This is a genomic window from Haloferax sulfurifontis (assembly GCF_014635105.1).
In the GTDB taxonomy this organism is placed as follows: domain Archaea; phylum Halobacteriota; class Halobacteria; order Halobacteriales; family Haloferacaceae; genus Haloferax; species Haloferax denitrificans.
On sequence record NZ_BMCI01000001.1, the window covers coordinates 162,023 to 272,025 of the forward strand.

Here is a 110,003-nt window from a genome sequence, read left to right on the forward strand (position 1 = left end):
TCATCTCTGCGACTACCAGCGTCGCCGTGGCTGTCGTCATCGCGCTTCGCCGCGTCGTCGCCCGCAGTTCCGTCGCACGCTGAGATGTGCACTCATGTGCATACTTTCCGGTTTCGGAACCCGTCGTTACTGCATAAGGACGGGTTTTTTACCCCCTCGACTCTCTATCATCTTCCATGGTAACTGGGCGGGACGACTCCCACCACCACATCGGCGGACCGACCGAGAAGTGCGGTGTCGTCGGCGTCGCACTCGGCGGTCGAGACGCCGCACGGCCCCTCTACTACTCGCTGTACGCCCTCCAGCACCGGGGCCAAGAGTCGGCAGGCATCGTCACCCACGACGGGTTCCAACAGCACAGTCACGTCCAGATGGGTCTCGTCGGCGACGCGTTCGACGCCGCCGACCTCGACGGCCTGAAGGGCGAGGCCGGCATCGGTCACGTCCGCTACCCCACCGCGGGCGACGTGTCGAAGTCGTGCGCCCAGCCGTTCGCCGTCTCCTTTAAGTCGGGGTCGCTCGGCCTCGCGCACAACGGCAACCTCGTCAACGCCGACGAACTCCGCGACGAACTGGAGAACTTCGGTCACGCCTTCACCTCCACGGGCGACACCGAGGTCATCGCCCACGACCTCGCGCGCAACCTCCTCGAAGAGGACCTCGTCCGCGCGGTCAAGCGGACCATGGAGCGCATCCACGGCTCGTACGCGCTCACCATCATGCACGACGAGACGGTTCTCGGCGTGCGCGACCCCGAGGGCAACCGACCGCTCTGCATCGGGAAAGTCGACGACGGCTACGTGCTCGCCTCCGAGTCTGCCGCCATCGACACGCTCGACGGCGAGCTCGTCCGCGACGTGAAACCGGGCGAGCTCGTCGTCCTCGACCCCGACGGAAGCGGCTTCGACTCGTATCAACTGGTCGAACGCGACAACACGGCCCACTGCTTTTTCGAACACATCTACTTCGCCCGCCCGGACTCCGTGATGAACGACACGCTCGTCTACGAGGTCCGCCGCGGACTCGGCCGGAAGCTCTGGGAGGAAAACGGCGTCGACACCGACGTGGTCATGCCCGTGCCCGACTCGGGCCGCGCGTTCGCCTCCGGCTACGCCGAGGCCGCACAGGAGGACGACGCGACGGTCGAGTTCGCCGAGGGGCTGATGAAGAACCGCTACGTCGGCCGGACGTTCATCATGCCGACCCAAGACGAACGCGAGCGCGCCGTCCGCCTCAAGCTCAACCCCATCAAGAGCACCGTCGAGGGGAAGTCCGTGACGCTCATCGACGACAGCATCGTCCGCGGGACGACGTCGAACCAGCTCGTCCAACTGCTGTACGACGCCGGCGCGACCGAGGTCCACATGCGCATCGGCGCGCCGCCCATCGTCGCGCCCTGCTACATGGGCATCAACATGGCCACCCGCGAGGAACTCATCGCCTCGGACAAGTCCGTCGAGGAGGTCCGCGACACCATCGACGCCGACAGCCTCGGCTACCTCTCTATCGACGCCGTCGCCGAAGTGCTCGAAAAGTCCCGCGCCGACCTCTGTCTCGGTTGCGTCACCGGCGAGTACCCCTACGACATCGACGGCGAGGAGACCGACCGCGACGTGAGTCGCCCCGTCGTCGGTGCCGAAGCGCCGCTGAGCGACTGAGTTCCACTCGTCTCGTCCCCCCGACCTATCGCTCCGCCTGACAGTCACCGAGAGCCTCGATAGCATAATCAACGCGGCCTTTCTTTTCTCTCGCGCCCGTCGTTCGATTCGCACTCCGACTCGCCGAGGACCGGGTTGCGAGCGGAGTACGGAGTGCGAATCGACGGGGTGGTGTAACACCGCGGGAGGGCCCGCACATCCCGTCTCTGTGACCTGCCGGTCGCACCGCGTACTACCGCCCGTCCGCACCGGCCCTCGGGCCGCGCGCCCGCCGCGGGCGTCGGACGGGTACTCCCTTTGAACGGCCGAGCGGCGGTGCTCGCCGACTCCCGCCTCAGTAGACGACGTAAAGGAGGGCGTAGACGACGTTTCCGAGGACGAACGAGACGAGCCACAGCGAGGCGGCGACGCGGCCGAACCGGGCGTGCTCGGTGCCGAAGACCTCCGTTATCGGCCGCGTCAGCGCCAACAGCAGGACGTAGTAGACGACGGGAACGCAGACGACGGCGAGGAGGATGTGAATCGCCAGCGTCGGGAGGTAGACGAACTGGTAGACCGCGTCGGGGCCGGGGAACTCCGCGGTCCCCTGCACGACGACCTTGTAGAGATAGAGGACGAGGAACGTCGCAAAGAGGAGAAAGGAGGCGAGCATCATGCGCCGGTGGCGCTCGATTTCGCCGCGGCGGACGAACCGGACGCCGGCGAGGATGGTGACGATGGCGACGGTGCTGATGACCGCGTTGACGTGCGGAATCGCGTTCAGCGCGGCCGCCGGCGCGGTCGGAATCGCGGCGCGGGGAATCGCGCCGAGCGCCGCGCCGAAGACGAGCGCGAGCGACAGCACCGAGAGGAGAGCGGTCAGTCCGCGGACGTGGTCGCGTGCTCGGAACTCCATGGGCGTATTCCGGGGCCGCGAGGCCAAAATCGTTCTGTCGCCCGCCCGCGGCACGACGCCTGCAAACGCCCGACATTGCCGAGTCGAAAGGAAAGTCATTTAAATTACCGCGGGGTAACGGAGAGTGCAGTAAGACACAGCGAGCGTGGGTAGCCAAGCCAGGCCAACGGCGCAGCGTTGAGGGCGCTGTCCTGTAGAGGTCCGCCGGTTCAAATCCGGTCCCACGCATCGCAAGATGCAGGTGACGTCCCTACACGGACATCACCCACGCACAATCCTTCCACGAAACTACACCCCGAGAGGTTCGCCTCTCTGGATTTCTCTGAACTGCTACTCCGACAGTGTTGAAGGCGCTGTCCTGTAGTGGTCCGCCGGTGAGAATCCGGCTCGCCGGATTCGAACGTCGAGACGAGCGAAGCGAGTCTCGGAAGTTCAAATCCGGTCCCACGCATCGCATGTGCGGACTCACAGTCCGCAATGAGGCGGCGTAGCCGCCGAATGATGCAGGTGACGTCCCTACACGGACATCACCCACGCACAATCCTTCCACGAAACTACACCCCGAGAGGTGCGCCTCTCTGGATTTCTCTGAACTGCTTTCTGGTAGGAATATCTCTCCGAGCGACTCGCTATTCACCGACCAGCGACCGCATCGGCTCCGACTTCGGACACCCGCAGTCGCCCCCGTGCCGCGAGTTTAAAAGGGTCGAACGAGTAACACGGGGCATGGCCAAGTACTCGACGAACCGGGGCGGTGGCGGCGGTGACGGCGACAGCTGCGAACTCTGCGGCCGAAGCACCGCGAAGCTCCGGCGCGCGAACGTGGCCGGCGCGGACCTGTTGGTCTGTCCGGACTGCGCGCCGCACGGCGAGAACCGCCACGCCGACCGAAAGAGCGGGTCGAGTGACACCTCCCGGGACGGTTCCTCGGGGAACCGAAAGAAGCGCGCCGCCCAGCGGACGGCGAAGATGTACGACAGCGCGAAGGGCGACTCCAAGCACTGGGAGGAGAAAGGGACGAACTACGAGAAAGACCGGCTTCCCTACCTCGTTTCCGGCTACGGCGGCGTCGTCGAATCCGCCCGGCAGGACGCCGGCCTCCAACTCGCCGAGCTCGCCGACGAACTCGACCTCGACGAGAAGCAACTGCTCGCCATCGAGCAGGGCCGCGCCACGCGGGCGAACGTCGGCGGGTCGGCCATCCGCGCGCTCGAAGAGCGCCTCGACGTGACCCTCGTCGACGAGTAGCACGATTTTTCTCGGTCGGGCGTCTCGACGCGCACATGTCCGACTCACTCGCACCCGAGTCGCCGACGGTCCGGGCGTTCGACGCGACGGTGACGCGCGTCGACGGTCGGTCGGTCACTCTCGACGAGACGTACTTCTACCCCGAAGGCGGCGGCCAGCCCGCGGACCGGGGCGTTCTCGGCGGCGTCGATATCGAACACGTCCGCACGGACGCCGACGGCGCGGTCGTCCACGACCTCGCGGCGGACCCCGATTTCGGCGTCGGCGACGAGGTGACGGGCGTCGTCGACGACGACCTCCGAACGTACTGCATGCGGGCCCACACCGCCAGTCACGTCCTCTACGGCGCGGGTCGCCGCATCTTCGACGACCTCGGCTACGGCGGCTTCGACATCTCCGCGGAGAAGGTCCGCGTCGACTTCGAGACCTCGACCGAGATCGACGACGACGCGCTCGTCGAACTGGAGCGCCTCGTCAACCGGGCGGTGTGGGACAGCCGCGAGGTGTCGTGGGAGGAGATTCCCGTCGCGGAGGCCCGCGAGCGCGAGGAAATCGCGTTCAACGTCAAGACCGAGGAGGGGGTCTTCGCCGACGCTGACGAGGTCCGCGTCGTCTCCATCGACGGCTGGGACTGGGCGGCCTGCGGCGGAACGCACGTCTCGAACACCGTCGAAATAGGACCGGTCGAGGTGCTCGGTCGGTCGAACCCCGGCGAGGGACTCACCCGGGTCGAGTTCGCGGTCGGTCCGTCGGCCATCGACCGCCGCGCCGAGGTCCGAACGTCCGCCTACGAGGCCGCCCGAGCGCTCGGGACGAACCTCGATGGGCTGGGGGAGTCGGCCGCCGGAACCGCGGCCGCCCGCGAGGAACTGGAGTCCGAACTCGCCGACCTGAAATCCGAAGTCCTGCGCGCTCGCCTCGCGGACTTCGAGACGGTCGAGCGCGACGGGCTGACGTGGAACGTCGGCGCGGTCTCCGGCTTCGACGCGAACGAGGTCGGCGAGGCCGCCAAGGAGGCCCGCGACGGAGCCGACGTAGACGTGTTCGTCGCCGTCGGCGAGTCCGACGCGCCGTTCGTCGTCGTCGCCAGCGCCGGCGACGCGGCCGCCGGGGACGTCGTCGCCGAGGTGACAGACGAGTTCGGCGGCGGTGGCGGCGGTGGGCCGACCTTCGCGCAGGGCGGCGGCCTCGGCGCGCCGGCCGGCGAGGTACTCGCGTACTTACGCGACTGAGCGACGCCCCGCGGAGCGGCCGAGTCTGTCCCGTGCTGACGCCCAACGAACGTCCGGCGGTTCGATCATCTTTTTCAATGATGGTCCGTACTCAACACCATGGAAACCGTAGGGTCTGCCACGGGTCTGACCGACGAGCAACGGGCCATCCGCGACGTGGTCCACGAGTTCGCCGTCGAGGAGATTCGCCCGACCGCACGCGAGGCCGACGAGACGGAGACGTTCCCGGAGGACGTGTGGGACGGTCTCGCCGAACTCGACCTGACCGGGCTGACCGTCCCCGAGGAGTACGGCGGGTTCGGCGCGGACCGCGCCACCTACGCCGTCGTCAACGAGGAGGTCGCCTACGGCCAACTCGCCGTCGCCACGGCGCTTTCCGTGCACTGTCTCGCCACCGAGTGCATCGCCGAGTTCGCCACTGACGAGCAGAAAGAGACGTGGCTCCCCGAGATGGCCCGCGGCCGGCCGGTCGGCATGTTCGCCCTCTCCGAACCGGACGCCGGGTCGAACCCGGCGGAGATGTCGACAGTCGCCCGGCGTGAGGGTGACGAGTACGTCATCAACGGGAAAAAGCAGTGGATAACGAACGGCCAGCGCGGCGGCGTCTGCGTCCTCTTCGCCAAGACCGACCCCGACGACCCCTCGTCGGTCACGCAGTTTCTCGTCCCGGAATCGGCCGGCTACGAGGTCGGCAAGAAAGAGGAGAAACTCGGCCTCCGCGCGTCCGACACGACGGCGCTCCGCTTCGACGACGTGCGCATCCCGGCCGAAAACCGGCTCACCGAGGAGGGCAAGGGCCTCTCTGCGGCCTTCCGAATCCTGACCGGCGGCCGCATCGGCATCGCCTCGCAGGCCGTGGGACTCGCGCAGGCCGCGCTCGACGACGCCATCGACTACGCGAACGAGCGCGAGCAGTTCGACAAGCCCATCTCGAAGATTCAGGCGATTCGCCACAAAATTGCCGACATGGGCACGCAGGTCCACGCCTCGCGGATGCTCGTCCGCGAGGCCGCCCGCGTCGCCGACGCCGGTGACGACCCGCGGACCGCGGCGTCTATCGCGAAGTACTTCGCCAGCGAGGCCGCGGTCGACGTGACCAACGAGGCCGTGCAGGTCCACGGCGGCTACGGCTACACGACCGACTTCGACGTGGAGCGTTACTACCGCGACTCGAAGATTACGACCATCTACGAGGGGACCAGCGAGATTCAAAAGGAAATCATCGCGCGGTCGCTCCTCGACTGAACCGACGGCCCGACCTGCTTTTTCACCTGTCGCTCACGGACTCCGAGCGACCGTCGGGAGCCCTCGCTCGCGGACCACGTCGACGGCGGCGACGCCCGCGAGGAGGACGCATCCGAGAAGCGTCACCCACGCGCCGGCCGCCGAGACGAACGTCTCGTCCCACAGCTGGATGAACCGCAGGACCGCGACGGTGCCGACGACGCCGACGACGAGTTCCGCGCGGCGGGAGCGCCGTCCGGCAAGCGCGGCGAGAGAAAGCACGACGACCGTCGGGAGGAGGACGATGCCGTGAACGAGTTCCAGCCCGTTTCCCATGCCGCCGTAGTAGACTGAGATGACCGGCCCCTCGTGGGCCGGGTCGACCTGTATCCACGGGAGGAAGACGCCGGCCGCGACGACGAGCGACGGGAGGACCGGCGCGAGGCGTTCGCGGAACGGGGATGCCATATCGGAGGCGACGCCGGGTTTCCGTATAGGCCTTCTCCCGAAGCGTCTTTTCCCCGCGGCGCCCTACTGCGGGCAATGACGCTCCCCGACCTCTCGGCGTTCGACGCGGTCGTCTACGACCTCGACGGGACGCTCGTCGACCTCCGCGTCGACTGGAACGACACCGCCCGCGACGCCGCGGCCGTCCTGCGAGACGCCGGCGTCGACGCTGACTCGATGGACCTCTGGAAGATGCTCGACGCGGCCGACGAGGCGGGCGTCCGCGACGAACTGGAGCGGGAAATCGCGGCACACGAGCGGGAGGGCGCGTGGGTCTCCGACCGCCTCCCGCTCGCGGACCACCTCGCCGACGACGGCGTCCCCTCCGGCGTCTGCTCGCTCAACGCCGAGGACGCCTGCCGGGTCGCGCTCGACGTGCACGACCTCGCGGCTCACGTCGACGCCGTCGTCGGCCGCGACACCGTGGCGACGCAGAAGCCCGACCCGGAGCCGTTGCTCACGACGCTCGAACGCATGGCGGTCGGCCCCGACTCGGCCGTGTTCGTCGGCGACTCGGCCCGCGACGAGGTGACGGCCGACCGTGCCGGCGTCGCGTTCAGATACGTCGACGGCGGTCCATCCGGCGTCTGAGCGGAGTGGCAGAACGAAACGGGGCGCGAACAGGCGGCACGGCCGCTCCGCCGGGCGGCGTGCCGCGCTCCCGCGTCTCGCCCGGCGGCGATGCTCAACGCACGGGGACGCTGGCCGCGGCATTCGAGATAAACCTCCGTTTCGGCGCGGGCGTTAAGCCCGCCGAGTCCTACGCTCACCCATGGGATTTCCGGTCTCGTACTACTGTCCGCACTGCGGCGCGGTCGTCGAACTCGAACGCGACGGCTACCTGGCCGACAAGTCGGTGACGCCGTACCCCCTCGAAGGCTGGGCGTACGCCGACCCGACCGACGACTTCGAAGACACCGAGGGCGTCCGGTTCGTCTGCGGCGAGGGCGAGCGTGAAGGTGAGGGCGAAGGAGAGAGCGATTCGCCCCTGTCGTGGACCGGCGACGTGGTCGACGCCGACGACGTGGAGCGCCCCGGATTGGCGTCGCCGTGCGGCCGCGAGTTCTACCTCTCGTTCGTCAGGTACGAAGACGGCCGCGAGGTCGAGGCGGTCCCCGAAAGCGACTACGTCGTCATCGGCGGGGGAGGCCCGTCCGGTCCGTCGGGCCCACGAGGTCCGGACGCGGGGCCGCGCGGTCCCGACGGGTTCTGAGTCTTCGGGAGCCTCCGCGCCCGCGACGTACGTCCGACTCGTGCGAACGCGCGTCACTCCGTATTCAATAGCTCACGCGTCGACTATCTATCATGGTTCCCATTCAGTCCTCCTTCGGCCTCGGCGACGTGCTGTTCTTCGTGCCGTTCGTCGCCCTCGCCGTCGTCGTCTTCGCGTTCGCCGGCGCGGTGGTCTACCTCGAACACAGAAAGGAGATGGCGCTCATCGAGAGCGGCCACTACGACGAGGTCGACCGCGACCCGCGGGCGTGGATTCTCGGCGGCGGCCTGCTCGTCCTCGCTATCGGCCTCGGGAGCGTCGTCTCGGCGCTCCTCTCGGGGGGCGCGGTCGGCGACGGCGCGACCGCGGTGTTCGTCGGCCTCGCGGCGCTCGCGTACTACTTCTACAAGCGCCGCGCGGTCGGAACGACCGTCGCCTGAGCCGCGGACACGGGTCAGGTCGGGCCGTGTCGGGTCGGCGACTCAGCCCTTGATGTTGCAGACGGGGAACGTCCGCGCGACCTTGTCGCCGATGCCCAGTTCGTCGGAGACGCGGACGACTTCGTCGACGTCCTTGTAGACGCCCGGCGCTTCTTCGGCGACCGTCGCGCCCGACTGGGCCTTCACGTATATCTTCTCCTGCTCGCGGAGTTCGTCTCGCACCGTCTCGCCCCAGTACTCCTGTTTCGCCTTGGTTCGGCTCATGAGCCGGCCCGCGCCGTGGGCCGTCGAGCCGAAGGTGAGGTCGAGCGACCGGTCGCCGCCGCGGAGGACGTAGCTCCCCGCGCCCATGCTCCCGGGGATGATGACCGGCTGGCCCACGTCGGCGTAGGCGGGCGGGAGTTCGGGTCGGCCCGCGGGGAACGCCCGCGTCGCGCCCTTCCGGTGGACGTAGAGTTCGCGCTCCTCGCCGTCGACTTCGTGGACCTCCTTCTTGGCGATGTTGTGGGCGACGTCGTACAACAGGCGCATCTCCATGTCGCGCCAGTCGCGGTCGAACACGTCGGCGAACACCTCGCGCGTGCGGTGCATGATGAGCTGTCGGTTCACCCACGCGAAGTTGATGGCGGCGCACATCGCGCCGTAGTACTCCTCTGCGAGTTCGGAGCCGGCGGGCGCGGCCGCGAGCTCCTTGTCCGGCAGGTCGTCGAGCAGGTCCTTGTGTTCCTTCTCGATGCGCCGGAGGTAGTCGGTGCAGGTCTGGTGGCCGAGCCCGCGCGAGCCGCAGTGGATGAGCACGACGATTTGGTCGGCTTCGAGGCCGAACGACTCGGCCACGTCGTCGCGGTAGATGTCGGTGACGCGCTGGACTTCGAGGAAGTGGTTTCCGGAGCCGAGACTGCCGATTTGGTTGCGGCCGCGGTCTTTCGCCTTCTGGGAGACGAACTCGGGGCGGGCGTCGTCGCGGAAGCCCTCGTCCTCGCAGTGGGCGAGGTCGTCGTCCGTGGCGTAGCCGGCGTCGACCGCCCAGCGCATCCCGCGGGCGAGGATGTCCTCGATGGTCTCGGCGTCGCCCTTGACGACGCCGCCGCCGCCGAGGCCAGAGGGGACGGCCTCGAACAGGGCGTCGACCAGTTCCTCCTCGTGGCCCCGGAGGTCCTCGTAGGTGAGGTTCGTCGTCATCATGCGCACGCCGCAGTTGATGTCGTAGCCGACCGCGCCGGGCGAGATACAGCCGTCCGTGGTGTCGGTCGCGCCGACGCCGCCGACGGGGAAGCCGTAGCCCTGGTGGCCGTCGGGCATACAGATGGCGTGGTTGGCGATGCCCGGCAGGTGGGTCGCGTTCCGGAGCTGTTCGAGCGTCTTGTCGTCGCCGATGTGGTCGAGCAACGCCTCGGAGGCCAGCACCCGCGCGGGGGCGTTCATCTCGCCCTCCTGCGGAATCTCCCAGACGTGCTCGCGAACCCGTCGCAGTTCGATGTCGCCGAACTCGCGCGTTTCCATACGCGGACAATCGACGCGGCGACTCAATAGGATTCCGTCACGCCGCGAGCGCCCGCGGCGCGCCGCGCGGCCGTCGGCGACGACGACTCACACGTCGAAGACGACGTACGCCTCCCAGCCGGCGTCGGTCTCCGCCAGCCGCATCTCGGAGTAGGTGACGGCCTTCACGTCGCGGGCGTCCACGTCGGCGAACGGGACGCCCCGCGCGGACGCCTCGACGACCCACTCGTCGCCCTCCCGCCGGACGGTCGCCTCGTGGGCCGCGGGGAGGACGCCGCGCACGTCGCGCTCGTAGATGAGTTGGTCGAGGTAGTCGAACAACAGCGCCTCGCGGCCCTCCGCGCGGACGGAAAACGAAAAGCGGTCGCCCGTCTCGGCGGGGTCGTCGCACATCGCGGCGGTGAGCCCGTCGGCGACGGCGGCGAAGACGCCACCGAGGCTCTCGCCGTCGGCCTCGACGGCCACGTCGGCGGTGTGGTCGCGGAGCGTAAATCCCATAGCTGAGTGAGTGCGGCCGCCGACCCTCGTCCTTTCGGTCGCCGACGACTGTGCGTCCGGCGGCCGCTGACCCGCGCGCTTCGTGTCGGAAAGCTATCGAGTCGGCCGGCGGCGACTGCGTCCGGACGTCCGTACGGACGGTGGAGTTATATTCTCGCTCCGGTTACGACGGGATGTGAGCGTCAACGTGGAGATGCGGGTCGACGCCCCCGGCCAGCGCGAGTACGCCGAGGAGGCGTGGGACCTGAAAGAGCGGATTCGGGTCGAAGAAGGCCTCCTGAAACAGCGACGGGGCTTTTTCATGGACGCCTACCGCCGGTCGAACACGTATCTCCTCTACGAGAACGACGCGCTCGTCGCGTTCGCCTCCACGCGGCGCGACGGCTACATCCTCTTTCTCGCGGTCTCGCCCGACGCCCGCGGCGAGGGCTACGGCAAGCGCCTCGTCGCCGAGGTCGCGGACGAACACCCGGTCGTGACCTGTCACGCCCGGACGACGAACACGAACGCCCTCGACTTCTACGAGCGGATGGGCTTCGAGGTCCGCCGCCGCATCGACAACTACTACGAGGACGGCGGGGCCGCGTTCTACCTCCGACTGGGCGAGGAAGCCGGCCTCAGAGAGAAGCTTTCGGAGTTCCTCCGCCGGTAGTCGACCGACTGCGACCGTTCGACGCCGATTCGAGAGCGGCCGCGCCGGCCTCGCTCCCCTTGCGCGTATCCTTAATTTTTATTCACTTCCTAGTATATATGGGTGATATGTACATCGGAGTGCTCACCGTCCCGCTCGGAGACGAACCCCTCGACGACGCGCTCGACTATCTGTCGGGTATCGGCGTCGACGGCGTCGAACTCGGCGTCGGCGGCTGGCCCGGCGAGGACCACGTCGACCGAAGCGCCCTCGTCGCGGACGAGGACGCACAGGCCGCCCTCCTCGATTCGGTCGAGAGCCGAGACCTGCAAATCAGCGCGCTCGCGACGCACAACAACCCGCTCCACCCCGACGAGGAGACGGCCGCCGAGGCCGACACCGAACTCCGCGAGGCAATCGAACTCGCGGACGCCCTCGACGTGAACACCGTCACCTGTTTCTCGGGGCTCCCCGCCGGCGGGCCGAACGACGAGGTGCCGAACTGGATTACCGCGCCGTGGCCGACCGAGCACGCCGACGCCCACGACTACCAGTGGGAGGTCGCCGTCGACTACTGGTCCGACCTCGCCGCCTTCGCCGACGACCACGGCGTCGACATCGCCATCGAGATGCACCCGAACATGCTCGTCTACGAGCCGACGGGCATGCTGAAGCTCCGCGAGGCGACGAACGAGCGCATCGGCGCGAACTTCGACCCCTCGCACCTCTACTGGCAGGACATCTCCATCACCGACGCGATTCGGTTCCTCGGCGAGGAGGACGCCATCCACCACTTCCACGCGAAGGACACGAAGGTCTACGAGTCCGAGTCGCGCATCAAGGGCGTCCTCGACACGACCTCCTACGCGGACACCGCCGACCGCTCGTGGCTGTTCCGCTCTATCGGCTACGGCCACGGCGAGAGCCACTGGAAGGACGTGGTCTCGACGCTCCGGATGGTCGGCTACGAGGGCGCGCTCTCCATCGAACACGAGGACGCGCTCACATCGTCTAAGGAGGGCCTCGAAAAGGCCGTCGACGTGCTCTCGCGCGCCGTCTTCGAGACGCAACCCGGCGACGCCTACTGGGCGGAGTAATTCATGACTGACAAACTTTCCGTCGGCGTCCTCGGTTACCGCTTCAGGCCCACCTGTTTCCGGTTCGGGGCCGCGTCGCGACCCGCTCACCGCAAAAATCTGGACCAAAAACTGCCGCGAGACTCGGCCTCCGGCCTCGCTCGCGGTACCGCATCGAGCACGGAGGTGGCACAATGACTGAACCACTCACCGTCGGCGTCCTCGGTTACCGATTCATGGGGAAGGCGCACTCCAACGCGCTCGCCCGCCTGCCGATGTTCTTCCCCGACGCGCCCGACGTGGAGCGCTCGGTCATCGTCGGCCGCGACGAGGAGGCGCTTTCCGACGCCGCCGACCGCTTCGGCTTCGAATCGACGGCGACCGACTGGCGCGACGTGGTCGACGACGTGGACGTGTTCTACAACCTCGGGCCGAACCACCTCCACGCCGAGCCCTCTATCGCCGCGCTCGAAGCCGGTGCCAGCGTCTTCTGCGAGAAGCCGCTCGCGCCGACGCTCGACGAGGCCGAGGCGATGCGCGACGCCGCCCGCGCGGCCGACGGCGTCGCCGGCTGTGCGTTCAACTACCGGTTCGTGCCCGCAATCCGGTACGCGAAGGGACTCATCGAGGACGGCGAACTCGGCGATATTCGACACGTCCGCGGGCGCTACTTACAGGACTGGCTCGTCGACGCCGACGCGCCGTGGACGTGGCGCATGGACGAAGACGCCGCCGGCTCCGGCGCGCTCGGCGACCTCGGCGCGCACACGGTCGACCTCGTTCGGTTCCTCGTCGGCGACCGCGCCGGCGACATCGAACGCCTCTCGGGGCATCTCCAGACGTTCGTCGACGAGCGACCCGTCCCCGGCACGGACGAGTACAAGCCCGTCACCGTCGACGACGCCTACACCGCGCAGGCCGAGTTCGAAAACGGCGCGGTCGGGAGCTTCGAGGCGTCTCGATTCGCCGACGGCCACAAGAACGACCACACCATCGAGATTCACGGCTCCGAGGGGAGCCTGCAGTTCTCGCTCGAACGCCTCAACGAACTGGAGGTGAAAACCGGCGACGCCCGCGGCTACGAGACGGTGCTCGTCACCGACGAGACCGACCCCTACCTCGACCACTGGTGGCCGCCGGGCCACGTCCTCGGCTGGGAGCACACGTTCGTCCACGAGAACTACGAGTTCCTGTCGACGGTCGCCGAGGACGGCGACTTCTCGCCGTCGTTCGAGGACGGCTACGAGGTCCAGAAAATCCTCGACGCCATCGAGCGCTCCGACGAGGCCGGCGAGTGGGTCAGCCTCGGCTGACGGGGCGGACGGAAGGAAATCGACCCGAACCGCGGGCGACCCGCCGCCCGCTCAGAACTCGATGACGCCCTCGTCGGTGATGACCTCGTCGATGAGGTCGACCGGCGTGGCGTCGTAGGCGGGGTTCTCCAGTTCGATGCCCTCGACGGGTTCGAGCATGACCTCGCTGGGCGAGCGAATCTCGTTTTCGAAGCGGAAGCCGCCGTCGACGACCTTCGCGCCCGAGCCGACGACCGTGACCGGCACGCCGACCTCGTTGGCGGCGGCGACGAGCGGGAACGTCCCGATGCGGTTGTAGAGCGTCTCCTCGACGATGCAGTCCATGCCGATGATGACGCGGTCGCACTTCGGGAGGAACATCCCCGACGCGCCGTCGACCATCAGGTGCGGCTCGACGTCGTCGATGGCGGCGAGTTCGCGCGCGAACTTCCGGCCGAGGAAGCGCGGGCGGGCCTCCGTCACGTAGGCGGTGAGTTCCGCCCCGTCGGCGACGGCGAGTTCGACGGCCTCCATGACCGTCGAGGAGTAGTCGTGGGTGAGGAACGTCTGGCCGTCCTCGATGGTCGCGGCCGCCTGTTGGGCGGCGCGGCGCTTGCCCGTCTCGACGTTCTCGACCACGCGGTCGATGGTCGACAGGGTGAGCTCCCGCGCCTCGTCGAGGTCGTCGACCTCGCCTTGGACGCTGTGAAGCACGTCCTGCAGGGCGTTGTACAACGACGCGTGCGACGGGTTCGCCCGCTTGAGCGCGCTGACGTTGCGTTCGAGGTCGCGTTCGAACTCCTCGACGGTCGCGTAGTCGCGCTCGGTCAGTTCCGCGAGCGCCCGCGTGGCCTTGACGGCGACGACCGAGGAGCTGTGCGTCTGCATCTCGCGAATCTCCTCGATGGTCTCGTCTATCATACGAGAACGTCGCCGTATCGTGTGAAAGAGTTTCCGGGAGCGGACGACGCCGCCGACACCGTCGCCGTTGCGGGCGCGGCCCCGCGGTCGGCCCGCGGGTCGGCCTCAGTCCTCCGCGTCGATGTCGGTGTCCAACTCGGCTTCGGGGGGCGTCCCGCCGTCGCCCGCGTTGGTCCGCTTTGCGTAGACGAACAGGGCGACGGCGGTGACGAACCAGATGACCGCGCCGACGCGGACCGCGAACTCGGCGCGCGCGCCCCACGTCTGGAGCCCGGCGTTAATCGAGAGGACCGCGACGATGGGCGAGCCGACGAGAATCGTCGTGACGAACGTCATCTGCATGACCCACCCGTAATCGACGCCGTCCGGATTCGAGCGCTCGACTGGTTGCACGGGTAGCAGTATCACGGCGACGGCTAATGCGTGCCGGTTCCCGCTCGCGGCGCGCGGGTCCGACGCCCCGACCGTCGGCGCTCAGCAGGCGGCGCTCGTCGAGGTGGGGTCGGTCGGAACCTCGTAGTCGACGAGGACGCTCGACGACCCGTCTTCGTGTTCGATGACGACCCGGTAGTGCTGGCCCGCCTCGCAGATGGGCCGGAGCGCGCTGTCGGAGCCGGCACCGTCGATATGGGCGTACTCGCCCGCGGGACCGACCGTCTCGCCGCCGGTCCACACGTCCTCCCACGCGATGCGGTTGTTGGCGTCGTCGGCGACGAACACCCGACTGCCGTCTTCGATACTGCCGAACTCGTGGGTGATGTTGATGTACGCGCCGTTCGCGCCGTTGCCCGGGCCGTCGGGGTGGTAGGCGACGTCGAACGACACTTGCGGTTGCGGCTCGGAGAGCACGTCTTCGAACCCCATCACCATCACGCCGACCATCGCGGCGAGGAGGACGACGATGACGACGAGAAGCGAGACGCCGACGACCGGGGAGATGCCGCGGGACGAGCGGCGTCCGGAGGGTGACAAAGCGGGCATGCGTCGTTCGCACAGGCGCGTTCCTCTAAGTAAAGTGTTACTTCGACCGCAGGTCGGGGCGGCCCGCGCGGACGCCGCGGGCTGACGCGGGCCGGACGACCCGCGTTCGGCGACGCGCAAGGGTAACCTGATAACGCAGACCCGCGAACGGCACGCATGGTCACGGTACGGTCCATTCGGGCGAAGGCTGGTAGCGAGCCCATCACGATGCTCACGGCGTACGACGCGCCGACCGCGGGCGTCGTCGACGAGGCGGGCGTCGACGTCATCCTCGTCGGCGACAGCATGGGTAACACGGCGCTCGGCTACGACTCGACGCTCCCGGTAACCGTCGAGGACGTGGCGAGCCGGACCGCCGCGGTGGCGCGCGCGGCCGACGACGCCCTCGTCGTCGCCGACATGCCCTTCCTCTCAGTCGGCGTGGACGAGGCGTCGAGCGTCGAACACTGCGGCCGGATGCTCAAGGAGGCCGACGCCGACGCCGTCAAACTCGAATCCGGCCCGCACACCGTCGAACTGACCGAACACCTCGTCCGACTCGGCGTCCCCGTGATGGCCCATCTCGGACTGACGCCCCAGCGCGTCAAGGAGGTCGGCTACGGCAGGCAGGGCACCGACCGCGACGACGCACGGGAGATTCTCGACCTCGCGAAGGCCCACGCCGACGCGGGCGCGTTCTCGCTCGTCCTCGAACACGTCCCGGCGAACCTCGCGAAACAGGTCACGGCGGCCATCGACATCCCGACAATCGGCATCGGCGCGGGCCCCGACTGCGACGGGCAGGTGCTCGTCGTCGACGACGTGGTCGGCATGAGCGACCGCACCCCGCCCTTCGCGGCCCGGTTCGGCGACGTGAAATCGGAGATGGAGAAGGCGGTCGGCGCGTACAGAGACGCCGTCGAAGCCGGCGAGTTCCCGGCCGACGAACACAGCCACGTCGAAGACGACCTCGACGAACTGTACTGAGGAGGACCGTCACCGACACCCCCGCTCGCGTCCGGTTGCGGCGACCTGCGACGACCTACGCGACGCGGCGGTCGAGGAACGACTTCACGGCCTCGTTGAACGCCGCCGGCCGTTCGAGCATCGCCAGATGCGCGGCGTCCCCGACCGTTTCGAGTTCGCAGTCGGGCATCGTCTCCGCGAGGTACTCGTGGTACGACGGCGGCGTGAGGCGGTCGTACTCACCGACGAGCGCGAGCGTCGGAACCGAAATCTCGCCCACCTCGTCGCGCACGTCGAAGGTGTGACACGACAGGAAGTCGCGGCGGGTGACGGCCTGCCCGGCGTCGTACATCGCTTCTTTTGAGCCCTCGACGAGTCGCTCGTCGTCGGCGTGGAACAGTTTGTCCTCGCCGTGGAGGAAGGAGACGGCGCGGTCGAAGTCGTCGTCGAGCCAGTTCAGCAGGTCCGAGAGCACGGCGAGTTTCGCGCCCGTGCCCGCGAGGACCAGCGCGTCGAGGTCGAGGTCGCGTTCGAGCGCGAGCGTCAGGGCGACCGCGCCGCCGAGGGAGTTGCCGACGAGGACGCTCGCGTCCGTCGCCTCGGCCACGGCGACCACGTCGTCGACGTAGGCCGACAGCGCCTCGTAGCCGGCGTCGGCGTCCACGTCGTCGCTGTCGCCGTGGCCGCTCAGGTCGAGCGCGACCGTCGGGTAGTCGCTCGCGAGGCGGAACTGACCGCGCCAGACCCCGTGCGCGCCGCCGCTACCGTGCACACAGAGGACCGTCGGTCCCTCTCCCCCCGCGTCGCGGTATCGATAGGCTGTCTCCCGTCCGTGGTGGTCCACCGAAGCCGTCTCCATGCCTCGAAACTGGTCGCCGCGAGCCAATAAACCCCCACGCCGGCACCGAGTTTCGGGGGCGGGGCGAAGCGGCCGCGAAGCGGCCGACCGTGCGGCCCCCTGCCGAGGCCACTAGTTTGACGTTACTCCGCCGCGAACTGTACGGTGAGGCGTGGCGACTGTGAACCGCAATTCAACCGAAACGCGAGATATCGGTGTCGTCACCCGATTTGCTGGGAAAAGACTTATATACTTAAAACGCTAACTTTAGGTTAGACTTACAATGAGCATGCAACAGTTCGCCGGCGGGAACGAGCGGTTCATTCGCCGGTACGAATACGAAGACAGCTGGGTCATCGCGGCCGACGTGGGTCTCTCGGAAGACGAGATCGACGTGGACATCGTCGGGTCGACGGCCATCGTCGTGGCCGACACCGGCGACCGCGTGACCGAGACGGAGTTCGAACTCCCCGCCGGCGGCGACGCCGACGTGTCGGTTCGAAACGGCGTGCTCACCATCACCCTCACCAAGTAAATGAAACTCATCGTCAAACCCCTCAAGCAGAAGGACGCCGGCCGCGGGCTCGCCGCCATCGACCGAGCCGCGGCCGCGGAACTCGACCTCGAAGGCGGGGATTTCATCCGCATCGACGGTCCGAACGACGGGACCGCCATCGCCCGCGTCTGGCCCGGCTACCCCGAAGATCAGGGGACGGGCATCATCCGCATCGACGGCCGCCTCCGCCAGCAGGCCGGCGTCGGCATCGACGAGCGCGTCGACGTGGAGAAAGCGGACGTGAAGCCCGCAAAGCGCGTCACCATCGCGCTCCCGCAGAGCCTCCGCATCGGCGGCAACATCGGGACGTACATCCGCGACAAGCTCTCGGGCCAGCCGGTCGCGCAGGGCCAGAGCGTCCAGCTCCCGCTGGGCTTCGGCTTCATGAGCGCGTCGAACCAGTCGGTGCCCATCAAAATCGCGTCGACGGACCCCGACGGGACCGTCGTCGTCACCGACAACACCGAGTTCCAAGTGAGCCAGAAGCCCGCCGAGCAGATTACGGACGCCGCGCCGGGCGACGACGGCGGCCCCTCCGTCACCTACGAGGACATCGGCGGCCTCGACAAGGAGCTCGAACAGGTCCGGGAGATGATCGAACTCCCGATGCGACACCCCGAACTGTTCAAGCGCCTCGGCATCGAGCCGCCGAAAGGCGTCCTCCTGCACGGCCCGCCGGGCACGGGGAAGACCCTCATCGCGAAGGCCGTCGCCAACGAAATCGACGCCTCGTTCCACACCATCTCCGGCCCGGAGATCATGTCGAAGTACTACGGGGAGTCCGAAGAACAGCTCCGCGAAATCTTCGAGGAGGCCACGGAGAACTCGCCGGCCATCGTCTTCATCGACGAGATAGACTCCATCGCGCCCAAGCGGAGCGAGGCCGGCGGTGACGTGGAACGCCGCGTCGTCGCCCAACTGCTGTCGCTCATGGACGGACTCGACGAGCGCGGCGAGGTCGTCGTCATCGGCGCGACCAACCGCGTGGACGCCATCGACAACGCGCTCCGCCGCGGCGGCCGCTTCGACCGCGAAATCGAAATCGGCGTGCCGGACCGCGACGGCCGCAAGGAGATCATGCAGGTCCACACGCGGAACATGCCGCTGACCGACGACGTCGACCTCGACGAATACGCCGACAGCACCCACGGCTTCGTCGGGGCCGACCTCGAGTCGCTGGCCAAGGAGTCGGCGATGCACGCCCTGCGGCGCATCCGGCCACAGCTCGACCTCGACGCCGAGGAGATAGACGCCGAGGTGCTGGAGGGCCTCAAAGTCACGGAAGACGACTTCAAGCAGGCGCTCAAGAGCATCGAACCCTCGGCGCTCCGCGAGGTGTTCGTCGAGGTCCCCGACGTGACGTGGGAGGACGTGGGCGGACTCGAACCCACCAAAGAGCGCCTCCGCGAGACCATCCAGTGGCCCCTCGAATACCCCGAGGTGTTCCAGCAGATGGACATGGACGCCGCCAAGGGCGTCCTGATGTACGGCCCGCCGGGCACGGGGAAGACCCTGCTGGCGAAGGCCGTCGCCAACGAGGCGGAGTCGAACTTCATCTCCATCAAGGGCCCCGAACTCCTGAACAAGTTCGTCGGCGAGTCCGAGAAGGGCGTCCGCGAGGTGTTCAAGAAGGCCCGCGAGAACGCCCCGACGGTGGTGTTCTTCGACGAAATCGACTCCATCGCGACCGAGCGCGGCCGCGACTCGTCGAGTTCGGGCGTCACCGAGCGCGTCGTCTCCCAACTCCTCACCGAACTCGACGGTCTCGAAGCGCTCGAAGACGTGGTCGTCATCGCGACGACCAACCGGCCGGACCTCATCGACTCGGCGCTCCTGCGCCCCGGTCGCCTCGACCGCCACGTCCACGTGCCCGTGCCCGACGAGGAGGCCCGCCGCGCCATCCTCGACGTGCACACCCGCAACAAGCCGCTCGCGGACGACGTGAACCTCGACAAAATCGCGTCGAAGACCGACGGCTACGTCGGTGCCGACCTCGAAGCGCTCGCCCGCGAGGCGTCGATGAACGCCTCCCGCGAGTTCATCCGGAGCGTCGAGAAAGAGGACATCGGCGAGAGCGTCGGCAACGTCCGCGTGACGATGGAGCACTTCGAGGACGCCCTCGACGAAATCGGCGCGAGCGTCACCGACGACGTGCGCCGCCGCTACGAGGAAATCGAAGAGCGCTTCCAGAAGAGCGAGGTCGAACGCGACCGCGAGACGGAAGTCGGCCGCACCTTCCAGTAAGTCTCTCGGGGGCGTCGATCGGCCCGCGCGAACTCCCGCGCGGCCCGTACGACGCCACGGTTCCGACGATTTTTCGAACTCGACCCGTCGAGCGGCGGCGCTGTCGACGGCGAATCGGCCGCGGTCCCCGGCCAGTCCGTCGGTTAGTTCGCGGCGACTGTTCGAGCGCCGCCCGCCCGACAGGGCACCGCGACCGTCACGTTCATATCACTCCCGTCTGCTACGTAGTGGTACGCGGTTCTCGTGATACGAAATAATCAACGAGTTCTACGTTCATTTCATCGGAAATGCGGTGTGTCTCCCGTCGTTTGTAAAGAATGTACTCGGTCGGTAGTTGTCAGTTGGGCGCGAGGGGGCGAGGAGTGACCGGCCGACCGCTCAGCCGTCGAGGTCGGCGAGGATTTCGTCGGCGTGGCCGTCGGGCGAGACGCCCTCGTAGACCCGTTCGACGGTTCCGTCGGGGCCGACGAGGTAGGAGTTTCGGAAGACGCCGTCGAACGTCTTGCCGAACATGTTCTTTTCGCCGTAGGAGTCGTACGCCGAGGAGACGCTTCCGTCTTCGTCCGATAGGAGCGTGAACGGGAGGTCGTACTTCTCGGCGAACGAGTCGAGGTCCGAGACGGGGTCGTCGCTGATGCCGAGGACCGTCGCGTCGCGGTCTTCGAACTCGTCCCACGAGTCGCGGAAGCCGCAGGCCTCGGTGGTACAGCCCGGCGTGTCGGCGCGCGGGTAGAAGTAGACCACGACGTGCTCGCCGCGGAAGTCGGACAGCGAGACGAGGTCGCCGTGCTGGTCGGGCAGTTCGAAGTCGGGGGCGTCGTCGCCGGGTTCGAGCATAGCCACCAGTTCAGGCGGCGGGGAGAAGGGTCTTTCTCAGTCGAGTTTCTCGGCCGCGCCGCGCTCGACCAGCGGGTCGGCGTTGGCCGCCGGGAGCGTCACCACGTCCTCGGTGGCGAGGTCGTACTCGCGGTCGTCGACGCCGAGGATGGTCCCCACGTCGGCGGTGATGCGCACCGTCTCGCGCTCGTCGGCGAGGCCGGAAAGCGGGTCGTCCGCGGACGGCTCCACCGCGTCGGCGTCGCCCGCCGATGGGGCCGTGGTCTCCGAGTCGGGTTCGTCCGGCGGAATCGCGGGGTCGGAGTCCGTCGGATTGGAATCCACGGACTCGGAATCGGCGGAGACCGCGGCGGCCTCCGGGGCCGGTCGGTCGGCCCCCGTCTGCGTCGCCGACTGCGCGTCCGAGGCGTCGTCGCCGGTCCCGCCGCCCATCGCGTCAGCGAGCACGTCGCCCGCGGCCGAGTCGGCGGTGGCGGCCTCAGGGCCGTTGGCGTCGGCTCCGGTGCCAGCCGGCGCGGTCTCCGGGTCGGGTTCGTCCGGCGGAATCGCCGGGCCGGAATCGCCGGGCGCGTCCGGCTCCGCGGTCGTCACGTCGGTCGCCGACACGGCGTCGCGCGGGGAGTCGGCGGCCGACACGTCTTCGAGCGCGGACAGCACCGTCCCGCGGTTCTCCTCGATGCGGTCGACGAGGTCGTCGAACAGCCGCTTTTCCTCGCGGGTCAGCCCGTCCGTCTCGGAGGACATCCCCGCGGCCGCGAAGCTCGCGGCCTTGACGACCTTGCCGACGCGGCGCTCGTAGATGGAGGTGACGACCTCCTCTGCCGTCTCAATTTCGTCCGTGAGCCGCCGGATCTCCGGCGAGTAGTGGGTGCCGAGCTGTTCGGCCTTCTCCTCGCGTGTCGCCTTCTGCTCGGCGATGAACTCCGCGACGTCCTCGTAAAACGACTCGCGGAGGTGCTGTAAGCTGTCTTTCTGTCGCTCCGTCCGAAGCACGCTCCTGAGGTCGTCTACGTTCATTCTGTCACCTTCTCGGCTCGACCGCGAGTCATGAGAAACACGCCGAGGCTCTCGTCTACCGACTGCACGCCGGAGTCGAGTGTAAAGCTATCGCCGTCGAACTCGACCGCGCCGGGGTCGGTCACTCTCACGGCGATGTCGCGGCCGCGGAAGCGGTCCGGCACCGCGTCGGAAAGCGGGTCGAAGTCGTCGATATCGTCGCGGTCGAGCGGTTCGACGACGAGTCCCGACCCGCCGTGGAGGCTCTTGGGGAGACGAATCAGCCGCTTCGTGTCGGTCGTTACGGGTTCGTCTATCGGCGAGGTCTCGTCTTCGACGGTCTCGTGTGCGAGCGCCTCGACCAGCGTCCGGACGCCCGGGCCGCCGGCCTCGACGTTGCCCTCGCGGACGGCGTCGGGGTTGGTGCGGAACGCGCCGAGAATCGTCTTCGCGCGCCCGTCGCCGATGCCGTCGAGTTCCTTCAGCCGCGAGAGCGCGGCGTCTTCTTCCATCTCCAACAGCGCGTCCACGAACTCGAGGAGTCGCTCGTGGGTCCGCCGCCCCCACCCGCCTTCGGTCCGGAGGACGCGCTGGGTCGTCGTCCCGTGCTGTCGCGTCTCGATGAGCGCGTCGAAGTCGAGGTCGATGGCGCGGATGTAGTCGACCACCTCGCGGCGGGCCTCGCTGTCGAGGCCGCGGACCGACTCGTCGCGCACGTGGACGTGGTAGCCGCGGCCGCCGGAGAACACCGCCTGCATCTCTTCGAACGCGAAGTCGTCTTCGAGGAGGTCCAAGAGGTCCAACAGGGCTTCCTTCCCGGCGTCGAGCATGTCGGCGTAGCCCGTCGTCTCGGGGTCGACGCCGGGGAGGTGGTCCGCGTCGATGTCGAACACGAGGTCCGCCTCGCGCCAGCCTTTGTCGTCCATCGACCCCGCGCCGGGGTCCGCAAACCGGGCCGACGAGAAGTAGACGTGCCGGGGCGCGCTCCGGGCGAGGTAGTCCGAGAGGTCGCCGAGGTCGAGAAGCGACTGGTGGCGGTGCATCCGCGTGCCGCCGGCCGACCACGGGATGACGCCCCACTCTCGTTCGCCCGGGGCGGGCGGGAGCGGAACGTCGGTGCTCCGGTAGTAATCGCCGAAGCGACCTTCGAGGTACTCGCGAGTGCGCCCGTCCATACACCTCGGGTTCCGGAGGCGCGGGTAAAGCGATTACGTCTCCGCGCGTCCGTGGTCGTTTCTCTCACCGTCGTCGCGTGCGTATGTTTATCATTGTCGTTCGTGTATGAACCGGTATGACCGACATGGAGTACACCTATCTCGGCGACACCGGCCTCGAAGTCTCGCGGCTCTGTCTGGGCTGTATGAACTTCGGCTCCAGCGCGGAGTGGATGATGAACGACAGGCAGGCGAGCCTCGACCTCCTCGACAGCGCGCTCGACGCCGGCATCAACTTCCTCGACACGGCGAACGCCTACTCCCGCGGGGAGTCGGAGGAAATCGTCGGCGAGGCCATCGCCGAGCGCGACCGCGAGGAACTCGCCATCGCCACGAAGGTCTACTTCCCGATGGGCGACGGGCCGAACAAGTCCGGGCTCTCGCGCAAGCACATCATCGACCAGGCGCACGCGAGTCTCGACCGCCTCGGCACCGACTACATCGACCTCTACCAGATTCACCGCTGGGACGACGGCGTCCCAATCGAGGAGACGCTGTCGGCGCTCGACTACCTCGTCGAGGAGGGCCTCGTCAGGTACGTCGGCGCGTCCACGATGTCGTCGTACCAGTTCACGAGGGCGCTGTACACGGCCGACGTGGAGAACCTCGAACGCTTCGCCTGCATGCAACCGGAGTACAACGCGGTCGACCGCCACGAGGAGGCGAACCTGCTTCCGGTCTGCGAGGGCGAGGGCGTCGGCGTCATCCCGTGGTCACCGCTCGCGGGCGGCTTCCTCACGGGCAAGTACGAGCGCGACGCCGAGGTACCCGCGGACACGCGCGCGAACTCGGACGAGTACACGTCGGGCCGCTTTACCGACGAGAACTGGGCCGTCCTCGACGCGATTCGGTCGCTCGCCGAGGAGAAAGACGCCACGCCCGCGCAGGTGTCGCTCGCGTGGCTCCTCCACAAGCCCGTCGTGGACGCGCCCATCATCGGGCCGCGTCGGCTCGACCACCTCGAAGAGAACGTCGGCGCGCTCGACGTCGACCTGAGCGACGACGACGTCGAGCGAATCGAGGCGCCGAAGTCGCCGACGTGGCCCGCGCCGGGAAAGGACTAAGCGCCCGGCGGCCTATTCTTCACAGACAATAGTTACAGACTCGGGGACGATTGAATTTCGGAGTCGGGTAATTAGTATCATGTAGTTTACTACAACAGCGGTAGTGGCCAGCACCAAAACTATAAATAATCACTAATTGTAGTGTACAAACTGTAATGGTTGATGCTGACTCACGCAAGGGCAAGCGTACTGGCGTCTCTCGACGCAGTTTTGTGAAGGCGGCCGGCGCATCGGGCGTCGCCGTCGGACTGGCCGGATGCATTAGCACCGGCGGCGGCGACGGTAACGGCGGCAACGGCGGCACGGACGCCGACACCGACACGCCGATTAACACCGAAGAGACCACCGACGAAATCACGCTTCAGTGGGCCGCCGACACCCGCGTCGCGGAGGCGGAGGCGGAAGTCGTGCAGGCGCTCCGGGACGCGGGCCTCCCGGAGAACATCGATATCGACATCCTCGCCGGTTCGCAGGTGACCGACAACAGGCAGGCGCAGTATCAGCAGTGGCTCTCCGGCGGTCGCTCGGAGCCGACACTGCTCATGATGGACAGCGGGTGGACGATTCCCTTCATCGCCCGCAACCAACTGCAGAACCTCTCGCAGTCGCTCCCCTCGGAGCTGACGTCGACCATCCAAGAGGAGTACTTCGAGGCCAGCGTCTCGACGGCGACGGGGCCGAACGGCGACCTCTACGGTCAGCCGCTGTTCCCCGACTTCCCGACGGTCCAGTACCGAAAGGACCTGCTCCGAAACGCGGGCTACACCGACGAGGACTTCTCGACGTGGGCGACCGAGTCGATGTCGTGGGAGGACTTCTCGCGCGTCACGAAGGAGGCGCTCGACGCCAACCCCGACATCGAGAACGGCTTTACGTTCCAGGCGAACGTCTACGAGGGCCTGTCGTGCTGTGACTTCAACGAGTTCATGACCTCGTACGGCGGCGCGTACTTCGGCGGCCGCGAGAACCTGTTCGGCCCCATCGGCGACCGCCCCATCACCGTCGAAGAGGAGCCGGTCATCAACGCGATTCGGATGGTTCGGACGCTCATCCACGGCGAGGACGACGAGTACGCCCTCGACGGCATCACGGGCGGCATCTCGCCCGAGGCGGTCCTCCAGTGGACCGAAGACCCGTCCCGACAGCCCTTCACGACGGGCAACGCGGTCATGCACCGGAACTGGCCGTACTCCATCGTCATCAACGGCGCGGAGCCGTCGGAGGAAAACGACCAGACCGGCTTCGGCGAGGACCTCGGCGTCATGCCGATTCCGTACGGCGTCACCGCCGACGAGGCCCAGTACGAGGGCACCGGCGGCCCCGTCGCCGCCCTCGGCGGCTGGCACATGACGATGAACCCGAACTCCTCGGACGAACAGAAGCAGGCCGCGGTGCAGGTGCTTCGGACGATGCAGACCGAGCAGTTCCAGCTCGACATGTTCCGCATCATCGGCTGGATTCCGCCGCGCCCGTCGCTGCTGGAATCCGACCAGGCCGCCGAGGTGCCCATCATCGGCCGCTACCTCGACGCCCTGAAGGTCGCCGGCGAGAACGCGATTCCGCGCCCGGTCACCGTCGTCTGGCCCCAGCAGTCCGGCCGCATCTCACAGGAGGTCAACGCCGCGTTCGCCCAGGAGAAATCCCCCGAACAGGCGATGTCCGACCTCGCATCACAGCTCGAACAGATCGAGCAGAACGCGTAGAGCAACGTCTTTACCGAGACGTAACTAACATACACGTTATCATTTGACATGGCTACCGAACAACAATCAGGGGAGACATTTTCCGACACCCGGAGGAGCGGTCCGTACGCCTCGGCCGTCAACTGGATGGAGTCGCTTTCCGAGACGCAGTTCGCGTACCTGCTTTTGACGCCCGCGCTCGTCCTCTTGGGGGTAATCGCCGTCTACCCGCTGGTCTCGACGTTCAGCATGTCGCTGTTCGCCGACCAGCTGACTGGGAGCGCGCGGCTCGGCGAGTTCGTCGGACTGCAGAACTACGTGGACCTGTTCACCGGCGCGCGCAACTACGCGCTCCCGTCGCAGTTCCTCCCGACGTTCTCCTCGGAGTTCCCCTTCGTCACGAACATCTACGCCAGCGCGCTCGCGGTGACGCTCATCTTCACCGTCTTCAGCGTGCTGTTCGAAACGCTCATCGGCTTCGGTCAGGCGCTCATCTTAGACCAGGACTTCCGCGGGCGGCGGTGGGTCCGCGTCGCCATCATCATCCCGTGGGCCGTTCCCATCGTCATTCAGGGGATGATATGGTACCTGATGTTCCAACCGAACATCGGCTTCCTCGTCGGGACGAGCCAGAATCCGGCGCTGTTGAACCAACTCGGTCTCATCGGCACGACGCCGCTTCGGAACACCGCCGACGCGCTGTTCCTCATCATCGTGGCCGACGTGTGGAAGACCTCGGCCTTCATGGCGCTTCTCATCCTCGCGGGGATGCAGAGCATCGACCGGTCTTTGTACGACGTGGCGAAGGTCGCCGGCGCGTCGCGCTGGCAACAGTTCAAGCTCATCACCTTCCCGCTCATCCTGCCGACGGTGCTCGTGGCGATGCTGTTCCGCACCATCGACGCGATGCGCGTCTACGGCATCATCCAGACGATGGCCGGCTGTCAGACGGTTCCGTCGCTGTCGTGTCTCGTCGTCACGACGTTCAACACGCCACTGTACGGGACGTCTGCGACCGTGGCGTTCGTCACCGCCGGTATCATCGCCGTCGTGGTCTCGGTGTACATCGTGAACTTCGCCAGTGAGGGTCTCTGAGATGTCCAACGAAACTCCGGGAGCCGGCCTCGGCTCCGACGACGAGATGGAACGCGGGCCGCTCGGCCGCTGGGTCGACTCGGCCATCAAGAACCCGGACAGAGTCTACCGCGCGATGTTCTACGTGGCGATGCTGTTCTTCCTCGTCACGACGCTGTTCCCGTTCTACTGGCTTCTCGTGCTCGCGCTCACGCCGAACAACCTCATCGCCAACATGGGGCTCGTGCCGAAGGGGTTCAACCCCGAGGTGTTCGTCGCGATGTTCGAGCGGGTGCCGTTCCACCTGTACATGTTCAACAGCTTCGTGCTGGGCATCACGACCACCGTGCTCGTGTTGCTCATCGCCAGCCTCGCGGGGTACGTCTTCGGCCGGCTCCGCTTCCCCGGCAAGGGCGTGCTGATGCTCGGCATCCTCGCCATCAGCTACTTCCCGCCGGCGGCGTTCCTCATCCCGCTTTTCGAGCTGTTCACCGGGAACACGGCGATTAGCATCGGGATGGTGACGATATCGACGCCGGACCTGTTCAACACGCCGGCACCGATGGTGTTCCCGTTCAGCGCGCTGTTCCTCCCGCTGTCGATATTCATCCTCACGACCTTCTACGGGCAGATTCCCGACGGGTTGGAGGACGCGGCGCGGGTGGAGGGGACGACCCGACTGGGCGCGCTGTTCCGCGTCATCGTGCCGCTTTCGGCACCCGGCGTGGCGACCGCGGGCGTCCTCACGTTCATCAGCGTCTACAACGAGTTCTTCTTCTCGTTCCTGATGAACAACGGCGAGGCCGACTCGTGGGCGCCCATCGTCGCGGGTATCCTGAAGTATCAGGGGCAGTTCGACACCCCGTACAACCTGATGGCCGCCGCCTCCATCGTGGGGGTCTTACCCGTGGCTATCCTTGTCATTATCGCGCAGGAACGCATCGTGAGTGGACTGACCGCAGGAGCGCTGAAGGAGTAATCATGGGAGACGTAACACTCGAACACGTAAGCAAGCACTACGACGACGTAACGGCGGTCGACGACATGAACCTCGACATCGACGACGGAGAATTCATCTGTCTCGTCGGTCCGTCGGGGTGCGGAAAGTCGACGACCATGGAGATGATCGCGGGGCTCACCATCCCCTCGGAGGGGAAGGTGTTCATCGGCGACCGCGAGGTGACGAACCTCCCGCCGAAGGACCGCGGGGTGGCGATGGTGTTCCAGAACATCGCGCTGTTCCCCCACATGGACGTCTACGACAACATCTCCTTCGGGCTCCGCCTCCGCAACTACGACAAGGAGGAAATCGAGCGCCGCGTCGAGCGCGCCGCCGAAATCGTCCAGCTACAGGGGATGCTCGAACGCATGCCCGACGAGATGTCCGGCGGCCAGCGACAGCGCGTCGCCATCGCCCGCGCCATCGTCCGCAACCCCGGCGTCTTCCTGATGGACGAGCCGCTTGCGAACCTCGACGCGAAGCTCCGGGTCCACATGCGGACCGAACTCCAGCGCCTCCACAAGGAACTGGACACGACCATCATCTACGTCACCCACGACCAGGCGGAGGCGATGACGATGTCCGACCGCATCGCGGTCATCGACTCCGGCCAACTCCAGCAGATCGACCCGCCGCTTGTCTGTTACAACGAGCCGTCGAACCTGTTCGTCGCGGGCTTCATCGGCTCGCCCTCGATGAACTTCCTCGACGGCGAAGTCACCGACGACGGCTTCGTCTCGACCAACATCGACGTGGAGTTCGACCCCGCTGACCTCGGCGTCGAGCCGGGGGCGGACGTCACGATGGGCATCCGCCCCGAAGACGTGTACCTCGTCGGCGACGAGGCGCTCGTGTCGAACCCCAGCCGCCGCATCGATGCCGTCACGGACGTGCTCGAACCGATGGGCGACGAGATATTCGTCTACCTGAAGCTCTCGGAGACGACCGAGACGGACCTCGAAGACACGAGCGGCGTCGCCAACGACCAACTGCTGATGAGCGTCGCCCCCGACAGCGACATCGAGGAAGACGAGGACGTAACGGTCGTGCTCGACCGCTCGCGCGTCCACCTCTTCGACACGGAGACGGGCGAGGCCATCAGCCACGGCATCGAGACGCCCGTCCAGACGAGCGGCGCGCCCGGCACGGAAGCCGAAAGCGACGACTGACGCGGCCGTACCGCGGCCCGCGTCGGCTCGTCCTCCCTCGCAAACTCGCGGCTCGCACCGCCCGCACACCGCTTTCCGAACCAACCCACAGCACACACACTCACACCAATGGTCAACGAACTCGGCCTGTTCTACCTCGGCGGGATGACCGTCCTGTTTTTCTTCTGGGCCTACGGCATCGTCTCGTTCCTGCTCGACCTGAAGAACAAGTTCATCCCGAAGGGCAAGCAGTACCTCCGCGGACGGCGTCGGCTCAAGGAAGAAAAGCGCCGCGAAGAAGAGCGCAAGGAGCGAGAAGAACAGCTCTACTGAACGCCAACTCGACCCGTGTTCCTCGCCGCTCCCCGACGCTATTGCGCGCCACCCGCCACAGTGAGAACGCTTGCTAACCGGAGTCTCGCGGTCGATTCTGCCGAATCCACCCAAAGAACGTGAAACTTAACATCACCTGTAGTTAATCATCGAATCATGAGTACGGAATCATCGGTCCGAGTCGGCATCGTCGGCCTCGGAAACATCGGGCACCACCACGCAGACCGCCTCGTCGACCTCGGCGCGACCCTCGTCGGCGGCCTCGACATTCAGGCGGACGCCCGTCGTCGCTTCGCGGAGAAGTACGACGTGAACACCTACGAGGAGAAGACGGCGCTGTTCGAGAAGGTCGACGCGGTCGTCATCACCACGCCGAACCGCTTCCACGAGGAGTACGCCGTCGCCGCGCTCGACGCCGGCCTCGACGTCCTGCTCGAAAAGCCGCTGGCGCACTCGCTCGAATCGGCCGAGCGAATCGCCGAGGCGGCCGAATCGGCCGACGGCTTCTGCATGGTCGGCTTCAACAACCGCTTTGCCAACCCCGTCGAGGTCGTCCGCCACCACTACGAGGAGGGCCGCTTCGGCGACGTCACCCACGTCGAGGCCAACTACGTCCGCCGCCGCGGCATCCCCGGCCGCGGGTCGTGGTTCACCTCTAAGGAAATCGCGGGCGGCGGCTCGCTCATCGACATCGGCGTCCACGCCATCGACCTCGCGCTCTACTTCCTCGACTTCCCCGAGGTCGTCGAGGTCTCCGGCGTCACCCGCTCGGAGTTCGGCGACCGCGACGACTACACGTTCGTCGAGATGTGGGGCGAGGACGTGGGCCCGGAGGCCTTCGACGTGGACGACTCCGCGAGCGCCTTCATCCGCACCGACGAGGGCACGACCATCTCCCTCGAAGTCGCGTGGGCGACGAACCGCCCGACCAACGACGAGTTCTTCCTCCGCGGCACGGAGGGCGGCGTGCGCTTCGACCGCGCGAGCCACGACCTCCAGTTCTACGAGGACGGCGTCGGCGGCGGCAACCACCTCTCGACGACGGACGTGGAGACCCAGGACAACGACACCCACAAGACCGAACAGGAGGCGTTCCTCGCGGCCGTCGCCGAGGGCGAACACCCCGGCCGCAACACGGTCGAACAGGGCCTCGCCGTCCAGCGCGTCATCGACGCCATCTACCGCTCGTCGGAGACCGGCGAGGCGGTCCGCCTCGACGCGGCCGAGACCGAGACGCCCCCGGCGAACTGACCACCGCGAACGCACACCCCAAGCCCCACGTCTCACACCATGCCCGTCATCGACTCACTCAAGCGCCCGGAACACACCGGCGAGAACCGCTGTCTGCCGTGTACCGCCGTCAACGTCGCACTCGTCGTCGTCGTCGGCCTCGCGGTCAGCGTGCTCTCGCCGCTCGTCGGCTTCGTCGTCCTCGTCGGCGGCGCGCTCTCGGTGTACCTCCGGGGCTACGTCGTCCCCGGCACGCCCTCGTTCGCGCCGCGGTTGGTCGCGGCGGTCGGCCTCGCCGGCGTCTTCGACCACGGCGGCGAGGGGTCGGCTCCCGACCGGCGCTCGGAATCGCTCGACGCCGACGTCGACCCCGACGCGATGCTGTCGACGCTCCTGAACGCCGGGGTGCTCGTCGAGGAAGAAGACGGGCTGTTCCTCGCCGACGACGCCCGCGAGGAGTGGGAGTCGACGATGGCGACGCTCCGGAAGACCACGGACGAGGAACTCGCCGAGGCCGTCGCCAACGCGGTCCCGTTCGAGGCGGCGGTCGACGCCGAGTTCGGCGGCATCTCGCTCGACGGCCCCTCGATGTCCGTGTGGATTTCGCGGCCGCAGGCCATCGCCGACGTGGCGACGCTCTACACGGTCGTCGAGCGCGGAGTCGACCCGACGGTCGCGCTCGCCGCCACGGAGCCGATGCGGATGTTCGTCGAGGTCTGTCCGGACTGCGGCGGCCCGGTCGAGGAGACGACGACGCGAAACTGCTGTGGCGGCACCGCGGGGCTGTACGACTCGCCGGACCACGAGGTGCTCGGCTGTGCGGACTGCGGCGCGGTCGTCTACGAGTTCCCCGACGAGTAGCCGTCGCTGGCGGGGCACGGCCGAGCGGAAAGGACGAGCGCCGAAAAGACGAGCGCGGAAACTGACGACGCGGCCTCAGACGATTTCGTCGCGGTTCGGAACCTCGTCGCGGCCGAGCAGAATCTCCTGTCCCTCCACGTCTTCGAGCGCGGCGACCAGCCCGCCGACCTCGACGACGCCTTCTTCGGTATCGATGTGGAGCGACGCGACCTCTTCGGTGTCTTCGAACGCCGTCTCGATGACGCGCCCTTCGACCACGATGGGGTCGCCCGTCTCGATGTCGCGGCCGGAGACGGAGGCGTAGAAGTCGCCGTCTATCTCGCGGATGTCCTTGACGGCCCGGCGGATGGAGGCGTAGCGGCGGGGGAACGGCCGGCGCTTGCCGTTGGCGACGATGGTCTCGGCGGTGCTCCAGAGGACGGTCCCGAAGAAGCCGCTGACGAGGAAGCCGAGCGCGGAGCGGTTGAAGATGACGCCGTAGCGGTCGCGGTCGTCGCGGAGGGCGTCCTGCGTCGCGTAGATGGAGTACTCGCCGTCGGCGACCGCGAGGACGGGCGAGGTGATGCCGCGGCGGGCGCGGGCGATGGTCGCCACGTCGAGGTAGTTGAACTCGTCGGGGTCGGGCGCGCGGGAGGCGGGCGTGACGAGCAGGTCGATGCTGACGCCGCTGTCGATGGCCGCCGCGAGGTCGTCGCGGAAGCGACGGAGCAGGTCGGGCGTCAACGAGAGCACGAGTTCGTACTCGGCGGCCTCGATGATTTCCTCGATGTAGCGGAGGATGGTCGACCGCGACTTGACGAGCGAGACGGCCTCGGTGTCGCGGGCGGGGGCGGTGTAGCGCGCCTCCAGTTCCTCGATGAGCTCCTCAAGCGAGGTCTTGACGTTCGCGAAGGCGTCGTCGGGGTCGACGGCGACGATTTTCATCGGGCGCGACTCGCGGAGCTCGACGAGGCCGCGGTCAGACAGGCTCCGGACCGTGTCGTACACCCGCGGCTGGGGGATGCTGGTTCGGTCGGCGATTTCGCTCGCCGTCAACTGTCCGTGTTCGAGGACGGCCAGATACGCGTCTATCTCGTACTCGCCGAGGTTGAAGCGCTCACCGACTCGCTCCATGGTGAGCCGCAGTTCGTCAGCCATAGTCGTGACGTGTACGGCATCACCTAAATCATTTACTGAAATCCGAGTAGCACGAAATTCCGAAAACAAGTGGCACAACAGATAGCAGGTCGTCGGTCGACCGTCGCGGGACGGCGGACGGGTCGGCGCTCACATGTACATCCGGTCTTCCGGGAGGTCGGCCTCGCTGTCGTGGAGTCGCTCTGCGAGTTCGGCGTAGTACTGCTGGACCTCGGCCGCAAAGGACTCCAGCGGGGAGGAGTCGACGCCGAGGTCGTACACCTCGTTGGCGGCGTCGACGAGGCGGATTGCCGCCTCCACGTCGGGGACCTGCGCGTGGACGGGCGTGACGTAGACGCCGACGCCGAGGGGCGAGCCGATGCCGCGCTCGACGAGCGCCGCGTTGGTGCCGTCGAAGAACCCCCGTCCCATCGGCGTGATGTCGCTGTCGGCGAGTCGCGCCTCGCGGTAGTCGTCGGTGGCGATGTAGAACACGCGGTGTTCGTCGGGGCCGTGGGCCATCGGAATCCCCGAGAGGACGGCGAGCTCCTCGACCTGATTTTGTTCGGTCCAGTCGAGGATGGCGTTTCCGAACTGCGTGCCGTGGACCGAGGGGACGAACAGCTCGCCGACGAGCACGGTCACGTCGAGGTCCTCGCGGGAGAACAGCCGCGTGTGGCGTCGGGGGCGACCGTCCTCGAAGGGCGTCACCGCCGGGAGCCCCTCGACGGTGAGGTGGCCGGTCTGTTCGAGGCCGAGGTGGTCGACGATGAAGTCGACGGCGGTGAGTCCGGCGAGTCCGAACGACGAGAAGCCGCAGAGGAGCGCTCGGCTCGGGGCGGTGTCGTGTGTAATCCGGAAGTCGGGACGGGTGGGCGTCGCGTTGGCCATACTAACACTGCGACGCCCCGACACTTAGCCGTTCACCGCGCGCGAACCCCGCAGTAACAACCCTTTTTTCGCCGCTCCTCGCGCAGTTCGGCCAGACTGTCGAGTTCGACAGCCCGCAGTAACAACCCTTTTTTCGCCGCTCCCCGTTGCGGGTTCCATGCACGGAGTCGAGGGGGTCGCCGACGCGTCGGCCGCAGTAGGCGGGGCGCTGACCGCTGTGAGCCACCTCGCGGTCGCCCCGCTCCAGTCCACGGCGCTCACGCCGCCGACGTTCGTGCCGGAGTACCTCCTGTTCCCGGGGTGGCGAATCATCGTCGCGCTCGTCATCGCCGCCCTGTCGGTCGGGCTCTCGAAGTACGTCGTCCGCCTGCTCGGTCGGCCGGTCGCCCGGCAGTTCCGCCGTCAGAGCGTCGCCCAGACCGTGCTTCGAATCGTTCGCCTCGCCATCGTCCTCGTCGGCGTCGGCGTCGGGGCGAACGTCCTCGGCCTCGAACTCGGCGACATCGTCCTCTCGGTGACGGTGTTTTCGGCGGTGCTCGGTATCGTCCTCGCGCCCATCGTCGGGAGCATCATCAACGGGGTGTTCGTCCTCTCGGACCAGCCGTTCGAAATCGGCGACATGATAGAGCTCGACGACGGCACGAAGGGCTTCATCGACGAGATAACCCTGAGCTACACGAAGATATTCACCCTCGACAACACCTTTCTCGTGATGTCGAACTCGAACATCCGCGACCGCGACGTCATCAACTACTCCGCCGAGGACGAGCGGACCCGCCTGTCGCTCGACGTGCTCGTCACCTACGAGTCCGACATCGACGCCGCCCGCGACCTCGTCGAGCGCGCCGCCCGCGACTGCGATTCGGTGGTCGAAGGCGGCCCCGACATCCGCATCGGGAGCGCCCGCTACCCGGCGAAGCCGACCGCCTACATCAACTCCTACGCCGACAACGGCGTCCTCCTGCGGCTCCGCTACTGGGCGCTGAAACCGTACAAAATCGGCCGCATCCAGTCGGAGGTCCAGACGCGGCTCTGGACGCTCGTCGAGGAGTCCGAGGCGACCGTCGAGTTCGCCTACCCGCACACCCACCTCGTCTTCGACGAGACCAGCGGGAGCCTGCACGTCACCAGCGACGAGGCCGCGAACCGGCGTCACGCCACCGCGTCGCCGGCCCCGGGAGCGCCCGTCCAGTCGGTCTCTGACGGCGAAGGCGCTGAAGCCCCGGTCGATACGACCGACGCGGCCGACGTGAGCAACGGGGGCGACCCGGCCGATACCCCGAGTTCGGCGGACGCGGAGCCAACAGACAACGATTCGACAGACGCCACCGGCGGCGACTGACCGGGAAGCCCCCGAGACGGTCGGCACTGGGGCGGCGTCGAAAACGGAAACCCGAACCCGAACCCGAGAGCCGAGCGTCGCCGGCTCAGTCGTCCGCGCGGACGGTGATGACCGTGCAGTCGAGCTTTTCGCGGAGGAACACGTCGATGTCGGGGTCGTCGAGGAACCGCCGGAGCATCCGCCGCCAGCGGCTCGCCTGTTTCGACCCGATGACGACGATGTCGGCCTCCTCGGCGGCGACCTCTTCGAGAATCGTCTCCTCGACGAGGAAGCCCCGGCGGACGACGTAGCGCGCGCGGACGAGCGGGCCGAACTCGGCTTCGACCGCCCGCTTGAGTTCGGTTCGCGTCACGCCGCGGTTCGACTGGTAGAGGTCGACGTGGAGGACCGTCAGTTCGGCGTCGCGCTCTCTCGCGACGCGGACGGCCTCTTCGAGCGTCGCCCGGGAGTGCTTCGAGAGGGGGTACCGAACCGGGACCACGACCCGTGTCATACTCCGAAGCCACTCGCCGGGCGTGCGTGAACCTTTCCCTCTCGGACGGCTTCGCCGGCGGCCGCGTCGTCGTTGCCCCCGTTTCTCCCTTCCCCTCGCCGCCTCAGTCGTCGGCGCGGCTGGCCGACCGGCGCTCGATGCGGCCCTCGACGGCGGCGTCGAACCCGACTTCGCGGGCGTACCGCGCCAGCGCGTCGTGTTGAATCTGGAACTCGCCGACGCGGTGGGCCTGCGTGATGGCCGGGAACTCCTGCGTGCTGTGGAGCAGGTAGTCGCTCGTGGCGACGGTGTAGCGCGCCTCCGGGTCGATCGGCTCGCCGCCGACGAACGCCCCGACGACCTCGTCGCGGTCGTCGTCCCAGACGATGCGCGCGCCGCTGACGTGGGCGTGCCACCAGTCGGGTTCGCCGAAGCCCATCTCGGCCCCGCGGGCGGCCCCGAACGCCGCCAGGAGCTCCGTGCCGGTCACCTCGGCGACGACGAGGTGCTCCTCGAAGGGGACGAGGCTCACGAGGTCGGCGTGGGTCACGTCGGGGCCGATGGGCGGGCCGGAGCGGATGCCGCCGCTGTTCTGGAGCCCCACGTCCGCGCCGGTCGCCCAGCGGTAGGCGTCGGCGATGGCGTTGCCGACGCGGCACTCGCCGGCCGCGACGGTCTCCTCGGCGCGGTCCATCGGGCGGTCGATGCGACAGAGAACTTCGTCGAGCCCGGCGGCGTCGACTCGCCCCTCCAGCGCCGCCACCAGTCCCTCGTCGGGTCGGTACTCGGCGGTCCGGTGGCGGACCGTCTCGATTCGGTCGGCGGCGACGCGGACCTCCCAGACGACGTGGCCGTTCGCGCCGGGGCGGACGATTGGCACGCCGTCGACCACGTCGTCGCGCTCGGCGTGGACGTGACCGCCGAGGACGAGGTCCACGTCGCACCGGGCGACGAGTTCGTCGTCGCCGCTCCCGAGGTGCGAGAGCGCCACGACGAGGTCCGCGCCGTCGGCCCTGAGCGCGTCGGCGGCGTCTGACGCGACCGCGTAGGGGTCGGCGAAGTCGAGGTCGGTCGCCTCGGGGTTGATAGAGCCGGTCGCGGGGTCGGTGACGCCGAAGAACCCGAGCGTCAGGCCGTCTATCTCGCGGGTCGTCCGCGGGACGCTTCCCTCGGCGGCGGCGAACCGACCGCCGCCCTCGCCGCGGACGTTGCTCGTGACCCACGTCGGCCGGCTCGCGGCGACGAGTTCCCGGGTCCGGGTGGCCCCGTAGTCGAAGTCGTGGTTGCCGAACGTCTCGAGGTCGGCGTCCACGGCGTCGTAGAAGTCGAGCGCCTGCCCGCCGCGCTCGACGAGAGAAAGGACGCCCGGCGCGGTGTTGTCGCCGGTGCCGACCACGAGGGTGTCGTCGCCGTCGAGGGCGCGGACACAGCCCGCGAGACGGCCGGCGCGCTCGGTGTCGTCGAAGACGTTCTCGATGTCGGAGTAGTGGAGGAGCCGAGGCATTCGCTTCTCGAATGTGGCGGTGCGGGCGGATAAGAAGCCGTCGGGACGGCCCGCGACGTCGACGCGGACCGAACCGAATCGGACCGAACCGAAACGGTTGCCGCGGTTACTCGCCGCCTTCTCCTTCGAGTTCGAACGCGACTTCGACCTCGGCTTGGTACTCCCGCGTCTCGACGGACGCGAGCTCGACGCCGAGCTCCTTTACTTCGACCCAGTGGACGCCCGCGAGCGTCTCCTCCGCGCGGTTAATCGCGTCGTCGACGGCGGCGTCGAAACTCTCTGCACTCCGACCGACGAGGGTGATTTTCTTGAACACCATCTCGTCGGACCCTTCGTCTTACTATCACAAATAATCGTCCCCGGCTCGGCGACTCGGCGACGGGGAGGTCGGGGCGGTCGGGGCGGTCGGGGCGGTCGGAGCGACCCCCGACGCGCCGTCGCGGGACTCACTCGTCGGGGCGGTACGGACGTGCGGTCTCGGCCCACGCCGCGACGAGCGTCCGCCCCCACGCCACGGCCGAGGGGTCGTAGCTCACGACCAGCGCCTCGGGGCCGCCCATGTGGTCGTAGACGACGAGCGTGACCGAGGCCGTCGTCGGGCGGTTCATCACCACGACGCCGAACTCCGGTTCGTCGTCGACCGCGGACACGCGGACGCCGGCGTCGACTATGGCGTCGAGGCCGTCGGGATAACGGTTCGAGAGCCAGTCGAGCGACTCCGCGGAGAGCACGAGTGTGGCGCCGTCCCCGAGCCGCATGAGCTGTTCGCGCGCCTCGGGCCAGCTACTGAACAGAAACGGGCCGTTGAAGCCGATGACCTCCGTCACCTCGCCGAGGTCGAAATCTATCGATACCCGCCGTTCCATCGACGTGAGGTCGCCCGTACAGACGACCGCGTCGCGGAACAGCGAGGGCGGCGGATTGACCGACTCGGGGAGGCGGTCGAGCACCGGTCCCGCGTCGAGCACGTTCGCCATGGCCCGGAGCGCCTCGTCGTGCGTCTCCAGCGCGACTCGCCCCGCCGTCGTGGCGGCGAACCCGCCGTCCGACCGTTCGACCAGACCGAGGTCGACGAGTCGCTCGACGGCGCGGTCGACGGTGGACCGAGAGACAGAGAGCGCGCGGACCAGTTCGGCTTTCGATAGCGGCTCCGACGAGAGCGCCTGAAGAATCTGACTGCGGCGACCGACCGCCTCGAACGCGTCGGCGGCGTCCTCGTCGTCTTCGTCCCCGTCGCCGACCCAACTCGACATCGGTATGAACGTCTCAGCCCGTGTACAAATGTATATCGGGACTCGGCGAGATTCGGCCACGGTCGGCTGATTGGGTCGGAGTGTCGTTCGCTCCCGTCGTGTCAGCGAGGTTCTCTTTCGAGCCGGCGCTCCAACGCGCCGACCACGTCGGAGAGGTGTGCGGTGCCCCAGACGGCGACGATGACGCCGCCGACGGCGTCGAACACGAGGTCGAGGAGCGTGTCGTCGAGGCCGTACTGCGTCAGCACCGACCCGGTGCCGGCGAGCGAGGCCGCCCCGGAGATGGCGAACTCGATGACCTCCCAGAAGACGCCGAACGCGAGGACGAAAAGCAGGATGAAGACGAACATGAACCGCGGCGGCAGGTAGATGTCCGCCGTGTGCTCGTCGACCGCGCGGACGGTCGCGTAGCCGGCGGCCGCGACGACCGACGACGACAGCGCGTGGGTGAGATGGTCCCACCACCAGACGCCCGAGTAGAAGCTCGTCTCCGACCCCGGGAGGCCGACCGTGCCGAGCGCGTGGAGGAACGCCGCCGAGGATATCCAGAGCGTCAGCCCGGCGTCCATCGGGATGCGGTAGTCGCGTTCGAGCATCGCCGGGAGGTAGGTCACGCCGAGGCCGACCAGCGCGTTGACGACGATACCGAAGTTCCCGCGGTCGAGGCCGATGAACACGAGGCCGACGAGGACCACCTGCATCGCCCGCGAGAGCTGGGACTGCCGTCGCTCGTCGATGCGGAAGTACGAGCGAATCCTCACGGCGACTCACCACCTTCCGACGCGCGGGCGTCCCCGTCCGCCTCCGCCGCCTCCGACTCCTCGGCTATCTCCGCAACCTCCTCCGGGAGCCGCTCGCGCGAGCCGGCCCGGCGGCGGAAGTAGTACTCGAACAGCAACCCGGCCGCGAGGCCGGCGACGGTGGCGGCGACGAAGTCCCACATCAGCCCGGTCTCGATGACCTCGTCGGGGCGGCCGTTCAACAGCAGGCGCGTCCCGAGGTAGAGGTCCGAGAGCCACTGGACGACCGCCCAGACGCCCGCGGCGGCCATCGTGGCGATGACGACGAAGAAGACGGCGAAGGAGTGGTTCATCCGGACCGGCGTGAACACGTCGAGTTCGACGGCGACGATGAGCGCGATGGCGGCCACCGCGAGATACGTCGAGACGCGGCCGGTGAAGGTCACGCCGCCGATGGTCTGGCCCCGAACGAGGACGCGGGCGACGAGCGGGAGCGAGGCGAGCGCGACGACCTCCCACGGGAGCATCGCTCGCGGTTCGCGGAAGGCGACGGCCGGGACGACGGTGACCGCGGCGACGACGGCCGCGAACCCGCCCCAGACGAGGTCGCCGCCGGTGACGACGCTCCCGACGGCGACGGCGACGAGGAAGCCGACGAACAGCCACGCGAGCGCCGCGTTGAGCCGTCTGCTCCGGACGAATCGCGCCAGCTCCGTCTCTGCGGCCTGCGACATGCTCGTCCGTTAGCGACGGGTTGAGAAAACGTTTGGGCGAAGACGCCCCGTTTCGATTACGTGTTCGTGCCGTGAACGACCTCGTAGTCGTTCCCACCACCGTTCGACACGCCGATGATTGCCCACTCGTATGGAAGGTCGATACCGCGAAGCCGCTCTCGAAGCGAGCCGATGTGGTCGTCCCACGTCACGAAACAGCGGAACCGATACGGTGTCTCGGTTCCGCCGTCAGCGAGCACCGGACGGCATTCGGTCGCTTCGCGCGAACTCAGTGCGGTCACGTGGACCGTACGCCACTTGCGTTCGGCCAGCATATCGGGTCCGTCCCCAGAGACGGAGTAGCCGAGCCGGCCGAATATCGACCGAGCCTCCTGAACAGGAGGCATCGAAGCCTGGGCCATGCACGTCTACGTACACCCGCACTCCTGATAAAGATTGTCACGGTATACCATACCAATAATTGACGAACGGTCGCGCCGAGTCGCCCGGCTACTCGTGAGCGGCGTCCCACTCCTCGGGCTTGCGGACGTTCCCGCAGTTGTTGCACTCGATGCGGGCCATCGTGTCCATCGCGGTGTCGAACGAGTCGCAGTTCCCGCAGAGGTAGCCCCATCGGTTCTCGGCGTCCTCGGTCGAATAGACGACGTAGAACGGCCCCTTCGAGCCTCGCTCTGGCTCGTCGGTGGCGACGAAGACGGTCTTACCGCTCGATACGGTCTGGGTCTGAAGTTCGGCCATGCCACCGCTTCGCGCGGGGGCGGCTTAAGAAATTGGTCCCTACGTCCGGAACGACTCGCCGCACCCGCAACTGCTCTCGGCGTTCGGGTTGTTGACGTGGAAGCCCGCGCCCTGCAGGCCTCCCTCGAAGTCGAGGGTGGAGCCGCCGATGTAGTTCATGCTCGCGGGGTCGACGAACACGCGGAGGCCGTGCTGTTCGACGACCGTGTCGTCGTCTTCCGGTTCGTTGTCGAAGCGCATCCCGTAGGACAGCCCGGCGCAACCGCCCTGCTGGACGAACAGCCGGAGTCCGGCCACGTCGGTGTCCATCGACTCTCCTTCGAGGAGGGAGACGGCCTCGTCCGCGGCCGCGGGCGTGACCGTCACCGCCACATCGCCGCCGCCACTCGCGGATTCCGTGCTCATACGCCCCACTATACTGTGGGAACGGATAACTGTGGCGCAGGCGGAACTTCGCGCGCCGCTCCGGTAGGGTGCGACTACCGGACGAAAAACGGGGGGAAACGACTCGAACCGGTCGTTTTCTCCCGACCCGCCTACTCGTCGAACCGCTCGCGGACGCTCTGGGCGTGGGCGTCGAGCCCTTCGGCCTCGGCGAGCGTCGTAATCGTCTCCGAGAGCTCCGACAGCCCCTCGCGGTCGAGGCGCTGGACCGTCGTCGAGCGGACGAAGTGGTCCACGGAGAGCCCGCCCTGTCGCTTCGCGCCGCCGCCCGTCGGGAGGACGTGGTTCGTCCCGGAGGCGTAGTCGCCGGCCGCGACGGGCGTGTACGGGCCGAGGAAGACGCTCCCCGCGGAGTCGATGCGGTCCAACAGCGCCTCGTCGTCGTCGGCCTGAATCGTCAGGTGCTCGGCGGCGTACTCCTCGGCGAACAGCACCGCCTCGGACATCGACCGCGCGAGGAGGACGCCAGACGCGTCGCCTTCGAGCGCGGCTTCGATGGTCTCCGTGCGCTCGCGCTCGCCCGCCTGTCGCTCGACCTCCGCCACGACGTCCGCGGCGAGGTCGGCGTCGTCGGTGACGGCGACGACCGAGGCGTTCGGGTCGTGTTCGGCCTGCGCGACGAGGTCGGCGGCGACGAACCGCGCCTCGGCGGTCTCGTCGGCGACGACGAGCACCTCGGAGGGGCCGGCGAGGAAGTCGATGTCCACGTCGCCGCGGACCTCGGCTTTCGCCGCCGTGACCCACTTGTTGCCCGGCCCGACGACCTTCTGGACGGCCTTCACCGTCTCCGTGCCGTAGGCGAGCGCGGCGATGCCCTGCGCGCCGCCGACCGAGTAGACCGCGTCCGCGCCAGCGACGTGCATCGCGGCGAGCGTGACGGGGTTCATCGGCTCCGCGGGCGGGGTGGCGACCGCGACGTGTTCAACGCCCGCGACCTTCGCGGGGATGACCCCCATGAGGACGCTAGACGGGTAGGCGGCGGTGCCGCCGGGGGCGTAGACGCCGACCCGGTCCAGCGGCCGGTAGCGACGACCCAGTTCGCGGGTGCCCGCGTCACCGAACTCCTCGCGCCAGTCCTCGGGGACTTGCTTTTCGTGGAACTCGCGGACGTTCGCCGCGGCGTCCTCGATGGCCTCGCGCACGTCGTCGTCGATCTCGTCGTAGGCGCGCTCGGCGGCGTCGGTCACGTCGATGTTGCCGACCTGGACGCCGTCGAACTCGTTTGAGAACTCCCGGACCGCCACGTCGCCCTCGCGGCGGACCCGCTCGACGATGTCGCGCACGTCGGACCGGACCTCCCCGACGCCGGCGTCCCGCTCGAAGAATGCGCGGCGGGCGTCGGTGCCGAGGTCGGCCAGCTCGCGAACCTCGATGTTCATACCCCGGCTTTGCGGCCGGCGCGAAAAGTCGTTGCGGAAGCGGTGGGGCGGCGGCCGGCGGCTGTTCGGTTCTCCGGACAGTCGCGGAGCCGCCCCGACGTCCGTCGTTTTCGCCCCGTCACCCGAGGAGCGTCGAGTACAGGAGCCAGCCGTTCAGGACCACGATAACGGCGATAACGATACCGAGGACGCCGGTCGTGGTCGCCCGGTTACGGAAGTTCCCCATCAGCGACGCCTCGTGGGTGAACCAGAGGAGCGGAATCAGGACGAACGGGAGCTCGAAGCTCAGCGCGACCTGCGAGGCGACGAGCACCGACGTGGGGTCGAAGCCCGCGGCGACGATGAGGAGACTCGGCACGAGCGTGACCGACCGGCGGAGCCAGACGTTGACGTTGAGGTCCAGAAAGCCGTCCATGACGGTCTGGCCGGCCATCGTCGCCACGAGCGACGACGAGAGCCCGGCGGCGATGAGCGCGACGCCGAACGCGAGGCTCGCGTTCGCCCCGAAGACGCCGGTGAGGGTGACGTACGCCTCTTCGAGCGTCTCGATGCCCGTCCCCTGAAGCGCGGCGGCGGCGACGATGAGCATCGCGGCGTTCACGAACATCGCGCCGAAGAGCGCGACGACGGTGTCGAGACGCTCCAGCCGGAAGTGGCGGCGGTGGACGGCCTCGGTGTCGCCGTCGGACTCGATGAGTCGGTCGCGGCGGTCCTGGACGATATACGGGTGGAGGTAGACGCTGTGCGGCATCACGGTCGCGCCGAGGATGCCGATGGCGACGTACAGCGCCGAGGCGTTCGGCACGGTCGGGACGAGGCCGGACGCGACGGTCGACGCGGTCGGCCTCGCCAGCGCCATCTCGAAGACGAACGAGAGCGCGATGACGCCGACGAGCGCCATGATGGTGAGTTCGACCCAGCGGAACCCCCGTTTGTGGGCGGTCCGAACGCCGAGCAGGGCGAACGAGCTCACCGCCGCGAGGACGGCCCCGGCCCACAGCGGCAGTGAGAAGACGAGGCTGAAGCCGATTGCGGCCCCGATGATTTCGGCCATGTCGGTGGCGACCATCGCCAGCTCCGCGGCGGCCCACAGGACCACGACGACGGGGCCGGAGAACCGCTCGCGGCAGAGCTGTGCCACGCCCTTCCCTGTGGCGATACCGAGCTTGGCCGCGAGCACCTGAATCCCCATCGCCATGACGCTGGCGAGGACGATGACCCACAGCAGGGCGGGGCCGAACTTCGCGCCGCCCGAGATGTTGGTCGCCCAGTTGCCGGGGTCCATGTAGGCGACGCTGATGATGAAGCCGGGACCGAGATACGAGAGCAGTTCGCGGAGCGAGGTGCGCATCTCTTACCGCCACCCCGATTGTTCACACATGCAAACGTCTGAGTTGTCCATGTCTAAATTATAGTTTCGCGTACTCAGTAAAACTGCTGTCGACTGTTTCACACGCGAACCAATGCCACGCCCTCAGTCGGAGGGTGCGACGGGCGACCCGGCGGTGACCGGAAAGCGTCGTCCGCGACCGGACAACGGGGAACGCCGGCGCTCGCCTCTCACGACGGGGTTAACGCGACTATGCCACGTGGCGCTGTTCCGTGTACGTCAACGTCCGGTCGTCGGTCTCGATGGTCGTCTGGACCGTAATCCAGCCGTCCGCCTGCCGGACCGCGAACGCCTCCGAGTACGACAGTTCGACGCGCTTTGTCGTCGTGTACGACTCGCCGGCCGCGAGGTCGCCGACCGCCTGCGACCCGCGCCAGACCTCGTCGTCCGGGTCGGTGCCGTTGCCGACGAAGATGCGACTGTAGACGGTGACGCCGGAACTGTCTGTGTCCTGCTGGTTCGTAATCGTGCTCGTCACGTCGCGGCAGGTCTGGCCGCACTCCTCGATGTCGTCGACGACGACGCCGAACGGCGGCACCGATTCGGTCGCGGTCGCGGTCGCGTCGCCGCTGTCACTACTTCCGCCGTCGTTACTTCCGCTGTCGCTCCCGCCGCTGTCGCCGCCGTCGTCGGGCGGCGCGGTCGTCTGCGTGGGGAACGCTCCGTCGGAGTCGTCGGCGGAGGTTGTGTCGGCGAACGGTCCGACTCCGGTCAGGAACGTGGCCGAGATACCGGCCGTGAGGAGGACCAGAACTGTCGCGGCGACGAGGAGTGTGCGTCTCATATGAAGTGGAAATTCGGATTGGATGGGTGTCGTTTAACGCAGTTGTCGGCTATCTTCGGGTCACACTTAGTTACGCACCCGAAAAGCCGTCGGCGCGGTCGCTTAGCGAGTCCCCAAGGGAGCCGTCGAGCGCCCCGCTCAGGAAGTCACTAACGATGCGGTGGACGTCCGAGACGAACTCCGGAACCGGGTCCGGGAGCTCGCCCGGCGGCCCCTGCTGGCCGGCCTCTGACGCGGGGGACGATTCGCGTGCGTTCTCGGACGGTGCGGCGGCGGCGACGCCCGCGGTCGCGACGAGGACGGCGAGCAGGACGCCGACGAGGGTGAGTTTGCGTCGGTTCATCGTGAATCGCAGTCGCTCTTCGGGGGGCGAGGGTGATGAAAAGCGGACACCGTGGCGGGCGTTTTGCGTCGGTTTCGCCGAGTTTCGACGCGGTTTACGGCGAATTGCCGTCGGTTCGGTGCCGTTACTGGTTCAGCGCTTCGCGCATGGCGGCGAACCCGGCTTCGGGGTCCACGTCCGCGCCCTGCGCCTCCAGCGCCTCGCCGAGGGCCGTCAGGAGGAACGAGACGTTCTCCGGCCGCGCCGAGTGGCCCATACAGCCGATACGGAAGATGTCGCCCGCGAGCGCGCCGAGGCCGCCGGCGATTTCGAGGTCGTACTGTTCGAGCACGTAGTCGATTGCCTCGCCCGCGTCGACGCCGTCGGGGACGAGCACCGCGTTGAGGCTGGGGAGCCAGTAGCCGTCTTCGGGGTTGAGACCGAGGCCCATCGCCTCGACGCCGGCTTTCAGCGCGCCCGCGACCCGGCGGTGGCGCGCCCACCGCGCCTCGATGCCCTCTTCGGCGACCAGTCGGAGCGCCTCGCGGATGGCGTAGACGTTGGTGATGGGCGCGGTGTGGTGGTACGAGCGGTCGTCGCCCCAGTAGCCCTCCAACAGCGACAGGTCGAGGTACCACGAGCGGGTGGGTTCCTCCCGCGAGAGCACCTTGTCCATCGCGCGGTCGTTGAGCGTCAGCGGGCTCGCGCCCGGCGGGCACGACAGGCACTTCTGCGGGCCGGAGTAGGCCGCGTCGATGCCCCAGTCGTCGACTTCGAGTTCGACCCCGCCGAGCGAGGTGACGGTGTCGGCGACGACGAGCGCGTCGTGGTCGTGGGCGATGCTCGTCAGCTCGGGGACGCTCGGCTGTTTCACGCCCGTCGAGGTCTCGGCGTGGACGAACCCGAACACGTCCGGCTGGTACTCGTCGAAGGCGTCCTGTACGTCCGCGGGGTCGAGCGGCTCGCCCCACGGCGCGTCCACGTGGACGACCTCGCCGCCGGCGCGCTCGGCCATCGACTCCATGCGCCCGCCGAAGTAGCCGTTCGTCGGGACGAGCATCGTGTCACCCGGTTCGACGAGGTTGCCGATGGCCGCCTCCATCGACGCCGAGCCGGTCCCCGAGACCGGAATCGTCCACTTGTTGTCGGTGCGGAACGTGTAGCGCATGAGCTCCTGCACCTCGTTCATGATGTCGATAAACGACGGGTCGAGGTGGCCGACGAGCGGCGTGGACATCGCGCGGAGCACGCGCGGGTGGACGTCGCTCGGGCCGGGGCCCATCAGCGTGCGATTCGGCGGAGTGAGTTCGCCGACATCGGGTGCATCGGACATGGTCTGACTTGACGTGCCACGCAAACCGGCAAAAACGATGTGATTGCGGAACGTCGTGAAACGGGCCAGATATCGACCGGCCCCCCAGCACGCTCACCCCGACAGCGCCTGCGCGACCTTCTCTATCGGGTGCGGCGGTCGCCGCGCCGCCTCGTCCCTGTCTTCGAGTTGCGTCCGACACGACGCGCCGGGGGCGACCACCTCGTCGCCCGGACTGTCGTCGACCTGTTCGAACAGGATGTCTCCCATAGCCTTCGAGAGGTCGTAGTGTTCGGCTTCGTAGCCGAAACTCCCGGCCATGCCGCAACAGCTCGAATCGAGCGGGTCGACCTCGTAGCCGACCCGCCGGAGAACGCCCACCGCGTGGTGGTCCTTGTTCAGCGCCTTCTGGTTGCAGTGGCCGTGGTAGGTGAGCGAGCCGAACGCGCCGCCGTCGGCGACCGCCGAGGCGACAGGTCCGGCCGCGTCGTCGCCGTCGGCCGAGCGCCCGCGAATCGGGAGGGCCTCGTCCAGTCGGTGGGTGTCGAGGAACTCCATGACGCCGTAGGCGGCCGCGGCGACCGGGGCGACCGCGTCGTCCGGCAGGAGGTCGGCGTACTCGTCTTGGAACATCACCGCGTCCGAGGGCTCGACGAAGACGACGGACCAGTCGGTTTCGACCGACGGGCGGAGCGTCTCGACGTTGTGACCCGCGCGCCGCCGCGCGAGGTCGAGGAAGCCGCCGGAGTAGGCGGCGCGACCGCTCGGCTCGACGCCCTCCGCGAGTCGGACGTGGACGCCGGCGGCCTCCAGCACGCGAACCGCCGCCTTCCCGATTTCGGGCGTGACGTAGTTCGTGTAGGTGTCGGGAAACAGGAGGACGCGGTGGTCGGCATCGCTCGCCGGCACGCGGGGCCGTCGCCCGTCCATCCACGATTCGAGCGTGTCGCGGGTGAAAGAGGGGAGCGACCGGTCGGGGGCGACGCCCGCGAGCCGCTCCATCGCGGCCCGCGCGCCCGGTAGCTCGGCCGCCCAGTTCGAGACGGGCGCGAGTGCGCTCCCGACGCCGGCCAGCCGGTCGATGTTGGCGAACAGGCGCTCGCGGAGCGACGCGCCTTCCTCGGCGTGGTGGGCGTGTTTCACCTCGGCTTTGAGCTTCGCCAAGTCGACGCCGGTCGGGCAGTCGTTCTGACAGCCCTTACAGCCGACGCAGAGGCCGAGGACCTCCTCTTGGAAGCGGTCGGAGTGAATCTCGTCCTCCGGGAGGTCGCCGCTGATGGCCGCGCGGAGCATGTTGGCCCGCCCGCGGGTCGTCTCGGCCTCGTCCTTCGAGGCGCGGTAGGTCGGACACATCGTCTCCGAGCCGGTCTGCCGGCAGGTCCCACAGCCGTTGCAGAGTTCGACGAGGTGCGAGAAGCCGCCCTCCCCGTCGAAGTCGAGCGTCGTCGCGGGCTCGATGGACTGGTAGGCCGCGCCGTACCGGAGGTTCTCGCGCATGTCCGCGCCGACGCCGCGGTCGCCGTCCGGGCCGAGGTCGTCGGGGCCGTCGCGGTAGACGACGTTGCCGGGGTTCATGCGCCAGTCGGGGTCGAACGCCGTCTTCAGTTCCTTGAACGCGCCCCAGAGTTCGGGACCGTACATCTTGGGGTTCCACTCGGTGCGGGCCATGCCGTCGCCGTGCTCGCCCGAGAAGGCTCCCCGGTGGTCCAACACGAGGTCGGTCACGTCGTCGGTGATGGCGCGCATCGTCTCGATGCCCGCGCCGTCTTTCAGGTTCAAAATGGGGCGGATGTGGAGCGTCCCCGCGCCGGCGTGGGCGAAGTACGCGGCCGACGTGCCGTGGTCCTCCAGCACGTCCTCGAACGACTGGACGTACTCCGCCAACTCCTCGGGCGGGACGCTCGCGTCCTCGATGAACGGGTAGGGCTTCGGGTCGCCCGGCAACGACATGAGAAGCGGTATCGCCGCCTTGCGGAGCTTCCAGAGGTCCGCCTGCGCCTCGGGCGTGTACGCCTCGATGGCTTCGAACGCGCCGCCGCCGTCGGTGGCGTCACCCGCCGCTGGCTCGTCACCCCCCACCGGTTCGTCACCCGCCGCCGACTCGGCGTCGCCGTCTCGCAGGAAGTGGTCGTTCGCTTCGCGAATCACCGCCTCGAAGTCGTCGTGCAGTTTGGAGTCGAACTCCAGCATCAGCGCCGCCGCCGTCCCGTCGGGAATCTCCTCGACGTACTGGGCGTACTCGCTGGACTCGGCGGCCATCCGCAACACCTCGTCGTCCATGAGTTCGACCGCGCTGGCGTCGAAGTCCAGCGCGTCGGGGACCGCCGCCATCGCCTCGACGAGGTCGTCGTAGGCGTAGAGGACGAGCGCCGTCTCCTCGGGAACCGTCACGAGAGACACCGTGGCCTCGACGACGACGCCGAGGGTGCCCTCCGCGCCGACGAACAGCTTCGAGAGGTTGACGACCGTCTCGCCGTCGTCGGTCTCGGAGACGACCTTGTGGAGGTTGTAGCCCGACACCGACCGCTTGAGGCTCGGATACCGCCGCTCGATTTCCTCCTCGTGGTCCTCGACGAGGCCGAGGACGGTCCGGTAGAGGGCGGCCTCGCGGTCGTCTTTTTCGACGATGTGGTTCCACTCGTCGCCCCCGACGACCACGTCGCGGGTGTGGACGACCGACCCGTCCGCGAGCACGACCCGCAACTCCTCGGTGTAGGCGTCGGTGATGCCGTAGCGGACCGAGTGCGCGCCCGTGGAGTTGTTGCCGATGCCGCCGCCGACCGTCGCGCGGTTCGACGAGGCGGGGTCCGGCGCGAACTTCAGGCCGTGCTCCGCGAGGCGGTCGTCGAGGTCGTCCTGCACCACGCCGGGTTGGACCCGCGCCCGCCGCGCGTCGGGGTCAACGCAGACGATGTCGTCCATGTACTTCGAGCAGTCGATGACGACACAGCCGGGACCGACGGTCTGTCCCGCCAGCGACGACCCCGCCCCGCGCGGGAGCACGGGCACGTCGTGTTCGGCGGCCGTCCGCACCGCGGCGCGCACGTCGTCCTCGTCGCGGGGGACGACCACGCCCGCCGGGCGCGCCCGGTAAATCGAGCCGTCGGTCGCGTACAGCACCTGCGCGTACTCGTCGAACCGCACCTCGCCGGAGACGACGTCCCGGAGGTCGGCGGCGAGGTCGGCGTGTTCGGCTACGTCGACCACGTCGTAGTCGCGCGACTCCTGAAATCGCTGGAAATCTCCCCGTCTCTCGCCGTTCGTTTCCGCCGTGATTCGCGTCGCCCGCGGAGGGCCGTCGCCAGACATTATCACATATAATCGTTCAGGATAGCAAAAACCTGTGTGTGACTCGCCACGTTTGCCCGAAGCGGTAGTCGTTCGCGGCGGGCCGGCTTCGTCGCACGGGGTCTGAGCGGGGGTTGTACGGGTTTTCACCCGGCTGAGACCTCGGCTACTGCGGCGGGTTCCGGGGGTAGTTCCCGACGCCGGTTCGGAGTTCGCCGTCGGCGACGACCCAGCCCTGTCGGTCCGCCGGGAGGTCGTAGGCGGCGACGTGGTCGACGTACTCGTTGTAGTTCCAGCCGCCGACCCACCACGAGTTCGCGCCGCGGAGTTCGACGCTCACCGAGACGTTCGTCGTCGCGGGGCCGTCGTACTGCACGAACAGCATCGACTCGTAGTCGTAACACCGGGTGTCGTCGCCCTCGCTCGGCCAGTCGCAGGGGACGAGCCGGGCGTTCTCGCGGGGTTCGAACAGCGGTTCGGTCCCCTCGGGCGCGAGCGTGTCGATGGACTGGTTCACCCGCACGTCGGCGGACAGGTCTATCGCGTCGTGTTCGACGCGGAGCGTGTCGGAGTCGTTCCGACTGTACTCGCTCGCCGGAATCCGCTCCCAGCGGACGAGCCGGTCGTTCTCGACGACGCTCCGGTAGTACGTCGGGTCGGCGGGAATCTCGTCGGCCCGGAGGCGGAGCATCGGACCGTACTCCGTCTCGGCCACGGCGTACCCCCAGCCCGCCGGAAGCAGGTACTCGCGGGACTCGACGGCGTCGCCGACGGCCGAGGAGCCGTCGCTGACGGGAAGCGGGACGAGGACCGTCACGTTCGAAACCGGTTCGTCCGCCGAGATGCGGACGCTGTAGTCGTACTGGCTCCCGTAGGAGTCGAGAAACGAGAGCCGGCCGAACGCCCAGAGCCCGCCGGCCGCGACCGCGACCACGACGAGCGCGGCGACGACGACGATACCGAGTGTGCGGAAATTCACGGAAATCACCGGGCCGGCCCGCCCGCTCAGACCGCCGCCCCTCCCGCGGCGGTGCCCGCGGTCGAGTCCACGAAGTCCGCGAAGTCGGCGGCGAACGTCTCGACTTCGTCCCAGTCGGTGTACTCGTAGTCCCGCGAGGCGTCCGTGTCGCCGGTCGCGCCCTCGGCGATGCGCTTCATCACCATCCGGGTGAGAAAGCCGTACTCGGAGTACCGAAGCGCGCCCCCGAACGCGGCCATCCGCTCGGGGTGCCAGCCGCTTTCCTCGACGAACTCGTCGATGTACGTCGCGACCTCGGCGCGGGCGTCCTCGTCGTCGAGCGCCGACGACAGCGACACCTGGAAGAAGCCGTTGGGCCGCGCCTCGATGTCCTCGCGGTACTCGCGGACGAACGCGTACACCTGCTTCGAGTGCGCGCCCATGTGAATCGACGACCCGACGAGCACCGCGTCGGCGTCGGCGACCGCCTCGCCGGCGGCGTCGTCGGTGACCGACTCGGTCCGCACGTCGTACCCGTGGGCCGCCAGCGCCATCGCGATGCGCCCGGCTATCTTCTCCGTCTGTCCCTCTTTGCTCCCGTACGCGACGAGTATCGTTCCCATACAGTTCACCGCGTTCCTGTTAGCTCGCTCACACCATAACGGCAGTCGGCACCTCTCAGTCGTCGGGAATCCGGCCGGACGACGCTCGGAGGAGGAACTGTTTTGCCCGTCGCCGCATCACTCTTGAATACAACTCATGAATATCTCGATGGGAACCTATCTGGTCACGCAGTCGGACCGCTCCGCCGGGCGGTCGACGCCCGACGTGGTGCGGGCCGCCGTCGACGGCGGCGTCGACGTCGTTCAACTCCGGGAGAAGCACGCGAGCGCCCGCGACCGCTACGCGGTCGGCCGCGAGGTCCGCGCCGTGACGGCCGACGCGGGCGTCCCGCTCGTCGTCAACGACCGGGTCGACATCGCGGCCGCCATCGACGCCGACGGCGTCCACCTCGGCGACGACGACGTGCCCGTCTCGGTCGCGCGCGAGCAACTCGGCGACGACGCCATCGTCGGCCGGTCGGTCTCGACCGTCGCGGGCGCGAGAGCCGCCGCGGAGGCCGGCGCGGACTACCTCGGCGTCGGCGCGGTGTTCGCCACCGACACGAAAGACACCGACCCCGAGCAGTCCGAAATCGGGACCGAGCGCGTGTCTGCCATCGCGGACGCCGTCTCCATTCCGTTCGTCGGCATCGGCGGCGTCACGCCCGACAACGCCGCCGACGTGGTCGCCGCCGGGGCCGACGGCGTCGCGGTCGTCTCGGCCATCACCGCCGCGGACGACCCCGCCGACGCGACCCGCCACCTCGCCGATTCGGTCGCCGCCGGGAGGGACAGCCGATGAGCGGACACGACGACGCTGACGGCGCGGGTGGACCGGGCGGTTCGGACGACGCGCCCGGTACGGGCGGCGTGCCCGACGTGGCGCTGGACGAGGCGCTCGCCGCGGTCGCGGGCGAGCAACCGCTCATCAACTCGGTCACGAACGACGTGACGGTCAACGACGTGGCGAACGTCACGCTCTACTGGGGCGGCCTGCCGGTCATGTCCGACGACGAGCGCGAGGTCGGCGACATGGTCGGTATCGCCGACGGCTGTCTGCTCAACATGGGGACCGTGAGCGAGTCCGGCGAGGAGACGATGCTGACCGCCGGGCGGGCCGCCAACGAGCGCGGCGTGCCCCTCGTCGTCGACCCCGTCGGCGTCGGCGCGACCCCGACGAGAGACCGGGTCGCGGACCGCCTCGTCACCGACCTCGACGTGGACGTGCTCAACGGCAACTACGGGGAGATATCCGCGCTCGTCGGCGACGACGCCGAGGTCCGCGGGGTCGAGTCGGTCGGCGAGTACGCCGAAATCGCCGCGGCGGCCGTCGAGTGCGCCCGGAAGACCGGCGCGGTCGTCGTCGCCTCCGGCGAGACCGACATCGTCGCCACCGAGGAGACCGCCTTCGAGGTCGACGCCGGCCACTCGATGATGGGCGCGGTCGTCGGCACCGGCTGTATGCTCGGCGTGACCCTCGCGGTGTTCGCGGCCGCCGTGGACGACCCGCTCGACGCGGCGCTCGCCGGAACCGCGGCGTACGGGCTCGCGGGCGAACTCGCCGCCGAGGGCGCGTTCGGCGACTACCGCGGCCCGGCGAGCTACAAAATCGCCTTCCTCGACGCGGTCGCGGGGCTCGCGGACGCCTCGACACCGGACATCGCCGACCGAATCGACCGCATCGAGGTGCGATAGATGCCGGGGACCCCGCCCGACCCGCGGACGCCGCCGTACGCCCTCACCATCGCCTCCAGCGACTCCGGCGGCGGCGCGGGCATCCAGGCCGACCTGAAGGCGATGACCCGACTCGGCGTCTACGGCGGGTCGGTCATCGTGGCCGCGACGGCCCAGAACACCCGCGGCGTCGAGGGGTCGCACGTCCTCCCCACCGAGTCGATTCGCGCCCAGTTCGAGGCCGTCGCTGACGACTTCGACATCGCGGCCGTGAAACTCGGGATGCTGGCGACGGCCGAGGCCGTCGAGACGGTCGCCGACTGCCTCGCCGACTGCGACGCTCCGGTCGTCCTCGACCCCGTGATGGTCGCCACCTCCGGCGACAGACTGCTGGCCGAGGACGCCGTCGACGCCTACGACGCGCTGTTCGCGCGGGCGACGCTCGCCACGCCGAACGCCGACGAGGCCGAGGCGCTGACGGGCGTGTTCCCCGACTCACCGACGGCCGTCTCCGAGGCCGCCGACTGGTTCTTCGACCGCGGCGCTGACGCCGTGCTCCTGAAGGGCGGCCACGTCGCGCCCGACGGCGACACCGTGGTCGACACGCTCGTCACGCCGACCGAGACGACGACGTTCGTCAACCCCCGCATCGACGCGACGGCGACTCACGGCTCGGGCTGTACGCTTTCGAGCGCCGTCGCCGCTCGCCTCGCCCGCGGCGACGACCTCGCCGACGCGGTCCGGCACGGCATCGAATTCACGCGCGCGACCCTCGCCGAACCCGCCGACGTGGGCGAGGGCGCGGGGAGCGTGAACCACCTCGTCGGCGTCGGCGACGGCTGGACGCCCGACGAGTCGTAAGCGACGACCGGCGACCGGCGACGCGGCTCTCCGACGGCCGCCACGCCCCTTTTTCCGGCTACGTGTCGTATCGCGAACATGGTCGACACACCAGCATCGAACGCGCTCCGCGCCCGAATCGAGGCCGGCGGCGTCGCGCTCGGCGTCCTCGACAACACCTACAGCCCGACGCTCGTGGAGTTCTACGGCGAACTCGGTCTCGACTTCGTCTGGCTCGACCTCGAACACGGCGGCCCCAGCCCGCTCGACTCGGGCGCGATGGAGGACCTCCTCCGCGCGGCGGAACGAACCGGCATCGAGCCGCTGGTTCGGCTCCCGACGGCGGACCCCGAGTTCGTCCGGAAGGCCCTCGACCTCGGCGTCAGGAACGTCTTCCTCCCGCGCGTGGAGTCGGCCGACGAGGTCCGCGCGGCGGTTCGGTCGGCCCGCTTCACCTACGGCGACGGCCCCGGCGACCGCGGCCTCGCGTCGCCCCGCGCCCGCCGGTGGGGCCTCGCCGACGACTACGTCGCGGGCGAGGACCGCGAGACGCTCGTCGGCGTGACCGTCGAGACCGCCGAGTCGCTCGCGGACCTCGACGCGATTCTCGACGTGCCCGAACTGGGCTTCGTCTTCATCGGGCCGTTCGACCTCTCGGTGGCGCTCGGCCACCCCGGCGAGATAGACCACCCCGACGTGCGGGACGCGGTCGAGCGCATCCGCTCGGCCGCCGTCGATGCGGGCGTCCCCGTCGGCGGCCTCGGCTTCGGCATGGACGACGCGAATCAGAAGGCGGAACACGGCTATCAGCTCATCAATCTCGGCAGTACCACCGGCGCGCTCAAGGGCGTCGTCGACGGCTGGCTCGACGACGCGGCGGTCGACCGCGGGGAGTAGCGCCCGCGGCTATCGAGTCGCGTCCGCCCCCGAGTCGGACAGCCGCATCGCCACGCTGTACATCTCGCCCGCGGACTCCGATTCGACCGCGTCGGCGACGCGCTCGACCTCGGCCGCGAGCCACCCGCCCATCGGGTCGGGAACCTCGGCCGCCAGCGACCTCGCCAGCGACGCGTGCGCCTCGACGTGGCTTTCGGACCACGGCACCGGGTCCAGTAGGGTCAGTTCGCGGTCGAAGCGCCAGTCGTACCCCGAAAACAGCGCCCCGAGCGCGTCGCCCGGATAGAACGTCAGCGCGGGTCGCCCGCGGGCCAACTGGCTCGCCGCGTTTTCGAGCGCGAACAGCTCCCGAATCGCGGCGTCGTCGGGGAGCGGTTCGTAGTCGTCGACGACGAGGTGACAGCCGGGCGCGGCGACCCGCGTTAGCTCCCGTGCGACGGCGGCGAGCGACTCGGGACCGATGAGGTTGAACAGCCCGTGGGCGGTGACGATACCGACCGAGTCGTCGGCGAGCGGGAGGCTCCGAACGTCGGCCTGAAGCACCGCGGTCCGCGCTCGGTCCGCCGGCTCGGGTGCCACCCGGTCGCGGACGAGGGCGGCGTGTTCCGGGTCGTTCGTGACGGCGTAGACCCGTTTCGCGCCCGCGTCGAGGAGTCCGGCGGTGGCGTTGCCGGTCCCCGCGCCGGCCTCCAGACAGACCGCGTCGCGGACCGGCCGGTCGTCGAGGGCGGCCGTGACGGTCGTTGGAACGTCCATTGGCGACGGGTGGAATCGAGGCGGGAGTCGTCTCGCCTCGCTAGTGGTGCAGTTGCTCGGGCACGGGGCTCTCGTCGTGGCGGAGGCGCTCGATGAGCGACCGCTGGGCCGTCTCGTCCATGCCGTTGTACCGCGTCGCGGCGTCGAGGACCATCGCCACGAGCTTCGGGTCGCCCGGCGTGACGACGCTCGTGAGGCCCTGGGCGGCCGCGAAGTCGAACCGCTCGGCGATTTCGTCCGGGGCGTCGACCGGCTCGTACCAGTTGGCGAACGGCCGGTCCGCCTCGGGGAGGTCGTCGGTGTCGGGCCACGGGCCGCGAGCGAACGCCTTGATGCCGAGCGTCCCGATACCCGCCTTCTCGGCCGCCTCGAAGACGCCCGCGTAGTCGTGTTCGTCGTCGCCCTTGCCGACGACGACGGGGTTCAGCGGGAACATCAGCGTTTCGAGGTCGTCGATGCGGTCGATGGCGTCGCGGATGAGCCCCGGATTCCCGTGGCTCGTCAGCCCGATGTGGCCGATTTTCCCCTCGTCTTTCGCCTCGCGGAAGGCCGCGAGCGCGCCGTCGTCGGCCGTGATTTCGTCCAGTTCGGACTCGTATTCGAGGCCGTGGACCTGATAGAGGTCGATGTAGTCGACGCCGAGGCGGTCAAAGGAGCGGTCGAGCTTCCGCTTCGCGCCCTCGTAGCCCCGCTCTTGGGTCTTACAGCCGAGGAAGATGTCCTCGCGGTGCTGGCGGAGCTTCGGGCCCAGTTTGAGCTCCGCGTCGCCGTAGGTCGGGGCCACGTCGAAGTGGTTGACGCCCTTCGAGAGGACGTGTTCGACCATCTGGTTCGCGCCCTCCTGTTCGAGCCAGTTGAGCGCGATAGCGCCGAACGTTGCGATGGTACTCTCGTGGCCGGTGTCGCCGAGTGCGCGGGTCTGCATACGTCGAACGTCATCGCCGACGGGCAAAAACGTGTGTCTCGCCGACTCGACTGCCGGGTCCGTGCGAGCGGCGACGACGCCGCCGCGACCCGGTAACACTCGCGTCAGCGGATACTCAAGTCCTTGCGGCCCGTAAGACCGTCCATGGCAGACATCACGCCCACACCCGGCATCCACCACGTCACCTGCATCGCGGGCGATCCCCAGCAGAACCTCGACTTCTGGGTCGAGACGCTCGGACTCCGGCTCGCCAAGCGCTCCATCAATCAGGACGACCCCAGCACGTACCACTTCTTCTTCACGGACGCGGAGGGGACGCCCGGCACGAGCATGACGTTCTTCCCGTGGGAGAGCCTCTCGCGCGGGAAGGTCGGCACCGGGCAGGTCTCGCGGACCGCGTTCCGCGTGCCAGAGGGGAGCCTCGACTACTGGGAGGACCGATTCGACGAGTACGGCGTCGACTACGACGACCGCGTCGAGCGGTTCGGCGAGACGGTCCTCCCCTTCAGCGACCCCGACGGCCTCCCGGTCGAACTGGTCGAAGTGGAGATTCCCGACGACGACCCGACCGTCCCGTGGACCGAGTTCGTCCCCGAAGACGTCGCGATTCGCGGCTTCCACTCCGTGACGCTCTGGCTGGCCGACCCTCAGCCCTCCGAAGACCTGCTCGAAACGATGGGCTTCGAGCGCGTCGGCACCGAGAAAGCGCAGGGCGACACCCCCGGCGACGAGCGGACGCGGTTCGCCGCGACCGGCACCGTCGGGAAGTACGTGGACGTGTTGCCGACAATCGAGAGCAGTCGGCAGGGCCTCGGCACGGTCCACCACGTCGCCTTCCAGACGCCGACCGACGAGGACCAAGAGGCGATGCGGAAGGCCGTCCAGTCGAAGGGCCTGCGCCCGACGGCCCAGATCAACCGCCACTGGTTCCGGTCGGTCTACTTCCGCGAGTTCGGCGGCGTGCTGTTCGAACTCGCCACGAGCGACCCGGGCTACACCGCCGACGAACCCCTCGACGACCTCGGCGGCCGCCTCGTCCTCCCCGGCGAGTTCGAAGGTCGGCGCGAGCAGATAGAGGCCGGCCTGACCGACGTGACGGTCCCGCGGGCCGAGTCGGCCGAAGCCGACGACTGAGCCCCGACCCCGAGTTTGTCCGGCACCGCTCCCGCCCGTCGGACGCGCTTTTTGCCCCGTGTTAACACCCCGTGAGCGACTGCGACGAGTGTCGCAATCACAAGTACCATCATCGCCCGCGACGCAGTGGTCCGTATTCAGGTGGATGACGTGACGGAAAAACGCGAATACACGGACGACTATCAGGACAAGACGCTGTACATCCCCGGTCCGACCGAGGTGCGCGAGGACGTCATCGCGGAGATGTGCCAGCCGATGTTCGGCCACCGGATGGACCGCATGACCGACCTCTATACGACCATCGTCGAGGACACGAAGGAGTTCCTCGGCACGGACAACGACGTGATGATTCTCACGGGGTCGGGCACCGAAATCTGGGAGTCCTCGACGCTCAACCTCGTCGACGAGAACATCCTCGTGCCGACCTGCGGGAGCTTCAGCGAGCGCCACGCGAACGTCGCAGAGCGCCTCGGCAAGAACGTCGACCGCATCGAGTACGAGTGGGGACAGGCCATCAAGCCCGAGGACATCCGCGAGGCGCTGGAGTCCAGCGACAAGCAGTACGACGTGGTCGCCACCGTGATGAACGAGAGTTCGACCGGCGTCCGCAACCCCATCGAAGAGATCGGCGACGTGGTCGCCGAGTACCCCGACACCTACTTCGTCGTCGACGCGGTGTCCGCCCTCGGCGGCGACTACGTCGACATCGACGAGCACAACATCGACGTCATCTTCGCCTCGTCGCAGAAGGCGTTCGCCATGCCGCCGGGGCTCGCCATCTGCACCGTCAGCGAGGACGCCTACGAGCGCGAACTGTCGAAGGACTCGGCGTCGTGGTACGGCGGCTTCCAGCGCGCCCTCGACTACTACGACCGCAAGGGCCAGACCCACTCCACGCCCGCGATTCCCATCATGCTCGCGTACCGAAAGCAGATGAAGTACATGCTCGAAGAGGGCCACGAGGGGCGCGACCAGCGCCACCGCGAGATGGCCGAGTACACCCGCGACTGGGCCTACGAGCACTTCGACATGTTCCCCGAGGAGGGCTACGAGTCCCAGACGGTCGCCTGCATCGAGAACACGCAGGGCATCGACGTCGCCGCCACTATCGAGGAGGTCAACGAGAAGTACGACATGGCGTTCTCGAACGGCTACGGCTCCGCGCTCGGCGAGAAGACGTTCCGCATCGGCCACATGGGCGAACACGACGTGGAGTCCATCAAGGCGCTGACCGACGCCATCGAAGACGTCGCGGACCTGTAGGGAAGCCCCGCCGCAGATGCCGCATCTCCAGTTCGACCTCGACTTCGAGGTCACGGCGCGCGAGGCGGACCAGTTCGCGACCGAGATGGCCGAGTTGTACGCCGAGCGAATGGACGCCGACACCGACTACGCCGCCGTCACCGTCCGCGAGGTCGAGGCGATTCACCTCGGTCGGGCGACCGGAGACGAGACCGTCGTGCTACAGGCCGACATCCGGGCGGGCCGGTCGACAGAGCAGAAGCGCGACCTCGCCCTCGCGGTCATCGAGGCCGTCGCCGAGCGGTTCGGCGTGCCGGAGTCGAACCAGAAGGTCGTCTTCACCGAACACGAGGGGAGCCAGATGATGGGCTACGACCGCGTCGGCGACGACTGGTCCGAGTCGGCCTGACCGGGGGCGGTCCGGAGTTCGACCGCGAAGACGGAACCGCAGGGGTCGTTGTCCTCGACCCACACGTCGCCGCCGTACTTCTCGACCAGCGACTGCACGAGGTACAGTCCGAGGCCGGTCCCACGGCTCTCCAGTCCCTTTTCGTCCTTGGCGAAAATCGACTCTTTCCGCTCGTCGGGCACGCCGCGCCCGTCGTCGGCAATTCGGACCACGACGCGGCCGTCGCCCTCGTGTCCCGTGACGGAGACGGCGAGGCCCGGTTCGCTTTTGTCCGTGTGCTGGACGGCGTTCGTCAGGAGGTTCCGGAAGGCGGACCCGAGCATGTCGTCGGCGAGCACCGCGACCGCCGGCAACTCGGCGTCGACCGTCACGCTCGCGTTGGGTGCCATCTCTCGGAGCGACGCGAGTTCGGCTCTCAGCACGGGAGCCAGCCGGACCGGTTCGGTCTCGACGCCCCGCGTGCTCATCATCTCGGCCATGTCTCTGGCCGTCTTCGTCAGTTCGACCGCGTGGTTCGCCCGCTTCCGCACGATTTCGACGTATTCCCGGGCCTCGTCGTCGGAGACGCGCTCGGCGAGCAGTTCCGCGTAGGCGGTCACCAACTGCAGGTCGTTGCGAACGTCGTGGCGGACGACCTGATTCAACACCGCGAGTTCGTCGCGTTGCGTTTCGAGGAGGCGGTTCTGTTCGTGGAGTTCCGCCTCGTACCACTTCCGCGTCGTGATGTCGCGGGCGACGCTCAGGATGGCCGACTCCCCGCGGTAGGTCACGAGGCTCGAACTGATTTCGACGGGGAACTCGCGCCCCGATTTCGTCCGGTGGACCGTCTCGAACACCTGCGTGCCGTCGGCCGGCATCCGGGAGATGAGCCCCGAAATCTCGTCGTCGCTGAGTCCCGCGTCGATGTCGTGCGGCGTCATCGAGAGGAGTTCGTCCCGCGGGTAGCTGAACAGCCCCACCGCGGTCTCGTTCACGGCGAGGATGCGGTCGTCGGTGCCGAGGACCCAGACGGTGTCGTTCATGCCGTCGATGAGCTCTTGGTACTCCTCGCGGGCGCGCTTCAGTTGCCGCTCTCGCTTTCGGTGGTCGGTGATGTCCCGCGAGACGGCGACGACGCCCACGACCTCGCCCGCTACCCGAAACGGCGCGAAGCGGTAGCTCAGCGTCCGCGACTCGCCGTCCGGGGTGACGAGGTCGGCCTCGCCTTCGAGCGAGTCTATCTCGCCGTCGACGAGTCGCTGATACGGGTCGTCCGGGGAGTCCCTTCGAACCGCCTCGACGAGCGGGCTTCGCTCGCCTTCGAGTTCGGCCGGCGTCGTCTGGTAGACGTCGGCGAGGTACCCGCTGACGAGTCGGAACCGACCGTCGCGGTCGTACAGGCACGCGCCCTCTCGTATCTGCTCGAAGACCTCCTCGTAGACGAGCGACGGGTCGAACTCCCCCCGAGCGGGCGGTGCGACCACCCGCCCGACCCGGGCGGCCAGCTCGTCGTACCCCTCGCGGCCCCGCACCCGGACGTAGTCGGTGACGCCGGCGTCGAGGGCGTCGCTCGCCGTCAGCCCCCGCCTCCCGTCGGCGACGACGAAAAACGGCAGGTCGAGAGCGCGTCGCCGAACCGCGGCGAGGAAGTCGAGCGTGCCCATCTCCCCCGCGTCGGTCGACGCGACGACACAGTCGAAGCCGGAGTCGGAGTCGGAGTCGGAATCAGCACCGGAACCGGAGTCGGCACCGGAGTCGGAACCGAAGCCGGCGTCAGCGCCTTCTAGCCGTTCCAACGCCGCGGTGGCGGTCCGAACCCCCTCGACGTCGACCCGTGCCGCGCGCCGACGGACGGCCTCGACGACCGCCGCCGCGACGCTCGAATCGGCGACGACGAGGAGCCTAATCGCACCATCACCATCGTTCATCATATAAACCGCTCACGTCGGTCGGATATAAGGACCCGTGCCGACTCCCACGATTCGAGACGATTACCCGGTTGTAACACCCAGTAGCAACACTTTTGTGACGACCGCCGAGACCACGACGCCATGAGCGAACCCAGACTCGACGTATCGGCGGTGGCGGACGGCGACTGGCGGGGGTACCTCTCGGAGATGGGGCCCTCGTGGGTCGCGGGCGCGGTCGCGGCGGGGCCGGCGACGATGGCGACCGTGCTCACGGCCGGGGCGACGTTCGGTTACGCGATGCTGTGGGTCGTCGTGCTCTCGGCGGTGCTCGGGGCGTCGGCGCAGTACCTCTCGATGCGGCTCGGACTGCTTACGGAGGACGGCATCGTCTCGGTCGTGGAACGCGAGCTGGGCGACGGCTGGGCGTGGGTGCTCGTCGCCGACGCGGTGCTGGCCGCGGGGCTGGCTCAGTTGGTCATCATGCAGGGCCTTGCGAACGTGAGCGCGACGATAACCGGCGTCGACGCCCGCGTCTGGGGCGTCGCGTGGGCGGTCGTCCTCGCCGCCGGCCTCGCCGGGCGCGGCTACCGCTTCGTCGAACTCCTCGCGAAGGGGCTCGTCGCGGCCGTCGTGGTCGCGTTCCTCGCGTCGCTGGTTTTGGTCCCCATCGACCCGGCGGCCGCGGCCGGCGGGCTCGTCCCGCGAATCCCCGCCGGCGTCGACGGCGCGCTCGTCGCGGCCGGCATCCTCGGCGGCGCGGTCCACATCACGCTCATCACGATGCACTCGTACACGATGCGCGCCCGCGGCTGGACCACCCGCGACTACGGGCTGGCGACGTTCGACGTGGGCGCGTCGATGCTCGTCGCCTTCGGTGTCTACAGCCTCGCCATCTTCCTCGTCGCCGCGGGCGTCCTCCACGGTCCCGAGGTGGCCGCGGGCGACCTCACGGCGGTGGCGGCCGCGCAGGCGCTCGGCCCGATTGCTGGCGCGAACGCGCGGTGGCTGTTCCTCCTCGGGCTCCTCGGCGCGGCCGTCTCCACGCTCGGCGGCAACACCGTCGTCCCGCCGTACCTCGTCGCCGACAAACTCGGCTGGGGGACGGACCTCTCGGACGACCGATACCGCGCGCTCCTCGCGGGGGTGGCGCTGTTCTCCGGCGTCGGCGCGTTTCTCGGCGGGGCCTTTTTCCCGCTTCTCGTGTTGGTGCTGGCGTTCGGCCTCGTCGGCACGCCGTTCGCAATCACCGTCGTGCTCGTCTTGCTCAACGGCGACGCGGTCTCGGAGCCGAACTCGACGCTGGCGAACCTCGACGGCGTCGTCCTGTTCGGGGTCACGACGGTCCTCGCCGCGAACTTCGTCCGCTCGCGGGCGCTTTCGGACCTCGGCGACCCGCTTTCGGTCTTCGTCGTCGTCTTCGCCGCGGCGATGGGGGCGGCGACGCTCGGCCTGCTCGGCAAGTTCGTCCGCGAGGCGGTCGCGCGACCGACCGCGGCCTGACTGGCGGTCGTCGCGGCCCTACTCGCCGTAGCGGCCCGACGCCCGGTCGTACTTGGAGACCATCGCGACGACGGCGGTCCCGAGTCCGCCCGTCGCGGCCCAGAACTGCCACGGGAGCGACCCCGAAGACCCGCCGCTCGGGACGTAGGGGTACGACAGCGACCCCGCCTCGACGATGTCCGCCGACCCGGGCATGAGACCGGACCCCGGCTCGTTCGGAATCGCGCCCTCCTCGGCCGGGCCGCCGGGCTCGCCGCAGACGACCCGACCGACCATCCCGAGTTGCTTGTGCGGGCTACAGAAGTAGTCGTAGGTCCCCTCGACTTCGAAGGTGTACGAGAAGCTGGTTTCGGCCTCCTCCAAGAGGCCGCTGTCGAAACCGGACGCGTCCGCCGGGATGCGCTGTTCGGCCTGATTCGACTCGGCGTAGGCCGTCGCGGAGTGGCCGCCGCTTTCGAGGACCCACTCGACGGTGTCGCCGGGGTCGACGTGCAGTCCGATTGGGTCGAAATAGTACTCTCCGTCTTCTGTCACCATCTGGATAGTATGGGTGGTCGAACCGCCGCCGGACGCGCCGCCACCGGCGTCTGTGTCCCCGTCGGAACCGACGGTCGAGTTCCCGCTCGACGCCCCGGTGACACCCGTCGACGCCCCGAGAATGGCGATTCCACCCGCGATATTTTTCATGAACGTTCGTCTGTTCATAATGGTGTTTGAGTTCGTATTACCGCTGATACTGCCTACTACCTGACCGTTCGTATACTATCTTGTAGTTCTGTTGGTTCTCGAACATCCCGAAACAGAAAGAAAGATAACCGCTCGTCTGAACGCTTACGTGGCATCGTCGCTCCCGCGAATCCACGGTCGACCCACAGTCGTGGGAGCGTCAATCCGGCAGTAACGATTAGGTAAACCTATTGGTATATTCATGAAATTCGTGGTGAATCCGACCCGACGTTCGGCGGTGAGAACCGATGCGGCGTGAAACCGCAGTCATCCTGCTCCTCATCGCGGTCGTGCTACTCCCGATGTGGTACGTCGCGCTGACGAGCGGGACCGAGGGCGGCGGTATCGGCGTCGGCACCGGTGCAGAGCCGGTCGCCGTCAACACCTCGTCCGACCTCCAGCCCGCCAGCGGCTACCTCCCCGGCCCGGTCGAAGTCGGCGTCAATCAGGCCGGCGTCGTCGCGTGGGTCGCGCTCCTCGGGATGGTCGGCGTGATGGTCGGGACGAAGCGGTTCCTCGACCGCATCAGCCACCTCGGCGACTCCGTCGTCGCCGACGGCGGCCGCGCGACCGTCTCCGTCCCGCCGTACATGGAGACGGAGTCCCGGCGCATCCTCGACTACGTCCCGGCCGTGTCGTCGCGGACCGGACTGCTCGTCGTGGCGCTCCTCTCGTGGGTGGACGTGTCGTTCGCCGCCCTCCTCGCGCTGGAGGGGCTCGGCCCGGCGCGGACGCAGTTCCTCGGCACCTACGCCGGGATGCTGTTCCTCTCGCTCGCGCTGACCGTCCTCGCGTACACGGCGTACTTCGTCCCGAGCATCACCGTCGCAGAGACCAGAGACCACTGACCATCCGCACAGATATGAGCAAACGGACCACCGACACCGACACCGACACTGAGGCCGACACCGACACAGACGCTCCGGACATCCCGCAGAGCGACGACGAACTGACGCGGCGAAACATGGCGAAGCTCCTCGCCGGCATCGGCGGCGCGGCCGCCATCGGAAGCTTCGGCGTCGACTACGCCGCGGGACTCCCCGGCAGTCTCGACACCGGGAGCGAGACGCTCTACGTCGAGGGCACGCGGCTCGTCGACAGGGACGGCAACCCCCTGACCGCCGCCGACGCGCTCTCGACCGACGAGTTCGACAAGATGGACGTCTTCCCGGAGAAGGAAGGCGGCGGCGCGCTCGTCACCAAGCGCGCGACCACGCTCCTGCTTCGCTTCCCCGAAGACGAGTACGAAGCGCCCACGAACATCGAGGGGACGGCCAAGGGCTACGTGGCCTACTCGAAGGTCTGCACCCACGAGGGCTGTCTCGTCGCGGGCGAACAGGGCTCCGAGCTCCGGTGTCCCTGTCACGGAAGTCTCTACGACCCCACGAAGGGCGCGTCCGTGACCGGCGGCCCGGCCTCGCGGGCGCTCCCGCAACTTCCCCTCGGCATCGCCGACGACGAGGACGGGACGCTCCTCCTCGCGACGGGACCGTTCGAGGGACCAATCGGGACGGAGGAGTGAGATGACGAGGACAGCACCGGACGACGGCTCCGGCGACGACCGACCGGACGCTCGGCCGGACGGCGGCGAGGCGGACGCAGACCTGCCGGGGACCGACCTGACGGTCCGAACCCACGAGGCCTACCCGAGAAACGCCCTGTTCGACTGGCTGGACCAGCGGCTCGAACTCGACCACACGCTCCTCGGCAAGGCGTTCCCGGAGGACGACTACGGCTCGTTCCTCCTCGGCGAAATCGCGCTTTTCACCTTCGTCATCCTCGGCCTGACGGGGACGTTCCTCGGCCTCCTGTACAATCCGGCGGTCAACAGCGTCACCTACGAGGGCAACGCGCTCCAGTACGCCGACACGGAGGTGCCCGCGGCGTTCGCGAGCGTCCTGCACATCACCTACGACACCACCTTCGGGATGTTCGCGCGCATGATGCACCACTGGGCGGCGTACCTCTTCATCGCCGCCATCGCCCTGCACATGTTCCGCGTCTTCTTCACGGGCGCGTACCGCAACCCCCACGAGCCGAACTGGTTCATCGGGAGCACGCTCCTGCTTTTCGCCCTCGTGGAGGGCTTTTTCGGCTACGCGCTCCCCTACGACAACTTCAGCAAGACCGCGACGACAATCGGCTTCCAGATGACCGGCACGATTCCGGGCGTCGGGTCGTTCCTGCAGTCGCTCGTCTTCGGCGGGGCGTTCCCGGCCGGGGCCGACCAGGTCATCCCGCGGATGTTCTTCCTCCACGTGTTTCTCATCCCGGCCGCGCTGGTCGGCGCAATCGCCCTTCACATGGCCGTGTTGATGCGGCAGAAACACACCGAACACGCGCCGAGCTCCCGCGGTGAGGGCCGCCCCGACGACGATGACGACAGCGTCGTCGTCGGAATGCCGCTTTTCCCCCAGCAGTTCCTCGTCTCGACCATCGTCTTCCTCCTGACGGCCGCGACCGTCGCCTTCCTCGCCGGCTTCTTCCCGGTCCAGCGCATCGCCGCCATCGGCCCGGCGACGCCCACGTCGACGCCCTCGCACGTCGGCCCGGACTGGTTCTTCATGTGGGTGTTCGGCTCGCTGAAGATGATGCCCTCGTGGCTCGGCGAGTGGGGCCGGTTCGCCGGCGGCGTCGTCGTCCCCTCGCTCATCATCGGCGTGATGATGATTTGGCCGCTCCTCGACAACCCCGAACACCCGGTCCACTTCACCGCCGACCCGCTCGACCGACCGCTCCAGACGGCCCTCGGCGTCGCGGCCGTCATGCTCATCATCGTCCTCTCTATCGACGGCATGCGGGCCACCGTCGCCGCCGTGTTGGGCGTCTCCGACGCCGTCCTCTACCCGTGGCTCGCCGCGCTGACCGTCGGGATGCCAATTTTCGACTTCGTCGTCGTCTACTGGCTCCTCAAACGCCGTAAACGCCGCAAGAGCCGGACCGGAACCGCCGGCTGACGCACAGACCCGCGACCCACCGAACCCGATTTCGACTATGAACGTTCCACTCTCGCCCCGCGCGTTCCGCCTCGTCGACGGCGGCTCGAAACTCGTCGGCCTCGTGGCGATAGCCGCCGCGCTCAACGGGGCCGCGGCCCCCCACTCGCTCGCCGTCGGACTCGCCGGCCTCGTCGTCGGCGTCGGGACCGCGTTCCTCTCGCCCCGCGAGGCCCCGTCCGACGCCGACCGCGGAGACGACTCCGCCTTCGCCTCCGCGACCGACACCGACGCCGACGACGGCCTCCCCCGACGGCCGCTCACGAGTCTCGCAACGCGCCTGTGGCGCAGTCGGCTGGCCCGGCTGGGCGGCGCGCTCTGGCTCTCGGCGTTCGGCGTCGCGGCCGCCGGCGTCGCCCTTCGAGCCGCCGGCTCGTACCGCCTCGCGGCGACGCTGTTCGGGGCCTCCGGCCCCCTCGGGCTGGTCGGCATCCTCGGCATCGCCGCCGGCGGTGGGTGGCTCGCGCTCGCCTCGCGTCGGGAGTGACCGCGGCGGCGTGTCCGACAGTCACTCGCGGACCGCGGGCGAATCACGCGACTTATTTTCGACCTCGACAAGCGACAGAGACGCGACAGTGCCCTCAGATACATCCGACGGCGGCGGTTCCGGTGATGATGTCCCAACCGATAGCGACATCCTCGACGACGCTCTCGACGACGCCGACCTCGACGACGATATCCCCGCCGACGAGCGCGACGCGCTGTTGACCATCGGTCACGGCGCGGTCGTCGGCTCGGGCGGACAGTCGCTCCAGCGCGCCCTGACGACGGCGACCGAGTACGTCCTCGCACAGGGGTTCGGTCCGGTCGTCTACGGCGTCTACGCGTTCGCGTGGCGAATCGCCCAACTGCTGTTCCGCCTCGTCAACTTCGGGTCGGTCGGGACGCTCCAGCGGTACCTCTCGGCGTACGACGACGACCCCGCTCGGCAGGGGCGAGTGGTGGGGCTGGCGTATCTGACGACGCTCGTCGTCGGCCTCGGACTCGCCAGCGGGCTGGTGCTCACGAGCGGGTGGCTCAACGACGCGACGGTGTCACACCCCGCCTTCCCGCCGACGATACACCTGTTCGCGGCGCTCGTCGTCCTCGTCGGACTGGTGCGGATTCACGCCGGCGTCCTCAGGGCGGTGCAGTCGGCCCGCGGCGAGGTGCTTTTCAACCGCGTCCTCCGCCCGGCGGTCAAACTGGTCGGTGCCGTGGCCGCGATGGCGCTCGGGTACTCGCTGGTCGGCGTCGCCGCCGCGTTCGTCGTCGGCATGGCCGGCCTCGTGGTGCTGGGCGCCCCGATGGTCGTCTCGGCGAGCGGCATCCGCCCGTCCGTCGGCGGCCTGCGCTCCGAGGCCCGGCGGTTCTACAACCACTCGGCCCCCATCGCGCTGAGCAGTCTCGGCAAGGTGTTTCAGAACCGCATCGACGTGATGCTCGTGGGGTTCCTCCTGACCGCGAAGGCGGCGGGCGTCTACAACGTGGTGCTCGTGTTGGTGTCGCTGGCGTGGATTCCGCTCCTCTCGTTTAACATGCTCCTGCCGCCGGTCGCGTCGGGGCTCTACGCCGACGACGAGATGGAGACGCTCAACGCGGTGTACACGGCGGTGACGCGGCTCATCGTCACCTGCGTCGTTCCGATTCTCGCCGTGCTCGCGGTGTACGGGCGGGCGGTTCTCGCCGCGTTCGGCCCGAACTTCACGGCGGGCTACGTCCCGCTCGTCGTCTACCTCGGCGGCGTCTTAGTCGGGAGCGCCGTCGGCGCGACGGGGTGGCTCCTCATGATGACCGACCACCAGTACGCCCGGATGGCGCTCGACTGGCTCTTGGCCGTCCTGAACACGCTCCTCACGTTCGCGTTCGTCCGGGCGTTCGGCCTCGCCGGCGCGGCGCTCGGCACGGCCGTCGCCATCGCCGTCCAGAACTCGGTGCAGGTCGTGCTCCTGCGTCGCTTCGAGGGGCTATGGCCCTTCGACGCAACGTTTCTCAAGCCCCTCGGCGCGGGCGTCGTCGCCGCCGGCGTCATGCTCCTCGTCCGCGAGACGCTGGCCGGCCCCGGCGGCGTCGTCGCCGTCACCGGCGCGATACTGGGCGCGGTGACGTACGTCGTCGCGCTCGTCGCACTCGGCGTCAACGACCGCGACAGACTCGTGGTGACGGCGCTGGCCGCACGGTACCGTCGGGCGGTACTCGCGGCCCTCGGCGAGCGGCGTCCCGGGACGTTCGAGGACCGATAGCGGTCCTGCGACTGCGCCTTCGAGGTCCTCACACTCGCAGGGCGAACTATTCAGCAGGCGCATCGAAGCCTTCTCCACCGAGGCGACCGGTTCGTAGCTGGACTAGATTCCTATAAAAATTCAATAAAATAATCAGTCTCAGCGCTCGTAAAGCCGTTTATGTCGTTAGTTGGTGTCTTACAACCAAGAGGTTGAATAGGTCAGAGAGCATAGTTAACATGGCTCATGGTTGGGGGGAGGACGCTGTACAAACTGGGGGTGCTCGCTCTGATACTGTTTCTCGCGGCCGGGACTGTCTCGTCGCAAAACGCGACGACGGGTCCGCGGTTGGAAGCCTCTGCGAGGGTTTCACAGAGCGTCGTCGAAGCGGGGGACACGGTTCGAATCAGCTTCAGTGTCGAAAACGTCGGGGACTCGGACGAGTCCACCGCGTTTTATCTCTTGTTTCCCGAGTCGAACGGGGGGTTCCCGGATGAATGGGAGATGGTCGACCGATTCGACGACGGTGGGTCGTGGACCGGACCGGGCGCGTGGTTTCACAAGGTACACTGGGATTGGTCTGGCCTGGATGCCGGCGAGTCGGTCGACCCGTGGATGGAGTTCACGGTTCCACCGAGCGCAAGCGGTGTCTACACGATAACGTGGGAGCTCGACTACTCGGGTGGCGGCGGGACGAAGACCGTCCAAATCGACGTCAGAGAACCCAACACGAAGCCGTCACCGGAGTTCTCTATCAGCCCACAAGACCCGAAGGCCACACAACCGATTACGTTCAACGGGTCCGCGTCGTCAGACCGTGGCGGTCGCATCGTCCGATACCGCTGGGACCTGGACGACGACTCGGAGTTCGAGTCTTCGGGACCGGTGGCCCGACACTCGTTCGACGCCCCCGGTCGATACACAGTTCGTCTCAACGTCGTCGACGACCGCGGGGCGGACGCGACCCTCTCTCAGCAGGTCGTGGTACGAGAGAACGAAAACCCCACCGTGACGATGCCGTCTCTCTCGACGATACGTGAGAGCCAGCGTGTTCAAATCGCTCTCCCGACCGTCGAGGACCCCGACGGCATCCGGTCGATAGAGTGGGACCTCGACGGTGACGGGAGCGTCGACCGAACGGGTGAAGCGGTGTTTCTCAGTTATGACACGCCGGGTACGTACACCGTCTCAGTCACCGCGACGGACGCGTTCGGTGCCACGACGACGAGGAGCCGAGAAATCGTCGTCGTTGCGAACGAACCGCCGACCGCCGAGTTCGAACAGAACGAAACGCGGGCGAAGGAACTCGACCCCATACGGTTCGACGCGAGCGCGACGACCGACGACGGCCGCATCGACGCCTATCGGTGGGACCTGAACTCCGACGGCGAGATAGACGCGGAGGGTGAATCGGTCACGCACGCGTTCGAGACGCCCGGGACGGTCACGGTCACGCTTCAGGTGGTCGACGACCTGGGGGAGACTGACTCGGCGCGGCGAGAGATTCGCATCGAACCGAACCCGACGCCAACGCCGCGGTACGACCAGTCACCGGCGAAGGTCGCGGTCGGGATGACGGTCACGCTGGACGCCTCCTCGTCGACCGACGACGGCTCTATCGAGCGCTACAGCTGGGACCTCGACGGCGATGGCGAGCCTGAGATGACCGGTCGGACGGTGACGACCCGTTTCAACCGCACCGGCAGGTTCCCCATCTCGCTGTCGGTGACCGACGACAAGGGGGCGACGGCGACCCACGAGGGCACCATCACCGTGCGGAGCCTGCCGCGAGCCGATGCCGAGGTCAGCCGGACCAGCGCGACTGTCGGCGATGAGCTGTTCTTCGACGGGCGGAGTTCGACCCACGAAGACGGCTCTATCGCCGAGTATCACTGGGATTTCGACGGCGACGGCTCGTTCGAAGCGACGGGCGCGACGACCAGACGCTCGTTCGAGGAACCGGGGACGCACGTCGTCCGACTGCAGGTCGTCGGCCCCGAGGGGTTCACCGACGAAGACACGGTGAGCATCTCCGTCACCCCGAGACCACTGTGTGGACAGAACTGCCGGATTGGACTCGTCACCGCGGTCGCGGTGGTGGCTGGTCTGTTCGTCCTCTGGAGAGTTGTCGAGCACTTCGGGTTCTGGTCCCGGCGAGGGTGAACCGTGCAGTCAGCGTTCCATCGTCTCGTCGCGGCCGCCTCGACAGAGGTCGTCGTGGGGCTGGCCGACAACTGGCTCAACGTCGTCATCGTGGGCGACGTGGTGTTCTTTGTCGGCTGTCTCGGCGCTGTGCTGTGGCTGACCTCCAGTCAGCAGACCTCGGCAGTTGAGACGGCCGTTCTCTTCGTTGCTCTCGGCGTGGCCGGAGCGGTCCTCATAACCGAGGTTCCGGTCGTCCGTGAAGCGGTGAGCGCGGTCGCGTTCGTCTTCGCCCTCGCGCTCCCCATCGGAATCGCGGTCAGTACCGTCGACCGGCTGATGAAGAGCGATATCAGGTCATGAGCGGGCTCCGAACCGTCCCCCTGATGGAGACCGCGCCGGCACAGATCGGCTACTTCTTCGACATCTATCCCCGCATCGCGGGACCGGTGATACTCGGGGCGGGTATCGTCGCTCTCATCTGGTGGTACGTGTACGACGTCGAACTCGCGCGCCGCCGGTGGAGACCGGGATACGGACAGCGATTACTCCTGGCGACGCTTCTCGTCACAGGTGGGTTCGTGGCGGGCGTGGGGTTCTTGGCTCGAGGCGAAATCGTCTGGCTCTACGCCGCGCTCGTGTTCGTTATCGGCCGCGTGCTTCAGGGGGCCGTCTTCGTCCAGTTCCTCCGGAAGCTCGGAGTTATCCTGGGGCGCGTCGTCGACGCGGTCTCCGGTGGGGGCGGTGGCGACGGTACCTCAGTCGTCCGTCGCTTCGTCGTGAGCCGGCTCCGACGGTGGGCGTACTTCGGTATCCTCACCCTCGTCGCGTTCGGTAGCGCCGCGGTCGCCTTACTGGGCGGGGTGGTCACCGATGCCCCGGCGTTCGAAACGGTCGCGCTCACGTGGACGGTGTTTCTCGCGATATCGACCCTCGGCACGCTACTGTGGGACCTCCGGTACGCGGCCCCCGACATCCAACGTCTCCCCCTGTTCGGACTCCTCCTCTGTATCGCCGGGACGGAGGTCTACGTCTTTGACCTCCCGCCGCAGGTCCGGTCGTTCGCGGCCCCGTACGTCACCGAGTACGCGCCCGTTGTACAGTTCCTCCAACCGATGGACTGGGTACTGCTCGCCGTCGGTCAGGTGGCACTCCTCGTCGGAGTCGCGTTCTCCACTGCCGTGCTCTTCTTCGGCCCCACGGACTCCGATGACGAACGGGAGACCGACGTGGCCCGTCCGGACGCGAAGTAGACTACACGTCACTGGTACAGCAGTACACTAATTTCAGAACATGCCTGTGAGTATCGACGACTTCGAGTCGGGGAACCTCCCACAGGGACCATCGGTCCCCGAGCAGGTGGTTACGTATCTGTACGCGCACCGCGACCAGGCGTTCACCCGGTCTGAGATTGCCAGTGCCATCGACGAGAACCCAAACGCAGTCGGAACCGCCCTCTCGCGGCTGAAGGCACGTAATCTGGTTCGGCACCGGGGAGAGTACTGGGCAATCACCCCCGACGAAAGCCGCCTCGCTGACGCATACGACCTCCACGTCGCAAGTGAGCGATTGGACGAGAACGATGGCGGCATCGACGCCGACGAGTGGGACTCGACGGCCCCGGATACCCCGCATCCGAGCGAACGGGACGTGAGTGAGGACGAGTCCTAGATGCAACCGGAGCGCGGCGACGTCGTACGGAGTTCGGATCCGTTCAAAATCGGGACTGGTAGACAGCGTCCGTGGCTAATCGTCGACAACGAGACGCACCCCTTCGACGGCGAACAGTACATCGCAGTCGCCATCTCGACGAAAGCGTACGACGACTCGCTTGCGCTCTCAGCCGACGTCTGGGAGACTGGCGGTGTCCCTCGGGCACCGTACGTCTCCCCATGGGCTGTACACTCTCCACGAAGTGAGGATTTCGTCGCCTGGCAAGGCCGCGTGACGGATGCGTTCGTCGAACAGGTCGTAGCCAAACTGGAGACGTATCTCCGCGGAGGTAGGATGTCGCCCAGAACACTAACGGCCGGTCTCATCCCGAGGCGGCGTGCCGCGTCGACCGGGAAACCCTCGTGCCGGGCGGTCCGTCTTTCGGGCGCGGACGTTCCGAAGTACGCCGGCGTCAGCCGGCCAGTAGCTGTTGCGCACCCGGGTTCGCCGTGCTGTCATCGCTCCCGAAGCGGGAACACTCGGCCGGGGACTTGAGGTACGCACTCGCCTCTAGCGCGCCGGGGGTGAAACGAGTTCCGACCGGCGGGCGTCGTCGCCGGCGAAGAAGACGGCCCGAAGTCGGACGACCTGCCCGTCGACGCGGACGTAGTAGCGGCGGTCTTCCGACTTGTCGACCGACGGGAGCGCGTCGAGGTCCTCGCGGAGGGCGTCGTAGTCGCTCAGGCAGTCCGAGACGCTCGACTCGCGGGGGTGGCCCTCGGCGGCCGCCTCGACCACCTTCAGCACCCACGGGCTGTTTGCGACCCGCGGGTCGTCCACGTCGACGACGGTCGCTCCGTCGGGGGCCGACCCGACCAGTTCTCCCCGGAGCATGATTTCGGCCGACGAACACCCTCGAAGCGACGAACAGCCCGCGAGCCCGCCGGTCAGCCCGACGCCGACGGCCGCGGCTCCGCGGCGGAGCAGTCGACGGCGAGAGGGGCGGCCGGCCATCGACTGACAGAGATTCGGAGAAACTGATAAGTCTTCCGTCGGCTACAGCGCGTACTCGTCTTCGCGCAGTTGGACGTACTTGCCCTTGTGGTACTTCATTTTCGTCCGCTGGTACCGCGTGGCGAGTTTGGCGGCGCTGAACCCCGCGCTGAGCTTCGAGGCGCCGAACGCCTTGTAGCCCTCGTCCTTTTCGAGGAGCTTCCGGGCCGCCTTGAACGTCTTGTCCCACTGGTCGGGGCCGTAGTCGTGGACGATTTCGGCCATGGCGACGTTGCGGAGAATCTCGTCGCCGATGGCGTCCTTCCAGCGGTCGTTGTAGTCGCTCAGGTCGCCCTCGGCGGCGAGTTCGCCGGCGATGGCTCCCGTCCGGACGGCGACGTGGTCGCCGCCCTCGTGGAAGGCGGAGGTCGCGCCCATCGCGCCGCCGGTGACGGCGATGCCGGCCGACGCGGGCGAGTCGATGGGGCGCGTCGAGGAGATGGCGTACGTCTCGGTTCCCTTCGTCTTTCCGCGGTCCTCGACGAGCGGGAAGTCCTCGTCGACGTCGTACTCGTCGCCGTACTCCTGTTCGAGGAGGCGGCGGACGTACTCGCGGCCCTGCGGGATGCGCTCGTCGTCCTCGCGGAGGAGCGTGTACGCATCGCGGTCGTCGACCTCGTCGATGTCGAGGCCGATGGGCATCGTGAGACCGACCCGGCAGACGTTGTTGTCGTTCGGGAACACCCACGGGTACGCCGTGTGGCCGGGCATGTAGCCCCACCAGAACTTAATCGCGCCGTCGACCTCGTCGAACAGTTCCGGGGGGAACTCGCGGTGTTCCTGATAGGCGATGTGGTTCGCCTCGGTGGACGACAGGCGGTCCGTGATGGGGAACGGAAGCAGGTCGTCGAGCACCTTGTTCGTGACCGTCCGCTGGGGGCCGTCGGCGAGGACGACGAAGTCAGCGCCCACGTCCTCGCCGTTGGCGAGGCGGACGACGTGGCGGGGGTCGTCGCCGGTCGCGTCGAGGTCGGTCTCCACGTCGCGGACCGAGGCCTTCACGCGGTACTCCGCGCCGGCGTCTTCGGCGCGACCGCGGAGCCAGTCGTCGAACTTCGCGCGGTGGAAGGTGTAGCCGAACTCGTCGTACGAGGAGTCGATACCGGTACTGCGGAGCGTCAGCGACTCGTTCGGCCCGATGAACTCCGCGCGGTCGAGGATGTCGAGCACGACGTCGTCGGGGAACTCGTCGGGGTGGATGCCCATGATGTCCACCCAGTAGTCGAGGATACCGGCCGCGTCCGTCGAATCGGGGCCGAGGCCCGGTCTGTCTGCTCGGGGGACGCCCTTTTCGAGGACCAGAGCGGAGGCCCCGGCCGAGGCCGCGGCGTGTGCCGCCGACGTGCCGGCCGGACCGCCGCCGATGATGGCGACATCTACGCGTTCCATACCGCTACAGCACTTCGCTCGGCTATTAAACCCCCTGAAGCGCCGCGGCGTCCGACGGTTTCGAGACCGCGCGTCCGAACGCCGCTCGGCCCGTTTTTCAGCGGCGTGGCGCGACCGTGATATCGACGCGCCGCCGCTCGGCACCCTCCCCGGGGCCGACGGTCCCGCGAGCGACGCGACTCCCCGGAGTCGACAGTCCTGCGGCCGACCTGACGCGGAATTTTCGCGACCGATTCCGAGATTCGATAATTCATCTATCGTCATATTGCGGCTACTGCGCTCGATTTTCTCCGATGATTCCAACTGAATACCGAAGTTGATAACCGGGAACGGAGGTTTATAGCGGAGACCGCGGTAGCTCCGAGTCAATGACCGCAGACGAGCCGGACGAGCCGAGAGAGCCCGTCGTGTTCCGCGACGAGACGGGCGACCTCGTGTTCGTCGACGGCGGCCCCGCCCCACAGGGCTATGCGCCCGTTGCGTGGAAACTCGGCGAAGACGGCTCCCGGTTCGTCGTCGACTCGACGGTCGATGCAGTCGCCGTCACGCGGACGATTTCGAAACGCCGCCCGCGGCGGCGCGAGCCCATCGAGTGAGCGGCCCGCCGCGTCCGAATCGGACAGATTCATCACCGCCTTCGAGAATCATCGAGCATGTCCGACCCAGACATCGCGGTGCTTCGGCAGAAGATACACGGCCTGTCTGCCGAGGCGTACGCCGAAACGCTCCGCGAGCGCCTCCCCGACCGCGAGGTCGCCCTCGCGACGACGCCCGCCGAGGAGCGCGACCTCCTCTCGCGCGTCCAAGTCGCGACCGGCTTCGACGTGAGCGAAGACGACCTCGAAGCCGCCGAGAACCTCGACCTGTTCGCCTGCGTGTTCGCCGGCACGGGCCACCTCCCCATCGAGGCGTTCGAGGCCCGCGACGTGGCCGTCACCAACGCCTCCGGCGTCCACGGCCCGAACATCGCCGAGCAGGTCCTCGGGAGTCTCCTCTACTTCGCCCGCCGCTTCCACGTCGCGGAGCGACAGAAAGGCGCCGGCGTCTGGCAGTCGTACCCGACGGTCGAACTGCAGGACTCGACGGTCGCCGTCGTCGGTCTCGGCGCGCTCGGGGAGGCCGTCGTCGACCGACTCGACCCGTTCGGCGTCGAGACCGTCGGCGTGCGCTACTCCCCGGAGAAGGGCGGCCCGACCGACGAGGTCGTCGGCTTCGACGACGAGCAGGGCCTCCACGACGCCTTCGCCCGCGCCGACTACGTCGTCATCGCGTGCCCGCTGACCGACGCGACCCGCGGCCTCGTCGACGCCGACGCGTTCGCGTCGATGGCCCCCGACACCGTCCTCGTCAACGTCGGCCGCGGTCCCGTGGTCGACACCGACGCGCTCGTCTCCCAACTCCGGAGCAACGGCATCCGCGGGGCGGCACTCGACGTGACCGACCCCGAACCGCTCCCCGCGGACCACCCGCTTTGGGACTTCGAGAACGTCCTCATCACGCCCCACAACGCCGGCCACACCCCGAAGTACTGGGAGCGCATGGCCGACATCATCGCCGAGAACCTCGACAAACTGGACGCCGGCGACGACGACCTGCGGAACCGCGTGGTCTGAGTCGAGCGGAATCGGCGGCCCCGGGGTGCGGAGTCGGTGACGCCGCGACTCTGACCGATGACCCCCGACCGGGCTCCGCACCGAAACTGTCAATTCGGTGGCCACTGTCGGTAGCCCCGTGCAGTTCGCATCGTGGCGGTGGAACCGAATTATCGCCTTCTTCGGCGGCGCTGGACTCCTCGTTTTGGTCCCGTGGTCCGGGCTCTCGCCCGCCCTCCCGGAGTGGGCGGTGGACGTGTTTCTGTCCGTCCCGTTCGGCTTGTGCGTCTACGGATTCACCGAACAGCCGCGAAAAGTGATTCTGCTGATTCCGGTCGGAACCGCGCTCGGAATCGGGATACTCGCCCTGTACCGGGCGTCCGGATTCGGCCTGTTTTGACGGCGGACGACGGCGTCCGCGTCGCGGGAGACGCCGCGGCGACTCGCGCTTATTCGTCGCGCGTGAGCGCCGGGTTCGTCACCGCGCCGTTCGCGGCCGAGCCGAAGTCGCGGGCGTACTTCGCCAGCACGCCGGAGGTGTACGCCGGTGGCTTGGGTTCCCAGTCTTCCTTTCGCGCGTCGAGTTCCTCGTCCGTGAGGTCCACGGAGAGTTCGCGGTTCGGGATGTCGACGGTCACCTCGTCGCCGTCTTCGAGGAGGCCGATGGGGCCGCCCTCGGTCGCCTCGGGGGCGACGTGGCCGACCATCGGGCCGCGCGTCGCGCCGGAGAACCGACCGTCGGTGAGAAGCGCCACGTCGTCCTCGTGGCCCTGTCCGACGACGGCGGCGGTGACGCCGAGCATCTCGCGCATGCCGGGGCCGCCGCGGGGACCCTCGTTGCGGATGGCGATGACGTCGCCCTCCTCGATGTGGCCCTCCTGCACGTAGCGCATCGCGTCCTCCTCGTTTTCGAAGACCCGGGCGGGGCCGGTGTGGTGGAAGGCGTCGTCGCCGGTGACCTTCAGCACCGCGCCGTCGGGCGCGAGGTTGCCCGTGAGAATCTTGATTGCGCCCTCCTCCTGATACGGCTCGTCGACCGTGTAGAGGAAGTCCGCTTCGAGCTCGTCGTCGTCCGGGAGGTCGAGGTGGTCGAGCTCCTCGGCGATGGTGCGGCCGGTGACGGTCATCGCGTCGCCGTGGAACAGGCCGGCCTCGACGAGGCGGCGGATGACGACCGGGATGCCGCCGATTTCGTGGAGGTCGTTCATGACGCGGGTGCCGCCGGGCTGGAGGTTGGCGATTTTCGGCGTGCGCCGGGAAATCTCGTCGAACTCCTCGATGTCGAGGTCGACGCCGGCCTCGGCGGCCAGCGCGAGCAGGTGGAGCACGGCGTTTGTCGACCCGCCGGTGGCGACCTGCAGGGTGATGGCGTTCTCGAAGGACTCCTTCGTGAGGATGTCGGAGGGGCGGCGGTCGTTTTCGACGCAGTCGAGGACGACCTCGCCGGCGCGGCGGGCGTTCTCGTAGCGCTCGTCGGACTCGGCCGGCGCGGAGGCCGACCCGAGGGGGGCCATCCCGAGCGCCTCGGAGATGGAGGCCATCGTGTTGGCGGTGAACATCCCGCCGCAGGAGCCCGCGCCGGGGCAGGCGTGGCGTTCGAGGTCGTCGAGTTCGTCGGCGCTCATGTCGCCTTCGGCGTAGGTGCCGACGCCCTCGAAGACGTTCTGGACGGTCACCTCGCGGCCCTCGTGCTGGCCGGGCATGATGGAGCCGCCGTAGAGGAAGACGGAGGGAAGGTCCGTTCGGATGGCGGCCATCATCATGCCGGGGAGGTTCTTGTCACAGCCGGCGACGGTGACGAGCGCGTCCATGCGCTCGCCGAAGGAGACGAGTTCGACGGAGTCGGCGATGACCTCGCGGGAGATGAGCGAGGCCTTCATGCCTTCTGTCCCCATCGAGATGGCGTCGGAGATGGTGACGGTCCCGAACTCGATGGGCATCCCGCCCGCGGCGTCGATGCCCTCGATGGCGGCGTCGGCGACGTCGTCGAGGTGGACGTTACACGGGGTGATGTCGGCGGCGGGGTTCGGCACGCCGACCATCGGCGACGAGAAGTCCTCGTCGTCGAAGCCCATGGCGCGGAACATCGCACGGTGCGGGGCCTTGTCGGGACCCTCCGTGACCTCCGTGCTTCGGAGGCTCGGGTCCTTACCGCTGGAGAACACGTCGTCGGCGTCCTCCTCGCGAGGGGACTGCTGGCTCATACCTCTTCGGAGCGCGTGCGCGAACTTAAATGGCCGCGACTGGGCAGACGTTGCAGTCGGATTCGCCCGCCGACCCTCGGTTTTTGGGGCGTACTTACTCCGCGTCGCGCCGCGCCAGCCCGGTGAGATGCGGCGCTTCCGGGACGATTATCTCCGCGGTGCCGAGCCGGGCGGCGTTCTCGCTCCCGGGCAGACAGAACGTCGGCATCCCGTCGACGACGCCCGCGGTCGCGCGGGTGCCGACGACCTTGGTGCCGATGTCGTCGTACGAGAGCCGCCGGAACAGTTCGCCGAAGCCGGGCAACGTCTTCCCGAACAACTGCGCCGTCGCCTCGACGGTCTGGTCGTCGGGCGTGACGCCCGTCCCGCCGGTCGTGACCGTCACGTCGACGTCGCCGCGGTCGGCCATCCGCGCGACCGCGGTCTGAATCTCGTCGTAGTCGTCGTCGACGACCCGCCGGACCGACACCGAGTGACCCGCCTCGCGGAACAGTTCGGCTATCGCGTCGCCCGCGGGGTCGTCGTCGATATCGCGGGTGGACGAAACCGTCAGCACCGCCGCTTGGAGGTCGTCGACGTCGTGGTGGTGATGGTCGTGACCGTGGTCGTCGCGGTGATGGCTGTGGTCGTCGTCGCCGTCCCCCTCGCCGTGGTGATGGTCGTGGTCGCTCACGGCCGCGGCTTCGTCGTCCGGCGATAAAATTCCCGCGTCGCCCCGGCGGTCGTCGGTTCGCGGCGGCCGGTCGGATGGCTCACCGGCGACCGTCGTGGCTCACCCGTCGTCTGGAACGCCGTCGAGCGAGTCGAGCGTCAGGCGTTCCGCGTTCTCGCGGAGGGCTTCGAACTGCTCTGTGGCCCACTCGACGGCGGCTTCGGTGTCGTTGCGGGCGACCCCGCCGACGCCGGTGTCGGTGTAGACGACGATTCCCGCCTCCGACTCGGTCGCCCAGAGGCCGAAGCGGAACGGGACCTCCGCGCGGTAGAGCGTCACCGAATCGTGTCGGAGCTGGTCGAGGATGACCGCGTGAGAGTCCGGGGCGGCGGCGAGTCGGTCGAACAGCTCGTCGGCGATAATCATCTCGACGACCGTCCCGCCCTCGGTGGCGGTCTCGTAGAAGGGCCGAAGCTGACCGACGAGCGCGACCGGGGCGACGCCGTAGACGCGCTCCGCGCTCTCGACGCTCGAAAACAGCTCCCGAATTGCGCTGTCCGGGATGTCCGGCGTCGACGTGTGAACCGACGCGCCCGCCAAGAACGCCGGGTCGAGCGGCGCGTCGGTCGGGAGCATCGAAAGGAGGTCCTGCGCCGCCTTGACGCCGCGGAGCGAGTCGAGGCACTCGTCGTACGCGCCGAGCGCGCACCGACCGACACAGGTCAGCCGATACAGGCCGTCGGCGCGCTCGACGAGGCCGGCGTCGAGCAGGTCGCGGACGACGCGGTCGACCGTCGAACGCGAGGCGTCGAGGTCATCGGCGAGTCCGCGCTTGTCTCGCGGTCGCTCCGCGAGCGCCCGGACGAACGACGACCGCCTCACGAGGAGGCGCGAAAGCTGTGCTGAAGTCTCGTCTCGAATCACGTACCTGATATTCCTTCCAACGAGTCGGACGCCTGTCGACCGCCCCTGTACGGGCCGCCGGTAGATGTCGGCGACCGTGACTGTCGGGCTCGACTGTGTTGGGAACCCTGTGTCGTATATATCTTCGCACCGATATGATTTGAATCCACGAGGTTCGTCAGCTGTCGAACAAGAGGAAAGACGATTGGCGTAAACCCACACTTTAGTTCCTGCCCATCCTCGGTCGGGTCGAGATGAAAGCGGTCCAATTCACGGAACACGGCGACCGAGACGTCCTCGAATACGGCGACTTCCCGGACCCGGAAGTCGGTCCCGACGAGGTCCTCGTCGACGTGAAGGCGGCCTCGCTCAACCACCTCGACATCTGGACGCGGCGGGGGCTCCCGGGCGTCGAGTTGGAGATGCCGCACATCCCCGGAAGCGACATGGCCGGCGTCGTCACCGAGGTCGGCGAGCGCGTGAGCCGGTTCGAGGCGGGCGACCGCGTGGCGCTCATCGCGGGCGTCGCCGGCGGCGGCGACGAGTTCTCCCGGAAGGGCGACCCGACGCTCGCGCCGGACTTCCACATCATCGGCGAGCACGTCCGCGGCGTCCACGCCGAGTTCGCGGCGATTCCCGAGGAGAACCTCGTGCCCGTCCCCGAGGGCGTGCCGTGGGAGGTCGCCGGCTCCGCGTCGCTCGTCTTCCAGACCGCGTGGCGGATGCTCGTCGACCGCGGCGAACTCCGCCCCGGCGAGAAGGCGCTCGTCCTCGGCGCGTCCGGCGGCGTCGGCCACGCGGCCGTCCAAATCGCCGACTACGCGGGCGCTGAAGTGTACGCCACCGCCTCCACCGACGAGAAACTGGAGTACGCCAAGGAGTGCGGCGCGGACCACGTCATCAACTACGAGGAAGACGACTTCTCGAAGGAGATTCGCAAACTGACCGACGGCCGCGGCGTCGACATGGTCGTCGACCACATCGGCGAGGCGACCTACAAGCAGTCGCTCAAGAGCCTCGTCAAGGGCGGCCGCGTCGTCACCTGCGGGGCGACCACCGGCCCCGACCCGGGCGCGGGCCTCAACTACATCTTCTGGAACCAGCTCTCGGTCATCGGCTCGACGATGGCGACGCCCGGCGAGGCCGACGAGGTGCTCGACCTCGTCTGGGACGGCACCTTCGAACCCCGCATCCGCGAGACGCTCCCGATGAGCGAAATCGACCGCGCGCACGAGCTCATCGAGGAGCGACAGGGCTTTGGCAAGGTGGTCGTAATCCCCGATAGTGAGCTCTGACACCACGGCTCGGGACGGCGCGACCGCCGAGTCAGACACCTACGTCCACCGGCCGGACGGCCCCGCGGTCGGCGGCGACGGCTCGGAGCCGGAAGCGACCGGCTTCGGGAGCCGCGGCTGGGTGCTCGTCGGCGTCGTCGCGCTCTGTTTCCTCGTCGTCCCCGGCGCGGTGTACCTCGTGCCGTCGCTCCCGGCGATGGCCGGCCTGCCGTACCTCGCGGCCATGCTGGCCCTGCCGATGCTCCCGGCGCTCGCGCTCGGCCTCGTCGCCGTCTGGTCGATGACCGCGGCGACCCGCGGCGACGACTGAACCGTCCGTAACCGAACTTCGACCCGCCGAGACCGCTCCCTCGAAGCGAGCGAGACGCCCGCCCGTTTTCACGACCGATTCTCTCTCGCGCCCGAGCCGCGCTCTCGTCTGCCGGTCTCGACTCCCGTCCCCGGTTCTCGACGGTGGAATTGCGTGTCGATATAAATGGTTCCGACAAGGCTTATCTCTGTTCGTGGTTGACATTCACACGCACAGATGTTCGAACGCTTCTCCAGCAGTTACTTCCTCGGCCGGTTGTACGTCGAGCCGTACGACGGGACCGAGGCGGCGATTCACCGAACGGAACACGAGCGACTCAACGAGTGCGTCTACACGGACGGTAGCGGCGTCGAGCGAGTCGACTACCCGCTCGTGATGAAACTCGACACGGCCTACTTCCCGGTCGTCGGCGACGACGGCGTCCCCTCGGGGACGCTCGCGCTCCCCCGAGACGCCGTGGACTCCGACGCGCTCCCGGACGACCGGCCGGTGCTTCTCGTCGACGCCCCGCGAGCCGCCGAGTTGCTCCGGTACGCCGGCTACGACCCCGACGACTTCGCGCCCGGCGGACCCGACGGCTCCGGCCCCGACCGACCCGACGACAGGCTGGCCTGAGTCGCGCCGCCGTCGCGCGGGCGGAACGCCCGCCAATCGCCTCGTCCCCGCTCGCCGCGCCTCGCGTCCGAACGCTCAAGTGGTCGGCCCGCACGCGTCCGTGTATGCTGGACGAGTTGTTGGGTCGAGCCGAACTCAAAGCGCGCATCGCCGAGTTGGAAGACGAACGCGACGCGTTAGCCGGGCGTCTGGAGGGCGAGTCCGAGCGCCGGGCGGAGGCGGCCCGCGCGCGGCAGGAAGCCGAGAAGGAGGTCAACCGCCTCGAAGACCGCATCACCGAACTCGAAGACCGCGTCGAGCGCCTCTCGGGCGACGACGACTCCCTCGAGTTCCGCGGGACCGAGGACCTCCGCGGCGACCGCCTCCGCGAGGTGCTGTCCCGCCTCGATTCGTTTTCGACCGACGCGGAGGGCGCGCTCACCGCCGCCGTCTCCGACGACCGCTCGCTCCCCGCGGCCGCCGAGTCCGCCTTCGGCGACCGCGCCCCGCTCGTCCGCCGGGCCGCGCCCTGCGTCGCGCTCACCGACGACGCCGGACTGGTGAGCGTCGCGCTCTCGCCGCCGCGCCAACCCGACGACTTCGACCGCTGGAGCGACGGCTTCGACCTCGACCCGGCGTGGCTCCACCCGACCGAGACCACGGTGGTCGCGCTCGTCCGCGGCGACCTGTTCGCCCTCGGTCGCTACGAGGACGGCGACCTCGAATACGTCGAGGGCTTCGAGAGCGACGTGAAGTCCGCCCACTCGAAAGGCGGGTTCTCGCAGGCGCGCTTCGAGCGCATCCGCGAGGGCCAAATCGACGACCACCTCGACCGCTGTCACGAGGCGCTCGACGAGTTCCTCGACGGCGACGCCGACGCAGGCCCGGGCGCGGAAACAGCCGGCGACGACGCCGACCTCGTCGTCCTCGGCGAGCGAACCGTCCTCGGCGAGTTCCGCGACCGCGCCGCGCTCACCGCCACCGTGGACGCCAGCGGCGACCCCGAGGCGGCGCTCGCCGAGGCGTCCAGAGAGTTCTGGACCACGCGGCTCTACCGGCTCTGAGCCGCCGGCGACGCCGCGGATGCGTTCCCGAGACGCCCCGGAGAGTCGCAGACGACTCGGCGGCGCGACCCGGCAGTCGCCGCCGAATCGTCCCACCTTTTAGGGTGGCACGTAGTGGCATCCAGTATGACCGACCCACAGCGAGTCGTCGTCCTCGCACACGAGAAGTTCCCCGACCGCGCGAAGACCGCCACGGGCGTCCTGAAGTACGCCGACTACGACGTGGTGGCCGTCCTCGACCGCGACAACCCCGGCACCTCCGCCGCCGACCACCGCCGCGACCTCCCCGACGTGCCCGTCGTCGCGTCGATGGCCGACGCGCCCGACGCCAACGCCCTCCTCGTCGGCATCTCGCCCATCGGCGGCGCGTTCGACGAGACGTGGCGCGACGACGTTCGCACCGCCCTCGAACGCGGCTGTGACCTCATCTCCGGGCTCCACTACTTCCTCGACGAAGACGAGGAGTTCGCCCGCCTCGCCGACGAACACGGCTGTGACATCAACGACGTTCGCAAGCCCCGCGACGACCTCGGCGTCGCGCAGGGGAAGTCCGCCGACGTCGACGCCGAAGTCGTCCTCACCGTCGGCACCGACTGCTCGGTCGGCAAGATGACCGCGACGCTCGAACTCGTCGAGGCCGCCCGCGAGCGCGGCATCGACGCGGGCTTCATCCCGACCGGCCAGACCGGCATCATGATCGCCGGCTGGGGCAACCCGGTCGACCGCGTCGTGAGCGACTTCACCGCCGGCGCGGTCGAGCAGATGATTCTGGAGAAGGGCGACGAACACGACGTGCTGTTCGTCGAGGGTCAAGGGAGCATCGTCCACCCGGCGTACTCCGCGGTCACCTGCGGCATCCTCCACGGCGCGATGGCCGACAAGCTCGTGCTCTGTCACGAGGCCACCCGCGAGGCGATTCACGGCTACGAGGAGTTCGCGCTCCCCGACCTCTCGGAGTACGTCTCGCTGTACGAGAACCTCGCCGACCCGGTCCACGAGGCCGACGTGGTCGCCGGGATGCTCAACACCTCCCACGTCGACGACGACGTGGAGGCGGCCGAGGCCGTCGACGCCTTCGCAGACGAACTCGGCGTCCCCGCGGTTGACCCCGTCCGGTTCGGGTCGGCCGACCTCATCGACGAGGTGTTCTAGATGCTCACGACGGAGTTCGAGCGCGTCTCGATGCCGCTCGCGGAGCCGTTCGGCATCGCCCGCGGCGTCCAGACCGAAGCCGAGAACGTCGTCGTCCGCATCGAGGACGAAGGCGGCATGACGGGCGTCGGCGCGGCCGCCCCGTCGTCGCACTACGGCGAGACCGCCGACACCGTCGAGGCCGTGCTTCCGGACCTGCTCTCGGTAGTCGAGGCGGTCGGCGACGCCCACGCCATCGACCGCATCGAGCGCGAGATGGCCGAGACGGTCCGCCAAAACCCGGCCGCGCGGACCGCCGTCAGCATCGCTCTCCACGACCTCGCGGCCAAGCGCCTCGGCGTCCCGCTGTACCGCCTCTGGGGGCTCGACCCCTCGCGGACGCCCACCTCGTCGTACACCGTCGGTCTCGACGATCTCGACACGATGCGCGAGAAGACCGCGGAGGCGTACGAGGCCGGCTACGACGTGCTCAAGGTCAAACTCGGCACCGACCGCGACCGGGCCATCATCGAGGCCGTCCGCGACGAGGCCCCCGGCGCGACCATCCGGGTCGACGCCAACGAGGCGTGGACGCCCCGCGAGGCCGTCGAGATGACCGAGTTCCTCGCCGACTTCGGCGTCGAGTTCGTCGAACAACCCGTCCCCGCCGAGGACCGCGAGGGGCTGAAGTTCGTCTACGACCGCGGCGCGCTTCCCATCGCGGCCGACGAGTCCTGTATCACGGCCGACGACATCCCGCGCATCGCCGACCGCGTCGACATCGCGAACCTCAAACTGATGAAGTGCGGCGGCCTCACGGAGGCCAAACGCGCCGTCCACGCCGCCCGCGCCCACGGGCTGGAGGTCATGCTCGGCTGTATGATAGAGTCGAACGCCGCCATCGCGGCGGGCTGTCACCTCGCGCCGCTCCTCGACTACGCCGACCTCGACGGCTCGCTCCTCCTCGCGGACGACCCCTACGAGGGAGTCCCGATGCCGAACGGCGGGATCGACCTCGAAGCGCTCGACCGACCGGGAACCGGCGCACAGCGTCGGTAACGCGGACGCGGCGACGCTCCGACGCCGACCGACGCCGACGCGAGACCGCCGCCCCCGTCAGGACTCCCAGTCGAGGTCGTCTTCGCGGGTCTCAGACCGAAGCACGAACGGCCCGATAGAGAGCGTCCGTTTTGCGACCGTCGAGATGCGGAGGACCGCGGCCGCGAGCACCGCAAAGGGCGAAAGCGAGACGGCCACCACGAACGCCACGGTAAGAAGCAGGTTCGACACGCCGAGCGTCGCGCCGGTAATCGTGGTCGGGTCGTCGAGGAAGAGAATCGCGCCGATGCTCGCCACGAGCGCGGGGACGGCCGCGTAGAACATCGTCCGCGAGAGGTCGACCAGTTCCCACCGGAAGTACAGCGTCTTGACGTGCTCGCGGGCGGGGCCGAACAGTTCGAGCGCGTCGCGTAGCTCCGACAGCGCCGTCTTCGTCTCCGCCGAGAGGTCGGCGTCGTGGACGCGGCGGAGCCGCGCCGCCTGATAGATTTTCCACGAGTAGTTGAGGTCCAGCGCCGCCGACAGCACCGCGAACGTCCCGAACTGCCGGCCCTCCAGCCGCTCTGCGACCGCCTCGGCGTTTGACTCGACCTCCCCGGCGAACTCGCGGACGCGGGCCACCGGGTCGCTGTCGGTATCGTCCGCGTCGCCGTCCGTACTCGTCTCGCCGCTCTCGCCGGCGTCCCCGTCCGCATCGAGCGTGTCTTCGACCGCCCGCGCCCGCGACGCGATGCCCTCGGCCAGCGCGCGCAGGAACGCCGAGGGCTCCGGCGGCGCGACCGGCGCGTCCAAGAGGTCGGCGACGTCCTCGCGGAAGCGCATCGACCCCTCCATCCGGTCGCGCTGGTCGCCCAGCGGGCCGAGTTCGCGCGAGAGCACGAGCTGATTGATGGTGACGACGAGCGTGACGCCCGTGATAATCGCGGTGAGAAGCCCCTGCGCGAGCGTCTCGATTGGGTCCGACGACTCGACGGCGACCCGGAGCGGGGTCGGGTCCAGTTGGCCGAGGACGACGACGCTACAGAAGACGACGACGAGCGGGACCGCGGCGACGGCGCGGCGGTCCGCGTCGAGGAGGGCGCGGAGCTTCGCGCGGCTCGTCGTCCCGCGCTCCCGCATCGTGTCGTCGGGCTCGCCGGCCGACGGGCCGCCGGTGTTCGACATGCCCGAAGCTATCGAGCGGCGGGGTCAAGTGCGTACTGGCGGTCGGTCGCGGAGACGACAGAGGCGACTGGGTCAGCCGAGCGCCTCACGGCAAGGCGTCGTCGGGTCGGGCGGGCGCGCTCAGGAGGACGAGGAGTCGTCTTCGTTCTTCAGCTCTTCGAGTTCGGCTTCGACCTCCTCGTCGGCCACCTCGGTCTCGACGTCCACGTCGGCGTCGCTCGCGCTCTCGCTCGATGACGATGACCCGGAGGACTTTCCCATCTCGGCCTTGAGCGTCTCCAGTTCGGTGTCGACTTCGGCGCTGGTGCGACCGGCTTCGAGCTCGCGCTCGATGGAGTCTTTGTCCGACAGCGCGTCGTCGAACGCGCCGGAGTCCATGAGCTCGTCCATCGCGGCCGAGCGGGCCTCCATCTCGTCGGTCTGCTCCTCGGCGCGTTCGAGCGCGCGCCCCACGTCGGCCATCTCGTCGCCGACGCCGGTCATCGCCTCGGAGACGCGGCTCGACGCCTCGGCGGCCTCGTAGCGGGCCTTCATCGTCTCCTTTTTCGTGCGGAACTCCTCGATGCGGCTCTGGAGTTCGTCCTTCTTGTTGACGAGTTGGTCTTGGGTCTCCTGCAGGCTGGCGATTTGCGTCTCCAGCTCCTCGATTTGGCTCATCTTGGCCTGCTTCTTTTCGAGCGCCTTGCGCGCGAGGTCCTCGCGGTCCTGCTGGACGGCCTCGCGGGCCTGGTCGTTGTGCTTTTCGACGTTCTCTTCGAGGCGGCGCTTCTGAATCTCCAGTCGCTTCTTCTGGGTGGTCAGGTCGGCGATGCCCTGTTTGACCTGCTGTAGCTCGTCGCGCATCTTCTCGTAGGAGTAGTCGAGCGTCTCGGTCGGGTCCTCCGCACGGTTGAGGAGGGCGTTTATCTTCGACCGGATGACGTACGACGTGCGAGAGAGAATTCCCATACCCAATTACTACGCGACGTTCGGCTTAAAACCTCACCAGCGCAACCTGTCTCTATGACCGAGACGATTCTCGTGCCCGGCGGCCGCGACGTGCGGGCGACCCTCGACCGCGCCCGCGGGGACGGCGCGGACGGCACCGACGACACCGGCGACGCGGCGGGCCAAGGCGCCGCGATTGTCGTCGCCTGCCCGCCCCATCCGCAACACCAGGGTCACCGCGGCGACGCCCGTCTCGTCGCCGTCAGCGACGCGCTCACCGCCCGCGGCGTCGACTGTCTCCGCTTCGATTACGGCCCGTGGGACGAGGGCCACGGCGAGCGCGCCGACACCCTCCGGGCGGTCGAGTGGGCCGCGGAACGCTACGACCGCGTGGGCCTGTTCGGCTTCTCGTTCGGCGGCGCGATGGCGCTTCTCGCGGCCGCCGAGGGCGCGGACGCCGACGCCGTCTCCGCGCTCGCCCCCGCCGGGCGACTCGCCGACGACCTCGACGCCGTCGCCGCCTTCGACCGCATCCCCGTCCCCGTGCAGGTCATCTACGGCACCCGCGACGACGTCGCCGACTGGGAACCCGTCGTCGAGCGCGCCCGCGAGTACCACCAACCCGTCGTCGAGTTCGCGGCCGACCACTTCTTCATCGGCCAAGAAGAGAAGGTCGCGGCCGCCGTCGCCGACTTCCTCGTATCGAACCTCGGCGTCGAGTGAGAACGGGGGGGACGACGGGGGAGAGGAGAGAACAGGGGCGAGCGACGGCGTCGCCCCCGACCCCAGCGACCCGCGACGAAACGACTCTCTCCCAACCATTCGACCGAACGACACTTCTGACTCGGCTCCGAAGCCGGGGCTATGGTCCCCCGCAAGCGGCTCGCCGCCGTCGTCGCCCTCCTCCTCGTCGGCGTCGCGCTGAGCCAGTCGTTCGCCGTCGCCACCTCCACCTCGTCGCTCGAATCGACGTACGAAGCCGAGCCGGTGACCGCCGACTCGCCGCCCGGTCTCGTCGCCTCCTACGACCCCGACGTGGTCAACCTCGCCGCGATGGTGAACCGGACGCCGCAACTCCGCGAGCCGGTTGCCACCGCCGCCCGCACCGGCCGGTACGACGGCGACATCGAACCCGAGGCGTACATGACCCTCTCGGACGTGAACGAAGACGCCGAGTTCGCCGTCTACGACGGCCGGTACTACCGGTTCTCGCTGAACGTCTCGGGCGACCCGGTCCGCGCGACCATCGAACTCGACCCGACCGACTGGGAGACGGTCGCCGCCGGGGCGTCGTCGCCCGCCGCGAACGCCAGCGCCGACGTGCGCGAGGCCATCGACGGCGGCACCGTCACCAACAGCACCTTCGTCGTGCCGGGGCTCTACGAGCGCGGCGGCGCGCACTACCTCATCCACCCGGCGAACGAGGGCGAGATTCTCGGGAACTTCCTCGCCATCGTCGGCGGGTTCCTGTTCAACCCCATCGGCTGGGCGTACACCGTCGCGGGTCTCGGCCTCCTCGGTGCGTTCCGGATTCACCGACGCGCCCGCCCGCTGGACCGCCGAACCGCCGTACTGGTCGTTCCCGGCACGCTCGTCGCCATGTGGCTGGCGACGACGCTCACCAACACGGGGTCGCTCGGCATGCGCTACGTCCTCGTCCCCGGCATCGGCGTCGTGACCGCCTTCGGCCTGTTCGCCGGCTTCTGCATCCGCCGCGGGTCGTGGAAGTCGCTCGTCGGTTGGAGCGTCGCGCTCGTCGCGGTCGTCATCGCGGCCGACGCCGTCGCAATCGGTCTCGTCGGCACGATTTTCGGCACGCTCGGACTCGTCGTCGGCTGGTTCGGGAGCCTGTTGCTCGTTCCCTACGGCTACGCGCTGGCGGCTGACGCCGAAGACGAGGTCGAAGACGGACCGGGGGCGGTGACGGCCGCGGAGTTGGGTGACGGGTGACTCGGCTCTCGGGACTCGGTGTGTGAGCGTGGAGACAGAGGGGTAATCAGTTTCTCAGTTGTACTCGCGCCATCGGTAGCCGCACTCTTGATGCTTGCTAAGTTGAAGTTTGTTATTTTCTGTGTTTGACTCTCAACAGAGCCAAACCTCACGAGGATGGGATCCTTTTGCGAATTGCTTTGCGGAACCAGTCACCTCTATTAATATCTCTGTTATTCCAGTCCCTACTCTGGATTCTGAATAGGTAATACAGCTCGTGGACTAGCCAAGTGACCCACGAAAGGAGAACGAACACACCGAATAGTAGCTGTATTTGTGGATTCAATTGGTATGATTGGAGGAGGAAAAACAGTCCAGAAAACAGAAGCAGGCCGGAGTATCTGAGAGCTGTTATTTGTAGATGAAATATTACTACTCGAATGTCACTAAAGAGTTCCAGAATGAACGTGAGCATCAAGAAACCAGCACAGACAGTCAGGACTCCAATCGTAAGTTCCTGATAGTAGCCAATCTGGTTATCTTCCAGTATAAATTTAATCACCACTAATACGATAGCAAACAGGGCGACTGATTCTGATGCTGTTCTGTCAACCACTGACATTGAATCCTCAGCGGAGGGAGCTTCGGTAGTCGATGCTGGATTGATTAAAATCTGTCCAGCGGGAACAAATATAAAAATCCCAAGTAAAGCGAGATATATCAATCCTAAGGAAGTCATCTAACTATTTACGGTGTTCAAAGCAGTAGTCGTGTTCTCGCCCTACAACAGTTTTACATCCTGATTCAGTACAGGATTCCTGTAATGTGTCGGTTTCAGATTCGTCATTAGACATACTCAGTTTCGGTGTTTTGGACAAAATTTATGTTCTCGGCCTATGGTTTCGTCACATCCAGACTTAGCACACATACTAAGCTTTTGATCTATCTCAAAGGAGTCATCACCTAACATAATCACCCTCGGTGCTTCGGACAAAATTTGTGTTCTCGCCCAATACTGACTTTACAGCCGTCTTCGAAGCAAACTCTAACATTAGCCGATATACTCTGTTTATTTTCGTCATCAGACATAGCAGAATAGGTTAAGCCTCCCGGTGTTTAAAGCAGTAGTCGTGTTCCCGACCAATACGATTGCCACAGCCACTTTCCCTACAAACTCCTTGGAGCATCCGCTTTTTGTCATCTGTCATTATTCTTGATGCAGGGTGCAGAAATCGTGTTCCCGGCCAATTTGATTATCGCAACCAGTCTTTGAATAAGTCACATATCGTTTAATTGTGTCTCTATCGTCCTCACTCATACATCAAATCTGTAAATCTCAACACATCAGTTTTACGGGGATTAATGTGGTAGAGAGAACCTACGAAAATTACCAAATTTGTTCGACCACTTCTTTCGGATGTCCGAGTCTAAGTGGAGGCACTTCATTGTCGCTGTGACGCTCTTGTACCGGAGTTGTTCTCTCGGTGGTGTGGGCCGACGTGGTTCGCCCAATATGTTATGGCCCCGTGACAGATATTATTCCACGAGAACTCTCTGAACCGGCAGTATCCTACCTTTCCAATAGGCAATTCCGTTTGATGTTCTAATCTGAATTGACTAGACATGTGGTAAATTCTTTCAAAACTTGTCAAAAATACACCCTCGGCTTTCAGAGGTTTGGGCGGGCTGTTAGTTGTACTCGCGCCACCGATACCCACATTCCTGACATTTAAAGAACCGCGTCGGCGGTTCGTCGGCAGAGCCGGTCTGTTTGATAGTGTACCACGCTTCGGTGTGGCCGCAGTCGTCGCAATGAACGTCCTTGGCGGTCGGTTTGCCCTCGAACTCAGCGCCCTCTTCGGTCTCGATGAGTTCGTCGCCCGACTGCGCCTCGGTGGAGACGAACTCCGCCGCGAGTTCCTCGTCGCGCTCGGCGGTCCCCCCGCAGTCGTCGTTCGTGCAGGTCATCGCGCCGTTCTGGCTCACCATCATCGAACCGCACTCGTCGCAGAACTGCATACCCGCCGGTAGCGGACCGAGGGCAAAGAAGCTGTCACTCCGTTCTGTCGCGGGAAGAATCAGAGTCGCCCCGCCGCGCGCGCCGTCAGTCGTCGTTGTCGACCATCGGGCAGTTTCGCACCCGGAAGTGGTCGCTGTCTTCGAGTTCGACGATGGTCGTCCCCTCGTGGTGGCACGCGAGTTTCGGCGGCTCGCCGAAGTGCTCACAGCGCTGGCAGAACTCGGTCTTGGGGACGACGTGGTCCGCGACGCCCTCGCTGGCGTCGACCGGGGTGGCCTCGGCGCCGACGCCGACGCCCTCCGCCTCCTCGCTGTCCCCGCCCTCGACGAGCGACGTCCACACGTCGTCGCGGTCGAGTTCGCCGACTTCGACCGACTCGAACAGTTCGGTCACGTCGTCGCGCTGGTCGGTGACGCGCGAGCGGTCGCGGCGCTCGGCCACGCGCCCCGCGAGGTCCGAAAGCGGGGCCGAATCGGCGTCGCCGTTGCGTCCGCCGCGGTCCGCTTCCGGGGGGCGCTCGGCGTCGGACGCGCCGTCCGTCGGGTCGTCGCGCTCGGCGCGGTCACCGCGGTCGCCGAAGGTGTACGTGTGGTCTCTCTCCGCGTCGTCCGGGGGGTCGTTGTCGTCGGTCATCGTCTTCGTGGGCTCTCAGTCGTCGCCGTGTTCGCTCCCCGCCGCGGCACCGGCACCCCGCTGGGCGGACTCCTCCTCTCGGGCGGCGGGGGACCGGTCGCGCTCGTCGATGGGGGCGTCGTCCGCGTCCGAACCGGAACCGGCGTCCCGCTCGTCGGGGATGGCCTCGTCGAGTAGGTCTTCGACCTCGTCGGTCGCGCCGGACGAGTCAGCCGCCTCCAGCGCGGGGAGCCGGCCGGTGTGGAGCGTCGCCGTCCCGAAGAACCCGGGCGACGACGACAGGTCGCGGAAGGGAGTCCGACACGACGGACAGCGGGGTTCCGCGAGCAGGTCGAGGTGGACGGTCGCGTCGCACTCCTCGCACCGCGCTTTCTTCTCGCCGGCCGCGTTCGCCGAACGGAGGAGTTCGGCGAGCGCCGTCCGTTCGAGGTCGGCGGCTTCGAGGTCCGCCGCCCGCCCGCGGAGGTCGAGGAGCGTCCGCGCGACCGTCCGGAGGTTCTCGTCGAGCGTCGCCGTCGTCTCGTCGAGGTAGCTGAGAATCTCCTCGAAATTCTCGAAGCCGGCGTCGAGTCGGTCGTCGAGGTCGGCCACGCGGTTGCGAACCGCGTGCACGTCGTCGGCCAGCCGGTCGAGTTCGCCGTCCAACTCGGGGTGCGCGTGGTCGCGCGGCGCCTTCTCGTCGGTCTCGCGTTTGACCTGGACGACGCGCGTCCGCACGTCGGCTATCTTCTCGTCGAGGTCGCCTTCGAGCGCCTCGACGCGACCCTCGACCCCGTCGAGTCGGCCGGGAACAGATTCGCTCTCGTCGATTGATTCGCCCGCGTCGATCACGGCGAGCCGGTAGGTCCCGAGGGCCCGCGCGAGCACCGTCTCCGGGTCGACGCCCTCCTCGTCGGCGCGCGCTTCGACCCACGTGCGGAGGTCGTCTGAGAGCGACAGCCCGTCTTCCCCTTCCATCTTCGTGTCCAGTTTGTCTACGGAGCCTTAAGAACTGTCCCCGAATCGGAGACAGGTTGTCGCACGACCCCGTCCCGGTTCGCTCAGCGAATCTTCCGCACGTCGCTCACGTCGAGGCCGCTTTCGTTGATTTCGGTCTCGAACTGCACGATGTTCTCGCTCTCCAGTCGGGCGAGCACGCCGCGGAACTCCTGGACGACCATCGTCCGCGCGCGTTTCGACCCGCCGGACTCCCACTCGAAAAGCAGTGTCCCGCCGGTCGCGCCCTTGAGGACGCCGAGTTCGGTCTTCGAGAGCGCCTCGGTGCTCGCGAGCACGAGGATGAGCCCGCCCCACTGGTAGGAGGCCTTCTCCAGCCCCTTGATGACCATCGCGATGTCCGACCACGTCATCTCGTCGGACTGGCTCGCCACGAGGTCGGTCAGGGAGTCGATGACGACGAGGTTCCCGGGGGCGTGTTCGCTCAGAGTGCTCCCCAGCGCGCCCAACACGGACTCGCGGTTGTGTCTGTGGCCGAGGTCCTCCAGCTTCGTCGGCTGGCCGAGGTACCACTCCCGCGGAATCGGGCTGAGCTGGAAGTACTCCGGCGAGAGGTCGTGGAACTCGATGTGTTCGACCGCGGACTCGACGACCTCGTCGTCCATCGTGTAGCCCATCTCGCGGCGCAGGTACTCCTCGCCGGAGGTAAAGGAGACGTAGTGAATCTCCGGCGGCGGCGTCGCGGTGTCCGCGAGCGAGCCGTAGTGGAGGTCGAACAGCTCCTCGTCGGTGTGCGAGAGGGCGTTCATCGTCGCGCTCGTGTAGAGGAACTCCCGAGCGCCCGCGCCGGACTCCCCCGCGAGGAGCACGACGTTCCCCGGGGGTGCGCCGCCGCCGATGATGCTGTCGAGGCGGGGGACGCCGAAGGGGATTTGAGACATACCGAAGCCGACTCGGCCGCGTCGGTTAGGCGTTTCGGGGAGCGTGGTGGGGCCGTCGCGGTCGCCACCTCCGACTCGCCCCGCGATGCTCGCACCCGTTTGCTCACGTCCGTTCGCTCACACCCGCTTCACTCGACGCGCGCGCCGCGGTTCCGCCCGCGGGCGACCGAGACGGTGCCGTCGATGTCGGCGTCGGCCAGCGCCGCCCGGCCCGCCTCGACCGCCTCGTCGACGTGGTCGGCGTCGGTGACGCCGTAGACGCACGGCCCCCACGACGACTGGCCCGCGCCGTAGACCACGGGCGACTCCGACAGCGACGAGACGAGCGCGCCGACCGGCGGCCGGTAGACGCCGCCCTGCTCGTCGGCGTACCACGTCCCGTTGAGCCGGCCGACGGACTCGACGGCCTCGCCGAACCGCTCGGCGGACCCCTCGGCGAGCGCCGGGAGGAGCCGCCGGGTGACGATGCCGGCGATGCGGTCGCCGGTCTGCGCGTCCGCGCGCTCGACGACGGAGCGCATGCTCGACTCCTCGGCCGCGCCGTTGCGGCCGGGGTCCGTGTCCGGGACGACGAGCAGGAATCGCCAGCGGTCGGGAACCTCGTGTCGGGCGGCGACCGCCGGCACCGACCACGAGCCGTCTTCCGGGCGGTCGGTGGTGAAGCGCGCGGTCGGGTGACCCGCGTCGAGGACGGCCCCGCCGGCTTCGAACGTGGCGACGCCGACGCCGGAGCGGCCGCCGCGACCCATCTCGGGGGCGAGGCGGCGCACGTCGGCCTCGCGGTCGGTGGCGGCCGCGACCGCCCGCAACACCGCGAGCGCGAGCTGTGTCCCGCTCCCGAGGCCGGCGTGTCGCGGCAGGGCGCGCTCGACCGAGACGTCGACGCCCTCGACGCCGAGGAGTTCGACCGCCTGCTCGGCGTACTCGCGGGCGGCGGGATGCCGGCACCGAACGTCGGCCGCGGGCTCGGCGGCGACGACCACCCGCGGCTCGTCGAGCGCGACGCCCACGCCGCCGTAGAGGCGGTCGCGGGCGAGGCTCAGATTGAGGAAACCGAAGTGGATGCGCGCGCCGGTCGAGACCCGAACCATGTCACCGGCTATCGGCGGGGACGCCAAAAGGGGGTTTCGACCATGGCAACGCGGGCCGGGGTCTCCCGCCGCTGTCGGTCGGTTTTGACTCTCACGGCGGGCGTCAGAAGAGGGCCGGACGCTCGACAGCGCGGGGAGAACGGGCGTGGGCCGAACCGAAGCGGGGTCGGGAACTCCAGCGAGACCGGTCGCGTCGGAGCGACCGCGTTACGAGGTCGTCTCGGTCGATTCCGTCTCGGTCGCCGTCGTCTCGTCAGCGGTCGTCTCGGTCGATTCCGTCTCGTCTGACTCGTACGCCACCGTCACCTCGTCGGCGACGGGCTGGAGGACGTACTTGCCCGCGTTCCCGGCCGTGACGGGCGTGAAGTCGGCCGTGAACGTGGTCGTCTCGTCGGCGCGAATCTCGAAGGACCGCTCGAACTTCAGCGGGGCGGAGCCGGGCACCTCGATGGTCGCGGACGACCCGTCTGCGAGGGTCGCGTCGGTCTCCGACACCTCGACCTGCAGGAACTCGTAGGTGCCCGTCTCCAGTTCGAACTCCTCGACGAGCGCGGAGGCGTCGCCCTGCAGTTCGACGAGGTCGAGTGCTGTGTCGCCCGCGTCGAGCGACTCCGCCTCGCCGTCGGCGAGTTTGACGCGGACTGTCGAGACCGTCACGACGCAGGACTCGAAATCGTCGATGTCGCCGGGCTTGTCGCTCACGCGGGTCGAGAGCGTCCCCGTCGTCGCGGACGCGGTGCCCATACAGCCGGCGAGGCCGGCGGTGGTTGCGGCGGCGATTCCGGCGGCGGACGTGAGGAAGCGTCGTCTGGTGTGTGTCATTGGTTGGTGTTCGCGTGTCTGCGGGGGTCGCGGCACTGCCGGGCGTCCCGGGGTGATGACTGGTGGGGGCCGCCCGCCCCCGCGACATCGACCGCTCTGCACGCCGCCGTATTGAATGGTGAAAACCGGCTCGCCGGCTTGCGGTCGTTGGCGTGAAATTCGGCTCGAACGGCGTCGAATTTCGCCGAGTTTCGTCGGAAAACGTGGGGTTCTCACCGCCTCCCCGCGCGGGTGGGCGGCGGACGGTATCGACTCAGCGCACGCGACAGACGTCCCCGTTAGTCGGCTGGTCGCGGGCGGGCGAGACGGCGTCGACGACGGGCAGGACGCTGAAGCCGGGCGACCCGCCGGTGGCGAAGCCGATGGCGAACACCGAGTAGGTTCGGCCGCCTTCGAGCGTCGTTCCGGGGAGGTCGAGCACGACCGTCCCGTCCGACGAGAGGACGACCTGCAGGTCGTACGTCCCGGCGGGGACTGTCTCGTAGTCCGAGACGTCGCCGAACGCCAGCCCCGAAAACAGCGTCGGGCCGTCTTTGACGACGATGTCGACCTCCGGCGCGTCGGGCGAGAAATGCGCGACGCGGACGCTGGCCTTGCCGTACGGTGCCGGGCGGTTCGTGTCCGCGAGCACGACGGCCGCGATGTCGGCGAGCACGCCCGTCGCCGCGACGGTGTAATCGCGGTTGCGACGGAGCGTGACCTCGGTGTCGATGACGACCGTCGAGGCGTCGCCAGCGGGCGTGACCTCGACCTGATACGTCCCCGCGGGGACGGTGAAATAGTCGGAGAGCACGCCGAACGGGACGCCCTGCAGGCCGGGGAAGGGGTCGCCGTTTACGTACACGTCTACGGGGGGCGCGTCGGGCGAGAAGTGGCCGACTCGGAACCGCGCGTCGCCCGCGGCGACGCCGCCGGGGCGTGCCGCCGCGGTCGTCGCGCCGCCTGCGAGCAGGAGACCGGTTGCGCCGAGGCTCTTCAGCATCGTTCGTCGGGAGAAAGACGACATTTGCAACTACCATGAAGGTCTGTGAAGATATTAATATATCTACAAATCAAATCGTGGAAGAAAGTCACCGAACCGAGACAGTCGGATGCTCCTGACCGTCTCAAACGAGTTCTTCCGCGACAACGTCGACCGCGAGCAGGTTCGGGTCGATGGCGAGGTCGGCTTGGCCCTTGGCGAACTCCGGGAGGGTGTCGTAGGCGTAGGTCACGACCCGCACGTCGGGGTTCAGCTCCTTGGCCACCGCGATGGCCGTCGCGTCGTCCATGTCGGTGAGCACGAGCAGGTCGGCGTCCTCGATGCCGGCCTCGCCGAGCGAGTCGGCGGAGGCGATGCCCGTGACGCGGACGACCGTCGCGCCCTCGTCTTCGAGCGCTTCGCCGAGTCCGTCGGGGTCCGCCCCCGCGACGACTGCCGTCGTCATTCGTACTCGATGGTCGCCGGCGGTTTGTGGGTCACGTCGTAGACGACGCGGGCGACGTTCTCGTTCGTCCCGGTGATGCGCGACTGGATGCGCTGGAGGGTGTCCCACGGCAGTTCCTGTGCGCGGGCGGTCATCCCGTCGCGCGACTCCACGGAGCGCACGGAGACGATCCAGCCGTGGACGCGGTTGTCACCCTTGACGCCGGTGCCCTTGCCGATGACGGCGGCGAACGCCTGCCACGGGTCGTGCTTTTCGGTCTCGTCTTCGACGACGTGACACGCGTCGCGGGCGACCTGTACCTTCTCGGGCGTGACTTCGCCGAGGACGCGGACCGCGAGTCCCGGCCCCGGGAACGGCATCCGCTCGGCGATGATGGATTCGAGGCCGAGCGCACGGGCGACCTCGCGGACCTCGTCTTTGTAGAGGTCGCGGACGGGTTCGACGATGCCCTCGAAGTCCACCACGTCCGGCAGGCCGCCGACGTTGTGGTGGGACTTGATGTTGCCCTCGGACTCGATGCGGTCGGGGTAGATGGTCCCCTGCACGAGGTACTGGGCGTCGGTCTCTTTGGCCTCGCGCTCGAACTCGCGGATGAACTGCTCGCCGATGACCTGGCGCTTTTCCTCGGGGTCGACAACGCCTTCGAGGGCGTCGAAAAAGCGGTCGCGGGCGTCGACGACGCGGAGGCTCTCCATGAAGGAGAAGGTGTCCGCAATCTGCTCGGTCTCGCCTTTGCGCATCAGGCCGGTGTCGACGTAGACCGGGGTGAGTTGCTCGCCGACGGCCTCGTAGGCGAGCGTCGCCGCGACGGAAGAGTCCACGCCGCCCGAGAGGGCGATGATGGCGTGTTCGTCGCCGATTTGGTCTCGAATCGATGCGGTCGCGTCTTCGATGAATTCGTCTACGTTTACCATTATGCGGTCACCTCTTCGTTGCCGAGTTCGCGCGCGTCGAGTTCGCCGAGGACCGCGCGGAGGAAGCCGAGGAACGGCGGGCTCGCGCGGTCGGGTCGGGAGCGGAACTCGGGGTGGAACTGCGTCCCGAAGAAGAACGGGTGGTTCGTCAGTTCGAGAATCTCCATGCGGTTTTCGGCGCGGCCGGAGAAGCGAAGCCCCTCGGATTCGAGCTCGTCGATGAGTTCGGGGTTCACCTCGTAGCGGTGGCGGTGGCGCTCCGTACAGGAGGTGTCGCCGTACACCGCCTCCGCGAGCGTGCCGGCGTCGATGTCGGTGTCGTGCGCGCCGAGGCGCATCGTGCCGCCCATCTCGTCGACCTCGTACTGCTCGGGCAGGAGGTCGATGACGGGATAGGGCGTGTCGGGGTCGAGTTCGGCCGAGTGGGCCTCGTCGTGGCCGAGGACGTTCCGGGCCTGCTCGACGACGGCCATCTGGAAGCCCAGACAGAGACCGAGGAAGGGGACGTCGTTCTCGCGGGCGTAGCGGATGGCCTCGATTTTGCCGCCGGTTCCGCGGGAGCCGAAGCCGCCGGGGACGACGACGCCGTCGGCGTCCTTCAGGCGCTCTTCGTGCTTGTCGAGCATCTCGTCGGAGTCGACCCAGAGGATGTTCACGTCGACGCCGCACTCGATGCCCGCGTGCTTGAGCGCCTCGTGGATGGACATGTAGGCGTCTTCGAGGGCGTACTTGCCGACGAGCGCGATGTCGACCGAGCCGGTCCGGTCGGCCGTGACGAGCTCGCGCCACCGGTTGTCGCGGTCTTCCTTCGGGAGCGCCTCGTCGGCGATGCCGAGCCGCTCCATGACGTACTCGTCGAGGCCCTCCTCTTCGACCATCAGCGGGACGTGGTAGATGTCCGGCACGTCGGGGTTGGAGAACACGGCGGCGTCCGGCACGTCGCAGAACTGCGCGATTTTGCTCTTCGTCGCCGGTTCGAGTTTGTCGTCGGCGCGGCCGACGAGGATGTCCGGCTGGAGGCCGATGCTCCGAAGCTCCTTGACGGAGTGCTGGGTGGGCTTCGTCTTCTGCTCGCCGTTCTTCGAGTAGGGAACGAGCGTGACGTGCGTGAACAGCACGTCGCCGTCTTCCTCCTCGGAGGCGAACTGGCGGAGCGATTCGAGGAACGGCATCGACTCGATGTCGCCGACGGTGCCGCCGACCTCGACGAGACACACGTCGGTCCCCTCGGCCGCCTCGCGGATGCGGCGCTTGATGTCCTCCGTGACGTGCGGGATAATCTGGACCGTCTTCCCGAGGTAGTCGCCGTCGCGCTCCTTCTGGATGACGTGCTGGTAGGTCTTGCCCGTCGTGATGTTGTGGTCGGCGGTCATGTCGACGCCCAGGAACCGCTCGTAGTTCCCGAGGTCGAGGTCGACTTCCGCGCCGTCTTTCAGTACGTACACCTCCCCGTGCTCGTAGGGGTTCATGGTCCCGGCGTCGACGTTCAGGTACGGGTCAATCTTGACCGCGGTGACGTCGAACCCGGCGTTCTTCAGGAGTCGCCCGGTGCTCGCGGCCGTGATACCCTTCCCGAGGCCGGACATGACACCCCCGGTTACGAAAATGAACTTGCGCCCCATCTCTGGGTCGTATTCGTCCGTCGGCATACTGACCGTGTGCGAGCGTACTTCAAAACCATTTCGGAGGGAACATCGTGTGCCAGAGCACCGCACGCACCAGAATCCGAGAGAATCGCGCGACTGCGACGCGGCGGCGACGCCGACGCGACGGTGTGCGCCCGGTCAGTCCAGCCTTTTAATGACTCGCGCCGGGTTGCCGCCGACGACCACCGAGTCGGGAACGTCCTTCGTGACGACCGCGCCCGAGGCGACCACCGCGTCGTCGCCGATGGTGACGCCGGGGTTGACGACCGCCCGCCCGCCGAGCCACGCGTTGTCGCCGATTGTCACCGGCTCGCCCGACTCGGGGCCTTTGATTCGCTCCGCGGCGTCGAGCGGGTGGGTCGCCGTGTAGACGTGCACCCCCGGCCCGAGCTGGCAGTTGTCGCCGATGGTGATGAGACAGACGTCGAGGAAGACGCAGTCGAAGTTGGCGAAGAAGCGCTCGCCGACGCGGACGTTGTAGCCGTAGTCACAGCGGAACGGCGGCTCGATTCCGAACGACTCGCCGACCTCCCCGAACAGCTCACGAATCAGTTCCTCGCGGCGCTCGGTCTGCGTCTCGTCGGTCTCGTTGAACTGGCGCGTGAGTCGACGCGCGCGCTCGCGCTCGGCGACGAGTTCCGGGTCGCTCGCGTCGTACGGGTCGCCGGCGAGCATCTTCTCCTTCTCGGAGGGCATACCGGCGATAACTGGCGGGTGGGTGGTAAGTGTATCCACGGCTTCCGCAACCGCAGGATTTGACTCGCCCGCCCGCGACCGTCCGTCCATGAAGGACTTCCCGCGACTCGGCTTCGGGACGTACAAACTCGAAGACCGCGACGAGTGCGTCGAGGCCGTGAAGACCGCCCTCGACGCCGGCTACCGCCACGTCGACACGGCCCAGATGTACCACAACGAGGAGTTCGTCGGCGAGGGGCTCGCCGAATCGGACGTCGATGCCGACGACGTGTTCGTGGCGACGAAGCTCGACACGGACAACCTCGGCTCCGACGACGTGTTGGAGACGGCCCGCGAGTCCGCCGAGAGACTCGGTGTCGACACCATCGACCTCCTGTACGTCCACTGGCCGCTCGACAGCTACGACGAAGACGAGACGCTCGCGGCCCTCGACGAACTCGTCGAGGAGGGCGTCATCGACCACGTCGGCCTGAGCAACTTCCGACCCGACCAGCTCGAATCGGCCATCGAGACGCTCGACGCGCCGGTGTTCGCCCATCAGGTCGAGATGCACCCGATGCTTCAGCAGACCGAACTCCGCGAGTTCGCCGCGGACCACGGCCACCGACTGGTCGCCTACTCGCCAATCGCGCGCAATCAGGTCGCCGACGAGGAGGTCATCGTCGACATCGCCGAGAAGCACGACGCGTCGCCCGCGCAGGTCGCCCTCGCGTGGCTGATAGCAAAGGGCGCGACGCCCATCCCGAAGGCCGCCTCGCCCGACCACATCCGCGACAACTTCGCCGCGCTCGACCTCGACCTCGACGAGGAGGACGTGGCCGCCATCGACGCCCTCGATTCGACCCACCGCATCGTCGACTTCGACGAAGCGCCGTGGAACCACGCCTGAGCTGAGCCGACCTGCCCCCGGCCGACGGCCGCGACGCTGAAGCCTCCATTTTCGACTGTTCGACCGCTCTGTATCCAATATTCGTCATCATGGACGCCCCGTCAAAACGGGACGTGCGACCCCGCCACAAACGGGGTGAAAATATATGATGGACTCGCCCGTACCGTCGAATATGGCAACGGTGGTGGTGGTGTGCCCGCACTGCGGACAGGAAGTCGAATCGAGATACGAGGGCGACGCCGACTTCGACGGTGTCAGACAGCGATTAAAAAGCGAGTATCGCGTCGCGCGGCAGACCTGCCCGGTCTGTTCGAACCCGTACGACCTCCGTCGGGCCTAATCGGCCCCGGCGGCGCGGCGACGGAGTCCTCGGCGGGTGGCCGAGGGCGTCGGCGTCGCGGTCGCGTTATCCCGTGTTCTTCATCCCGGCGGCGATGCCTTTGACCGTGAGCCGCAGGGTCTGTTCTTCCTCGTCGGTCCGGTGGGTCTGCGACAGCAGGTGCGTCTGCAGGAGGTTCAGCGGGTCGACGTAGGGGTTGCGGCGGCGGAGGCTCTCTTCGAGCCACTCGCGCTTCAGGAGGCTACTGCGCTCGCTGATGTCGAGCATCAGCCCCGCGGCGTCTTCGTACTCGTCGGTGAGCCGGGTGAAGAACTCCTCGCGGAGTTCCTCGTCGGCGAGGTTCGCGTACTCCGTGGCGATTTCGAGGTCGGTGCGCGCCAGCGCCATCGCGGCGTTGTCGAACGTGCTCCGGAAGAACGCCCACTCGTCGTACATCTCGCGGAGGTCGTCCATGTCGCCGCCGTCTTCGAGGAAGGCGTTGACGCCGGCGGCCAGCGAGTACCAGCCGGGGAGGATACACCGCGACTGGGTCCACGAGAACACCCACGGGATGGCTCGCAGGTCCTCGACGCTCCGCTCGTCGGACCGGGAGGCCGGCCGGGAGCCGAGGTTGAGCTCCTCGATGACGGTGATGGGCGTCGCCTGCTCGAAGTAGGAGACGAAGCCGTCGGCTTCGAGGAGGTTCCGGTACTCCTCGCGGGCGGCGGCCGCCATGGTGTCCATGGCGTCGACCCAGCGGTCGGGCACCTCCTCTTCGGGCGTCCGAATCGCCTGCAGGCGGGCGCGAATCTGGGCGTTGAGCATCTGTTCGAGGTTCCGCTCCGCGATGCGCGGGTTGGCGTACTTCTCGGCGATGGCCTCGCCCTGCTCGGTGAACTTAATCTGCCCCGTGACGGTCTCGTTGGGGAGCGCGAGCATGGCCTCGTTCATCGGGCCGCCGCCGCGGGAGATGGAGCCGCCGCGGCCGTGGAACAGCCGCATCGTCACGTCGAAGTCGTCGCAGATGTCGGCGAGGCGGCGCTGGTTCTTGTAAAGGTCCCAGTTGGCCGCGAGGAAGCCGTTTTCCTTGTTGGAGTCGGAGTAGCCCAGCATGATTTCCTGGACGTCGTTCCGCGCGGCGAGCGCCTGCTCGTAGGCCTCGTTTTCGAACAGCGTGCCCATGATACGGCGCGCGCCGTTGAGCGCCGACTCGGTTTCGAGAAGCGGGACCACGTCGATGCCGCAGTGGTCGGGCATGGAGACGACGCCCGCCTGGTCGGCGAGGAACAGCACTTCGAGGACGTGCGACGGCTCTTCGGTCATCGAGATGCAGTACGTGTCGATGGCGCCGACGCCGTACTCGCGCTGCCACTCGCCGAGCTTGCGGAAGCGGCGGAGGACGCGCTCGGCCGTCTCCGACACGTCGCCCGGCTCTTCGAGGTCGACGACCGGCTCGTCCTGCAGAATCGCGTCCGTGAGGAGTTCGACGCGCTCGTCCTCGGAGCTCCCGTAGTAGTCGAGGCCCTCGTGGGCCAGCGCCTCGTGGACGGCCTCGGTGTGGTTCTCCTGGTGGTCGCGGAGGTCGAGGCTGGCGAGGGTGAAGCCGAACGTGTCGACCTGTCGCATCAGGGGCTCGACGTACACGTCGGCGACCTGCGCCGCGCCGGTCCGGCGGAGGCTGGTGTCGATGACTTCGAGGTCGGCCATGAGTTCGCTCGCGTCGGCGTAGCCGTTCGGGCGGACGTCCTCGACGCGGCGGAGCCGCTCGCGCATCAGCTTGAGCTTCTGGCGGTACGGCTCGTTGGGGTAGCGCTCGTCGGACTCCTCGGCGACGACGGGGAGGAGCTCGCGGTCCGCCTTCAGCGAGCGTTCGAGCTCGTGGCCCGGGTCGATTCGCGTCGCGTCCTGACTCAGCACACCGGAGAGACGCTTGAGCGAGTCGCTGTACTTTTCGAGGGCGACGCTCCGCTGGCGTTCGAGCGTGTCTTCAGTCACCTCGGGCGTGACGAAGGGGTTGCCGTCGCGGTCGGAGCCGGCCCACGAGCGGAACTCGAACAGCTTCGGCACGTCGAGGCCGGGGTACTCGGCGCGGAGCTCCTCTTCGAGTTCCTCGTACACCTCGCCGACCACGTCGAAAAGCGTGTTTTCGAGGTACCACTGGACGTTTCGGGCCTCGTCGGTCGGCTCCGGGCGGCGGTCGCGGACCTGCGAGGTCTGCCAGAGGCTCGTCACCTCGGCGACGACGTGCCGCCACTCCTGGTCGTGTTCGAGGTCGGTGAGGCGGCGCTCGTCGAGCGTCTCCAGCCGGTTGGCGATGGAGCGGAGCTTCGATTTCACCGTCTTCCGGCGGGCCTCGGTCGGGTGGGCCGTAAAGGTCGGCTCGATGAGCACGTCTTCGAGGACGCGTCCCAGAAGCTCCTCGTCGACCTCCTCGTCGTCCAGCGCGCCGAGCGTGTCGAGGATGCCGTCTTCGAGCGTCCCCTCTTGGGACGCCTCGCGGATGACGCGAACCCGCTCGCGCTCCTCGGCGAGGTTGATGAGTTCGAAGTAGGTGGTGAACGCGCGGGCGACGACGCTCTCGCGCTCCGGTTCGAGGTCGCCGACCACGTCGTAGAGTCGCTCGCGCGACCCGGACTCGCCTTTCCGGTAGGCGATGGCCGCCTGTCGAAGCTCTTCGACCGTCTCGAACGACGCCGTCGACGTCTGCGCTTCGAGCACGTCCCCGAGCAGTGCCCCCAGCTCGCGGACATCTTGCCGCACGTCTCTGGTGTGCAATCGCATCCTACTCGAATACGAGTACCACATTCTAAAAGGCCACGAGTAACGCCGAAAATTTGCCCGGAGATGGGTCCTAAACGAACGTTTCTAATGGTTCGTCCAGTTTCTCCGGCCGCGGGGTCGGCGGGCCGAACCCCTCGCGGGCGGCCGTTTCGTGGGGCGTACTAACACGGTTGATTCGTCACGCTTTTACTGACCGGGTCGAAGGTGGATGTATGAGCGATAGCGACAAGTACCCCGCCGATTCGGGTCGCCGTCGGTTCGTCAAGGGCGTCGTCGGGGGAGCGGCGCTCGCGGGCGTGGGAACGACAGGCGCGGCCGCCATCAACACCGCAACGTCGTCCACCGGTTCCGGCGGTGGGCCGACGCAGGCGTACGCCATCGAGAACACCGGCGGTCCCGCACCGCGCGGCATGCCGCAGATTCCGATCGAGATCGACGACGAGGGCTACATCAGAGGCGTCTGGCCCGAGGTCCAGACCGTCACCCAGAACGGTGTGGAAGTCGAACTCGCCATCAGCGAGGACTACCAGGGCACGGGCGTCACCTACTCGCAGGACTGGTTCCAGTACTGCGGCGTCCAGACCTACGACGGGCTGAACCCGACGTTCGAGTCGGACAACTACTTCCGCTCCGACAACGGGGCCTACGACTGGCAGTCCGAGACCTACAGCGCCGGCGACCGCCTGAACGTCAACGACTTCGACGAGTACGAGACGTGGGGCAACGGCATCGGGCAGGCCGGTCTCGGAATGCCCGCGACCGGGACGTGGCGCTCGCAGGACACCGAGGACACGATGCCGATTCAGGTGGTCCGCTCGACGCGCATCGAGGAGGCCGCACAGGACAACGAGTGGCTCGCCGCCTCGACGGACCAAGGCGTCATCGCGTGGCTCAACAAGTGTACGCACTTCTGCTGTGTCCCCGGCTACAAGCAGTCGGCCAGCTCCGCCACGTTCGGCGGCGAAGACGGCGTCTACTGTCAGTGTCACCAGTCCACCTACGACCCCTTCACCATCGTCGAGACGCTCTTTACGGCACTGCCGCGCCCGAGCGAGTAACCTCGCCTCGGCGCTCGCCTTCCCGCTTCGCGACCGACCGCGACGCGTCTCTCCGTTCCGTTCCGTTCCGTTCCGTTCCGTTCCGTTCCGTTCCGTTCCGTTCCGTTCCGTTCCGTTCCGTTCCGTTCTATCTCGTCCTGTCCCATTCCGCCCGTCGTACCCCGTTTCGCGTGCTGACAGACCGGCGGCTCTCGGGTCGTCCGTCAGTGTTCGAGAATCAACCGACCGGGAGACGTCGCTCCGGAGCGACGACCGCGCGCTAGCCGCCGCTGACCGGCGGGAACAGCGCGAGTTCGTCGCCGGCGGCCGTCGCCTCGCCGAGCGCGGCCGCCTCGCCATTCCGGAGGACGTTGATGTGGTCGTACAGTTCGCCGTCGTCGCCGAACACCCGCGATTCGAGCGCCGGGTGCGCCCCGACGAGGGCGTCGAGCGCGTCGCCGACGGTCGCGTCGTCGCCGTCGACGTCGACTCGGACGGTGCGCGCGCCCGTGACTTCCGCGAGGTCGGCGAACAGCTTCCACTCCATACTCCCGTCTCGTCGCCCGGCGTTCATGAGGATTGCGCCCCGGACGACCGCGAGCCGTCGCCGTCGGAACCGCCGTCGTCGCCGCCGTCGGTGCGGCTCGTGTCGGTCGTCGCCCGGCGTTCGACCTTCCGGAGCACCTCCGGCCGACCGACGACGTAGAGCGTGTCACCGGCGGCCAGTTCGCGTCCCCGGCCGGGAATCGCGTCAACCGGGCGGTTCGAAGACCGGATGGCGACGACCGTGGTGTCGACCTCCGAGACCGTCACGCCGTCGAGGTCGGCACCGGCCGCGACGGTCGTGACCGCCATCGTCTCGTCGGCGTTCCGCAGGAGCGACGCGAACTCGCGGTCGACGTGGGGGTCCGCGGGGAGCGTCACGAGCCGGTACTGCTCGCCGCTCGTCAGCCGGTCGGCGTCTTCAGCGTCGAGGGCGACGGTCGCCACGTCGTCGGCGACGCCGCGGAGTTCGCCGAAGGCGACGCGGGTCGGTGCGGTCGGCGCGGTCGACGCGGTCGGCGCGTCGGTGCCGCCGTCGGACAGCGAGCCGGTGTCTGGCCCGCCGGCGGGCGTCTCGGTCGATTCGACGGCGTCGGTCGCCTCGGGCGGTTCAGATGCGTCCGCGGAGCCGCCGTCGGACGGTTCGTCCCCCTCGTCGCCCGCGTCCGGTTTCGGAACCGACCAGACCTGCACGGGGTCGCCGGCGGCCGCGCCGGAGCCGGGGTCGCCCCGAATCGCGACCGCGACGGTGCCGGGCGCGAGCGTCGGCCCGAGGCCGGCCGCGCGACTGCCGAGCGCGAGATAGGACACCTCGCTCTCGCCGGCTTCGAACTCCACGTCGACGTGGCCGACGCCGTGGTCGTCCTTGATGCGCGTGGCGAGTCGGTCGCGGAGTTCGGCCTCGCTGAGCCGCCGAGGGAACAACAGCGTCTTCCCGCTCAGCTGGGTCTTGACGGTCTTTGCGACCGGGTCGTAGCCCTCGATGTCGCCGATGTCCTCGGGGAGCGTCACCGACGTGACGCGGCCGACGGTCCGGACGAGTCGGCTCACGTCGGCGTCGAGTTCCTTCGCGCCCGCGACGGCGAACACGTCGGTCGCGAGTCGGTCGCCGGCGACCCGGCCGACCGGCGCGATGAGCGCCCCGCCGGCGAGCGACCCGATGTTGAAAAGCACGGTGTCCAGTTGGAACACCTCGGTCTCGCTACCGGTGGTGAACGCGCCGAACAGGCCGATGGTGTTCAGGTAGAGCGCGACGACCGCGGCGCCGAACAGCACCGCCAGCGCCCGCGGAATTATCTCCCGGGTGTACCAGCGGTAGAGAAGCGAGGCAATCGCCGAGACGATGAACGCGCCGACGACGAGGCCGATGAGCCGGAGCACCGGCGGGACGAGCGCGTCGTCCGCGGCCGGAATCGACACCTGCCCGGCGGTCGCCGACTGCCCGACCGCCGCGAACAGGTCGGCGGCGGGGGCGGCGGAGGCGAGCGCGACCGACATCACGCCACCACCTCCTCGAAGCGGGTCAGGTCGCTTCTCGACCCGACCGCGTAGACGGTGTCGCCGGCGGAGACCGCTTGGTCGCCCCGCGGCGCAATCGTCCAGTTGCCGCCGTGGCGGACCGCGAGGACGGCCACGCCGTAGGCGTCGCGGACGCCCACCTTTCCGAGCGTCACGCCGTCGAGCGGCCCGTCGGCCCCGACCGAGAGCCGCGAGAAGCGTTTGCCGGCCCGGCGGAGCAGGGAGACGAGTTCGAACTCCCGGCGGACGCCGCGGGAGGCGACGACGAACCGGTCCACGTCGCTCCCGAGGAGCGGTTCGACCTCCCCTCGGTCGACCGCGAGCGTGACGCGGCCCTCGCCGCCGACGGCCGTGGGGGCGCGCGGCGCGGCCTTCGGCGCGTCCGCGTCGTCCTCGTCGTCCTCGGGTTCGCTCAGGGCCTCGACGACCGATTCGACGCTGGCGACGGTCGCCGTGACGGTTTCGGTGCCGCCGTCGGTGACGACGACCACCTCGTCGCCCTGCGCGAGTCCCGTCGGCACGAGCGCCGTCACCGACACCGCGCGCTTGCCCGCCGGGAGGCGCTTCGAGAGGCCGCCGACCGGGGCCGCCGCGGTGACGGTGGCGCGGGCTCGCTCGTCGATTCTGACCTCGACGGCGGCGAGGTCGAACTCGTTCTGCAGGCGGTCGGCGAACCGCGATTCGAGCTCCACGAGCGGGATGTCGGCCGGGAACGTCCACTCGCCGTTTCGGATGCCGGTGCGGATGTCCAGCGGGACCGGCGGGTAGCCCTCGATGTCGCCGACCTCGCCGGTGACGGTGACGCTGACCTGCCCGCGGCCGCCGACGAGTTCGACCACGTCCGTCGACAGCGACCGCTCTGTGAGCTTTCGAAGCGACATCTTCCGCGGGATGTCGTTGGCGAAGGCGTCGCCGCGGTTGTGCGCGTACAACGCCCCCATCAGGACGACCAACAGCGCGACCGTCAGCCTGACCTGGTTGTCCGACTGCGTAATCGAGGGGTCGGCCAGCGCCATGAGACCGCCGCTCGCGCCCGCGATGGCGACGCTGAGGACGACGACGGCGAGGCCCGGGACGGTGACGCCGGTGACGTAGCGGAACCCGAAGCCGAGGAGCCACGCGACGGCGGCCGGCACGAGCCCCGTGAGGATGCCGAAGTACAGCCCGTAGACGACTTCGACGGGGAGTGAAGCCATGGGCCGGTACACTCGCCGACGGGATAAAGGCGTGACGGCGCGCCCGTGACGGGCCGATACCCGACCGCTTTTGCCCTCTGACGCCAGAACTGGGAAAGACATGGCTTCCGTACGCGAGTGGGTCGGTGCCCGCGCGACCATCGGGACGGTGTTCGTCGCCGCCGTCCTCTCGGTCGCCATCGGCATCCTCAACATCAGCGTCCCGGTGAGCGGCGGCGTGCTGGCCGCGTACATCCCGGAGGCGGTCCGCATCACCGCCGGGTTCACCGGGACGCTGACGGGCTTTCTGCTCCTCGCGAGCGTCTTCGGGCTCCGCCGCCGCTACCGCGCCGCGTGGTACTCGGCCGCGATACTGCTCCCGGTGACGGCCGGGCAGGGGCTCGTCCAGTCGCCCGAGCGGGCGGCCCCGCTCGTCGGCCTCTCGCTTATCAGCCTCGCGCTCTTGGTGTTCAACTACAGGGCGTTCGACCGCGACCTCGACCTGACGGCGACACAGCTGTCGGCGCTCCTCGCAATCGCGGGGGCACAGACGTACACGACCGCCGGCGCGTGGGCGCTCAGAGAGCAGTTCAACGGCATCGAGACGCTGTTCGACGCGTTCTACTTCGGCGTCGTCACCGGGAGCACGGTCGGCTACGGCGACATCTACCCGCAGACCGCCATCGCCAGGCTGTTCGGGATATCGGCGCTCCTTATCACGGTGGCGACGTTCGCCGTGGCGCTCGGTGTCCTGCTCACGCCCGCAATCGAAGCGCGACTCACCAAGGCACTCGGACGCATGACCGAATCACAACTCGACATCCTGGAGAACCACATCCTCGTCCTCGGCTACGGGGAACTGACCGAACCGATTCTCGAAGAGCTCGGCGACCGCGCCCGCGTCGTCATCGTCACGCCCGACGAGGCCCGCGCCAAGCGCCTCACCGACCGCGGCTACGCCGTGGTCACGGACGACCCGAGCGACGAGGAGGCGCTCCAGCGAACCCGCGTCGACGCCGCCCGCTCCGTCGTCGTCGCCACCAACAACGACGCCGAAGACGCGCTGGCCATCCTGACGGCGCGACAGCTCAACCCCGACATCCACATCGTCGCGTCGGCGACCCAGCGGGAGAACGAGCGGAAACTGCGCCGCGCCGGGGCCAACACCGTCATCAGCCCGGCGGCGCTCGGCGGCCACTTCCTCGCCGAGTCCGCCGTCGGCGGGAGCGGCCTCGAAACCATCGAGGAACGACTGCTCGACGAACAGCCCACCGACCCGCCTACCGACCCGCCCGCCGACGGGACGACCGAGGCTGACGGGACGGGCGAGTCAGACGAATCCGAACCGGACGGTCGGAACTGACGAGGCCGGCGACCCCGGTCGCAAGCGCGAACTGACGCCGACGCCGACTGCTCCGCTCCGCGTCGCTCCCTCTCCGCTTAGTGCCCGCGGTCGAACACCGCCACGTCGCAGTCTATCTCGCGGATGCGCTCGAACGTCGGCGGCGCGATGAACCGCGAGGCGGGCGAGCGGTCGCCGCTGGAGCCGAGCACCACGAGGTCGTAGGTGGCGGCGTTGGAGGCGATGAAGCCGGTCACGTCGGCGCGGGCGACCCGCGTCTCGATGTTGCCGTCGGCCGTCTCGACCAAGTTGGCGAGCTTCGACTCCGCGGGGCGGCGCTCGACCTCCGAGGTGATGCAGGTCGTGACGCTCACGCTCCCCGTTTTCCCGGCGAGGCGGGTGGCGAAGTCGAT

General features: G+C 68.0%; 114 protein-coding genes and 1 tRNA gene (2 of these 115 running past the window's edge). 57 read left to right on the plus strand and 58 right to left on the minus strand.

Annotated elements, in window-relative coordinates:
• Together IEV64_RS00890 and purF are read left to right on the plus strand one after the other, a co-directional pair.
• Positions 1-83, plus strand: partial view of a hypothetical protein gene (locus IEV64_RS00890; RefSeq protein ID WP_188422907.1) — the end only. The gene continues 118 nt to the left of window position 1, outside the view; 83 of the gene's 201 nt are visible here — the last part of the coding sequence; the start codon falls outside the window, past its left edge; it ends in the stop codon at positions 81-83.
• A 93-nt stretch (positions 84-176) separates the two neighbouring features.
• Positions 177-1,658 carry an amidophosphoribosyltransferase gene (gene purF, locus IEV64_RS00895; protein WP_188422908.1) on the plus strand — a complete coding sequence of 494 codons (1,482 nt, stop codon included), beginning with the start codon at positions 177-179 and terminating at the stop codon, positions 1,656-1,658.
• Positions 1,659-1,992: 334 nt separating this feature from the next.
• On the opposite strand, the gene IEV64_RS00900 is transcribed toward purF, so the two are convergent.
• Positions 1,993-2,553, minus strand: a complete 561-nt coding sequence (locus IEV64_RS00900) for a DUF420 domain-containing protein (RefSeq protein ID WP_007275190.1) — start codon at positions 2,551-2,553, stop codon at positions 1,993-1,995.
• A gap of 143 nt (positions 2,554-2,696) precedes the next feature.
• Here IEV64_RS00900 and IEV64_RS00905 point away from each other — a divergent pair.
• From IEV64_RS00905 to IEV64_RS00920, 4 genes are all read left to right on the plus strand, one after another.
• Positions 2,697-2,781 (plus strand) — tRNA-Leu (locus IEV64_RS00905).
• Positions 2,782-3,279: 498 nt separating this feature from the next.
• Complete coding sequence (locus IEV64_RS00910; protein WP_089777429.1) at positions 3,280-3,801, plus strand: helix-turn-helix domain-containing protein; 522 nt, start codon at positions 3,280-3,282, stop codon at positions 3,799-3,801.
• 35 nt (positions 3,802-3,836) lie between these two features.
• Positions 3,837-5,033, plus strand: a complete 1,197-nt coding sequence (locus IEV64_RS00915; protein WP_188422909.1) for an alanyl-tRNA editing protein — start codon at positions 3,837-3,839, stop codon at positions 5,031-5,033.
• A gap of 99 nt (positions 5,034-5,132) precedes the next feature.
• Entirely contained in the window at positions 5,133-6,278 is a 1,146-nt protein-coding gene (locus tag IEV64_RS00920; protein ID WP_049920555.1) for an acyl-CoA dehydrogenase family protein, read from the plus strand.
• Between the two features lie 33 nt (positions 6,279-6,311).
• On the opposite strand, the gene IEV64_RS00925 is transcribed toward IEV64_RS00920, so the two are convergent.
• Positions 6,312-6,725, minus strand: coding sequence for a hypothetical protein (locus IEV64_RS00925; RefSeq protein WP_007275194.1), 414 nt, complete (start codon positions 6,723-6,725; stop codon positions 6,312-6,314).
• 75 nt (positions 6,726-6,800) lie between these two features.
• Here IEV64_RS00925 and IEV64_RS00930 point away from each other — a divergent pair, with 75 nt between their 5' ends.
• The 3 genes from IEV64_RS00930 (at position 6,801) to IEV64_RS00940 (ending at position 8,417) form a co-directional block, all read left to right on the plus strand.
• Positions 6,801-7,355 (plus strand): HAD family hydrolase, encoded by a 555-nt coding sequence (locus IEV64_RS00930; RefSeq protein WP_188422910.1) that lies wholly within the window; start codon positions 6,801-6,803, stop codon positions 7,353-7,355.
• 181 nt (positions 7,356-7,536) lie between these two features.
• Entirely contained in the window at positions 7,537-7,977 is a 441-nt protein-coding gene (locus IEV64_RS00935; protein WP_188422911.1) for a DUF7969 family protein, read from the plus strand.
• A 92-nt stretch (positions 7,978-8,069) separates the two neighbouring features.
• A complete protein-coding gene (locus IEV64_RS00940; protein ID WP_188422912.1) occupies positions 8,070-8,417 on the plus strand; it encodes a hypothetical protein in 348 nt (115 codons plus the stop codon).
• 42 nt (positions 8,418-8,459) lie between these two features.
• On the opposite strand, the gene IEV64_RS00945 is transcribed toward IEV64_RS00940, so the two are convergent.
• Positions 8,460-9,920 carry an RtcB family protein gene (locus IEV64_RS00945; RefSeq protein ID WP_007275198.1) on the minus strand — a complete coding sequence of 487 codons (1,461 nt, stop codon included), beginning with the start codon at positions 9,918-9,920 and terminating at the stop codon, positions 8,460-8,462.
• Between the two features lie 87 nt (positions 9,921-10,007).
• Entirely contained in the window at positions 10,008-10,418 is a 411-nt protein-coding gene (locus tag IEV64_RS00950; protein WP_007275199.1) for an archease, read from the minus strand.
• 175 nt (positions 10,419-10,593) lie between these two features.
• Here IEV64_RS00950 and IEV64_RS00955 point away from each other — a divergent pair, with 175 nt between their 5' ends.
• The 3 genes from IEV64_RS00955 (at position 10,594) to IEV64_RS00965 (ending at position 13,438) form a co-directional block, all read left to right on the plus strand.
• Positions 10,594-11,070, plus strand: a complete 477-nt coding sequence (locus IEV64_RS00955) for a GNAT family N-acetyltransferase (RefSeq protein WP_007275200.1) — start codon at positions 10,594-10,596, stop codon at positions 11,068-11,070.
• A gap of 107 nt (positions 11,071-11,177) precedes the next feature.
• Positions 11,178-12,146 carry a sugar phosphate isomerase/epimerase family protein gene (locus IEV64_RS00960; protein ID WP_188422913.1) on the plus strand — a complete coding sequence of 323 codons (969 nt, stop codon included), beginning with the start codon at positions 11,178-11,180 and terminating at the stop codon, positions 12,144-12,146.
• A gap of 173 nt (positions 12,147-12,319) precedes the next feature.
• The gene (locus IEV64_RS00965; RefSeq protein ID WP_188422914.1) at positions 12,320-13,438 is read left to right on the plus strand and encodes a Gfo/Idh/MocA family protein; all 1,119 of its coding nucleotides are present in this window, start codon (positions 12,320-12,322) and stop codon (positions 13,436-13,438) included.
• Positions 13,439-13,489: 51 nt separating this feature from the next.
• Here IEV64_RS00965 and IEV64_RS00970 read toward each other — a convergent pair whose 3' ends face one another.
• The 3 genes from IEV64_RS00970 to IEV64_RS00980 all read right to left on the minus strand — a co-directional run bounded on the left by IEV64_RS00970 (position 13,490) and on the right by IEV64_RS00980 (position 15,319).
• A complete protein-coding gene (locus tag IEV64_RS00970) occupies positions 13,490-14,338 on the minus strand; it encodes an eIF2B alpha/beta/delta subunit family protein (RefSeq protein ID WP_007275203.1) in 849 nt (282 codons plus the stop codon).
• Positions 14,339-14,443: 105 nt separating this feature from the next.
• Positions 14,444-14,680 carry a DUF5822 domain-containing protein gene (locus IEV64_RS00975; protein WP_049920556.1) on the minus strand — a complete coding sequence of 79 codons (237 nt, stop codon included), beginning with the start codon at positions 14,678-14,680 and terminating at the stop codon, positions 14,444-14,446.
• A 132-nt stretch (positions 14,681-14,812) separates the two neighbouring features.
• Positions 14,813-15,319 carry a type IV pilin domain-containing protein gene (locus tag IEV64_RS00980; protein ID WP_188422915.1) on the minus strand — a complete coding sequence of 169 codons (507 nt, stop codon included), beginning with the start codon at positions 15,317-15,319 and terminating at the stop codon, positions 14,813-14,815.
• Between the two features lie 156 nt (positions 15,320-15,475).
• On the opposite strand from IEV64_RS00980, the gene panB reads away from it, so the two are divergent.
• Positions 15,476-16,285, plus strand: coding sequence for a 3-methyl-2-oxobutanoate hydroxymethyltransferase (panB, locus tag IEV64_RS00985; RefSeq protein WP_188422916.1), 810 nt, complete (start codon positions 15,476-15,478; stop codon positions 16,283-16,285).
• Between the two features lie 55 nt (positions 16,286-16,340).
• On the opposite strand, the gene IEV64_RS00990 is transcribed toward panB, so the two are convergent.
• Positions 16,341-17,123: an alpha/beta fold hydrolase gene (locus tag IEV64_RS00990; RefSeq protein WP_188422917.1), complete on the minus strand. Its 783-nt coding sequence runs from the start codon at positions 17,121-17,123 to the stop codon at positions 16,341-16,343.
• A 262-nt stretch (positions 17,124-17,385) separates the two neighbouring features.
• On the opposite strand from IEV64_RS00990, the gene IEV64_RS00995 reads away from it, so the two are divergent.
• Both IEV64_RS00995 and IEV64_RS01000 read left to right on the plus strand, forming a co-directional pair.
• Entirely contained in the window at positions 17,386-17,637 is a 252-nt protein-coding gene (locus IEV64_RS00995) for an Hsp20/alpha crystallin family protein (protein ID WP_049917966.1), read from the plus strand.
• Positions 17,638-19,902 carry a CDC48 family AAA ATPase gene (locus tag IEV64_RS01000; RefSeq protein ID WP_007275208.1) on the plus strand — a complete coding sequence of 755 codons (2,265 nt, stop codon included), beginning with the start codon at positions 17,638-17,640 and terminating at the stop codon, positions 19,900-19,902.
• A 378-nt stretch (positions 19,903-20,280) separates the two neighbouring features.
• Here the strand turns inward: IEV64_RS01000 and bcp are convergent, their stop codons facing one another.
• From bcp to priS, 3 genes are read right to left on the minus strand one after another with little or no spacing between them, the layout of a single operon-like run.
• Positions 20,281-20,739 (minus strand): thioredoxin-dependent thiol peroxidase, encoded by a 459-nt coding sequence (gene bcp / locus IEV64_RS01005; protein WP_007275209.1) that lies wholly within the window; start codon positions 20,737-20,739, stop codon positions 20,281-20,283.
• Positions 20,740-20,775: 36 nt separating this feature from the next.
• A complete protein-coding gene (locus IEV64_RS01010; protein ID WP_007275210.1) occupies positions 20,776-21,756 on the minus strand; it encodes a DNA replication complex subunit Gins51 in 981 nt (326 codons plus the stop codon).
• Complete coding sequence (priS, locus tag IEV64_RS01015) at positions 21,753-22,910, minus strand: DNA primase small subunit PriS (protein WP_007275211.1); 1,158 nt, start codon at positions 22,908-22,910, stop codon at positions 21,753-21,755. The genes IEV64_RS01010 and priS overlap by 4 nt, the downstream gene beginning before the upstream one ends.
• Before the next feature lie 116 nt (positions 22,911-23,026).
• Between priS and IEV64_RS01020 the strand changes: the two genes are divergently transcribed.
• The 8 genes from IEV64_RS01020 (at position 23,027) to IEV64_RS01055 (ending at position 31,341) form a co-directional block, all read left to right on the plus strand.
• Positions 23,027-24,013: an aldo/keto reductase gene (locus tag IEV64_RS01020; RefSeq protein WP_007275212.1), complete on the plus strand. Its 987-nt coding sequence runs from the start codon at positions 23,027-23,029 to the stop codon at positions 24,011-24,013.
• A 155-nt stretch (positions 24,014-24,168) separates the two neighbouring features.
• Positions 24,169-25,716, plus strand: a complete 1,548-nt coding sequence (locus tag IEV64_RS01025; RefSeq protein ID WP_152420724.1) for a substrate-binding domain-containing protein — start codon at positions 24,169-24,171, stop codon at positions 25,714-25,716.
• Positions 25,717-25,842: 126 nt separating this feature from the next.
• Entirely contained in the window at positions 25,843-26,790 is a 948-nt protein-coding gene (locus tag IEV64_RS01030) for a carbohydrate ABC transporter permease (protein WP_004969434.1), read from the plus strand.
• A 1-nt stretch (position 26,791) separates the two neighbouring features.
• Entirely contained in the window at positions 26,792-27,748 is a 957-nt protein-coding gene (locus IEV64_RS01035) for a carbohydrate ABC transporter permease (protein ID WP_007275214.1), read from the plus strand.
• Positions 27,749-27,750: 2 nt separating this feature from the next.
• Positions 27,751-28,938, plus strand: coding sequence for an ABC transporter ATP-binding protein (locus IEV64_RS01040; RefSeq protein ID WP_007275215.1), 1,188 nt, complete (start codon positions 27,751-27,753; stop codon positions 28,936-28,938).
• Between the two features lie 108 nt (positions 28,939-29,046).
• Positions 29,047-29,250 carry a DUF8005 family protein gene (locus tag IEV64_RS01045; RefSeq protein ID WP_004042869.1) on the plus strand — a complete coding sequence of 68 codons (204 nt, stop codon included), beginning with the start codon at positions 29,047-29,049 and terminating at the stop codon, positions 29,248-29,250.
• Positions 29,251-29,406: 156 nt separating this feature from the next.
• Positions 29,407-30,501: a Gfo/Idh/MocA family protein gene (locus IEV64_RS01050; protein WP_188422918.1), complete on the plus strand. Its 1,095-nt coding sequence runs from the start codon at positions 29,407-29,409 to the stop codon at positions 30,499-30,501.
• Between the two features lie 39 nt (positions 30,502-30,540).
• Positions 30,541-31,341, plus strand: coding sequence for a DUF8054 domain-containing protein (locus IEV64_RS01055; protein ID WP_188422919.1), 801 nt, complete (start codon positions 30,541-30,543; stop codon positions 31,339-31,341).
• A gap of 75 nt (positions 31,342-31,416) precedes the next feature.
• Here the strand turns inward: IEV64_RS01055 and trmB are convergent, their stop codons facing one another.
• Both trmB and IEV64_RS01065 read right to left on the minus strand, forming a co-directional pair.
• A complete protein-coding gene (gene trmB, locus IEV64_RS01060) occupies positions 31,417-32,478 on the minus strand; it encodes an HTH-type sugar sensing transcriptional regulator TrmB (RefSeq protein ID WP_007275218.1) in 1,062 nt (353 codons plus the stop codon).
• A 129-nt stretch (positions 32,479-32,607) separates the two neighbouring features.
• Positions 32,608-33,348, minus strand: a complete 741-nt coding sequence (locus tag IEV64_RS01065) for a proteasome assembly chaperone family protein (protein WP_188422920.1) — start codon at positions 33,346-33,348, stop codon at positions 32,608-32,610.
• Positions 33,349-33,505: 157 nt separating this feature from the next.
• Between IEV64_RS01065 and IEV64_RS01070 the strand changes: the two genes are divergently transcribed.
• Entirely contained in the window at positions 33,506-34,690 is a 1,185-nt protein-coding gene (locus IEV64_RS01070) for a mechanosensitive ion channel family protein (protein ID WP_188422921.1), read from the plus strand.
• 85 nt (positions 34,691-34,775) lie between these two features.
• Here IEV64_RS01070 and IEV64_RS01075 read toward each other — a convergent pair whose 3' ends face one another.
• From IEV64_RS01075 to IEV64_RS01155, 17 genes are all read right to left on the minus strand, one after another.
• Positions 34,776-35,183 (minus strand): universal stress protein, encoded by a 408-nt coding sequence (locus IEV64_RS01075; protein WP_004974696.1) that lies wholly within the window; start codon positions 35,181-35,183, stop codon positions 34,776-34,778.
• A 103-nt stretch (positions 35,184-35,286) separates the two neighbouring features.
• The gene (locus IEV64_RS01080) at positions 35,287-36,666 is read right to left on the minus strand and encodes a bifunctional metallophosphatase/5'-nucleotidase (protein ID WP_188422922.1); all 1,380 of its coding nucleotides are present in this window, start codon (positions 36,664-36,666) and stop codon (positions 35,287-35,289) included.
• Positions 36,667-36,772: 106 nt separating this feature from the next.
• A complete protein-coding gene (locus tag IEV64_RS01085; RefSeq protein ID WP_007275222.1) occupies positions 36,773-36,985 on the minus strand; it encodes a dodecin in 213 nt (70 codons plus the stop codon).
• A 127-nt stretch (positions 36,986-37,112) separates the two neighbouring features.
• Positions 37,113-37,919, minus strand: coding sequence for a helix-turn-helix transcriptional regulator (locus IEV64_RS01090; protein ID WP_007275223.1), 807 nt, complete (start codon positions 37,917-37,919; stop codon positions 37,113-37,115).
• 101 nt (positions 37,920-38,020) lie between these two features.
• Positions 38,021-38,680 (minus strand): DUF2238 domain-containing protein, encoded by a 660-nt coding sequence (locus tag IEV64_RS01095; protein WP_188422923.1) that lies wholly within the window; start codon positions 38,678-38,680, stop codon positions 38,021-38,023.
• Positions 38,677-39,393 carry a hypothetical protein gene (locus IEV64_RS01100; RefSeq protein ID WP_007275225.1) on the minus strand — a complete coding sequence of 239 codons (717 nt, stop codon included), beginning with the start codon at positions 39,391-39,393 and terminating at the stop codon, positions 38,677-38,679. The genes IEV64_RS01095 and IEV64_RS01100 overlap by 4 nt, the downstream gene beginning before the upstream one ends.
• A gap of 56 nt (positions 39,394-39,449) precedes the next feature.
• Entirely contained in the window at positions 39,450-39,794 is a 345-nt protein-coding gene (locus IEV64_RS01105) for a DUF7116 family protein (protein ID WP_049920558.1), read from the minus strand.
• 88 nt (positions 39,795-39,882) lie between these two features.
• On the minus strand, positions 39,883-40,131 hold the full coding sequence (locus IEV64_RS01110) for a DUF5816 domain-containing protein (protein WP_004042840.1): 249 nt from the start codon (positions 40,129-40,131) through the stop codon (positions 39,883-39,885).
• A gap of 39 nt (positions 40,132-40,170) precedes the next feature.
• Positions 40,171-40,536, minus strand: a complete 366-nt coding sequence (locus tag IEV64_RS01115; RefSeq protein WP_004062279.1) for a HesB/IscA family protein — start codon at positions 40,534-40,536, stop codon at positions 40,171-40,173.
• A 131-nt stretch (positions 40,537-40,667) separates the two neighbouring features.
• Positions 40,668-41,948 carry a histidinol dehydrogenase gene (hisD, locus tag IEV64_RS01120; RefSeq protein ID WP_188423252.1) on the minus strand — a complete coding sequence of 427 codons (1,281 nt, stop codon included), beginning with the start codon at positions 41,946-41,948 and terminating at the stop codon, positions 40,668-40,670.
• Positions 41,949-42,072: 124 nt separating this feature from the next.
• Complete coding sequence (locus tag IEV64_RS01125; RefSeq protein ID WP_007275229.1) at positions 42,073-43,305, minus strand: Nramp family divalent metal transporter; 1,233 nt, start codon at positions 43,303-43,305, stop codon at positions 42,073-42,075.
• A 229-nt stretch (positions 43,306-43,534) separates the two neighbouring features.
• Positions 43,535-44,128 (minus strand): hypothetical protein, encoded by a 594-nt coding sequence (locus IEV64_RS01130; protein WP_188422924.1) that lies wholly within the window; start codon positions 44,126-44,128, stop codon positions 43,535-43,537.
• Between the two features lie 70 nt (positions 44,129-44,198).
• A complete protein-coding gene (locus IEV64_RS01135) occupies positions 44,199-44,471 on the minus strand; it encodes a hypothetical protein (RefSeq protein WP_188422925.1) in 273 nt (90 codons plus the stop codon).
• Positions 44,472-44,595: 124 nt separating this feature from the next.
• Positions 44,596-45,732, minus strand: a complete 1,137-nt coding sequence (locus tag IEV64_RS01140; protein ID WP_007275232.1) for a pyridoxal-phosphate-dependent aminotransferase family protein — start codon at positions 45,730-45,732, stop codon at positions 44,596-44,598.
• A 144-nt stretch (positions 45,733-45,876) separates the two neighbouring features.
• Positions 45,877-49,071, minus strand: coding sequence for an FAD-binding and (Fe-S)-binding domain-containing protein (locus IEV64_RS01145; protein WP_188422926.1), 3,195 nt, complete (start codon positions 49,069-49,071; stop codon positions 45,877-45,879).
• 145 nt (positions 49,072-49,216) lie between these two features.
• Complete coding sequence (locus IEV64_RS01150; protein WP_089777392.1) at positions 49,217-50,029, minus strand: hypothetical protein; 813 nt, start codon at positions 50,027-50,029, stop codon at positions 49,217-49,219.
• Positions 50,030-50,055: 26 nt separating this feature from the next.
• Positions 50,056-50,631, minus strand: coding sequence for a flavodoxin domain-containing protein (locus IEV64_RS01155; RefSeq protein ID WP_188422927.1), 576 nt, complete (start codon positions 50,629-50,631; stop codon positions 50,056-50,058).
• A gap of 148 nt (positions 50,632-50,779) precedes the next feature.
• Between IEV64_RS01155 and thiE the strand changes: the two genes are divergently transcribed.
• From thiE to IEV64_RS01175, 4 genes are all read left to right on the plus strand, one after another.
• On the plus strand, positions 50,780-51,412 hold the full coding sequence (gene thiE, locus IEV64_RS01160; protein ID WP_188422928.1) for a thiamine phosphate synthase: 633 nt from the start codon (positions 50,780-50,782) through the stop codon (positions 51,410-51,412).
• Positions 51,409-52,305, plus strand: a complete 897-nt coding sequence (gene thiM, locus IEV64_RS01165) for a hydroxyethylthiazole kinase (protein ID WP_188422929.1) — start codon at positions 51,409-51,411, stop codon at positions 52,303-52,305. The genes thiE and thiM overlap by 4 nt, the downstream gene beginning before the upstream one ends.
• Positions 52,306-53,145: a bifunctional hydroxymethylpyrimidine kinase/phosphomethylpyrimidine kinase gene (gene thiD / locus IEV64_RS01170; RefSeq protein WP_089777390.1), complete on the plus strand. Its 840-nt coding sequence runs from the start codon at positions 52,306-52,308 to the stop codon at positions 53,143-53,145. It begins immediately after the preceding gene.
• A 78-nt stretch (positions 53,146-53,223) separates the two neighbouring features.
• A complete protein-coding gene (locus tag IEV64_RS01175; protein ID WP_188422930.1) occupies positions 53,224-54,021 on the plus strand; it encodes an HpcH/HpaI aldolase family protein in 798 nt (265 codons plus the stop codon).
• A gap of 9 nt (positions 54,022-54,030) precedes the next feature.
• Here the strand turns inward: IEV64_RS01175 and IEV64_RS01180 are convergent, their stop codons facing one another.
• Positions 54,031-54,777 (minus strand): class I SAM-dependent methyltransferase, encoded by a 747-nt coding sequence (locus tag IEV64_RS01180; protein WP_089777388.1) that lies wholly within the window; start codon positions 54,775-54,777, stop codon positions 54,031-54,033.
• Positions 54,778-54,817: 40 nt separating this feature from the next.
• On the minus strand, positions 54,818-55,702 hold the full coding sequence (locus IEV64_RS01185) for an aldo/keto reductase (RefSeq protein ID WP_007275241.1): 885 nt from the start codon (positions 55,700-55,702) through the stop codon (positions 54,818-54,820).
• Between the two features lie 144 nt (positions 55,703-55,846).
• Between IEV64_RS01185 and IEV64_RS01190 the strand changes: the two genes are divergently transcribed.
• From IEV64_RS01190 to IEV64_RS01200, 3 genes are all read left to right on the plus strand, one after another.
• Positions 55,847-56,836 (plus strand): VOC family protein, encoded by a 990-nt coding sequence (locus IEV64_RS01190; protein ID WP_007275242.1) that lies wholly within the window; start codon positions 55,847-55,849, stop codon positions 56,834-56,836.
• A gap of 150 nt (positions 56,837-56,986) precedes the next feature.
• Positions 56,987-58,099 (plus strand): pyridoxal-phosphate-dependent aminotransferase family protein, encoded by a 1,113-nt coding sequence (locus IEV64_RS01195; protein ID WP_007275243.1) that lies wholly within the window; start codon positions 56,987-56,989, stop codon positions 58,097-58,099.
• 16 nt (positions 58,100-58,115) lie between these two features.
• A complete protein-coding gene (locus IEV64_RS01200) occupies positions 58,116-58,487 on the plus strand; it encodes a tautomerase family protein (protein ID WP_007275244.1) in 372 nt (123 codons plus the stop codon).
• Here IEV64_RS01200 and IEV64_RS01205 read toward each other — a convergent pair.
• Positions 58,448-60,394: a PAS domain-containing sensor histidine kinase gene (locus tag IEV64_RS01205; protein ID WP_229722476.1), complete on the minus strand. Its 1,947-nt coding sequence runs from the start codon at positions 60,392-60,394 to the stop codon at positions 58,448-58,450. The two genes, IEV64_RS01200 and IEV64_RS01205, sit on opposite strands and share 40 nt — an antisense overlap.
• A 123-nt stretch (positions 60,395-60,517) precedes the next feature.
• Between IEV64_RS01205 and IEV64_RS01210 the strand changes: the two genes are divergently transcribed.
• Complete coding sequence (locus tag IEV64_RS01210) at positions 60,518-61,876, plus strand: NRAMP family divalent metal transporter (protein ID WP_188422931.1); 1,359 nt, start codon at positions 60,518-60,520, stop codon at positions 61,874-61,876.
• An 18-nt stretch (positions 61,877-61,894) separates the two neighbouring features.
• Here IEV64_RS01210 and IEV64_RS01215 read toward each other — a convergent pair whose 3' ends face one another.
• Positions 61,895-62,581: a plastocyanin/azurin family copper-binding protein gene (locus IEV64_RS01215; protein ID WP_007275247.1), complete on the minus strand. Its 687-nt coding sequence runs from the start codon at positions 62,579-62,581 to the stop codon at positions 61,895-61,897.
• Positions 62,582-62,850: 269 nt separating this feature from the next.
• Here IEV64_RS01215 and IEV64_RS01220 point away from each other — a divergent pair, with 269 nt between their 5' ends.
• The 10 genes from IEV64_RS01220 to IEV64_RS19780 all read left to right on the plus strand — a co-directional run bounded on the left by IEV64_RS01220 (position 62,851) and on the right by IEV64_RS19780 (position 72,149).
• On the plus strand, positions 62,851-63,450 hold the full coding sequence (locus IEV64_RS01220; protein ID WP_004969479.1) for a hypothetical protein: 600 nt from the start codon (positions 62,851-62,853) through the stop codon (positions 63,448-63,450).
• 14 nt (positions 63,451-63,464) lie between these two features.
• Entirely contained in the window at positions 63,465-64,124 is a 660-nt protein-coding gene (locus IEV64_RS01225; protein WP_188422932.1) for a QcrA and Rieske domain-containing protein, read from the plus strand.
• Position 64,125: 1 nt separating this feature from the next.
• Complete coding sequence (locus IEV64_RS01230; protein ID WP_188422933.1) at positions 64,126-65,559, plus strand: cytochrome b; 1,434 nt, start codon at positions 64,126-64,128, stop codon at positions 65,557-65,559.
• Positions 65,560-65,596: 37 nt separating this feature from the next.
• Complete coding sequence (locus IEV64_RS01235) at positions 65,597-66,085, plus strand: DUF8120 family protein (protein WP_188422934.1); 489 nt, start codon at positions 65,597-65,599, stop codon at positions 66,083-66,085.
• Between the two features lie 88 nt (positions 66,086-66,173).
• The gene (locus tag IEV64_RS01240; RefSeq protein WP_425433182.1) at positions 66,174-67,820 is read left to right on the plus strand and encodes a lipopolysaccharide biosynthesis protein; all 1,647 of its coding nucleotides are present in this window, start codon (positions 66,174-66,176) and stop codon (positions 67,818-67,820) included.
• A 483-nt stretch (positions 67,821-68,303) separates the two neighbouring features.
• Positions 68,304-69,962, plus strand: a complete 1,659-nt coding sequence (locus tag IEV64_RS01245) for a PKD domain-containing protein (RefSeq protein WP_229722443.1) — start codon at positions 68,304-68,306, stop codon at positions 69,960-69,962.
• A gap of 3 nt (positions 69,963-69,965) precedes the next feature.
• Positions 69,966-70,304, plus strand: coding sequence for a hypothetical protein (locus IEV64_RS01250; RefSeq protein ID WP_089777373.1), 339 nt, complete (start codon positions 69,966-69,968; stop codon positions 70,302-70,304).
• Entirely contained in the window at positions 70,301-71,194 is an 894-nt protein-coding gene (locus IEV64_RS01255) for a hypothetical protein (protein WP_226908699.1), read from the plus strand. Before IEV64_RS01250 ends, IEV64_RS01255 begins: the two co-directional genes overlap by 4 nt.
• A 40-nt stretch (positions 71,195-71,234) precedes the next feature.
• Positions 71,235-71,612 carry a hypothetical protein gene (locus IEV64_RS01260; protein ID WP_007275256.1) on the plus strand — a complete coding sequence of 126 codons (378 nt, stop codon included), beginning with the start codon at positions 71,235-71,237 and terminating at the stop codon, positions 71,610-71,612.
• Complete coding sequence (locus IEV64_RS19780; RefSeq protein ID WP_226908698.1) at positions 71,613-72,149, plus strand: hypothetical protein; 537 nt, start codon at positions 71,613-71,615, stop codon at positions 72,147-72,149.
• A gap of 15 nt (positions 72,150-72,164) precedes the next feature.
• On the opposite strand, the gene IEV64_RS01270 is transcribed toward IEV64_RS19780, so the two are convergent.
• Entirely contained in the window at positions 72,165-72,608 is a 444-nt protein-coding gene (locus tag IEV64_RS01270; RefSeq protein ID WP_188422935.1) for a Tat pathway signal protein, read from the minus strand.
• 42 nt (positions 72,609-72,650) lie between these two features.
• Positions 72,651-74,036 (minus strand): NAD(P)/FAD-dependent oxidoreductase, encoded by a 1,386-nt coding sequence (locus tag IEV64_RS01275; protein WP_188422936.1) that lies wholly within the window; start codon positions 74,034-74,036, stop codon positions 72,651-72,653.
• A 368-nt stretch (positions 74,037-74,404) separates the two neighbouring features.
• On the opposite strand from IEV64_RS01275, the gene IEV64_RS01280 reads away from it, so the two are divergent.
• The 3 genes from IEV64_RS01280 (at position 74,405) to IEV64_RS01290 (ending at position 76,028) form a co-directional block, all read left to right on the plus strand.
• Positions 74,405-74,632, plus strand: a complete 228-nt coding sequence (locus IEV64_RS01280) for a hypothetical protein (protein WP_007275259.1) — start codon at positions 74,405-74,407, stop codon at positions 74,630-74,632.
• Positions 74,633-74,689: 57 nt separating this feature from the next.
• Positions 74,690-75,649 carry a D-2-hydroxyacid dehydrogenase gene (locus IEV64_RS01285; RefSeq protein WP_007275260.1) on the plus strand — a complete coding sequence of 320 codons (960 nt, stop codon included), beginning with the start codon at positions 74,690-74,692 and terminating at the stop codon, positions 75,647-75,649.
• Between the two features lie 118 nt (positions 75,650-75,767).
• A complete protein-coding gene (locus tag IEV64_RS01290) occupies positions 75,768-76,028 on the plus strand; it encodes a hypothetical protein (protein ID WP_188422937.1) in 261 nt (86 codons plus the stop codon).
• A gap of 49 nt (positions 76,029-76,077) precedes the next feature.
• Here IEV64_RS01290 and ilvD read toward each other — a convergent pair whose 3' ends face one another.
• The 3 genes from ilvD to IEV64_RS01305 all read right to left on the minus strand — a co-directional run bounded on the left by ilvD (position 76,078) and on the right by IEV64_RS01305 (position 79,408).
• Entirely contained in the window at positions 76,078-77,832 is a 1,755-nt protein-coding gene (gene ilvD, locus IEV64_RS01295) for a dihydroxy-acid dehydratase (RefSeq protein ID WP_007275262.1), read from the minus strand.
• A gap of 94 nt (positions 77,833-77,926) precedes the next feature.
• Complete coding sequence (locus IEV64_RS01300) at positions 77,927-78,505, minus strand: MogA/MoaB family molybdenum cofactor biosynthesis protein (protein WP_049920561.1); 579 nt, start codon at positions 78,503-78,505, stop codon at positions 77,927-77,929.
• A gap of 99 nt (positions 78,506-78,604) precedes the next feature.
• Entirely contained in the window at positions 78,605-79,408 is an 804-nt protein-coding gene (locus IEV64_RS01305; RefSeq protein WP_188422938.1) for a helix-turn-helix transcriptional regulator, read from the minus strand.
• A 233-nt stretch (positions 79,409-79,641) separates the two neighbouring features.
• Between IEV64_RS01305 and IEV64_RS01310 the strand changes: the two genes are divergently transcribed.
• From IEV64_RS01310 to IEV64_RS01335, 6 genes are all read left to right on the plus strand, one after another.
• Positions 79,642-80,682 carry a zinc-binding dehydrogenase gene (locus IEV64_RS01310; protein ID WP_089777364.1) on the plus strand — a complete coding sequence of 347 codons (1,041 nt, stop codon included), beginning with the start codon at positions 79,642-79,644 and terminating at the stop codon, positions 80,680-80,682.
• On the plus strand, positions 80,672-80,992 hold the full coding sequence (locus IEV64_RS01315; RefSeq protein WP_007275266.1) for a DUF7977 family protein: 321 nt from the start codon (positions 80,672-80,674) through the stop codon (positions 80,990-80,992). Before IEV64_RS01310 ends, IEV64_RS01315 begins: the two co-directional genes overlap by 11 nt.
• 216 nt (positions 80,993-81,208) lie before the next feature.
• Positions 81,209-81,607: a DUF5802 family protein gene (locus IEV64_RS01320; RefSeq protein ID WP_188422939.1), complete on the plus strand. Its 399-nt coding sequence runs from the start codon at positions 81,209-81,211 to the stop codon at positions 81,605-81,607.
• Between the two features lie 104 nt (positions 81,608-81,711).
• Positions 81,712-82,650 carry a Vms1/Ankzf1 family peptidyl-tRNA hydrolase gene (locus tag IEV64_RS01325; RefSeq protein ID WP_188422940.1) on the plus strand — a complete coding sequence of 313 codons (939 nt, stop codon included), beginning with the start codon at positions 81,712-81,714 and terminating at the stop codon, positions 82,648-82,650.
• A 126-nt stretch (positions 82,651-82,776) separates the two neighbouring features.
• On the plus strand, positions 82,777-83,802 hold the full coding sequence (locus IEV64_RS01330; protein ID WP_188422941.1) for an N-acetyltransferase DgcN family protein: 1,026 nt from the start codon (positions 82,777-82,779) through the stop codon (positions 83,800-83,802).
• Positions 83,803-84,840 carry a dipeptide epimerase gene (locus IEV64_RS01335; protein ID WP_188422942.1) on the plus strand — a complete coding sequence of 346 codons (1,038 nt, stop codon included), beginning with the start codon at positions 83,803-83,805 and terminating at the stop codon, positions 84,838-84,840.
• Between the two features lie 57 nt (positions 84,841-84,897).
• On the opposite strand, the gene IEV64_RS01340 is transcribed toward IEV64_RS01335, so the two are convergent.
• Both IEV64_RS01340 and IEV64_RS01345 read right to left on the minus strand, forming a co-directional pair.
• Positions 84,898-86,004, minus strand: coding sequence for a DUF7972 family membrane protein (locus IEV64_RS01340; protein ID WP_188422943.1), 1,107 nt, complete (start codon positions 86,002-86,004; stop codon positions 84,898-84,900).
• A 120-nt stretch (positions 86,005-86,124) separates the two neighbouring features.
• The gene (locus IEV64_RS01345; RefSeq protein WP_004969511.1) at positions 86,125-86,952 is read right to left on the minus strand and encodes a PspA/IM30 family protein; all 828 of its coding nucleotides are present in this window, start codon (positions 86,950-86,952) and stop codon (positions 86,125-86,127) included.
• A gap of 54 nt (positions 86,953-87,006) precedes the next feature.
• Here IEV64_RS01345 and IEV64_RS01350 point away from each other — a divergent pair, with 54 nt between their 5' ends.
• Both IEV64_RS01350 and IEV64_RS01355 read left to right on the plus strand, forming a co-directional pair.
• Positions 87,007-87,654 (plus strand): dienelactone hydrolase family protein, encoded by a 648-nt coding sequence (locus IEV64_RS01350; protein ID WP_188422944.1) that lies wholly within the window; start codon positions 87,007-87,009, stop codon positions 87,652-87,654.
• A 141-nt stretch (positions 87,655-87,795) separates the two neighbouring features.
• Positions 87,796-88,881 (plus strand): DUF8127 domain-containing protein, encoded by a 1,086-nt coding sequence (locus tag IEV64_RS01355; RefSeq protein ID WP_188422945.1) that lies wholly within the window; start codon positions 87,796-87,798, stop codon positions 88,879-88,881.
• Positions 88,882-89,029: 148 nt separating this feature from the next.
• On the opposite strand, the gene IEV64_RS01360 is transcribed toward IEV64_RS01355, so the two are convergent.
• The 12 genes from IEV64_RS01360 to IEV64_RS01415 all read right to left on the minus strand — a co-directional run bounded on the left by IEV64_RS01360 (position 89,030) and on the right by IEV64_RS01415 (position 99,986).
• Entirely contained in the window at positions 89,030-89,599 is a 570-nt protein-coding gene (locus IEV64_RS01360; RefSeq protein WP_152420726.1) for a hypothetical protein, read from the minus strand.
• Positions 89,600-90,549: 950 nt separating this feature from the next.
• Complete coding sequence (locus tag IEV64_RS01365; protein ID WP_188422946.1) at positions 90,550-90,879, minus strand: transcription factor S; 330 nt, start codon at positions 90,877-90,879, stop codon at positions 90,550-90,552.
• 85 nt (positions 90,880-90,964) lie between these two features.
• Positions 90,965-91,513 (minus strand): DUF8135 domain-containing protein, encoded by a 549-nt coding sequence (locus IEV64_RS01370; protein WP_007275275.1) that lies wholly within the window; start codon positions 91,511-91,513, stop codon positions 90,965-90,967.
• A 15-nt stretch (positions 91,514-91,528) separates the two neighbouring features.
• A complete protein-coding gene (locus IEV64_RS01375) occupies positions 91,529-92,470 on the minus strand; it encodes a hypothetical protein (protein ID WP_188422947.1) in 942 nt (313 codons plus the stop codon).
• A gap of 83 nt (positions 92,471-92,553) precedes the next feature.
• Positions 92,554-93,390 carry an RAD55 family ATPase gene (locus IEV64_RS01380; RefSeq protein ID WP_007275277.1) on the minus strand — a complete coding sequence of 279 codons (837 nt, stop codon included), beginning with the start codon at positions 93,388-93,390 and terminating at the stop codon, positions 92,554-92,556.
• 128 nt (positions 93,391-93,518) lie between these two features.
• Positions 93,519-94,481, minus strand: a complete 963-nt coding sequence (locus IEV64_RS01385; RefSeq protein ID WP_007275278.1) for a beta-ribofuranosylaminobenzene 5'-phosphate synthase family protein — start codon at positions 94,479-94,481, stop codon at positions 93,519-93,521.
• A gap of 207 nt (positions 94,482-94,688) precedes the next feature.
• The gene (locus tag IEV64_RS01390) at positions 94,689-95,303 is read right to left on the minus strand and encodes a DUF4382 domain-containing protein (RefSeq protein ID WP_188422948.1); all 615 of its coding nucleotides are present in this window, start codon (positions 95,301-95,303) and stop codon (positions 94,689-94,691) included.
• A 253-nt stretch (positions 95,304-95,556) separates the two neighbouring features.
• Positions 95,557-96,285, minus strand: coding sequence for a DUF4397 domain-containing protein (locus IEV64_RS01395; RefSeq protein ID WP_188422949.1), 729 nt, complete (start codon positions 96,283-96,285; stop codon positions 95,557-95,559).
• Between the two features lie 124 nt (positions 96,286-96,409).
• Positions 96,410-96,730 (minus strand): DUF7126 family protein, encoded by a 321-nt coding sequence (locus IEV64_RS01400; RefSeq protein ID WP_004969520.1) that lies wholly within the window; start codon positions 96,728-96,730, stop codon positions 96,410-96,412.
• Positions 96,727-97,644 carry a glutamine-hydrolyzing GMP synthase gene (guaA, locus tag IEV64_RS01405; protein WP_188422950.1) on the minus strand — a complete coding sequence of 306 codons (918 nt, stop codon included), beginning with the start codon at positions 97,642-97,644 and terminating at the stop codon, positions 96,727-96,729. Before guaA ends, IEV64_RS01400 begins: the two co-directional genes overlap by 4 nt.
• The gene (pyrG, locus tag IEV64_RS01410; protein ID WP_007275281.1) at positions 97,644-99,293 is read right to left on the minus strand and encodes a glutamine hydrolyzing CTP synthase; all 1,650 of its coding nucleotides are present in this window, start codon (positions 99,291-99,293) and stop codon (positions 97,644-97,646) included. The genes guaA and pyrG overlap by 1 nt, the downstream gene beginning before the upstream one ends.
• A 135-nt stretch (positions 99,294-99,428) precedes the next feature.
• Entirely contained in the window at positions 99,429-99,986 is a 558-nt protein-coding gene (locus IEV64_RS01415) for a sugar O-acetyltransferase (protein WP_007275282.1), read from the minus strand.
• Positions 99,987-100,074: 88 nt separating this feature from the next.
• On the opposite strand from IEV64_RS01415, the gene IEV64_RS01420 reads away from it, so the two are divergent.
• Both IEV64_RS01420 and IEV64_RS01425 read left to right on the plus strand, forming a co-directional pair.
• Entirely contained in the window at positions 100,075-100,875 is an 801-nt protein-coding gene (locus IEV64_RS01420) for an aldo/keto reductase (RefSeq protein ID WP_188422951.1), read from the plus strand.
• 172 nt (positions 100,876-101,047) lie between these two features.
• A complete protein-coding gene (locus IEV64_RS01425) occupies positions 101,048-101,215 on the plus strand; it encodes a hypothetical protein (RefSeq protein ID WP_158250821.1) in 168 nt (55 codons plus the stop codon).
• Between the two features lie 66 nt (positions 101,216-101,281).
• Here IEV64_RS01425 and ppc read toward each other — a convergent pair whose 3' ends face one another.
• Complete coding sequence (gene ppc / locus IEV64_RS01430; RefSeq protein ID WP_188422952.1) at positions 101,282-103,975, minus strand: phosphoenolpyruvate carboxylase; 2,694 nt, start codon at positions 103,973-103,975, stop codon at positions 101,282-101,284.
• 212 nt (positions 103,976-104,187) lie between these two features.
• On the opposite strand from ppc, the gene IEV64_RS01435 reads away from it, so the two are divergent.
• On the plus strand, positions 104,188-105,033 hold the full coding sequence (locus tag IEV64_RS01435) for a Rieske (2Fe-2S) protein (RefSeq protein WP_004969527.1): 846 nt from the start codon (positions 104,188-104,190) through the stop codon (positions 105,031-105,033).
• A gap of 259 nt (positions 105,034-105,292) precedes the next feature.
• On the opposite strand, the gene samp1 is transcribed toward IEV64_RS01435, so the two are convergent.
• Genes samp1 through IEV64_RS01450 form a run of 3 tightly spaced genes read right to left on the minus strand, consistent with a single transcriptional unit; the run spans position 105,293 to position 108,269 of the window.
• A complete protein-coding gene (samp1, locus tag IEV64_RS01440; RefSeq protein WP_188422953.1) occupies positions 105,293-105,559 on the minus strand; it encodes a ubiquitin-like modifier protein SAMP1 in 267 nt (88 codons plus the stop codon).
• 23 nt (positions 105,560-105,582) lie between these two features.
• A complete protein-coding gene (locus IEV64_RS01445; protein ID WP_188422954.1) occupies positions 105,583-107,052 on the minus strand; it encodes a DUF8167 domain-containing protein in 1,470 nt (489 codons plus the stop codon).
• Positions 107,052-108,269, minus strand: a complete 1,218-nt coding sequence (locus IEV64_RS01450; protein WP_188422955.1) for a potassium channel family protein — start codon at positions 108,267-108,269, stop codon at positions 107,052-107,054. Before IEV64_RS01450 ends, IEV64_RS01445 begins: the two co-directional genes overlap by 1 nt.
• A 100-nt stretch (positions 108,270-108,369) precedes the next feature.
• Here IEV64_RS01450 and IEV64_RS01455 point away from each other — a divergent pair, with 100 nt between their 5' ends.
• A complete protein-coding gene (locus tag IEV64_RS01455; protein WP_188422956.1) occupies positions 108,370-109,611 on the plus strand; it encodes an NAD-binding protein in 1,242 nt (413 codons plus the stop codon).
• A gap of 77 nt (positions 109,612-109,688) precedes the next feature.
• Here the strand turns inward: IEV64_RS01455 and IEV64_RS01460 are convergent, their stop codons facing one another.
• Positions 109,689-110,003: the 3' end of a universal stress protein gene (locus IEV64_RS01460; protein WP_188422957.1), read on the minus strand. Its footprint extends 1,116 nt past the window's final position; the window shows 315 of its 1,431 coding nt (coding positions 1,117-1,431); its start codon lies off the right edge, out of view; it ends in the stop codon at positions 109,689-109,691.

Excerpts from the sequence above, each read along its gene's own strand:
- purF (WP_188422908.1), top strand. The coding sequence starts at position 177 with ATGGTAACTGGGCGGGACGACTCCCACCACCACATCGGCGGACCGACC.
- IEV64_RS00900 (WP_007275190.1), bottom strand. The coding sequence starts at position 2,553 with ATGGAGTTCCGAGCACGCGACCACGTCCGCGGACTGACCGCTCTCCTC.
- IEV64_RS00910 (WP_089777429.1), top strand. The coding sequence starts at position 3,280 with ATGGCCAAGTACTCGACGAACCGGGGCGGTGGCGGCGGTGACGGCGAC.
- IEV64_RS00915 (WP_188422909.1), top strand. The coding sequence starts at position 3,837 with ATGTCCGACTCACTCGCACCCGAGTCGCCGACGGTCCGGGCGTTCGAC.
- IEV64_RS00920 (WP_049920555.1), top strand. The coding sequence starts at position 5,133 with ATGGAAACCGTAGGGTCTGCCACGGGTCTGACCGACGAGCAACGGGCC.
- IEV64_RS00925 (WP_007275194.1), bottom strand. The coding sequence starts at position 6,725 with ATGGCATCCCCGTTCCGCGAACGCCTCGCGCCGGTCCTCCCGTCGCTC.
- IEV64_RS00930 (WP_188422910.1), top strand. The coding sequence starts at position 6,801 with ATGACGCTCCCCGACCTCTCGGCGTTCGACGCGGTCGTCTACGACCTC.
- IEV64_RS00935 (WP_188422911.1), top strand. The coding sequence starts at position 7,537 with ATGGGATTTCCGGTCTCGTACTACTGTCCGCACTGCGGCGCGGTCGTC.
- IEV64_RS00940 (WP_188422912.1), top strand. The coding sequence starts at position 8,070 with ATGGTTCCCATTCAGTCCTCCTTCGGCCTCGGCGACGTGCTGTTCTTC.
- IEV64_RS00945 (WP_007275198.1), bottom strand. The coding sequence starts at position 9,920 with ATGGAAACGCGCGAGTTCGGCGACATCGAACTGCGACGGGTTCGCGAG.
- IEV64_RS00950 (WP_007275199.1), bottom strand. The coding sequence starts at position 10,418 with ATGGGATTTACGCTCCGCGACCACACCGCCGACGTGGCCGTCGAGGCC.
- IEV64_RS00960 (WP_188422913.1), top strand. The coding sequence starts at position 11,178 with ATGTACATCGGAGTGCTCACCGTCCCGCTCGGAGACGAACCCCTCGAC.
- IEV64_RS00965 (WP_188422914.1), top strand. The coding sequence starts at position 12,320 with ATGACTGAACCACTCACCGTCGGCGTCCTCGGTTACCGATTCATGGGG.
- IEV64_RS00970 (WP_007275203.1), bottom strand. The coding sequence starts at position 14,338 with ATGATAGACGAGACCATCGAGGAGATTCGCGAGATGCAGACGCACAGC.
- IEV64_RS00975 (WP_049920556.1), bottom strand. The coding sequence starts at position 14,680 with ATGCAGATGACGTTCGTCACGACGATTCTCGTCGGCTCGCCCATCGTC.
- IEV64_RS00980 (WP_188422915.1), bottom strand. The coding sequence starts at position 15,319 with ATGCCCGCTTTGTCACCCTCCGGACGCCGCTCGTCCCGCGGCATCTCC.
- panB (WP_188422916.1), top strand. The coding sequence starts at position 15,476 with ATGGTCACGGTACGGTCCATTCGGGCGAAGGCTGGTAGCGAGCCCATC.
- IEV64_RS00990 (WP_188422917.1), bottom strand. The coding sequence starts at position 17,123 with ATGGAGACGGCTTCGGTGGACCACCACGGACGGGAGACAGCCTATCGA.
- IEV64_RS00995 (WP_049917966.1), top strand. The coding sequence starts at position 17,386 with ATGAGCATGCAACAGTTCGCCGGCGGGAACGAGCGGTTCATTCGCCGG.
- IEV64_RS01000 (WP_007275208.1), top strand. The coding sequence starts at position 17,638 with ATGAAACTCATCGTCAAACCCCTCAAGCAGAAGGACGCCGGCCGCGGG.
- bcp (WP_007275209.1), bottom strand. The coding sequence starts at position 20,739 with ATGCTCGAACCCGGCGACGACGCCCCCGACTTCGAACTGCCCGACCAG.
- IEV64_RS01010 (WP_007275210.1), bottom strand. The coding sequence starts at position 21,756 with ATGAACGTAGACGACCTCAGGAGCGTGCTTCGGACGGAGCGACAGAAA.
- priS (WP_007275211.1), bottom strand. The coding sequence starts at position 22,910 with ATGGACGGGCGCACTCGCGAGTACCTCGAAGGTCGCTTCGGCGATTAC.
- IEV64_RS01020 (WP_007275212.1), top strand. The coding sequence starts at position 23,027 with ATGACCGACATGGAGTACACCTATCTCGGCGACACCGGCCTCGAAGTC.
- IEV64_RS01025 (WP_152420724.1), top strand. The coding sequence starts at position 24,169 with ATGGTTGATGCTGACTCACGCAAGGGCAAGCGTACTGGCGTCTCTCGA.
- IEV64_RS01030 (WP_004969434.1), top strand. The coding sequence starts at position 25,843 with ATGGAGTCGCTTTCCGAGACGCAGTTCGCGTACCTGCTTTTGACGCCC.
- IEV64_RS01035 (WP_007275214.1), top strand. The coding sequence starts at position 26,792 with ATGTCCAACGAAACTCCGGGAGCCGGCCTCGGCTCCGACGACGAGATG.
- IEV64_RS01040 (WP_007275215.1), top strand. The coding sequence starts at position 27,751 with ATGGGAGACGTAACACTCGAACACGTAAGCAAGCACTACGACGACGTA.
- IEV64_RS01045 (WP_004042869.1), top strand. The coding sequence starts at position 29,047 with ATGGTCAACGAACTCGGCCTGTTCTACCTCGGCGGGATGACCGTCCTG.
- IEV64_RS01050 (WP_188422918.1), top strand. The coding sequence starts at position 29,407 with ATGAGTACGGAATCATCGGTCCGAGTCGGCATCGTCGGCCTCGGAAAC.
- IEV64_RS01055 (WP_188422919.1), top strand. The coding sequence starts at position 30,541 with ATGCCCGTCATCGACTCACTCAAGCGCCCGGAACACACCGGCGAGAAC.
- trmB (WP_007275218.1), bottom strand. The coding sequence starts at position 32,478 with ATGGCTGACGAACTGCGGCTCACCATGGAGCGAGTCGGTGAGCGCTTC.
- IEV64_RS01065 (WP_188422920.1), bottom strand. The coding sequence starts at position 33,348 with ATGGCCAACGCGACGCCCACCCGTCCCGACTTCCGGATTACACACGAC.
- IEV64_RS01070 (WP_188422921.1), top strand. The coding sequence starts at position 33,506 with ATGCACGGAGTCGAGGGGGTCGCCGACGCGTCGGCCGCAGTAGGCGGG.
- IEV64_RS01075 (WP_004974696.1), bottom strand. The coding sequence starts at position 35,183 with ATGACACGGGTCGTGGTCCCGGTTCGGTACCCCCTCTCGAAGCACTCC.
- IEV64_RS01080 (WP_188422922.1), bottom strand. The coding sequence starts at position 36,666 with ATGCCTCGGCTCCTCCACTACTCCGACATCGAGAACGTCTTCGACGAC.
- IEV64_RS01085 (WP_007275222.1), bottom strand. The coding sequence starts at position 36,985 with ATGGTGTTCAAGAAAATCACCCTCGTCGGTCGGAGTGCAGAGAGTTTC.
- IEV64_RS01090 (WP_007275223.1), bottom strand. The coding sequence starts at position 37,919 with ATGTCGAGTTGGGTCGGCGACGGGGACGAAGACGACGAGGACGCCGCC.
- IEV64_RS01100 (WP_007275225.1), bottom strand. The coding sequence starts at position 39,393 with ATGTCGCAGGCCGCAGAGACGGAGCTGGCGCGATTCGTCCGGAGCAGA.
- IEV64_RS01105 (WP_049920558.1), bottom strand. The coding sequence starts at position 39,794 with ATGGCCCAGGCTTCGATGCCTCCTGTTCAGGAGGCTCGGTCGATATTC.
- IEV64_RS01110 (WP_004042840.1), bottom strand. The coding sequence starts at position 40,131 with ATGGCCGAACTTCAGACCCAGACCGTATCGAGCGGTAAGACCGTCTTC.
- IEV64_RS01115 (WP_004062279.1), bottom strand. The coding sequence starts at position 40,536 with ATGAGCACGGAATCCGCGAGTGGCGGCGGCGATGTGGCGGTGACGGTC.
- IEV64_RS01125 (WP_007275229.1), bottom strand. The coding sequence starts at position 43,305 with ATGCGCACCTCGCTCCGCGAACTGCTCTCGTATCTCGGTCCCGGCTTC.
- IEV64_RS01130 (WP_188422924.1), bottom strand. The coding sequence starts at position 44,128 with ATGAGACGCACACTCCTCGTCGCCGCGACAGTTCTGGTCCTCCTCACG.
- IEV64_RS01135 (WP_188422925.1), bottom strand. The coding sequence starts at position 44,471 with ATGAACCGACGCAAACTCACCCTCGTCGGCGTCCTGCTCGCCGTCCTC.
- IEV64_RS01140 (WP_007275232.1), bottom strand. The coding sequence starts at position 45,732 with ATGGGCCCCGGCCCGAGCGACGTCCACCCGCGCGTGCTCCGCGCGATG.
- IEV64_RS01145 (WP_188422926.1), bottom strand. The coding sequence starts at position 49,071 with ATGTCTGGCGACGGCCCTCCGCGGGCGACGCGAATCACGGCGGAAACG.
- IEV64_RS01155 (WP_188422927.1), bottom strand. The coding sequence starts at position 50,631 with ATGGGAACGATACTCGTCGCGTACGGGAGCAAAGAGGGACAGACGGAG.
- thiE (WP_188422928.1), top strand. The coding sequence starts at position 50,780 with ATGGGAACCTATCTGGTCACGCAGTCGGACCGCTCCGCCGGGCGGTCG.
- thiM (WP_188422929.1), top strand. The coding sequence starts at position 51,409 with ATGAGCGGACACGACGACGCTGACGGCGCGGGTGGACCGGGCGGTTCG.
- thiD (WP_089777390.1), top strand. The coding sequence starts at position 52,306 with ATGCCGGGGACCCCGCCCGACCCGCGGACGCCGCCGTACGCCCTCACC.
- IEV64_RS01175 (WP_188422930.1), top strand. The coding sequence starts at position 53,224 with ATGGTCGACACACCAGCATCGAACGCGCTCCGCGCCCGAATCGAGGCC.
- IEV64_RS01180 (WP_089777388.1), bottom strand. The coding sequence starts at position 54,777 with ATGGACGTTCCAACGACCGTCACGGCCGCCCTCGACGACCGGCCGGTC.
- IEV64_RS01185 (WP_007275241.1), bottom strand. The coding sequence starts at position 55,702 with ATGCAGACCCGCGCACTCGGCGACACCGGCCACGAGAGTACCATCGCA.
- IEV64_RS01190 (WP_007275242.1), top strand. The coding sequence starts at position 55,847 with ATGGCAGACATCACGCCCACACCCGGCATCCACCACGTCACCTGCATC.
- IEV64_RS01200 (WP_007275244.1), top strand. The coding sequence starts at position 58,116 with ATGCCGCATCTCCAGTTCGACCTCGACTTCGAGGTCACGGCGCGCGAG.
- IEV64_RS01205 (WP_229722476.1), bottom strand. The coding sequence starts at position 60,394 with ATGAACGATGGTGATGGTGCGATTAGGCTCCTCGTCGTCGCCGATTCG.
- IEV64_RS01210 (WP_188422931.1), top strand. The coding sequence starts at position 60,518 with ATGAGCGAACCCAGACTCGACGTATCGGCGGTGGCGGACGGCGACTGG.
- IEV64_RS01215 (WP_007275247.1), bottom strand. The coding sequence starts at position 62,581 with ATGAACAGACGAACGTTCATGAAAAATATCGCGGGTGGAATCGCCATT.
- IEV64_RS01220 (WP_004969479.1), top strand. The coding sequence starts at position 62,851 with ATGCGGCGTGAAACCGCAGTCATCCTGCTCCTCATCGCGGTCGTGCTA.
- IEV64_RS01225 (WP_188422932.1), top strand. The coding sequence starts at position 63,465 with ATGAGCAAACGGACCACCGACACCGACACCGACACTGAGGCCGACACC.
- IEV64_RS01230 (WP_188422933.1), top strand. The coding sequence starts at position 64,126 with ATGACGAGGACAGCACCGGACGACGGCTCCGGCGACGACCGACCGGAC.
- IEV64_RS01235 (WP_188422934.1), top strand. The coding sequence starts at position 65,597 with ATGAACGTTCCACTCTCGCCCCGCGCGTTCCGCCTCGTCGACGGCGGC.
- IEV64_RS01245 (WP_229722443.1), top strand. The coding sequence starts at position 68,304 with ATGGTCGACCGATTCGACGACGGTGGGTCGTGGACCGGACCGGGCGCG.
- IEV64_RS01255 (WP_226908699.1), top strand. The coding sequence starts at position 70,301 with ATGAGCGGGCTCCGAACCGTCCCCCTGATGGAGACCGCGCCGGCACAG.
- IEV64_RS01260 (WP_007275256.1), top strand. The coding sequence starts at position 71,235 with ATGCCTGTGAGTATCGACGACTTCGAGTCGGGGAACCTCCCACAGGGA.
- IEV64_RS19780 (WP_226908698.1), top strand. The coding sequence starts at position 71,613 with ATGCAACCGGAGCGCGGCGACGTCGTACGGAGTTCGGATCCGTTCAAA.
- IEV64_RS01270 (WP_188422935.1), bottom strand. The coding sequence starts at position 72,608 with ATGGCCGGCCGCCCCTCTCGCCGTCGACTGCTCCGCCGCGGAGCCGCG.
- IEV64_RS01275 (WP_188422936.1), bottom strand. The coding sequence starts at position 74,036 with ATGGAACGCGTAGATGTCGCCATCATCGGCGGCGGTCCGGCCGGCACG.
- IEV64_RS01280 (WP_007275259.1), top strand. The coding sequence starts at position 74,405 with ATGACCGCAGACGAGCCGGACGAGCCGAGAGAGCCCGTCGTGTTCCGC.
- IEV64_RS01285 (WP_007275260.1), top strand. The coding sequence starts at position 74,690 with ATGTCCGACCCAGACATCGCGGTGCTTCGGCAGAAGATACACGGCCTG.
- ilvD (WP_007275262.1), bottom strand. The coding sequence starts at position 77,832 with ATGAGCCAGCAGTCCCCTCGCGAGGAGGACGCCGACGACGTGTTCTCC.
- IEV64_RS01310 (WP_089777364.1), top strand. The coding sequence starts at position 79,642 with ATGAAAGCGGTCCAATTCACGGAACACGGCGACCGAGACGTCCTCGAA.
- IEV64_RS01320 (WP_188422939.1), top strand. The coding sequence starts at position 81,209 with ATGTTCGAACGCTTCTCCAGCAGTTACTTCCTCGGCCGGTTGTACGTC.
- IEV64_RS01325 (WP_188422940.1), top strand. The coding sequence starts at position 81,712 with ATGCTGGACGAGTTGTTGGGTCGAGCCGAACTCAAAGCGCGCATCGCC.
- IEV64_RS01330 (WP_188422941.1), top strand. The coding sequence starts at position 82,777 with ATGACCGACCCACAGCGAGTCGTCGTCCTCGCACACGAGAAGTTCCCC.
- IEV64_RS01335 (WP_188422942.1), top strand. The coding sequence starts at position 83,803 with ATGCTCACGACGGAGTTCGAGCGCGTCTCGATGCCGCTCGCGGAGCCG.
- IEV64_RS01340 (WP_188422943.1), bottom strand. The coding sequence starts at position 86,004 with ATGTCGAACACCGGCGGCCCGTCGGCCGGCGAGCCCGACGACACGATG.
- IEV64_RS01345 (WP_004969511.1), bottom strand. The coding sequence starts at position 86,952 with ATGGGAATTCTCTCTCGCACGTCGTACGTCATCCGGTCGAAGATAAAC.
- IEV64_RS01350 (WP_188422944.1), top strand. The coding sequence starts at position 87,007 with ATGACCGAGACGATTCTCGTGCCCGGCGGCCGCGACGTGCGGGCGACC.
- IEV64_RS01355 (WP_188422945.1), top strand. The coding sequence starts at position 87,796 with ATGGTCCCCCGCAAGCGGCTCGCCGCCGTCGTCGCCCTCCTCCTCGTC.
- IEV64_RS01360 (WP_152420726.1), bottom strand. The coding sequence starts at position 89,599 with ATGACTTCCTTAGGATTGATATATCTCGCTTTACTTGGGATTTTTATA.
- IEV64_RS01365 (WP_188422946.1), bottom strand. The coding sequence starts at position 90,879 with ATGCAGTTCTGCGACGAGTGCGGTTCGATGATGGTGAGCCAGAACGGC.
- IEV64_RS01370 (WP_007275275.1), bottom strand. The coding sequence starts at position 91,513 with ATGACCGACGACAACGACCCCCCGGACGACGCGGAGAGAGACCACACG.
- IEV64_RS01375 (WP_188422947.1), bottom strand. The coding sequence starts at position 92,470 with ATGGAAGGGGAAGACGGGCTGTCGCTCTCAGACGACCTCCGCACGTGG.
- IEV64_RS01380 (WP_007275277.1), bottom strand. The coding sequence starts at position 93,390 with ATGTCTCAAATCCCCTTCGGCGTCCCCCGCCTCGACAGCATCATCGGC.
- IEV64_RS01385 (WP_007275278.1), bottom strand. The coding sequence starts at position 94,481 with ATGGTTCGGGTCTCGACCGGCGCGCGCATCCACTTCGGTTTCCTCAAT.
- IEV64_RS01390 (WP_188422948.1), bottom strand. The coding sequence starts at position 95,303 with ATGACACACACCAGACGACGCTTCCTCACGTCCGCCGCCGGAATCGCC.
- IEV64_RS01395 (WP_188422949.1), bottom strand. The coding sequence starts at position 96,285 with ATGCTGAAGAGCCTCGGCGCAACCGGTCTCCTGCTCGCAGGCGGCGCG.
- IEV64_RS01400 (WP_004969520.1), bottom strand. The coding sequence starts at position 96,730 with ATGACGACGGCAGTCGTCGCGGGGGCGGACCCCGACGGACTCGGCGAA.
- guaA (WP_188422950.1), bottom strand. The coding sequence starts at position 97,644 with ATGGTAAACGTAGACGAATTCATCGAAGACGCGACCGCATCGATTCGA.
- pyrG (WP_007275281.1), bottom strand. The coding sequence starts at position 99,293 with ATGCCGACGGACGAATACGACCCAGAGATGGGGCGCAAGTTCATTTTC.
- IEV64_RS01415 (WP_007275282.1), bottom strand. The coding sequence starts at position 99,986 with ATGCCCTCCGAGAAGGAGAAGATGCTCGCCGGCGACCCGTACGACGCG.
- IEV64_RS01420 (WP_188422951.1), top strand. The coding sequence starts at position 100,075 with ATGAAGGACTTCCCGCGACTCGGCTTCGGGACGTACAAACTCGAAGAC.
- IEV64_RS01425 (WP_158250821.1), top strand. The coding sequence starts at position 101,048 with ATGGCAACGGTGGTGGTGGTGTGCCCGCACTGCGGACAGGAAGTCGAA.
- ppc (WP_188422952.1), bottom strand. The coding sequence starts at position 103,975 with ATGCGATTGCACACCAGAGACGTGCGGCAAGATGTCCGCGAGCTGGGG.
- IEV64_RS01435 (WP_004969527.1), top strand. The coding sequence starts at position 104,188 with ATGAGCGATAGCGACAAGTACCCCGCCGATTCGGGTCGCCGTCGGTTC.
- samp1 (WP_188422953.1), bottom strand. The coding sequence starts at position 105,559 with ATGGAGTGGAAGCTGTTCGCCGACCTCGCGGAAGTCACGGGCGCGCGC.
- IEV64_RS01445 (WP_188422954.1), bottom strand. The coding sequence starts at position 107,052 with ATGTCGGTCGCGCTCGCCTCCGCCGCCCCCGCCGCCGACCTGTTCGCG.
- IEV64_RS01450 (WP_188422955.1), bottom strand. The coding sequence starts at position 108,269 with ATGGCTTCACTCCCCGTCGAAGTCGTCTACGGGCTGTACTTCGGCATC.
- IEV64_RS01455 (WP_188422956.1), top strand. The coding sequence starts at position 108,370 with ATGGCTTCCGTACGCGAGTGGGTCGGTGCCCGCGCGACCATCGGGACG.